Source organism: Sphingomonas sp. PWP1-2 (assembly GCF_049898305.1).
In the GTDB taxonomy this organism is placed as follows: Bacteria; Pseudomonadota; Alphaproteobacteria; order Sphingomonadales; family Sphingomonadaceae; genus Sphingomonas; species Sphingomonas glacialis.
Genome location: NZ_JAFCXM010000003.1, coordinates 55,038 through 170,380 on the forward strand (window position 1 = coordinate 55,038; position 115,343 = coordinate 170,380).

Sequence of the window (115,343 nt, forward strand, 5' to 3'; positions counted from 1 at the left end):
CGAGATCGAGGAAGAGGAAGAGGAGCAGCCCAAGGCCGCCCGCGAGCCACGCGAGCCGCGGGCTCCGCGCGAGCGTAGCGAAGCGGCGGCTGGCGAGGACGAGGCTGGTTCGCGCCGTCGCCGTCGCCGTCGCGGGCGTCGCGGTCGCGCGCGTCCCGAGGGTGAGGGTGCCGCCGAGGGCGAGGCGCTTGGCGAGGGCGAACTGTCCGACGCCGAGGATTCGGTCGAGGCCGAAGCCGAGCTCGAGACGGCCGAGCAGGACGAGGGTGCCGAGGCGGCATTCGCAGCCGACGGTGAAGCCGCGGGCGAAGGTGCTGCTGGCGAAGGCGCCAATGGTGAAGGTGGGCGTCGTCGTCGCGGACGTCGCGGTCGTCGCGGCGGACGTCGCGCAGAGGGCGAGCAGGTCGCGAGCGACACCGGCGCGCCCGACGCCGAGGACGCGGTAGCGAGCGATGCCGTCGAAGCCGAGGCACCCGTTGCCGAAGCGCCGATGGTCGAAGCCGAAGCCGAGGCCGAAGCCCCGAAAAAGGGTCGCCGCCGTCCCAAGGCACGCGATGCCGAGGTCAAGGCCAAGCCCGCCAAGGCCAAGCCTGCGGCTGCCCCCGTGGTCGAGGCTCCGGCCGAGGTCGCGGCTGAAGCGCCGGTTGACGCCGACGCCAAGCCGAAGCGTACGCGTCGCAAGAAGGCGGTCGAGCCGGTAGCTGCCGAAGCGGCGCCTGCGGATGAGACCAGCGCGACGATGGACGTGCCGGTTTCGCAGGAGCCGGCGCCTAAGCCCAAGCGCACGCGCAAGCCCAAGGCAGCGGCGGTCGACACCGTGACGCCCGAAGCGGTAGCGCCCGAAGCCGAAGAACCGGCGGTCGTGCTGGCCGATGGCCTCGACGGCGCCGCACCGGCTGATGACGCCGCGGTCGGTCCCGACGGCGGGATCGATCCCGATCCGGGTGAAGCCGGCAGCCCGCGTCGCGGCTGGTGGCAGCGCACGTTCGGCGCATGATGACCGGGTCGCAGTCCCTTCCAGGTGAAGGGACTGCGACCGCGTCATTCTAGGTTTTCTGATCCATCGTCACCCCGGGACAAGCCCGGGGTGACGTTTGAGCGGCGGGGCCGATACCCGCTCGACCGGAGCGGACGCCCGGGAGGCTATCCGCCCCCGGCTCAAACCACTCGGTTCGCCACCAGATCGTCGACCACCGCCGGATCGGCGAGCGTGCTCGTATCCCCCAGGCTCGACACGTCGCCCTCGGCGATCTTGCGCAGGATGCGGCGCATGATCTTGCCCGAGCGCGTCTTGGGCAGGCCGGCTGCGAAATGCACCTTGTCGGGCGCGGCGATCGGGCCGATTTCCTTGCGCACCCAGCCGACCAGCTCCTTGCGCAGATCGTCCGATGGATCCTGCCCCGAATTGAGCGTCACGTACGCGTAGATGCCCTGGCCCTTGATCTCGTGCGGCATCCCGACGACCGCCGCCTCGGCGACATGCGGATGCAGCACGAGCGCGCTCTCGACTTCGGCCGTCCCCATGCGGTGGCCCGACACGTTGATCACGTCGTCGACGCGCCCGGTGATCCAGTAATAGCCGTCTTCGTCGCGCCGCGCGCCGTCGCCGGTGGTGTATTTGCCAGGATAGGTGGTGAAATAGGTCTGGAAGAAGCGATCGCTATCGCCCCACACGCCGCGCATCTGGCCGGGCCAGCTCCGCGCGATAACGAGATTGCCCGAGGTCGCGCCGTTCAGCACGACACCCTCGGGATCGAGCAGTTGCGGGTCGATTCCCGGCAGCGGCTTGGTCGCCGAACCGGGTTTCAGCGCGGTGGCGCCGGGCAGCGGGGCAATCATCGCGCCGCCGGTCTCGGTCTGCCACCAGGTGTCGATGATCGGGCAGCGCCCTTCGCCGACGACGTCGTGATACCAGCGCCACGCCTCGGGGTTGATTGGTTCGCCGACGGTGCCGAGCAATTTGAGCGAACTGCGATCGGTCGCGGTGACGAAGCGGTCGCCTTCCTTCATCAGCGCGCGGAGCGCAGTCGGCGCGGTGTAAAGCGTGGTGACCTTGTGGCGGTCGACGATCTGCCACATCCGGCTCGCGTCGGGCCAGGTCGGCAGCCCCTCGAACATCAGCGTCGTCGCGCCATTGGCGAGCGGGCCGTAGAGGATATAGGTGTGGCCCGTCACCCAGCCGATATCGGCGGCGCACCACCACACATCGCCGGGACGATAGTCGAAGGCGAGCTCGTGCGTCAGGCTTGCCCACAGCAGATAGCCGCCGCTGGTGTGGAGCACGCCCTTGGGCTGCCCCGTGCTGCCCGAAGTATAGAGGATGAACAGCGGATCCTCGGCACCCATCGGCTCGGGCGGGCAGATGGTGGCGACACCCTCGGCCGCCTCGTGATACCAGACGTCGCGCTCGTCGTGCATCGTCACCGCGCCGCCGGTCGCCTTGACGACGATGACGGTGCTGAGGCTCGGCGCGTTCGCTGCGGCGGCATCGACATTGGCTTTCAGCGGCACGCGCTTGCCGCCGCGGCGGCCCTCGTCGGCGGTGATGACGATGGTCGACCCGCAATCCTCGATCCGCCCCGCAAGCGCCTCGGGCGAGAAGCCGCCGAACACCACCGAATGGATCGCGCCGATCCGCGCGCAAGCGAGCACTGCGAACGCCGCCTCGGGGATCATCGGCATGTAGATCGTGACGCGGTTGCCCTTCACCACGCCCCGCGCTTTCAGCACGTTGGCAAAGCGGCACACTTCGGCGTGCAGCTCGGCATAGGTGAAGCGGCGCGGGTCTTCGCTTGGTTCGTCGGGTTCCCAGATCAACGCGGTCTCGCCGCCGCGCTTGGCGAGATGCCTGTCGAGGCAATTGGCCGACACGTTGAGCTTGCCGTCGGCGAACCAGCGGATGTGGAAGTCGCTCTTGTCGAACGACCAGTCGCCCGCGATCTCGGGGCGCTTGATCCAGTCGAGCCGCTTGGCCTGGTCGAGCCAGAAGCTGCCGGGATCGGCGAGCGAGCGCCCGTACATCTGATCGTAGCCCGCGCCATCGACGCGCGCATGCGCGGCCCATTCGGGGGGGACGGGGTAGAGATCCTGATCGGCCATTGCGCGCTCTCCTGCGCGCGCCATGTGCGACGGGAGCGGGCGGCTTGGCAAGGTCAAGTCGCTTTGCGTGCAACACGTTTCGATCTACAACTGATCGCCAGGCAGAGGTGGAGCGCGCGATGACGAAGACGGTCCTGGTTACCGGTGGCAGCGGTTATATTGCCGGCTTTCTGATCCGCCAGCTCGTCGCGCGCGGGTGGCACGTCAACACCACGGTGCGATCGCTCGCGCGCGAGGCCGAGGTCCGCGCGACGCTTGGCGTGGCGCCCGACGCGCTGACGTTTTTCGCCGCCGATCTGCTGAGCGATGCCGGTTGGGCCGAGGCGGTCGCCGGGTGCAGCCATGTCGCGCATGTCGCCTCGCCCTTTCCGGCGGGCGCGCCGAGGAACGACGACGACCTGATTGTCCCGGCGCGCGACGGTGCGCTGCGCGCGCTGCACTTCGCGCAGGCGGCGGGGGTTTCGCGCTTCGTGCTCACCTCGTCGGTCGCGGCGATCGCCTACGGGCACAGCGGCGATGCGCGGCGCTACACCGAAGCCGACTGGACCGATCCGACCGCGCCCGGCGTCGGCGCCTATATCAAGTCGAAGACGATCGCCGAGCGCGCCGCGCGCGACTGGATGGCGGCGCACGACACGGGGATGGAGTTCTGCTCGGTCAATCCGTCGGCGGTGCTGGGGCCACTCCTCAGCGACGACTTCTCGAGCTCGATCCAGTTCGTCCAGCGGCTGCTCGACGGGTCGGTGCCGGGGACGCCGCGGCTCGGCTTCGCGGTGGTCGACGTGCGCGATCTCGCCGACCTCCATGTGCTTGCGCTCGAGACGCCGGGGCTCGACGGCGAACGCTTCATCGGCGCGGGCCCGTTCCTGTGGATGAACGAGGTCGGCGCGATCCTGCGCGATGGCCTCGGCCCGCAAGCGCGCAAGGTGCCGAAGCACGGCATCCCCGATTTCGTCGTACGTTTGCTCGCGCTGTTCGATCCGACGATCCGCCAGGTCACCGGCGAGCTCGGCCGGACGCGTGCGCTCGATGCCGGCCACGCGCTCGCGCGGCTCGGGTGGCAGACGCGCGATGCGCGCACGACGATTCTCGATACCGCGCACAGCTTGCTCGATCGCGGGATCGTCCGAGTTTGAGCGCGGCGGCGGGCGCGAAATCCTCGCTGTGCGTCGCGGACGCTAAGTTTGCGGCTTTCCGCGCCGCGCTCATCTGATAGCAGGGGCGCATGATGTATCGCTCTGCTCTTCCTGCCCCTGCGCGTACCGCATTGCCGGAGTCGAAACGTGGCCACTGATACCCCGCTCGATCGCTTCAAGGCGGTGCTCGGCGGCACTGCGCGCGCGGTCGCGCACGAGCCCGAGATCGAGCTCGCCTTCACCGCCGACGCGCCCGCGCAAAGCGGCAAGCACATCAAGGTGCCGATGCCCGCGCGCACGCTCCCGCCCGAGCAGGTCGCCGAGGCGCGCGGGTTCGCCGATGGCTTCGCGCTGCGGCTGCGGCATCACGACACCGCGCTCCACGCCAAGGGTGCACCCGGCGACGCGGTCGCGCGCGCGGTGTTCGACTCGGTCGAGACCGCGCGCGTCGAGGCGCTCGGGAGCCGCGGCTATGCCGGGATCACCGCCAATCTCGACCGTGCGCTCGAGACGCGGCTGCGCGCCGATCCGATCACGCGCGCACGAAACCGCGACGAAGTCCCGCTGTCGACCGCGCTCGCGCTGATGGTGCGCGAGCGGCTGACGGGTGCGGCGCCGCCCGAGGGCACGGTCGCGGGGCTCGATCTGGTGCGCGACTGGATCGAGCAGAAGGCAGGACGCGACCTCGATGCGCTTGGCCTTGCGATCGACGATCAGCGCGCCTTTGCGGGTCTCGCCACCAAGCTGCTTGAGGATCTCGAGCTGATCGAAGGCGACATGATCCCCGACGAGGCCGATGAAGGCGGATCGGAGGAAGAGGGCAGCGAAGACCAGCAGGACGATCAGGGCGACGAGGGCGAGGACGAAGGCGAGCAGGGCCAGGGCGAGATCGAGGCGCGCGGCTCGGAGAGCGAGGCCGATAGCGAAGAGGGCGAGGGCACCGAGCAGGGCGACGATTCGTTCGACGACATGGATGGCGAGCCCGGCGACGAAGGCGAGGAGGGGATGCTCCCCGTCCGCCCCAACCGCCCGCTGTCCGACCCGTCGTCGCAGTTCGAGTACAAGGCGTGGACAACCGCCTATGACGAAGTGATTGCGGCGACCGACCTGTGCGACGCCGACGAGCTCGCGCGGTTGCGCTCGTATCTCGACCAGCAGCTCGTCCATCTCCAGGGCGCGGTGACCAAGCTCGCCAACCGGCTGCAGCGCCGGCTGATGGCGCAGCAGAATCGCAGCTGGGACTTCGACCAGGAGGAGGGCATCCTCGACGCGGCGCGGCTCGCGCGGATCATCGTCAACCCGACGCTGTCGCTGAGCTACAAGATCGAGCGCGAGACCGATTTCCGCGACACCGTCGTCACGCTGCTGATCGACAATTCGGGGTCGATGCGCGGCCGGCCGATCTCGATCGCGGCGATCAGCGCCGACATCCTCGCGCGCACGCTCGAGCGCTGCGGCGTCAAGACCGAGATCCTCGGCTTCACCACGCGCGCCTGGAAGGGTGGGCAGAGCCGCGAGACGTGGCTCGCCGCGGGGCGCCCGCCGCAGCCGGGGCGGCTCAACGACGTGCGCCACATCGTCTACAAGAAGGCCGATGAGCCGTGGCGCCGCGCGCGCCCGTCGCTCGGGCTGATGATGCGCGAGGGGCTGCTCAAGGAGAATATCGACGGCGAGGCGCTGCTCTGGGCGCATTCGCGGCTGATCGCGCGGCCCGAGGAGCGCAAGATCCTGATGGTCATCTCGGACGGCGCGCCGGTCGACGATTCGACGCTGTCGGTCAATTCGGGGTCGTACCTCGAGCGGCACCTGCGCCAGGTGATCGGCTGGATCGAGTCGAAATCGCCGGTCGAGCTGGCGGCGATCGGGATCGGGCACGACGTGACGCGCTATTATGCGCGCGCAGTGACGATCATGGATGCCGAGCAGTTGGGCGGGACGATCATCGAGCAGTTGGCGGCACTGTTCGATACGCCTTGATCCCGCCCGATTTGGCACGGACACCCGGGCTACCAGACGTCGATCGCGATCCCGCTCGGATCTCAGGCGTTCGGTCATAGGGAGTTTCGGATGACCCGTGCCGGGCAGCGCTATCGCAACCACAAGCTCGCCCGAGCCGCGGGCGTCATCACGCTTGCCATCCTTTCGGTCGGCGCTGGGGCACCCGACACCAGCCTCGACGCGGCCTTCACCGGGCGATGGCGGATCGACACCGCGTCGATCACCGGCGATGTCAAACCGAGCGTCTTTCGGGTGGGGACAGGGGTGTTCAAGCGCGACGACAACGCCCCTGTGAAAGCCGACGGCCAACCCCATCCCATCCCCAGCGATGGCTATGTGGACGAGCAGTCGATCACGATCGAGAGCGACCATGTCGTCAAGGAGATCGACAAGATTCGCGGAAAGCTGGCGTATACGGTAGCCTATGTCGTCTCGCCCGATGGCAACACGCTGACGTGGCACGTCGCGAGCTACACCAACCCGACCGGCCAGGCCGTTACGGGTGAAACGGTGCAGCGCCGTGTCGGGGCACCGGTGAAGGATGCGCATCTGCTGTCTGGCACATGGGTGCGCGTCAGCGTTACGTCCGATTCAAAGAACGACACGATCCTCAAGCTAGACGGCAAGCGCTTCAGTTCGCGGACCGACACCGGAAGCGGTTTCGACGCCATCATCGGTGGCCCGCCGGTCAAGTTCGACGGCGATAACTCGGGCGTCCGCGCGCAAATCACCAGACCGCGGCCCGACCTGATTGTCGAGACCGATCTGTCGGTCCGCGGCACCATCGACGACGTGTTTTCGATGCAGATGATGCCCGACAAGCGGACGATCCACGCGACCGGCGTATACGGCCCTGAGAATCGCTCGACGAGTTTCTACATGCACAAGCAGGGCGGATGACCGTAACCGCACCCGCCACCGGCTTCATCGGCCCCGTCAAACGCTCGGTGACGATCGCGGGGCATGCCACGTCGATCAGTCTCGAACCCGTCTTCTGGCACGTCCTCGAAGCCGCTGCGGCGCGGCGCGCGCTGCCGCTCAACGCGCTCATCGCGCAGATCGATGCGTTGCGGATCGTCGCCGAGGATCCGCCCAACCTCGCAAGCGCGCTGCGAAGCTGGATCCTTTCCGACCTCCAAGCAATCACTAGTGATACTCATTCGCAACAAGGTTGACAGTGCGAGTGACTCGCAATAGCGGTGTTTCCACAAGGGGAAACCGCTTTGACACCTTCTGCCGTTCGTAAGCCCGTCTATCTCGCTCTCTCGTGCGTCGGCGCGTTCGCCAGCCATCCGGCGTTCGCCGAGGATGCGCCGCCCGCGGCGGCGAACGACATGGATCCCGACGCCAAGCTCGACATCGTCGTCCAGGGCCAGCGCCGCACCGACCCCAAGCAAGTCGCGCCGCTGCTCGACACGCCGAAATCGATCCTCGTGCTCAACAAGGACACGATCGCGCAGACCGGATCGAACAGCCTCGCCGATGCGCTGCGCACCGTCCCCGGCATCACCTTCGGCGCGGCCGAGGGCGGCAACCCGATCGGCGACCGCCCGTTCATCCGCGGGTTCGACAGCCAGGGCAGCCTCTACGTCGACGGCGTGCGCGATCTCGCCTCGCAGAGCCGCGAAGTGTTCGCGGTCGATTCGGTGCAGATCGTGCGCGGCTCGGACTCGACGCTCGGCGGCCGCGGGAGCGCCGGCGGCACGATCAACATCCTCTCGAAGCTCCCACAAGCGAGCAGCTTCGGATCGGCGAGCGTCTCGTACGGCAATGCCGATTACAAGCGCGTCACCGCCGATGTGAACCTGCGCGTCAGCGACACCGCGGCGTTCCGGATCGAGGGCGTGTGGCACGACCAGGACGTCGCCGGGCGCGACGCGGTCTCCGCGCGGCGCTGGGGCATCGCGCCGAGCGTCACCTTCGGGCTCGGCACGCCGACGCGGCTGACGGTCGGCTTCTACCGGCTCGAGAGCCATGAGCTCCCCGACAGCGGTATTCCCTATCTGAACATTTGCACGGCGACCAATTGCGCGCTGCCCGCGGGCACTGTTTTTACGACGCCCGCGATCGGCACCGTCACGACGCGCGGCGGTCAGACGGGGACGATCTCGCGCAACACCTTCTACGGTCTCAAGAACCGCGACTTCCGCGATGCGACGACCAACCAGGCGACGCTGCGGGTCGAGCATGACTTCGGCGGCGGGATCACGCTGCGCAACACCGCGCGCTTCAACCATGACACGCAGGCCTATATCTTCCTGCTGCCCGACGACAGCACGGGCAACGTCTTTGGCACGACAACGACCAACACCGGCGGCAATCTGACGAGTGGCGGCTATGTCTGGCGGCGCGCGAACACGCGCTATGGCTATAGCAAGGCGCTAATCAACCAGACCGATCTCAGCGGCAGCTTCAAGACCGGCAGCATCAAGCACAGCTTCGCGGTCGGCACCGAGCTCGCGTGGGAGAAGACGCGGCGCGGCACCTATGTCGTCGCCTCGGGCTCGACGCTGACGCCGCGCTGCACGACCGCGACGGTCGCCCGCTATTATTGCACGAGCCTGTTCAACCCCAACCCCAACGACCCCTTCGTCAACTACACCAGCGACACGTCGAGCGTGCAGACGCCGATCGTTCGCGGCGCGAGCAACACCGAGACGCAGAACGACGCGCAGACGATCGCGCTCTATGGCTTCGACTCGATCACGCTGCTCCCGCAACTGATCCTCAATGTCGGTGCGCGCTTCGATCGCTTCAAATCGACCGTGACGCTGCCCTTCGCGGTCGGCGCGGTGCCGCTGCGCGTGTCGCGCACCGATGAGCTGTTCAACTGGCAGGCCGGGCTCGTGTTCAAGCCGACCAAGGAAACCAGCCTTTACGCCAGCTACGCCACCGCTGCGACGCCGCCCAACAGCCTGCTCGGCGAGGGTCGCGAGGACAATGCGCTGCCGACGACGGTTGCCACGCTTTCGGTGCTCGACTCGCTCAAGGTGCAGAAGACCAAGTCGTACGAGCTCGGCGCGAAGGCGAGCGTGTTCCACGAAAAGCTCGCGCTCGCAGCAGCCGTATTCCAGACCGACATCCAGAACGCGCGCGTCACCGCCGATGGCGGCAGCGTCGCCTTTATCGGCCGCACGCGGATCCGCGGGCTCGAGCTCACCGCATCGGGCGCGGTGCTGCCGGGGTGGACCGTGTTCGGCGGTTACACCTATCTCGATGCCAAGGTGGTCGATGGCGGTCAGAGCGCGCTTGCCGTGGCGGCGAATGGCGCTGCGCCGGCGACCACGGTCTATGTCGCCTCGGCCAATACCGGTCGGCAAGTGCCGCAGATCGCGAAACACAGCTTCACCGCGACGACCAATTACGAAGTCACCAAGCGCTTCCAGCTCGGCGGCAGCGCGATCTACTCGAGCCGCATCTATGGCGGCTATGCCGACAATCGCAGCGCGACGCAGACCGCGGCGGGCGTGGTGACGGTCGCCCCCGCGACGGTCCAGTTCGCGCGCGGCGTCCCCGCCTATTGGCGCTTCGATGCGCGCGCGAGCTATCAGCTGACGCCGAACCTCCAGCTCTCGGTCAACGCGCAGAACCTGACCGACAAGGTCTATTTCAACCAGACCTATACCAACCATTATGCGTTGATCGCCCCCGGACGCACCGTGTTCGGCACGCTCACGGCGAAGTTCTGATGGAGGATGTCACGGCGCTGTCGCGCGACGAGATCGCCGCGCGGCTTGCCGCACCACCAGCGGAACGCGCGGCGTTCATCCGCGCGTGTGCCAAAGCAGGCGAGGCCGAGGCGCAGGCGGTGTTCGGACAGATGCTGCTCGACGGGATCGATGTCGCCACGGATCCGCGCGCCGCGCTCGGCTGGTTCACGCGCGCGGCAGCGCAGCATCACCTGATGGCGATCAACATGGTCGGGCGGTGCTACGATCTCGGCTGGGGCACGCCGCCCGACAAACGCCGCGCGGCGGACTGTTACCGCATCGCGGCCGAGCGTGGGCTCGACTGGGGGATGTACAATTACGCGACCCTGCTCGCGCTCGGCGACGGCGTGGCCGAGGACCGACCGGCGGCGCTCGCGTGGTTCCGCAAGGCAGCGGCGCTCGGTAGAAATTTGGCAGGGGCCAAGGCGATCAACTTTGTCGGCAGCTTCCATGAAGACGGCTGGGTCGTTGCACGCGACATGCGTGCGGCGGCGTTGTGCTATGCCCGCGCGGCGCAGGGCGGCGATTTTCGCGGGTGCTTCAACCATGCGCGGATGCTCGGCGCGGCGGGGCGGATCGAAGATGCGATCGGCTGGCTCAAGCGCGCCGGCGCGAGCGCGACGCCGGCGTTCGTCGAGAAAGCCGCGGCGTGGCTTGCGGCCTCCGACATCGGTGCCTTCCGCGTGCGCGGGGTCCAGGCGATCCGGGGGGCCGCTTGCTGACGGTCATCCCGGATCTGCTCGACGCAGCGCAGGTCGCCACGCTCCGCGCGATGATCGATGCGAGCGACTGGATCGACGGCAACGCCACGTCGGGGCACCAGTCCGCGCTCGCCAAGCACAATGCGCAACTGCCCGAGGATTCGCAGGCTGCGCGCGCTGGTGGGGCGATCGTGCTCGATGCGCTCGCCGCCTCGCCACTGTTCGTGGCGGCGGCGCTTCCGCTCAAGGTGTTTCCGCCGCTGTTCAACCGCTACGCGACTGGCGACGGCTTCGGCGCGCATGTCGACAGCGCGATCCGCATCCGGCGCGGCAGCGACTTCCGCATCCGCAGCGACCTGTCGGCGACGCTCTTTCTCGCCGATCCCGACAGCTATGACGGCGGCGAGCTCGTCGTGCAGACGCAGTTCGGCGAGCAAAGCGTCAAGCTGCCCGCCGGTCAGATGGTGCTCTACCCGGCGTCGAGCCTGCACCATGTCGCACCGGTGACGCGCGGCGTGCGCGTCGCCTCGTTCTTCTGGATCCAGTCGATGGTGCGCGACACCGAAGCGCGCGCGATGCTGTTCGAGCTCGACACCGCGATCCAGTCGCTCGGCGCGCGTGTCGGGCAGGGGGATGCCGAGATCGTCCGGCTGACCGGCGTCTATCACAATTTGTTGCGCCGCTGGGCGGAGGTTTGAGTGAGCAAGATCGGAATGCGCAACGCCTGGTTCCAGGTGCACAAATGGATCGGTTTGATCCTGGCAGTGGCGATCATCCCGCTGTCGGTGACCGGCGCCGCGCTGGTGTGGGACGACGCGCTCGACCATGCGCTCAACCCGCAGCGCTACGCGACGAGCGGCGACGGGCTGCAGCCGATGCAGCGCTATGTCGCAGCGGCGCGCGGCCTGCTCGCGCCGGGCGACCGAATCGCCTCGCTTGCGCTCCCATCCGCGCCGGGTGAGCCCGTCATCGTGGTGGCGAGCACGGCGCCAACCGCCAAGCGTACCGCAGGACCGCCGCCGCGCAAGACCGTCTGGATCGATCCGGCGACCGCGCATGTGCTCGACAGCGCGGGTAGCGGCGGCGGGCTGATCCGCACCTTCCACATGATCCACGGATCGCTGCTGATTCCCGGCGTCGGGCGGCAAGTGGTCGGCTGGGTCGGGGTGGCGATGCTGCTGTCGTGCGTGTCGGGGTTGTGGCTGTGGTGGCCGACCGTCGGGAGCTGGGTCAGGGGCCTGCGCTGGCGGCGGCATCGCAACACCGATACAAATCTGCATCACCTGTTCGGCTTCTGGATCGCGCTGCCGCTGTTCGTGCTGTCGCTGACGGGGGCTTGGATCTCGTTCCCGCAAGTGTTCGGCGGCGCGCAGGGTGGGGCGGGCGGCAAGCCCGGTGCGCGCGCGGGTGGCCAGCGGCCGATGCCGCTTGCCATGCCCAAGCTCGCGCTCGACGCGGTCATCGCGCGCGGCAACGCCGTGTCGCCGGGTGCCATCACCAAGGTCGATTGGCCGACCGATCAAAAGCCGGCGTGGACGCTCGGCATCGCGCACGATGCCCGCGGCGTGACGGTCGCCGACGCCGATGGTGCCGCCAAGGTCGTGCCCGAGCCACGCGAACCACTCGCGCGGACGATGCGGCGGATCCACGACGGCACCCGGATGGGGCTCGTCTGGCAGATCGTGATCTTCCTCGGCGGGCTGCTTCCCGCGATCCTCGCGGTGACCGGGATCATCATGTGGTGGCGGTCGCGCGGCTGGCGCGCGCAGCTCAAGGCGAAGCAGCGCGCGCGGGGTGAAGCTGTTGTCCTAAGCTGATCTGGCTGGCCTACTTCTGAAACGTCACCCCGGGCTCGTCCCGGGGTCCACGGTGCCGCACGAACTGCCGAGGCAGGTCGCGCATCCCGGTGGACCCCGGAACAGGTCCGGGGTGACGGTTGTGGAGGGCTGCTACCGGCCCAGCAGAACGCGCGCCTGGCCCGCGATCTGCGCGAGCATCGCGGCGTTGGGCGCTGGCGCGAGCCGCGCACGATCGATCACCGCCTTGAACTGCGCGACGCGGCCGGCATTCTCGGCCAGCCACCCCTCGACCAGCGCCTGCGGATCGCTCCCGTTCCCGTTCGCGCCGCGACCGAGGAACTCGAGCCGCAGCTGCTGGAAATCGCGCGCCAGCCCTGCGATCAGCAACCGCTCCCACGGGTCGCTCGAGGCGATCCGCGCGGCATTGGCCTGCGCCCAGTCGAGACCCAGCGCTTGCCCCAGCCGCGTGAAGGCGCGCGTCAGCACCGCCTCGTCGATCCCGAGCCGCGCGCCGAGATCGGCCAGCCCGACCGCACCATCGAGCTCGAACAGCCGCACGACCTTCTGCACCAATTTGCCCGGCGCGCCTGCGGTCTCGAGCGTCGCGGCGATCCGCGCGCTCTGCGCACTCGCTTCCTCGAGCAGCAGCGCCTTGGTCTGCTTGTCGAGTTCGCGAATGCCCTTCGACAGCCGCGCGAGCACGTCACCCGGACGGCTGCCGCCGCGCGTGACGCGCAACAGATCGGCGATCTGCGAGCGCGTCGCCACCGCGACCTCGTCGAACAGCGCGATCCGCGCCGCTTCGGGCATCTCGGCAGTCTCGATCTCGCGCCACAATTCGGGCAGGTCGAACAGCCGTTCGGCGACGACGAAGTTCGCCGCGATGTCGCTCATCGCCGCGCCCTCTTCCTCGGCGAGCTCGAAGGGATAGAGCACGCCCATCCGGTTGACGATCCGGTTGGCGAGCTTGGTCGCGATGATCTCGCCGCGGAGGCGATGCTGGTCGATCGCCGTGCCGAACTTCTTGCGCATTGCGGGCGGGAAGGCGGCGTGGAGATCGGGCAGCAGTTCGGCATCCGCCCCCAGATCCGACCGCTCGATCGCGGCCTGCAGCGCGAGCTTGGCGGTTGCCAGCAGCACGGCGAGCTCGGGCCGCGTCAGCCCGCGCCCTTCGGCCGAGCGGCGCAGCAGATCGTCATTGCCCGCCAGCCCTTCGACCACGCGGTCGAGCGAACCGCTCGCCTCGAAAATCTCGATCAGCCGGACATAGCTCGGCACGTCGCGCGCGCCGTCAGCCTCGGCGATCGACAAAGCGAGCGTCTGCAGGCGATTGTCCTCGAGCACGATGTGCGCGACGTCGTCGGTCATGCTGGCGAGGAAGGTGTTGCGCTTCTCGTAGCCGAGCCGGCCCTCGATCATCTCGCGGTTAAGCGCGATCTTGATGTTGACCTCGTTATCCGAGCAATCGACGCCGGCCGAATTGTCGATGAAGTCGGTGTTGATCCGTCCACCACGCGCCGAAAAGGCGATGCGCGCGGCCTGCGTGACGCCCAGGTTCGCACCCTCGCCGATCGCCGTCGCACGCAGATCCTCGGCATCGACGCGCAAGCGGTCGTTCGCCGGATCGCCCACCGCGATGTTGTTCTCGGCGCGCGCCTTCACATAGGTGCCGATGCCGCCGAACCAGATCAGGTCGACCGGGGACTTGAGGATCAGTGAAATCAGCGCACCGGGCTCGATCTCGCTCGCCTCGATGCCGAGCGCGGCGCGGATCTGCTTCGACAGTTTGACCACCTTGTCGGTGCGCGCGAACACGCCGCCGCCCTTCGAGATGACCGACGCGTCGTAATCCGCCCACGACGAGCGGGGGAGGGCGAACATGCGCGCGCGCTCGGCCCAGCTCTTCGCAGGATCGGGGTCGGGATCGAGGAAGATGTGGCGATGGTCGAACGCCGCGACGATCTTCAATGTCTGGCTGAGCAGCATGCCGTTGCCGAACACGTCGCCCGACATGTCGCCGCAGCCGACGACGCGAATCGGTTGCGTTTGCACGTCGATGCCGCGCTCGGCGAAGTGGCGCTGGACGCTGACCCACGCGCCCTTGGCGGTGATCCCCATCGCCTTATGGTCGTACCCGACCGAGCCGCCGCTCGCGAAGGCGTCTCCGAGCCAGAAATTGTGCTCGAGCGCGATCGCGTTGGCGACGTCGGAGAAGGTCGCGGTGCCCTTGTCGGCGGCGACGACGAAATAGGGATCGTCGCCGTCATGGATCACAACGTCGGCGGGATGCACCACCGCGCCCTCGACGATATTGTCGGTGATCGACAGCAGCGTGCGAATGAACACGCGGTAGCTCTCGGTCCCCTCGGCGAGCCACGCATCGCGGTTCGACGCCGACGGGAGCTGCTTGGGATAGAAGCCGCCCTTCGCGCCGGTCGGCACGATCACGGCGTTCTTGACGCGCTGCGCCTTCATCAGCCCGAGAATCTCGGTGCGGAAATCGTCGCGCCGGTCGGACCAGCGCAGGCCCCCGCGCGCGACCGGGCCGGCGCGCAGGTGGATGCCCTCGACGCGCGGTGAATAGACCCAGATCTCGCGCCACGGCACGGGGGCGGGGAGGCCGGGGATGAGGTGGCTGTCGAGCTTGAACGCGAGCGCAATCTGCCCGGCTGAGGCAAACGCGTTGGTGCGCAGCGTCGCTGCGATCACGCTGCGCAAGCTGCGCAGGATGCGGTCGTCGTCGATCGCCGAGACCGCGTCGAGCCCGGTGTCGATCGCCGCATCGGCGACCTCGACGCCCGAGCGCGCGCGCGCTGGATCGTGCGCAGCGGCGAAACGCTCGATCAGCGCCGCGGCGACCTTCGGCGCACGCCGCAGCGCATCGACCACCGTGACGAGACCATAGGTCAGCCCGGCCTGGCGCAGATAGCGGAACCACGCGCGGAACAGCAGCACCGACGCCGGCGCCATCGCGGCATCGACGATCAGCCGGTTGAACGCGTCATTCTCGGCCTTGCCCTCGAGCACTGCCTGGATCGCATCCTCGAGCACCGTCGTATCGGCCGAAAGCCGCACGCCCGCCGCCTCGACGAGGAATTCATGGACGAAGCCCTGCTCGTCATCGGCAAGCGCGGTCGGCAGTTCCTCGATCACGCGGAAGCCGAAATTCTCGAGCACCGGGACCGCGTCGGACAGTGCCAGCGCGCCGCCCTGGCGGTAGATCTTCAACCGCGCCGCGCCGTGTGCGTCGCGGTACATCCGCACCGAACGATCCTCGGCGTTCTCGAGCCGCGCGAGGCGGATGATGTCCTGCGCGGCTTCCTCGGCGGTGTTGGCGGCGCGATAGCCCGCCGGGAAATTGGTTGCATGGCGCAACGCAAGCCGCGTGGCGCGCGCCGGCTCGACCAGATCGGCAAGCGCAGCCTCGACCGCGGGCACCCAGCCGCGCACCATCCGCGCGATCCGTGCATCGAGCGTCGCCGTATCGGGCATCACCCCGCCGCCGCGCACGTCGATCGTGAAGCGGATCAGCGCGGTGACGTCGTCCATCGCGATCGCCCAGTTTAGCAGCCCGCCATGCGCCGCCTCGACCAGCATGTCCCCGATCGCGATGCGCCGCGCGGTGGTCAGGTCGTCGCGCGGCAGCCAGACGAAGGCGAACAGATGCCGCCCGAGCACGCTGCGCACCAGGACCAATTTCGGCCGCGGGCGGTCCGCCAGCGACATCGCGGTGAGCGCGACCTCTTCGAGCGCTTCGGGGGTGAAGGCGGTGATGAGATCATGCGGCAGCGCGGCGAGCGCGTGCGTCAGCGCCTTGCCGGTATGCCCCTTGGGATCGAAGCCGAACTTCTGCTCGAGCGCGGCCAGATGCTTGCGCAGCACGGGCACATCCTGCGGCGCGGCGTTGAGCGCGCTGCTGGTCCACAGCCCGGCATGGATCGAAACGCCGACGATCTTCTTCTTCTCGCGCACCGGCACGACCGCGAGATCGAGCGGGAGATGGCGATGGACGCTCGAGATGAGATTGGACTTGAGCAGCAGCGGCGCCTCGCCACCCTTTTCGAACCACTGGATCGCGAGGGTGCGCGATGCTTCGGCAAGCATCGGCACCGGCTGCGGATTGCGCGCGAGGCCGAGCGTCGTCTCGGTCGTGCCGCGCCACAGTTCGTGGCCGAGCAAGGTGAAGTTGCGATCGAGCAACCAAGCGAGCATCTCGGCGCCCTCGCCCGCCGGGAGCGTCGCGATGTCGGCTGCCATCGCGTCCTGCAGCGCCTGCCAGTCCTGCACCGCGGCGCGGACATCGGCGAGATTGCGCTCGAGCTCGGCCACCAGATCGCGCCGCTCGCGCGCATCGGCGCGTTCGAGCTCGATGTAGATCATCGATTCGGCAGGCCCCGAATCGTCGACGTCGACCAACTGGCCGTCGGCGTCGCGAATCACACCGAGCACGGGGTGGATGATCCGGTCGATCGAAATGTCGTGTGCTCCGATCGTCGCGGCGATCGAATCGACGAGGAAGGGCATGTCGTCATTGACGATCGCCAGCCGCATCCGGCGGCGCGGGTCGGTACCGGGCAGCGGCTCGAGCGCGATCCTGGCGGTGCCGGGACTGCGCCGCTCGGCAGTCGCGGCGACGAACGCGGCAGCGTCGATTCGCTCGGTCTTGCCGAACCCCTGTATTTCGCCCGGAAGAGCACCCTTGGTCAGTCGGGCAGCAAGCGCGTCCGACAGCGATTTCAGCGTGGTTTTAGCCATGCGGGCCCCTATGCGCCCGACGCTGCGCGACCTCAAGACTTGTGGCGGTGCACAATTTTCGAGGTCGTGCCGCGCGGTGCGCGCGTCAGACCGCGCTGCGCATCGCCCGCTCGGTCAGCGCCGTGTCGTCTCCAAGCGTCGCGACGATGTCGAGCATTCCGCCATCGTTGGCGCGCGCCAGCAGCACGACATAGGCGCCGCGCTCGAGCGGGGTTTCGATCGCCACGCTGGCGAGCGTCGGGCGCGAGGCGAGCAAGCCCGCGCTGCTCGCGCGCGGTTTGGCGACGGGCGTCCGTGCGGCGCGTTCGGCTTTGACGATCCCCTTGATGCCACCCTCGAAGCCTTCGAGGAAATCGCCGAGCTGTCCGGTCGCAACGTCGATCCGGCGCGCGTAGGACAGCACCGCGGCATATTCGGTCAACCGCGTCTTGTCGTAATCGGACCCGAAGACGAGCTTGACCACTGGCGTCATCGGCGCGCGGAGCTGGACGACGATCCCGGCCGATTCGAGCAACGCGCGGTAGCTCTGCGGATCGGCATCGGCGGCGGCGGCGAAATCATGCGCCCGCCCGAGCGCACGATAGAGCGTCGCGCGGCCACGGACGTCTGCAGCGCGCACCGCGGCGGCGGTTTGCTGCGCAAGCATCAACTGATCGGCAAGATTGCCGCTGGTAGCCGCGGCGGCCGCATCGTCGATGTCATCGGCTTCCGCCGAATCGAATCCAGCGCTCGGCCCATCGGCCCAGATCGGTGCTGCCGGCGGCGCCATCGGCGCACTGCTGACCGCCGCTGCGATTTCGGCGTGAAGCTTGGCCTGCGTCTCGGCGTCGACCAGCTCCTTCCAGTTGATCACGCCATAGATGAAGTCGATCGATTCGTCGTCCGACGAGAAGGGCATCAAGATGCCGCGATACAGTGTGTTGTGGCCACGCACGCCGACGAATTCGGCCTCGAAGCCGATCGGCGAGCGATTCGCGATGATCTGCAGATAATGGTCGGTCAGCCGCGACAGCAGCGAGCGGCTCGGCACTTGCGAGATGTGCGTCACCGACGAATCGAGGCTGCACTCCTCGCGCAGCGCGCGGCCGAGATAGGCGATCGCCGGGTTTTCGATCCCGAGCGAGAAATCGAGCAGGACGCTGTGCGGGCCGAAATCGGCGATATTGGCGGGATCGAGATCCTCGATCGAGGGATAGGCGCGACCGCCAAGCAGCGACACCCAATGGTTATAGGCGCGAACGTGCATGCGGCGCTCGTCGGTGCCGACGTCAATCTGTGTTTCGGCAACGCCGTTTCCCGCGCTGTCGACGGGCGTGTCGTCGATCTCGTCGCCCTCGACTTCGCTGTCGAAGCGACCGTCCCCGAATCCGCGAACACTGTCCATTGCACAACCGTCCTATTTGGCCCGCCCCACCGATCGGGCGACTGTCCTAACCGGCGTGTGCACTGCGCGTGGTAAACGCGGAGTAAAGCCTCGCTTTTTTGCGCGCCATTGCGCCTGAGGCGGCGAAGCGGCTTGTCAGCACGAAAACCACCTGTTAAGCGCCCGCCCTCGCACCCGTTCACCCGAACGGCGCGACGCCGCTTTAGCTCAGTTGGTAGAGCATCGCATTCGTAATGCGGGGGTCACAGGTTCGAGTCCTGTAAGCGGCACCATTTTTTATCATTATAAAACAATAACTTGAGTTGGCCCCAATCCGTCTCTGTGCTTGTCGTCGTGGCTGTCTTTTGACACCGACCAGCATTACCATCCGGCTGAGACCCGATCCGAGGTCAGCTGGAGGCCCATGTCGACCGATAAACCCGTGATGTCTGGATCTCGATCGGCCAAACTCAGGTTGAGGGAGGCTAACGGCACATTCAGTAAAAGTCGTATATGGGTGGAGAGAGATAACTTTTACGGAGACACGAAGTTCAGCAAAGGCAATCCTTATATAATTGTCGGCTTTGATACTGAATTCAAGACTCCCGAAAAGCCCGTAACCATCGATGAGATGAAGGCCGGCTCTGCAAAGTACGTTGTCCTGTCGTATCAGGTTCATTGCAGCGTCTATGATCCGGACCAGCCGGATGTCCAAGAGTGGAGTGCAATTTGCTATCCGGAGCCGGGAGACCGGATGACGTTAGCTGACCTTCTGGCATTGGCGTTCTGGAAGGGAATATCGACGGGGGCTGTTAAGACGTTGCCGACCCTAGTGTATGTCGTCGGTCATTTCACTCGGGCAGACGTACCCGCATTTGCGGACTTTAAGAGTCTGACGTCACAGATCGCTGCTGTCAGATCGACTTTTACCTCCGTCGACAAAGGGGTGAAAATCGTCACGCAGTTCGACAACGACCAATCCGTTGAGCACCTTGTTATCCTTCGGGATACGATGCTGCTGACGCCTGCAACGTCCAAAAGCCTTTGGGAGCTTGGTAAGCTCGTCGGCGTCCCCAAGATATCAGTGGATCCCGACCCGGAGCGAGAACTTTTTTACAAGAAAAACATGGACATCCTACTCCGTGACAAACCAGATGTCTTTGAAAAATATGCGATTAATGATGCTTTGATATGCGTCAAATATCTTGAACGCCTTATCGACATGTACGCCGGGATTCTTGGCAAGCGCAAAGCGCCCGCCACTTTGACTGCCATCGGCGTCGATCTACTGATGAAAAAGTGGAAGACCGATCTCAAGATCGATCCGCTTGAGGTCGTTGGGAAGCAGAAGATCGTTAGGAGAACGTACAGCAAGCGTTTGGGTTACTTCAAAATCGAGAAGGTTAACGTCCCGCTCGAACAGGTCGCCTTTTACCTTCCTCTTGCAACCGAGTGTTACCACGGTGGACGAGGCGAGCAGTTTTGGTTTGGTCCTGCATTCATTGACGATTGGACCGATTACGATCTTGCCGGTGCCTACCCGACAGCCATGGCGCTCATAGGTTTCCCTGATTGGTCCAACATCCGGCAGTCCACCAGTCTCGACGACTTCACTCCCGGCACTTTGGGGATGGCCAACGTGCGGTTCGAGTTCCCCAAAACCGTCCGCTTTCCGACGATGCCGGTACGATCTGAGAACGGCCTCGTCTTTCCAAGAACCGGTGTCAGTAACTGTTCGGCGCCGGAGATTGCGTTAGCCCGTTCGCTCGGTGCGAAACTGAAGATCTTGCACGGGGTCATCGTTCCAACCGATCCGGGTAAACCTGTCTTTCGCGATTTCATCCGGGAGTGCGTCGCGAAGCGCCTGTCTTACCCGAAGGGCTCTCTAGATGCCCTGTTTTGGAAAGAGTTGAGCAATTCCAGCTACGGGAAAACCGCTCAAGGCCTTCATTCAAAGCGCGTCTACGATCTGCGTGATCAGGAAATGAAGGATTTGCCGCCGAGCAAGATCACCAATCCGTTCTTTGCAGCGTTCATAACGTCGTTCGTCCGCGCTGCGCTCGGTGAGGTAATGAACGGCCTTCCTGAGAACGTATGTGTTTTTAGCTGCACGACCGATGGTTTTCTGACGAACGCGACCGCTGACCAGATCAGCGATGCATCTGCGGGTCCGATCTGTAAGCTGTATGGTCAGAGCCGGGATATGCTGACGGGTGACGCTACAATTCTAGAGGTGAAGCATCGTGTCCGTCAGCCGCTGGGTTGGCGGACAAGAGGGCAAGCGACGCTTATCGAAGGGCAGACCGACAAGGGGGATGGTGTCAATATCGTACTTGCGAAAGGGGGTATTTACACCGCTCAGGAACTCGACAGCACGCGTTTGCAAAACGCATTCATAACAAACCTTTTTTTGAAGCGGAGTCCTACTGACCGGATTGAGATGGCTACTAAGACCGGCATCCGTGACATGATCAATTTTGACGCCGACCTCGTTGAAAAAGAAACGTCCAAACGCTTAAATATGGAATTCGACTGGAAGCGCAGGCCGGTAGCTGCGTGGGATAATGAGGCGCCTCAGCACCTCGCTTTTACGACTGACGCTTGGGAAACGATCGACCAGTTCGTCGAGATGCGAGGCTATTGGGAAGCGTTTGGAATAGACCCACGACGCTGTCTGAAAAATAAGGGCGATTTCCACGCTTTCGCTGTCTATGTTCTCTCTCAATCCGCCCTTGGCAAAGCCGGAGCAAGGTATCTGAAAAAAACGGATCCTGACTTAAAGCGCATTCGGCAATCATTATGTGCTGCTTGGCGAAATTCTGAAGCTGGCCTCACAAAAAAGGTTGATGGTAAAACTGCTGAGCAATTTGCACAGTTGCTTACGAGCGCCGGTATCATCTGTAATCGTCAAGATGTGGAAAATGCCCGCTCAGGATTTAAGCCCAAAAATTGTCCTAAGACTCCTGCCGTGGTCAATGCTCTGGTCAAGCTCTCCGCAGTTTTCCCGAGTTTGGAAATTGATACACTGGTGTCAAGCAACGAGGGAATCGACTTGATATCTGCGTTAGACGCAATCGCTACGTACATACCGCAGGGTGGAGAACCGTCGACGCTCTAGATCACGTCGATATAGGTACTCGCCGGTATCGGCCAATTGCTTCGCAGGGCGTTCTCAACCCTTGCAACAAAATTGGTATCGGCTGCCGCTCGCACTCCGGTGTAGTCATTTCCCGCGTTCCATGTTGGCAGCCGAAATGCCAAGCCCGCAATGTCGTTGTTGCCGACAACATCAGAGATATAAGCAATCCCAGCACCGGTGACCCGAATTTGCCTGTTTTTGCTGTCATCCTCCGAGGCCAGTAGTGCGACCACATCGTCTGAAGTGAAGCTACTGTTGAGATCAATTTTCAACTGGTCGTCCTTGTCACTGACTTAGGCGCGTCGGCGCAAACCTATTCCGCTTAATGCGCGAGGATCCCTACGTTCCGCGGTTCGGGGTAACTCGTATTAAATAAATTCAGGACGATCATCATCAACCATTTTCGTCAGCGATAAGTATGGGGTCTATCTAACCCCTTTACCGTCGTCGGAGAATGATGAACCACGCCCAAGCCCTCCAATACCGATCGGCATTCCGCGAATTTGCCCAGACTAGCCACTGGAACGCACCGCATGCGGTAACCCTGACGATGAAGCAGGGGCGTGTGGTTCACTCGGGACGATCTCCGATCCACCTGGTTCTGACGCCCTATGAGGCATCGGTAAACATGAGGCATTTTACTAATCGGCTGAATAAAGCAGTCTACGGAAATGCGGCAAGCCGTCACGGGATGCGTGTTCCCATCATAGCGGTTCAGGAGGGTGGGAGCGGCATCAGGCTTCACTATCATGCAATCATTGATTGCCCCCATGTCGATCTCGTGCCGGGGTTTCCGTCGTTGATCAATGAGTTGTGGGGAAAGACCCCGTGGGGGCATCGGGAAATTCAAGTTCGATCCAATCCTGATGAAGGGTGGATCGACTACATAAGCAAGGCGTGCACCAAGTCTGATTACGCAGATGCGTTTGATTGGACGAATTGCCACAATCCTAGACCGCTGAGTTAATACTCCTCTCAAAGATATTGCTTTTATCAAAACCAATTGAGGTTTGAACGATGGTTCGATCCTTGATTCTATAGATATGTCTAAAGCATATTAGATATCTAACAATAAACTAAGCTATCTAACAATATAACCTGCACATTGTAGTTCGCCGAAGGCGAGTCACGAAGTGACCCTTCCGCAACAAGCTTCAAATCATTTTAAACAATAAATAAAGTATCTATAACAGAGGATGCCAACAATGAATAATACGTCTTTATATGCACTCGTTAATTTTCGATATAAAAAGGATATGCTGGAATCTTTCGATCGTGTCTGTCTCTTGAGTGGGAAAACACGAACTCAGGTACTGAGTGAGATGATGAGGAAATTTGTATCGGAGGCAGGCCCAGAGCTGGCTTCGAAGGTTTTGGCCGAGCGATCTTTGAATGAGCGGCTTAAAACGGCCGTAGAACGTCGATCGGTCGTTGAGACGATCGATCCGCCCAGGAAATGGTCCTCGGAGGTGTATCGGCGTTTAAAATCGTTCTCATCGCCAGATTTTGATCCGGTTCGTTGAGATGCTGACGAAGTCGGTATCTCCGAAAACGAAAGCGGAGTTGATGGCGGCGCTGCAGCGGTCGTCGTTTCGATCGGTCGAGGTGTATGAGGGAGACAATCTCGGGTCTTTACCGTCTCTGGATCGGCTGCGACGGGCTGGTGCCTCTGTGATTGTCGTTGCCCGGTAAGTTCGGACGATCCTGGTTGGAGAAGCTGCCGGTCCGGAGTCGACCAGTTGTGGACGTTGTGAGAGGTGATACCCTCCCTAGATGAACCCACTTTTTCTAGCCCTGTCGCTATTGTCCTTCGATGCGACCGCTCCCGTGCCGGTTGCGGCCCTGAGAATTGATGGTGACGCATCTACTTTCGTGGTTCAGGTGACAGGCGGACTTCACGCCGGCTACCAAATCGCGATCGATTGCACGGAAAAATGCGCAAGCCCGGTTCATTATCGCGAGACGACCAGCGACACACCTTTAGGGCTATTTTCTCGCGATCAAAACGACTTGCTGTTTTCCACATGGTCTACAGGTTCAGCCTATCGCGTGATGGTCTGGTCTGTAGCGGGCGACACCGTGCGGAAAGTCGTGGAACTGTCCAGCCGGGGCACCCCCAACTTCGTGTCCGACGCTTATGGCAGGCCGACAATCGAAACCTATGAAGGCGAGAGCGTCGCCGTCCCGCTACGTCGGGTGCGTTGGACCTTCGTCAACGGTCACTTTGCTCGTTCTGTGTCGAAAGGCAGCTAACTACTAGTTCGAGACGTTCCCGGCGATCCGCGCCGCTGCCGCAGCCGGACAGGCCGAAAACGACCACTTGCGGACATTCATAAGTTTTGCGGATTGGATCTCGCTGCCTCGCAGGCGGCTATAGCTTCGCTCACAAGTTCGTCGAACCACTCGTCGTCAGAGCTTCCGGTGAACGCTTTTAACGGCGCAACCAGAGTAGGATCGGCAACGATGGCGGCTGCCTCAAATATGTTGACGGTCGCCGAGGGATTGGCAAGCGCGCTTCTGACGTATGGCAGCGCAAGAGTCCTGTCTCTTTGTGCCAGTCCCCGGATGGCTTCTGCCCTAACACGCTCACTTTGGTCGTTAGCGAATGCTATCAAAGCTGATCTTATTTCCGGCGTATCGAGATCAAGATTGCCTAAAATGAACGCAGCCCAATCGCGGTTAGCCGCATCCTCATCTGCGATAAACCCGATCACTTTGCTGAGGTTGGCATCGGCATACTCGCTTCCCGTCAGTGGAGCTTCCTCATTAAGCACCTGTATTAAAAAGTCGGACGAGGGGTGATAGTCTGCGGTCATGGAGCGTGATTACCACAAATTAGTTCATGTCTGCTTTCCACCAAACGCGGTCGTTCCTGATGCAAAAATCAATAGTTTTGCATCAACTAACTCACGAGCCGACCTGACCTCACGTCGCCGGCCTACTACTGTATTTCGAAGCAGCGGATGTATTAATGCGATAGCCGTCGGGCGTCCTCACAAGATCGCTATGTAGGGGGATGGTTGAGCGATTGACGATCGGTAGTGACAATGTACCTGGCCATCGTGCTTTGATTTCGCGCATCGCCTTTTCTTGAAAACGAAGGGCTGGTTTCTCGTTCTCACCTCGCGCGAACATGATCCAGACCTGACCAAGATGATCAGCCTGATCAATAATGGTGGCCCAAGATTCTTTGTCGTCCGTTCCTCGCCATATGGCAGCGTGGATACTCATTTTAGCTTGCGGCATTGCAGCCCCGGTGTCCCGTAAATCGTCGTCGCTCGCAGCGTCAACGTGCGCTCCTTCCGCCCGCGCCGTATCACGTAGGATAGCTAGAAACTCTGCGCGATCCTTGACCTGGGGGAGCGGGACCTCGAAGGCAGCAACAGTTTCGTTGCTGACCGGCTGGGTTGCGACACCGCACGCTGCGGCAGCAAAGAACATTGTGAGAAGTGCCAACATCCGCATCGTTGCAAGGTATCGCGGTTCAACTGCTCGTCAATGCCCGCTTCGGATCACATTTCCACGCTCGTGATGCGAAAATCACAGGTTTCGCATCGGATGGAAAACCGCACGAAACCGACCATTGTTGTGATGCACAACCTTGATGCGTTTCGAGTGCAGCGGCCCGTTGTGGTGGTTAGCTGCCGTTCCGAGTGCCTACGCCGAACTGCCGCTGACGCAACCGGCGCACCAGATGGTAGGGCAGTAGCGACAGTCCAGCCCACGGCAACAGCGACGCCAGCACGAAAATGCCGACGAACGATAAGCTGGATCCTAGTTGACCAGCCTCTGTAACGCCAAGTGCGCCAACTGCTACGGTCAGCGGGGTCAGCGCCCATATCCAAATCAATATGGAACGGACGCGGGATCTTGGCAGCAGGCCTATAGCCGCGCCACCCACAACTGCGAGCAGTGCAAGGTGCCAAACCTCTTGGGCGATCAGCTCGTCGAACATGGTTGGATGCTACGCCCGGCGCCGAATGTCCGCAATTGATGACGTGGGCGGCTCTTCTTCTGAATCATCCGCAGGCATCCCGCTGAAGGGGTGGGGAGCCGTCCACGTCATCAATTGCAGACACTGCATCATTGTGCGAGCGTATGTGGGTGAAGCTCCTGCTGCCTTTGGCGCTAGTTACGATGGGCGCGGCTCCGGTCGACCATCCTCGCACCTACCTTCTTTCAATCGGGCGGATACCGCTGAAAGATACAGAGAGCATTGAGGCTTTTGCCATAAAGACGTGGGGCGTCGAATTTAAATCAGTGTGCAGCATTCCAGGCGGCTGGCGGATCAAAGCCGGTAGTAGTGCAACGCCGAACGGCGACCTTGAGGGAGAAGGAAGCCAGGGCGCGACGTGGTTCAATACCGCCAGCCCCAAAGAGCTTCGTAACTTCGTTCTCGTTACTCTGTACGCGCCGGTGCAGCGTGTTGGCATTGGTTCACCCGATAATGGTGTCCCGGCGACGTTCAAGGGAACCGCGACTGTTAGCACTGACAACGGTGATGTGCAGCGCGTGCTTAGCTATCGAAACATCACCCTCGTTCCAGCACGTCGTTGTCCTATTCGATAGATCCGGTTTCCACCAAATGCCGAACGTTCCGGAGCCGATCGCGACGAATGACCACAATCGCGCAATTGCGGTCAACCCCCGGTCTGTGACATTTTGCCCGAAGCAGACGACTGGAATCCGAATGTTCCCTGTTTCTTGCGGGTCGCTCCGGTCATTCAGGCTCTGCCATTAAATTGCTTCACTAACTCTGTGTGTTCGAAGCCTGAGTAATCTTTAAGTCGCTCATCCGCATGGTAATGCGGATCGGAGAAGGCGACTTAAGCTTTGGTCCCATTTCAGCAATCAGAGCATCACCTGAACGTCTAAGATGATATGTCCAATTTGAGTTCGGGTCACGACAAGACGGAGCGCCATAATGGATAGTGGCATAGTGGTTTGCTGTGTTGATCGCTAGACGCGCCTTTTCATATCCAACATTGGTTTCAGGAGCCTCGGAACAGGATGCTAGAGCCATAGGAAGTGCGAGCCAATAAGCGTTCACAAGCTAATCCTCCGCGCGCTTCTAACCGTTCAAACTTAAAATACGATGCGACCGATTACCACCACCTATCGCCGTTCCGGCATCGATCCAGCGCGCGCATCGCCTGAAAGCGGACGAGCAGAAATCGACCAGAACTGGACGTTGCCGCAGCTGTCGCCTGGTCGCTAAGCTGTCGGGGAAGGAGTGCTGCGAACGATGGGAGAAGATCGGCTCATTCCGCCGGGTACGCGAGTTCGTCTCGACAGCCTTGTGAACGACGATGATCAACCAACTCCCGAGTTTGGTGTGGTCGTTCATTGCTGGCTCGATGATGAGATCGGTATGTTCGACTGCTACGTTGCGTTTTTCGGCGCTGAGTTTCCCGACGGAAAGCCTTCAGAGAAGCCCTACGTCCTACGTTATGCCGCAACCTCGTTGGCGGCGCTGACACCCCAGTTGCGGACGTTTGGCATTGGCGAGTAACATCATGGGGATGACCGCCGAACAACTTTCAAAATTATGGGCTTTCGCTCGGGGAGATATCGCTGAGACAACCTTTGAAAATTGGTTTCTTGCGCAGGACGAGCTCGAAGCTCCGCTCGGAGAAGACCTGCATTGGAGCCTTGCTTCAGCCGATTATCGCGACAGGGACGTGGTATGGAAACTTCGTAAGTCGCTTGCTCAACATCTTAGGGCGCACGAGAAGTGCGAATGCGCTTCCATTCGGGACCTCGCAGCCATTCCGATGGGTGGTGATGGACTCGATGAGCGGGTGTTTGCAACCATTGAAAATGTCCGGGATCATGGAGGCGGTCTTTGGTGGCTTCATCTCTCGAAATGTAGCGAATGTGGTCAGCATTGGATGATCGCTCAGGAAGAGAGAATTTTCGACGAATACTTCCTACGACGGATTAGCAAAGGAGCGGCAGAAGGTATATTGTCTAACACTTGGCCGGATGAATTTATAACCTACGAGCGCGTTCTAAATATTGGTCACACTTTCGCCACGCCCTGTGTATCCATGGACGCAATGTCGGGATCGTTGATCTGGTCAGCAGAGGATTTGCGAAAAGTGCGTCCAGAAATCACCGTTGACGAGATTGCGCGATTGCTTGGAGTGACGCCTAAGAACGCGAAGCGCCTGCTTCAGGCCAACGGCAGACAACCACCACGTTGAGCCGTTCCTGCGTCGTCGATCGATACGAGCCGCCTAAAAGCTGACCGGCGGCTATCGGGCGGGAAAGCAGTCGGTTTAAATTCGACCAAACCCCGCCATTCAGGATCGATCTAAGTGATCCCGATTGCGGAAGTTCAGCAATGCGAACATATTTGGGCGATGTTGCCATCTACAACTTCGCTGCTTTCGCCGATCCCCGCCGGCTGGCAGGTCCTCCATCATGCCATTCTCTCCGATGGCACGCTCGCGCTTGTTACGACTGATGTTGACTTCGCGAGCGAATGGGAACTCATTTTAGCTAGTGATACGCCGGTCGATCCACCTAGCCGCATCGAGCAACTTTACAAAATAGGGCGCGCCCGCCTCCTGACCCGGGCAGCAGGTGGTTGGCAAGATGGCCCCGTGTTTCCTCTCGAAACGGCCCATCCGCTTATCGACCGTTTTTCCGATGGCCGTTGGCTTGTGGTCGCGTCACGCACCCGCAGCGAGCCGAACGCTCGTGTCTTGGCACCAGACGGTGCGCTGCAAGCGCGGTTTATGCTGGGCGACGCGATTGAGCACGTCGTGATCGATAGTTTAGATCGCATATGGGTTGGCTGGTTCGATGAAGGCATGGGCGGCGGGGAATGGACAGTGCCGGGTATGGAGTGGCCGCCTTCCTGCAATGGGGTTGCCTGCTTCGCACCCGACGGCGCTGTGATTGAGATGCCATCATGGCCCGAAGAAGCTGGTTTGATCGCCGACTGCTACGCGCTCACTGTGGTTGGCTCGGGTGTATGGGCATCGCCATATACCGACTTCCCTATCGTCCGCTTCGTTCCCGGCCAACCGGCGCGGTGGTGGCGAAGCGAGCTTACTGGGCCGAAGGCAATCGCCGTTGACGGCATGCACGCGCTTGTCGCGGGGGGCTACGGTGATGATGCTGCGCGGTTAACGCTAGTTCGATTGCAGGAGCCCGGAGATGGGCAAGATGCAGGAATGGTAATAACTTGGCGCATGCCACTCCGTGCGGCGCTTCCCGTTCAAAATGAGTGGGCTCCGGTGTGGGAGCCGCCAGCGTTGTTGGCCGGTCGCGGGGACACCTTACACCTCATCGACGACGGCAAATGGCATCAATGGCGAGTGGCAGATGCTGTCACCGCCTTCGGCGACGCGATGGAGTAGCAGCTTCGGTCTCCTTCTTTCCCCGAAAGCTGCCGGACCGGTTTCCACCAGGTTGCGGCGTTCAGACGTTAGGGTCGCGACCACCGTCCCCGGAAGCCGACCGCCCGCTTTCAGGGACGGAAACGGATGGTCTGAAAACGCTCAATTGCAGACCTTCTTTGTGGAGCGCATAAGCCTATTTGGTTGGGGAGGTCGATGGCACCATGCGGTGGAAAAGCATCATCTATTTGGGGGCCTGTGTACTCGGAGCGATCCTAACGATTCACAACATGAGGCATCTTAGCGATACCTCCCTAGACTGGCTGCTTCGATATTCCAGCCTTGGATGGGGTCTGCTCACGCTGGTCAATTTTGTAAACCTGATCGGCTCGCTCCGTAATGGTGCTAGGAAGGTTCCCGAAGGTTAAGTGGTCGAATCGTGCCGTCGGTTGATGGCAGCTTCCCACCACTTTCAGACATGATCAGACGGGCGCTTTCAGGTCGGTTCCGCAGCATGGGCAGAAACGAGGCGGAAGCGAACGCACAAATGGTTTTCCAAAGGAAGCAATCCGCCAGTGACATGTCGGACAACGGGTCAGAAATTGCGCGTAGCCAAACGACCCGATTAGGAGCGGAAGGGCGACCCAAAACAGTATCGTAGCCGCCAACTCGTTGAAGCTGGCTATGAGCACGGTGAGTGCCACGAGAGGCCAACACCCAAACGTCGCGAGATAGAAACGAGACAATGGGCTCATACGAACTGGGTAGCGCCAACGAGTCCGTCGCGCAAACGGGCGAAGACGCGAACGGCAGCTAACAACCAGATACCAGGGTTCCGTCGTCGGAGGATTAAATGAATATCGCGGTTGGCGACGGATTGGTGCTTACGGTGCTTAGTGGCATGGCACTCGCGGCCGGGTTCGCAGGAAGCGCCATGCCGAGCGCCTTTCGAAGCGTAGATGATGCAGGCCGAGAGACGGCCCCTACGCGATTCTGGGTTATTGCAGGGCTTTACGTAGCGCTTGCTTGCTTCGGCATCGCACTCGCGGTCGGTAACTGGAATGCTTGATGTTCAAAGTCGTTTCCGTCCTCCCGCAAACCAAAAGCCGCCATTCCGCAATCCACCAAAATACGCCGTGCGCTCGTTTGAGCTTCATGCCTTCATGCCGACGTTGGTCGAGCCATCATACTGCGCTAATCTTATGTGGAGGAGAGCAACGTGGCCGAGCGCGAACCAAACCTGATCACGTCCAGTTTGTCGCGGGAAGTGAGTCGCGATGGCGTGACCGTACGAGTTGAGATTTATAGGCTTGAGGATAGCCCTGGCTGGTCCCTTGAGGTTGTGAACGACAAGGGCACATCAATGGTCTGGGACGAACAGTTCGAAACCGACGATGGAGCCGATGCAGCATTCCTTGAGACCGTGGCGGCGGACGGCATGATTGTTTTCCTGGACAGCGCAACGGTCATACCATCTCGCCGTTAAACACCCGCTCTTTGTCTTCTGGTATGGTTTGGCGCATCAAAATAGCGAACGCCTCGTACCTATTATGCACGGAGTGATTTAGGGAAATTCTTGCTACATGTCATCCCGGAAGGAAAACCAAATTGACTGACGAAACTACGAACACCGTTGAACTTGCTACGGAATTAACGATGGCTTGGCTATCAAACCCGAATACGCGCACGTCGGCGGAGGATGTTCCGGCATTTTTGAAATCGATGCACGACGCAGTGATCGGTCTCTCAAAAGCATCGGTCGAAGCGCCTGCTGAGGAGGCTGCTCCTGAATTTACTGGCGCGGTCACTGCGCGAAAATCGCTGGCAAATCCCGATGTCATTATCTCGATGATCGACGGCAAGCCTTACAAGACGCTGACGCGACATCTCTCGACCAACGGTCTGACGCCTGCGGAATATCGTGCCCGCTACGGATTGAAGCCCGATTACCCCATGACTGCGCCGTCCTACTCGGCAATGCGCCGAGACATGGCGAAGAAGATCGGTCTCGGTCGGAAGCCGGGTGAGAAAGCGCCTGCTAAGGTCGAGGGCTCCGCACCGGGGCGGAAGCGTGGTCGGCCTGCAAAGGTGGTCGATCCTTCTTGAAGCGACAGGCGGCGGGCGTGCTGGGCATGTTCGCCGCCGATCGATCCGTCGCTCGACTTGTATGATCATAATCTATCGTCCGGAAGCGGACAGGTCGCAAACGAGCGCGTTCGAACCTCCCGTCCGTCGGCCTGCCGCGAATCGGCTTGCGCACATGTTTCGCATTTGTTCTAATATTCGTATGGCCCGCTTCGATCATCAACCCGAACCGGTCGTCACGCCCGACGACCTTGCTGCAACCGTTCTGACGCTTCCCGGCTGGGTTCGTGTCGGCCTGTCAGCACCTGATGAGCGAATGCGATTAAGTGCGGCAGAATTCATCGCGCAGTCGATGTTCGACAAGATTTCAGGCGAACGCGCGCAGGCGGATCCTGACCAACTCAACCTTTCGCTGTGAGGTGGGAGCCAATATCAGGTTTCACTCGCTTGGTGATGTCGTCTCTCGAAAGGCCAACATCCATGCCCGATGCCATTTCAGATGCGACAATGAATCCATCATTGCCGGAGAACCGCTCTACCGCTGGTTCATCGTCCACCGCTGGGACTGCAACCTTGGAATGGTCAGAGGCCATCTCAGATGCAGCAGGTGCTTCGCCCGGCCCGAGCGATGCAGCGTCACGTTCCATACACCATACGGACCTTCCAGCCAGCGATGGCCGAAGTCGGAAGAAGCTTGGATTGCGCTTGTAAGACGGCTCCGCGGTTAAGCGAGAAAGGCAGCCATAGGGCGGAAGGCGGTCAGTCCTAGATCGACCAAGAGCCGACGTTCGCAAGGCTTAGAAAGCTCCCCGAAACTGGTAGTTGGTTCACTTACTTTGGGATAGCTGCCATTGGATCATTTGCAGACTTAACCGATGCTCGAACGTAACGCGATCATGAGGACGATATCGGATGTGCCAAGCCGACGCACGATGATGACGAAAGACAGCCTTGAACCTGTTACTGCCGATATTACCCTTCGCCCGATCCGGCTCGGCTTTCTTGTCGACCCCCGCGATATTGGGTCGATCAGGCGCGTGATGCGCATAGCGACGACGATGTGGGGCGGTATTATGTGCCCGATCATCCCGGTCATGAAACGGCTTCCAACTTCGTGGTCGGGCAATCAAATTTCTGGGCAGCCCACGCAGTTTAGCAGGGGTTACATCCGGTTCTTCGAGCCGGATTTGCTGGTTCAGACCAAATCGGGACAGCTCGATGCGATTGGTGTCAGTGAGGAGCCGAGCTGGTCGGCCCGCCAGCGCTTCTACAATTTCGATGATCTCATTCGTGAGGATCATGGGATGGCGGCAGACCTCAATGTCGGAACCAACATATCGCACATCTACAGCCAGCTCTTCATCGACGAGTTCCAGTTTCAGAAGCGGGTTGATCCGCAAATCCTTCACTTCTCGAAGGGCTCGGCAAACGACACCGCGTTTTTTGAAGCGGCGTTCGGTTATTTTCCGGCCGAAAAGCGGCTTTCTTATATCGAGGAAAATTACCGGCAAGTATTCGTCGCGAAATTAAAGCCGCCGTCGCTTGATACGTGGCTGGAGCTTGCCAAGGGGCTCGCGGGCTATCCGTTATTTTACACGATGCGCGGTGCCAAAATTCGTCACTCAGACCGCTCTGATCCATCAATTTTTATCTTTGATCCTGCCAGTGGCACCGATCTAATCGATTTTTGGAATTTCCGTCTGTTCACGCGCGATGTGATCCCGGTGAACGTGCATTGGCTTGAGCAGTCCCGCGATTTCATCCTGGGCGACATCCGGGATAATCATCGCCTGCTGCCGACTAATCCGAACGGAGTAATGATACACACAGCCATTCATATTGCACGGTCCCTAAACATGGAAGCGGTGCTTAAGCGCCTCGATTTAGCCGCGGCGGGGCTACCTGAACATAGCGTTACCGTTCAGGGATGGTATGAGGCTATCTGGCGGGAGCCTGGGGCGGATGAGCGGATATTGCGTCCAGGCGCCAGCACGATGTCAGCTAAATCGCGCCAAGTACAGCTGACACCTAGGGGCAAAGATTCGATCACGTTGCAGTTCCCAGTGCAGGCACCGGATTTCGAGGCGAATGCGAGAGGCGACGGCGCGAGTTTCGTTAACGTTGTTAAGGTTCGGCAATATCATTCGGACAAGCCGATTGCCGACGCTTTGCCAGCTGCCACATTCGATTGCCGGGACAGCTATCCTGTGCGCGGAGGTGGAGATCAGTTCGTTTCTCGAGAAGGCTATGTCACCTTCCATCGGTATGCTCACGATGATTCCTACCTCCATCTTGCCACTCCCAAGCAGGCAATCCAATCTTGGCTGAAGGCACGCGACATCGCCGCGGTCCCGTCTGATGCCGGACGTGTCGCCGAGCAGGTCATCGCTTCGGTCGGCGGACTGAATGGGTCGCTCGTATTTGGCGAAAAGACAATAATTGAGCTGCTCAACAGCATGGCGCGTAGCCGCACGGAGTGGAATGATGGCTCTGCTGATGAGTACTCCGATAAGACCGCCACGTTGCAGGATTGGGCCAAGGTGCTCGGAACCGTCCACAAGAAAATGTACGGACAGTGGAAAACACTCGAGCGTCTTGTAGAAGATGGCCTGCTCCAGCTCGGGCTGGCGCCCCGCTGCCCGCACTGCACACAGGAAAACTGGTACAGCCTGGACGATGTTGGAACGCAGCTTTCATGCTCTCGCTGCATCAAACTCTTTCCCTTTCCACAGGGCAATCCGGATCGGAAACTATTCAAATACCGGGTCGTCGGTCCGTTTGCGACGCCTGGCTACGCTAGGGGCGGGTACGCGGTGGCACTGACCCTGCGGTTCATTGAACACGAGCTGCGAGGCATGAACGCGTTCACCTACGCAACAGGGCTCGAGTTGACCCATGCCGGGGGCAAAAGCGAGACCGACTTTTTCGGCTGGTATGGAAAGGACCGGATTGAAAGGGCAGCCCGCGATCCCATTACCATCGTCGGCGAATGCAAAAGCTTCGCGAGTGAATCGTTCAAACTCAAGGATATGGCACGCCTGCGCGAACTGGCGACCTTGCTACCCGGCTCATATTTGGTAGCGGCGTGCCTTAAGGACGAGCTATCGCCAGCGGAGCTTAAGGGGCTGCGGGCCGTAGCGAAATGGGGATGGATGCAAGTTCAACCCAGTCCACTGATTGTGCTTACCGGGATTGACCTCTTTGGCGACGGACCGTTGTCACATGTTTGGGAAAAGGCGGGTGGCGCACGCGCAGCCTACTTGAAAGCCAATCGCTATATTCTTGATCTCACCACCTTGGCGGATGCTACCCAGCAGGCGGTTTTGGGAATGAGTTCGGAGGAGGTGGCAGCGGTGCGCTACAAGCGATCGCGTGCACTGGCAGTTAAACGCGCACGCGTACAAAGGGAAATCTAGATTATCGTGGTCATTTGGGGGATAGCCGGAACTGGCTGGTAAGACCCGATGTAGGTCGCAAAGCCGCCATATTGCATTTTAATGATCGGCCGCGAATGGCTTTCCGCGTCTGCAAGCAGACGGGCCGCTCTCCGCCAGCTTAGATCATTGTCGACCGGCGAGGCTGCTCTTCGATTATTATCTCGCTTGTTGCCCATTGCAGAGGTTGCGCTGATCGTGGAGTTCCCTTTGGCGGAGCCTGCGAATGAAACTGTCCGATCTTCCGAACGAGAATGATGCATCAGCAATTTTTGCTTTTGCGATGACGTTCAACGGGTACCGGTATTTCGGGTCGTTCGACGCTTCGGCTGATGCGGCGCAATCAGGGGACAGGTCGACACTGGCGTTCGTCCGGAACGAGCTATTTTTCGCTGCTCGGGCGTCAGGGCACCGTGGGGACGATGAGTTTGTCGGCACATACCGCAATCTTCTGCCGCTGCTGCGCCGATTTGCCGCGGTGGGGTAAATTTCCTATCTGGTCGATTGCGATCACTTTCGCGAATGCCGGTCCCACAGTGAGATGAGACCGCCATTTGCACAGTGAGGACGCGATCTGGCTTGGGCCGTCGTTGGGCAGTCGGCGACTTAAGCGAAATCATCGATCCCGATATCTTCATTCATTTCAAAGCGGCAACGCGATCTGGATCTCGTCGGCCCTGTCTGTGGGTGATCAAGCCTGTGCGCAATCGTCGAAGCCAGATCTAACGCGGCGCGCCACCGCATGTATCTCTGCGGCATCGTTATCCCGACACGAGCGAAGCCGCTGGCAGATAGGATCGCTTCGGCGATTACGTTAGGGGCGTGCGTCGTCTCCGCCGCGGAACATTTAAAGAACAATATCGCAAGGAGCGTTTTGCGGCTAGCAGGTCTTTGGCATCCTGATAAACAGGGCGTCTCTCGGAGCGGAGGCTCATCAATATGAAAATGCTTTGTAAATGCGGGCAAGGTTCCACCTGGAGAGTACAGGGGCCGGTAAGCCAGCATCGCTATCGGGTTGAATGCTCGTTTTGCCACAAATTCGCAAAGTGGGGGACCGAAGGGGAGTTGCAGGCGCAAACGGCGGCAGGCTCGCCAGTCGTGGTCGAGCCCTATGTAGAGCCGAAAGCTGGTCCGACACTCGACGCCTTTTTCGTTGACGACTGAAGCGAGGCAGCGCTTTCCCAAAAAAGGTCAATTGATCGAGGTGATACGACTATGATCGTTTCAATTAACTTAAGAAGCTAGCAGGGGCCGGGGGCGTACGCCTTTGCTGTCGGATTTGCGCGCACCATCGAACTCGCCAAAACAAGCATATTCTGCAGCACCTTGAGTGATTGGTAAGCCGACTACGTTGGCGTCATGTACCTTCAGTTATGACGAAGACGTAACATAATAGCGGTCGGTCTTTCAGCTTGCTCCGTCAGCGTCTTCACCAAGTGGTTTCAAATAGGAAGCTTAGATGTATCTTAAGACGCTAACGATCAAAAACTTTAGGGCTTTGACAGACATCTCCCTCGAGTTTTCCAGCGGCATAAACGTTATTGTCGGTCCGAACGCGATTGGAAAAACCACAATCTTAGGGGCGATTCGCCTAGCGAAATCTCTTTTGTCGCAGAGAGTGGCGAGCGAAGCTCAGCAAACGTTGATATCATTGGGAGGCGTCTCACCTCACAATCCTACTCAGTTGATCGTTGAGAATCTTGCCCAAGATAAAGAAAAAATGCTCGAAATCAAATGTGGCTACAAAATAACAGTCGATGAATTTGATATAATCAAAGCTGGCTCCGAGGTCATGGCAACCAACTTGATTCGGTCACGTTTCGGAAATAATAATATTGCTGAGTTTGTCGCATTCTTATCATCTGAGGCTGGTCAAGCTAGCTTAGCTGTTGCGGTAGATGAGGTGGCTTCCGGCATAAAGAGAGTGTAGCAGGCGAATCTAATTTGCCGACTTGACCTGGAGATCAATTTCTCCTCCGGCGGGATATCTTCTCCTGATCCGATCGGAGCAAGTTTTATCGGATTTCTTGACCAATCGCAGCCGTTCGATCGAACCAAGTTTAGCTATTTTCCCGCCGACCGCGCTCTGCCGCGAGGTGAGGTTGGTATGCAAATCGGTCAGCAAGATTCTTCGCAGCAAATTGAATCTCATAACTCACAACCGCACTTAAAATATAGTAGACTTAAGAATACCATATTTTCAACAATCATATCCGGAGATGACGGAAGGCGTCTTATAGAATGGACGTTCGAGGAGATTTTCAGTGGAGTACTGAAGGGCAGAAAGCTGGCGGGAATTGGCATAAATGAATACGGGCTAATGAGTGTTCGTATTCAAGATCAGGTAACAGGTAGAATATTCGATATAGATAACCTTAGTAGTGGGGAAAAAGGTCTCGTATTGACCTTTCTGATGATATCTAGAACATTATCTGATAATTCAATTGTTTTGCTGGATGAGCCTGAGCTTCATCTAAATCCGGCTGTTTGCAAAAACATGTTATCATTTATGGTCGATACCTATGTTAATCCGTCGAATATTCAGATGATTATATGCTCGCATTCTCCAGAGATATTAGCCGGGGCTTTCGAGCGTGATGAATGTACTTTATTCCACCTTATATCCGATTCCATGATTACAAAAGTTCGTAGATCTGACCATGAGGAAATAGCGGAAGCTTTAAGGAAAGTCGGTACCTCAGAAAGCGAGGCGCTGCTTTATAAGGGTACGGTTTTTGTCGAGGGGCCTCACGATGTGGAGCTGTTAGAAGCCGGTTTTCCGGGGCTGCTGAGGCAATATCGGGTCAAGGATTTAGGTGGGCGTAACGAGATAGAAAAGCAAATTAGATTACTATTAGACGCTGAAAAAGAAGGGAACTTAACAACCAACCTATTCTTTATTTTTGACAAAGATTGCAAGCAAACTTCGTGGTCTAGCACTGATCACGTTGGTGTGTTGCAGTGGACGAAATATTGCTTCGAAAATTATTTGATCGATTTAGATGCTTTGACTGACATTTTAAAAGATCCTTCGGTTACATCGAGGCCTGTATCGAACCAGGGCGCGCTTTTATCGATCATAAAACCGCTGGCGATGGCCCATCTAAATGAACAGATAGTGCGGGACGTGTTTGAAGATTTACGCCCCTCGTCCATCCATGCGCCCGACTCGTCCGTCGCTAATCTGCCCTTTGAGGAGGCTGCGTCCAGCAGCTTCGACAAAATTGAGTCTGTCAAAACTGAGCTTTCCGTTACTGATCGTTCTATGTGGACGCGTGATTTTGTAAAGCGTTGCCAAGCCGAAATGTCTGCCCGCTCCGCACTTTGGGATACTGAATGGAAAAATCTGTGTGACGGTAAACGACTTTATCGTGAGATTCAGATAGAATTTGGAATAAAAACATCACCGCTCAATTTAAAGAGGAAGGTTTTAACCTCTATGGCATCAGATAAGTCTGGTGAGCATTGGCAGTTGATTGAAACGCAGCTTAAAACCCTTTTGCGGGTGTGATATCCGAATTCACTGCATTCGATATCAATTTGGCGGCGTCGAGTTGCCCTGGCAGCTAATCTGACCGACCCCGTCCAAAGCAAACCAAGGTTTGCCTTTGACGGAGCCAGCGAATGACACGGTATGTTGCCTATTATCGAGTGTCGACCGCCGCACAGGGACGATCCGGGTTAGGCCTTGCTGCACAAAAGTCGCTGGTCGATGGATTCATCGGTGACAATGATCAGGTTCTAGGGGACTATATAGAGGTACAGTCCGGGAAGTCGGACACACGGGATGTGTTGTGGCAGGCGATTGCTGCCGCCAAACGTCTCGGGGCGAAAGTGCTGATCGCAAAGCTCGATCGGTTTTCCCGCAAGGTCAGCTTCATCGCCGGTATTATGGAGCAGGGTGTCGGGCTGGTTGTTGCCGACATGCCGCACGCCTCGGATTTCCAGCTGCATATTTTCGCCGCTCTGGCGCAGGAAGAGCGCCGGATGATCTCCGAGCGCACTCGCCTTGCTCTTGCCGAAGCCAAGAAACGCGGCGTCCGCCTCGGTGCCAACGCATCGGCCCTCGCGATCAAGCATCGCCAGCAAGCTATCGACCATGCGCATTCGCTTGCGTCCGTTGTCCAGCCGCTGGTGGACGAGGGACATTCATATTCGGCGATTGCTCGCCACCTCAACACGCTCGGTATCCCCACGACCAAGGGAGGCCGATTTTATGCCGAGACGGTCAAGAATGTCGTCCGGCGCTTACCACACGGAGAAACTCACTCATGCTTACAGAAAGGATCGGAAATGTTACGCTGACCCAAACGGTCGGTTCACCCTTTTATTATGCCCGCTATCGTCACGAAGGACGGCAAGTCACTCGTTCGCTCAAAACTGACGACATCGGGAAGGCTCGCATCGATGCACAGGCCATCTCGGACAGGCTAACGCCCGCCGCAAAGGCCGCACGAGGCGACAACTCGTTCCGTCGGTTCGCTCACGAAGTGATCGCTGCCGACGAACGCCGAGTTGCTCGCGGAGAGAAAAACCCTCGGCTAGCGATTGATCAGCTTCGCATCCTCCGGTGCCATTGCGACGAGCCGCTCGGCGCCCTCGATGTTCGTCGAATCAAAACCGTCGTCCTGGATGAATTCGTCGAGGAACTGCGTGACAAGGAGCTGTCGCCTGCGACAATCAAGATGATATTCGTCCTGGTCAGCAAGACGATGCAGGCAGCCGCCCGAGCGGGGGCTATCGATCACGTACCACTGATGCCGAAGGTCAGCCTGAAGCAGAAGGTGAGGGGGTGGTTTTCCCCTAAGGAATATCAAGCGCTGTTGAAGGAATGCAAAAAGCACGAGGATGCCGGCACGAAGGTCTACGGATATCAGATTACCGACGAGCTACGACGGTTCTGCACGTTCTCGGTGAACACATTCCTGCGCCCGTCCGATGCGAAGCAGCTCCGCCATCGACATATCGAAATCGTTCGAACGAAGGAAACTCACTATCTCCGCATTACGACGGATTTCAGCAAGACCGTGAACACGCCGGTTGTCTCGATGCCCAATGCCGTGCCGATTTATGCAACGCTGCTCAAGGCCGGAAAGGCCGCAGGGTTCGGAAATCCTGACGATTTCGTTTTTATGCCAAAATACAAAAATCGAACGTTCGTCATCCGGAACCTCGGTCGTCAGCTCCGCACTGTCCTGCGGTCTGCGGGTCTTTATGAGTCAACGTCGGGGGAAACCCGAACGCTCTATTCCCTGCGTCACTCGGCCATCATGTTCCGTCTGATCAAGGGGAAGGATATGTGCCTGCTGACTCTTGCCCGGAACGCCCGTACCAGCGTCGAGATGATCGACCGTTTTTACGCCAAGCATCTGACCGCCGAGATGAACGTCGATGTCCTGCAGAGTATGCGATAACTGCGTCCAATCTCCGCTGCGCTATCCTTCGAGAAGGGATGATGAGCTGACCTTCAGGGCTTCGGCCAGGCGTCCTAACGCCCTGACTGTCGGGTTTCTGGTGCCTCGCTCTAGGTCGCTGAGATAACTCCGCTTCATTCCCGCCCGAAAAGCTAGCTCTTCCTGAGAGAGTCCCTGCTCGATCCGAAGGCGGCGGACGTTTTCACCAAGGAGCCGTACCAAATCCATACGGCGACATGGCGGCAACGGTCGGTAAACGTCTGTCCACCAACCGTGTCAAATACCAGTTGCATCTTCGCTTTTGCCCCCTGATCGTGTCGGCAGCTTAGGAGGCATAAAAAATGAAAAATGATAAATTTCAGATCGTCCGATCGAGACGATACGGGCGCCTATCTCTCCGGCTCCACGGGGTGCAATCGTGAGAGTTATCGTCGATCTCTATCGCTAACTCCTGCTCGGTGCCTTGGGGTTGCTGATTATCGCACTGGTATTTTTAGGCCTGGAAGCTGACAAATCGGGGATTTCCCAGTCGCCGTATTTCGTTTTGATTGTCGTGGGCGGCGTCGGGGTGGTGGTTGGCGCAATTATTAGCATGGGCTTGGTCGCCACCCTGATCTCAATCCATGATCGTCACGTCGAGCTGGTCGAGGAAATTCGCTTGTGGCGCAAAAGCACAAGTGAATTCGAGGTGAGCCAATGAAGCACTTTTCCAACGTTCAGAAAGCACTTGGCTTCGTGGCAGCGTGTGTCGTCGCCGGTATTGGGTTACACGACCTTGCTGGACGTGCGGAGGACGGAACTGCACCGGCAATATCGAACGCTGGTACCGCCTTAAATTACACGGATGCTGCGTCCGTAGAAGCATCGGCTGATGCTATCGCCGACGATCTCGATAATAAGGCGAATGCGATGGATGCAGCTGACAGATCGGCCCCGGCGGGCTCATCGGCTTCAGACGGTGATGCTCGTTCACGTGGCGAAGATGCCGGGCGCTGGGATAATTCTGTTTTCGGTGACGGAAATAATGGGGCTTTGTCCTGCGCTTTTGACGGTTCGAAGCCGTTTCGTGTCGATTGGGAAGCCAATGACGGTAGTGGTAACGTTTCGATAGATGGTATCAAAACGAACGGAAGAGTCACCGGTGATTGGGAGCCTGCGGCAAACAAAGTCCGCTTCGATATCGAAGTCGCCGAATCAAAAGTCGATATCGGTCACAAATTGTATATTTCGGATAACGGTGAACTGTCAGACGATAATTCGCAAAAGGGATCCTGTAACGTCCTACAGTGACGAAGTGAGATACTGAGCCTATCAGTAAATTGTTTGTTGAAAGCAGGATCGGGAGGGGCAAGCCCCTCCCGATTTTCATTTTGAAAACCGGTTTTTGAACGCTGCAACCGCCGCAAGGATGAGGTTGTCCAACTCACCGGCACGAACAGCATCCCGAACGGTTTCCAGCGTGGCGACAAGCTCATCCTTGCTTTTGATGCGGATGGCCGGCTTGCCCTTCTGCAGTTCGAGCCGCTGGTTTCCGTATTTGACCCACAGCAGGATCGAACCGTCCTTGTCCTGCGCCCACCAAGGCCTGACACGAGTGCGAACCGCCGTTTCCGAAACCTCGTCACTTTCAAGGTCACGGACCCGGCGAAACTTGACCCGCTGGAACGACTGACCGGCCTCAGAAGCCTTCGCCAATGCGATTTGGTCGTCAATTCGATCAAGGAGTTTCTGTCGCATCGACACGATACCACGAACCCGCATTTCAGCTCGGTCCGACGCCACCATCGTCAGTGAAGAAAGTACTGTCACCGTCATATCTCCTGTTATTGAGGAGATAAGCGTCCAGCTGACCAGAGAATGAGACAACGAAGTCGTTTGTCCCCCGGTTGTAATTGACCGCTACCGGAGTGTGATCCGGCAGCGTGATCGGGACAGCACGATTCAAATTGTGAGCACTGTGAGTGTCATAGAGGGTCAAACCCCAATAAAAATCGACGGTATTCGGCGAGGTTAGCGGTTGAACCGAGTCTTCGTAATGCGGGGGTCACAGGTTCGAGTCCTGTAAGCGGCACCAGAGCCTTCCAAGGGCTTGAATACCTTCAGAAATCCCAGAAATGCGTGACTTCGGTGTCCCATCGCGTACATAGCGAGGGTACAAAGTCGCCGATGGGGATCACAGTGCAGCATATCCTCAAACACGGTACCGGGCGCGTAAGCTTCCGCCGTGCCTACCCTGCCGCGCTCCGTCCATACATTGCCGGGGAGCCTATGCAGCTAAAGGTTTCGCTCGGGATGGAAGGGTCACCGGGTTTCCTATCTCGCTATGAGGAGGCCGCGGGTCAGTACCGCGATACGGTGGCGATGGCGCAGCGCAAGGCGTCGGGGGCTTTCGATCCACTCGACTCCGCGACGATTGCCTATCTAGCAGAAACCTTCCGGGTCCAGCTCCTTCAGGCTGATGATGATGCCCGGTGGGATACGGAGGAACGCGAGCTTTACCGTAGTGTCACACAGGACCTTGAGCGCCAGGGCGTGCCTGCTGTGGCGACGTGGAAGGGCCGCGAGGCGCAGCGGTTTACCGATAAGGCCCGCGCTCGCCTTGCGGAGACCTTGCCGCTCTATCGGGGGTTGAAGGGCGCGGGGGACCTCGACGGCATCATGGTGGTGTGGATGGAGGATGCGCTCGACTTGATTGAGGGGCTGGGGCTGGCTGTCGCGCCGGATGCCCTCGCGCCCTTCAAGTTGTTGTGCAGGGCTTTGAACGATGCGGCTATCTCGGCGGGCGATGCCATGCTGAGGCGCTTGGAGGGCCTTGAGGTCCCTACACCCGAGGTCCCCCCGGCGCTGGCAGTTCGTCCCGAGCCGGTCCCCATAGCTGAAGTGGTTCCAACTGTTCCGTTGCTCGCGACCTTTGATAGCTACGCCAAGGCTCAGGGGATGACGCCGGGGGTGCGCGATGAATGGCGGAACTACGTGAGGCTCCTTATCGAGTTTCTCGGGCACGATGACGCGGCGAAGCTAACGGCCACCGATCTGATGGGGTGGCGCGACAAGCTGCTGACCGAGCCGTCTCGCCATGGGGCCGTTCGGAAGCCTATCACCGTTCGGGACAAGTATATCGTCACCGTAAAGGCGATGCTCGCGTGGGCGGTGGAGGAGCGCAAGCTTCCCGAGAATGTAGCTATCGGCGTCAAGGTTCGGGTACCCCGTGAGGCCAAGCTCAGGGAGTCCGCGTTTACCCCAGATGAGGCCCGGGCAATCCTTGCGGCCACATTGGTCCCTGCCGGTTCTCGAATGGCCCCCGGTCATGCTCTGGCGAGGCGGTGGATACCGTGGCTGTGTGCCTACAGCGGCGCTCGGGTGAACGAAATCAGCCAGCTTCGTAAAGAGGATGTTCAGTTTGTTGATGGCGTGTGGGTCCTGCGGATCACACCGGAAGCGGGTACTGTGAAGAGCAAGGCCGCAAGGCTTGTCCCATTGCATTCCCACATCATCGAACAAGGGTTCTTGTCGGTGGTCCAGCGGCGGGCAGCGGGGCCGCTCTTCTTCGATCGGTCGCGAACACGGGTTCAGTCCGAGAGCAATCGTCACTTCAAGAAGGTCGGCGAGCGTCTCGCCGCTTGGGTGCGGGCCGATGTCGGCATTACCGATCCGAGCCTTCAGCCTAACCATGGCTGGCGCCACCTATTCAAGGCGCTGTCGTATGAGGCTGAAATAGAAGAGCGGATGGCTGACGCGATACAGGGGCACGCCCCGACTACAACCGGCAGGTCTTACGGTAGCCCCTCAGTTCTCGCAAAGGCCGAGGCAATCGAAAAGCTTCCACGGTTCGTTGTCGCTGGTAGTTGATCTACATTTGTCAAATTGAGCGATGGCGAAGCTGCGGACATGACCGAAGGGTCGTTCGTCGTTATGCAACGCGACGAGCACGGTAAGCCGCGATCTGTGTTAATCACAGGGGATGGATGCGGTGGACTGGGGGCGGGTGTCTCCGGCGCATAGGCCGTAGAGGTCCTGTGAGCCCCACTGAGAGCCTCTGGCATGCAAGTGGGCATTGGTGTCGGAAAGGCAACAAAGTGGCTAGTCGACTCTGTGGCTTCTCTAAAGGGGCCGTCGACGGCGAGAGGCGAAAAAATGCCCCCGAGGTCCTTTCGGAACTTCGGGTGCGGTGTGCGCTTCGTAGCGGTGGGGGTTTGCGATCAGCCAGCGTTTGCAGGCGGTGCGCGCACCGGCTCCTGCGGCCTCGGGGCAAGGTCGCGAGCAGTTAGCGTTCCCGGTTCCCTCAGGGCTCGTTCGCCGGGTGGGTCCAGCGGCCCCCGAGGCCTGCGGCTCGTTTGTTGTCAGATGGTGGCCCTCTGCCCCGATTGGCGGAGGTACCTATATACATGTGTGACCTAACGTTCTCGGCTGTTCACGTAAACTTCTGCGGCGATAAGCGTGACGAACGAGATAATGAACGCGTTTGTAAGTCCTACGAGCGACCACGCGATGGCAAACACCGCAAGGGCAAGAAATAAGCCGATCGGGGCCTTTTGCTTCTCTCTCAAGTACGCCCTCCCGCTCCAAAACATTGCGATGGCCCGCCGACCCACCATCCCCAACGCGCAGAGCCGGGAATGACCAGATGCGCTCCTTCCGGCTTATGGGCCATCTGCGCTGCGACAATACACGAAAAAGCTTGGCGGGTTAGGCCGGGCTTCAGGCGTGATGATTTGACGCGATGAATCGCGTTATGCTACCAAGTAACGGTCGTCGCCAAGGTATTGACCGACCTAAGCCTTAACGGCTCGGATACGACCGGCAGTGAGTCCTAACGTACTCATTTCTGCCGAATCGAAAACGGGAATAGTCCACAACGGACACCGCTTTCGGCCACTGACATACCTTACGCATCATCGTCATCCTTCTACCTTGGCCCGGGACACTACCCCGGGCCGGGGCGCTCCATTACGCCCCCGCGATAAGCGTGCTGGAGCGTGGTAGGAAAAGGGCGACGACCGCCAAAGCTCTCATCGCAGATCCGTTCACACTGCGCAACCTCCCGTTCTACACACTGTATGATTGACGAGAGAGGGAGATTTCTGTACCGAAAGCGTATGCCCGACTTTTCTGCGACTCCTTTGTTGACCTCCGAGCACATCCTCGGCTGGATATCCGAGCACAGCCAGCTGAAGAAAGAGATTAGTGACCGTCTTTCTCGTGCAAAAGAGATTGAGGGCAAAATAGAGGCACTTCCCCGCATTCTACCTCGGGAGACGGTCTCAGCGCTGATCGGAAATTGGACGCCTGTCGGCGCGATAGAGACGGCCTCGCGGTTCCGCCCAAGTGTGTCCGAATTGCGCCGCGAACCGACCATTATCAACATTGTCGGGGATCTGATGGCGGAACAGACCGGTGGGCGGTCGGTCGCTTGGATTCGGGAACAGATACAAAACAACCCTGACACTGCCCATCGACTCCCCCCGGGATCAGCAAGCCTCACAACGGCATTGGGTAGGATGCGCGATCGCGGGCTTCTGGTTCGTGGAGCGGGTGACTTGCACTACGACCCGTCGCTCTACGATAAAATCTTGAATGGTGCGGAGAAGGATGAGTTGGTCGAAGCCTCCCCTACACGGGGGAGATTAGCGATAGGCTTGCGCGAAATAATGGGTGATCTGGGCTCAGCGGTCGCTGGTGAGATCATAGAGCGAGCGAAACAGCGCCAAGAGCTTGTCGAGCTACAGTCTGACCTCACGGCCGCTGTCTATCGGTGGTTAAGCCGGGAATCTAAAAAAGGCACGATTTATAAAAGAGGGCACCAATACTCTTTGGAGCCCTTCACCAACGCATCCGCCCAAGACGGATCCCCCTCTTTGGAACTCGAACAGAAGGGGGCGCCGATGTGAGGTGAGCCATAACGCAAAACGGGCGACCCGAAGGCCGCCCATCCTGTAATCTACCCTGATAGGCGTTGTGCGCCCTCGGAACAGATCGCGCTCCAAGCACCGTTTCGCATAATTGCCTTGTCAGGGCAACGGAGAACTATGCCATGAAACCGGTACGCGGATATGTCCGCATCAAACGGCGCCGTATCGAACGGGTTAGGCCGTATATGCGCCGCTAATTTAGCGGTTTCGCTGGTCGCTTCGGCGGCTTATCGTCCATTTTAACGGGCGGGGATTGCTTAGGCGGTCCCCGCTTTTCCTTTTCGGCTGCGACATTGTCGGCAAGCTCTTTGGGGCTGTTGCCGATGAAACGACTGTGGGCTTCACCAAACTCCATATCGACAACAAGAAACCTCTCTGTTGGCCAGTTCATGCACTCGGTTCCTTGTAGCGCAACCCGCCATTGGCCTCGCCGAGCAGGGCATTCACACGTGCGCCTTCGCCCTTGTTGCGGAGGCTGAAGCGCCACGCGCTCTCCGACAAGTACGCCGAACAATCTACGCAACCTCATCGGTGACGAGTGCAAAGTTCAGTTTGACTTCGTGCCTACGCCCATTGTCCCCATGGTATCGCTTTGGGATCTGGTGGAAGAGAAGCGGTCGCCTGCGCTGTTGGCAAAACGAGCAATTGTCCGACGCCGAAACCATCGAGGCGATTATTTGGTGCGTTTCCCCGGGAAGCCCGAATGGAGCGGGAGTCCGAGCTGGCCCGAATCTGGCCCATCGAACCCGTCAATTCCGAGGCCCGATTTCCTGGCGCGGCGCGGTACCATAGGGGTAGCGAGAGGGGACCCGCTGTAAAGTCTAGGCATTCATCGCGGCGGGGTGGGGGTGCTTGGCGTTTAGAGGCATGGGTGTTGTCGGGACCGCACACTGCCGGTGGGGGCCAAGGGGCACCGATAGTGCGCGGAGGAGGCATCGGGGCGGGGTGCGGTCCTGTTGGTGTCGAGTGGCAACATTACGCCTCCCGCCCTGGCGCGGTAGATTGACGAGAGTCCGCCACCCTCTAGCCTTACGTAGCCGTAGCTCGACAAGGGGAAGCAGGATGTTTGTCACATGGTCTATTGCCGATGTCTGGGGAGGCATTGCGGGCGCGTGGAACTGGTTCGTCCATGTGCCGGTCTTGGGCTTCTTGTGCGTGGCCGTGGTGGCCGTTCTGGTCGTTGCGGCTGTGTTGGAGATACAGGTCTGGAATGAGCATCGCCCTCGGCGTTGACCTATCCTACAAATCCGCCTAACGAACGTCAGAGGGATTTGTAGGGAACTAATGATGACCGAGCGGGCTGTGGCTTACTATCGCGTTTCAACGGCTCGGCAGGGTGCGTCCGGCCTTGGGCTCGATGCGCAGCGGGCCGCCGTTGAGGGGCTTTGTGCTGCTCGGGGATGGGAGCTAATCGCTCCACCATTCCAAGAGATTGAGAGCGGCAAGCGGGTGGATCGTCCTGAGTTGCTTAAGGCCTTGGACCGCGCGAGGCTCACCGGGGCCCGTCTGGTGATCGCGAAGCTAGACCGGCTGTCCCGTGACGCTGTGTTCCTGCTGACGTTGCAGAACAGCGGGGTCCGGTTCGTCGCGGCTGACATGCCCGACGCCAATGAGTTGACCGTGGGCATAATGGCCCTTGTGGCCCAGTCCGAGCGTAAGGCGATCTCTACGCGGACCCGTGAGGCCCTTTCGGCGGCTAAGGCCCGCGGGCAGCGGCTGGGCAACCCGAACGGCGCTGCGGCCTTCAAGCGGGCCGGGAAGGGCAACACTGCGGCCCTGGAGGCCGTGACGGCCAACGCCACCGCACGGGCTGCTGAGATAAGCCCTACGGTGGAGCGGTTGCGGTCGGCGGGCGTCGTGTCGCTGGGGGGCATCGCCGCGGCCCTGAACGATGACGGCATCCTTACGGCGCGGGGCGGGCGGTGGCACGCTTCGTCGGTGCGGAACCTGTTGGCGCGGATTGACGCTAAGGGTGGGGCGGCAGCGTGATCGTCCAGAAATATGTGGCCGTCGTCCGTCAGCTTTTGCGGACGCTTTCAGTGTGTTGGTATGATAACTCACTTATGGCACAATTCGATATACGAACACTTGCGCATTGCCTGAACGGAGGCCCAGAGGGACATTCAGGCACCTTACGGTTTCTGGGAGGACCCTACCGCCGACTTAGCGGGCGCATTGTGGGAGGCTTGTGATGGATCATGCATGGAAGCCGCAACGCCTTGCCGTGAAGTCCGTTCGGGAGCGTGAGAGCCTCCAGATGCGTGCAGGCCCGTTAGCGCCACTCCACATCAATGCGCTGGCGGGGGCCATGCTAGGGGGCCAGGAAGTCCCGCCGATCAAAGTCGCACGCATCGGTAAGGCCCTCTTTGTTGTCGATGGTTTCCACCGGCTGGCGGCGGCCCGGAGCCTGGGGCGCGAAGGCATTGAGGCCCTTGTAGCCCCGATGGGTCTGGAGGCTGCTGAAGCCTTTGCGCGGGTGGCAAACGTGGGGCACGGGCGGAACTTGACGCGGCACGACAAGCAGAGGTCGTGGGAGAGTTACGTGAAGGCCGGGGCGCACCTGGACAGCTTGGGGGCCGTCAAGAGCAGCAGGGCTATCGCGGCGGAGCTTCGGGGGATGTACGGCCATGCGACCGTCATGCGGAAGCTTAGGGAGGCAGGCTTCGCGCCGAACCGGGCTCTTGATGCGGCGGAGGGGTCTAAGTGGAGCGGTCGGTATGACAACGATGATGGGGGGGAGGATATTGATGATCTGGCTGACGGGGCGACAGGGCCGCTAGATGCTGAGGGAGTCGTAGAGGCCCTGGGGCACTTGCAGGCCGTAGAGACGCTCTACTTCGGGTCTGGCGATTGGGGCCGGTCGGAGACGCTGGGGGAGGTTCGGAAGCTTCTGGGGCGCTTGGAGGCGAACGTGACCCCAGCAGTCCCTGAGGAGCCGGAGATGGATATATGAGAATGAATAGATCGGTGCTTTGAGTGACCAGCTGAGACCATGAGAAACCGACGGACTTCAGGGCTTTAAGGCTTACAGTCTGTCTCAATGAGACAGTAGGGGAGGATGGCCACCAAAGAGGTTGATCCGCCGCGTCGATAGGGTACAAAGGGGAGGTCAGAAACGAGCGAAACGGGACTCGAAAGTAACGCATTTCCGCCATTTCTGAAGGTAGAGGTCGCATCCTGTAAGCGGCACCATTTTAAGCTTATGAAATACTATGGTTTTTAGGCCAGCGTATCCACGCCTGTGATACCCGCAATTTGGTATCGCACCTCATACGCTTGCAACGATTCAAGCCGCGTCAGGACGCGTTCCGAACTGATGAGGCCTGACGAATCGGTTGGGATTGCAGAGGTTTCTAAGGCTTTGTCATCCTCATAAGACCGCCAATGGAATCGACGCCCGTTGCTGATGATCTGGTGTTGAACCGGCGAACTGCGATCAGGCGCTAGAAACCGGCAGATCTGGTGGAAACCGGACCGGCGGCTTTCGGGTCGCGCTCACTGTAACCGGCTCTTCGTGAATGGGGCGAGCAGGTGCCTTGATACCCGGCATGGGTGGTAATCAGCCCTTCGCTAATCCAGGCTGGTAAGGCGCGGGGATGTCCAAAGGTCAGTCGCGTGGACTGACCGGTATGTCGAGGTCGGACGGCTCGGCGAGCAACGCCGCCGCGACGCGGACTGTGCCCAGATGTGCCGGAACTCGGTCGGACGACTGCTGAATCGGATTAGACGCCTGATGAAGCGCTAGGCTATCCACCCTGGGCGCCCGAGGATGAGGCGCTGGATCGCGACCTATCGGTAACGGGCTGTCCGATCGGGCGGCGCAGGATCGAGATTCCTCAATGATCTGCGTGGCCAGCCTTGTCCCCTGTGGAGCACCAACTTTTGCAACCCGCTGAGAACAGGGGTTCGTCAAACGCCCGCTGGACGGCTGTCCGAGAACCGGGCGGAGCCGCGGGCAACCGAGCATGATCAGCCAGCTTTGCGCCGCCGCCGCCGCCCCGATGAACGGGAGCGGTCGGATTCAAGCGCGGGCTTTTGCAGGTTTTCATCGAGGTAAAATACCCGATCAAACCCCGCCGGAGCCTCATCGATCGTCAGATCAGATTCGCCCGTCGCGCATCCTCGGTATTCAAATCGGCGCGTCAGAAGCGGAAGCTGATCGTTGCGGACGTTGCGCGAGGGTTCAGCACGCGCGCCAGGCCGAGGCCGGAGGCGGGGATCGTCCCCTCGTTCAGTGCCGCGATCGCGAGCACGTCGAACAGGTTATTCGCGTTCACCGACACCGTCATGCGGTCGTTCAGAGTGTACCGCATAAAGGCATCCGTGGTGATGTAGCCCGGCTGCCGCAATTGATTGATCGTATCGGTAAAGCTGCTTGTCGTTCCGATGAAGGCGGCGCCCACGCTGAAGGTCTTGGTGGTGATCTGGGGGATCGCCTGGAAGATCCAGTCCGGCTGGCGACCCGGCTTGTTCCCGACGTTCGATGGGGTCAGATTGTCGGCGGAAATCTTGGCGTTGGTATAGGTGGCGCCGGTGTTGATCCGGAACCAGCCGCGCTGGAACTCGCCTTCGAACTCGAAGCCCTTGGCATCATAAGTACGCGTGAACGGCACACCGCGCAGCGCGTTGGTGTCGTCCGCCTTGGCCGAGAAACCCGTGATCTGCAGTGTCAGCCCATTATTGCGATACTTCACGCCGCCTTCGAGCTGTTTGACGATGTCGACGGCCGCGCTGCTTTTCGTCAAGTCACCCGTCGTCAGATCGACAAAGCCGTTGCGGACGAGGCGGTCAGCATTGGCGCGACCGCCCCGGCTGTAGCGCGCGAAGGCGGACAGGCTCTGTGCAAAGCGATAGTTCGCGCTGGCCGAATAGGAGAGATAGCGAGCCGAATAAGCGAGCGGCGAAGCCGTCGTCAGGTTGAATTGCGAAACACGCTTTTCCGCCGCAGAGAGCGTTCCGTCGCCGTTCACGTCGACCGCCGAATACCCGGGCGCGCGGCGATAGCTCCCCTTGGCATCGACGAAATCGTAGCGCAGGCTCCCGCCCAGCGAGAGCTTGCCGACCTTGAAATTGGCAGAGCCATACGGCGCAGAGACATTGTAAGCTGTCTTCAGGCTCAAATGCCCCAGGCCGATCGAACCGAACCCCGGGCCGAACGAATAATAGCCGTTCTGCGTAACCGGTGTCCCGTTGGCGCTGGTGAGGTTGATCAAGGCCGCCTGGCCGCCGCCCTTGACCTCGGACAGGACGGATCCCCAGAGATAATCGACGTCGATCTGCTGGCGCGATTTGTAGAACCCGGCGGTCACCGTGAGTTCGGTCTTGCCCATGGCAAACGTACGGCTGGCGCGCGCGTCGTTGGTGAAATCGTCAAGGCCGCGGAAATCGAGGTTGGCGAAATTGATCGGCACCAGCAATCCGTTGCCGTTGAGCGCGGCGGGGTTGGTGATGAGCTGACCGGCAGTGGGGCCATTGGCATAGCTCAGCGTGGCGCCCGCGCCGCCATATTGCGTGGCGATTGCGGTCGCGGTGTTGGTCACGACTTGCTCGGCGCTGCGAAAGCCGCCGGAAATGCCCGAATAGCGAGCGCGGTCGATGATCGTCCATCCGGCGACCTCGAACTGCGCCTCGAAGCCAGCCGACTTGACGACCGGGTGCTGGCCATCGGTCAGATCATAGCTCGCCACCTGATTGGTGCCATCGAGCGTCAGCAAAGTGGTCGCATATTTCGACATCAACGTGTCGTGCGTCGGATCAAAGCCGACGACGGCACCGTATTTCGGATCGGCATTGCTACCAGTGATGGTGACCGGCGCAGTGCTGTAGGCCGGGGTGCGATCGTTCAGATATTTGCCGTAGAAGCGAACATAGCCGCCAGTGAATTCCTTGGTGATGTTCAGCTTGATCTGGCCGCCGCGTTCACCTTCGAAGCCCACTGCGCGCGGACCTTCGCCCTGGCGATAGAAGCCGCCGATATGCATCCGCACCGTGTCCGACAGCTTGGCGCCGTAATCGAAGTCCAGGCGATAGCGCTCGAAATCGAGCCCGACCGTCGCTGCGATCGTGCCACCCTCTGTGACGCCGGTCTTCGAGATGAAGTTGATCACGCCGCCTGGCGAATTGGAAGCAAAGGTCGAGGCCGAACCGCCGCGGATCGCCTGCACGCCGGCAAGATTGAGGTCGGTCCTCAGGAATACGTCGCTGCTGGCCCAGCCGATATCGCCGAATTCAAGGACGGGCAGGCCATCTTCCTCGAACTGGGCATATTTTGCACCGTTGGCCGACAGCGGTAGACCGCGAATCGTCACATTGCCATATCCTTCGCCGGAGCTCGCTTCAGAGCGAATGCCGGGGATCAAGCGCAGCAGGTCTGGAACGCCGCGTGGCCCAAGATCAACGATTGTCTCGCTGTCCAACATGCTGGTCGATGTCGCGCTGTCGAGCTGATCTCGTGCCTTTGCCACGCCGGTGGAGAAGGATTCCTTGCTGGCTATCACGGTCGCCTGTCGGTCGCTGGCGCGCGCCTCCGACGACGGCGTCGCCGTGGAGGTGGCCTCTGCCGGTGCGGCGGTTTGGGCCATAGCGGCGCTCGCTACGGCGAAGGAGGACACAGATACCAGCAGGGCAAGTCGCTTCATGAGCAATCCTTCGAAACAGGGCGGATGAGGGTCGTTGCCGCGGCGTGCCGACGCCGTCGGCGCGGGCAAGCAGACCGTCCCCGATCCTTCTTTATAGCGGACCGCGGCGACGAGCGGCCGACACGGTGCATTTTGCGGCCATTACGGAGGCTCGAAGTCCGAGAGACGTCGTCCCGGCGCCCTGTTCCGGTGCGCCCTGTTCCAGTGCGCCCGTGTCCGGCTACGCAAAGGCGCTGCGGTCGGCGAGGACCGCCGCGCGTTCGCCGCGCTCGATACCGTCAAGGGCGACATGGCAGGCGCCAGCGCCGATGCCGAACAGGTGCGCGCCGCGATCGCGATGCAGGGCGGAACCCGCATTCGCACGCGCGTGGGCAATCAGGTTGCGTCAGGCGATCGAGCGCTACCGACGGGAACGCCAGGACGCGCTGCTTCTGCGCGCGCGCGCCGTTCGTCGGCTGATGCTGGGTCCTTCCCGGAGCTCACGACCGATTTCGGTGCAGCTGCGCCTACCCTTGCGAAGGTTTCTGGGGCTCTGCCATCCGCATGGGACCGCCGATGGCACCGACGCTCGCTGCGATGAGCTGGTTCGAACCGGCGAACTGCGATCAGTGGCTAGAATTGATGAGCTCGGGTGAAGACCGGAACGACCGGTCTTGGCGCGCACAGGACACTATAGGACACTCGGTCACCGCCACAACGGATTTTGATTCGGTGGGGGTGTGGGAAGCTGTCCCCATTTTTGCGAAGGCGTTGACCAAGCCTTTCGCTGTTCCCATCACTTTTCTGCCGTTGGTCGGGTCTGAGGGCCGGGGCCAAGCGCGGCCTCGGTGTCGAGCTGCGCCTGTCGCACCAAAATTTCGGTCGTGTGCCGCGCCGCGACCGGATCGGCGTTGGCGATCGCCTCGAACAGGATGCGATGCTCTGGCAATCCGTCGCGCGGATGGCGGGACGCCCGATATTTGAAGAAGGTCGTCCAGCGTACGGCCGCCGCGATCGTGGCGGAGAGGCTGACGAGCAGTTCGTTGCGCGTCGCCTCGAGCATGATGGCGTGGAACTGCTGGTCCGCCTTCTGCCCGACCGCGGTGGCGAGGCCGTGTTCCGCCATGAGCTCGAGACAATGGCCCATGCGGGACAATTGCTGCGCGGTGCGCTCGTTCGCCGCGATCTCGGCTGCGGCGGGTTCGACGATCATGCGCAGTTGAAACAGGCTTTGCACGAAATGGCGCGGGGGCACGCCCTCGAACATCCAGCCGAGCAGTTCGGGGTCGAGCAGATTCCATCCGGCGCGGTCGCGGACGCGGGTCCCGGTCTTGGGGCGACTTTCGATGAGACCCTTGGCGCCGAGGACGCGCAGCGCCTCGCGGATCACGCTGCGCGATACGCCGTGCTGCGCGGCGATCTCGATCTCGCCGGGCAAGGTCGAGCCGGGCGCGTGGACCCCGGTGACGATCGCCACGCCCCATGTCCTGGCGATGCAGATATGTGCGGGCAGATACCGCCCTTCTTCGGTCAATGTCATCGCTCCGTCTTTGCCATGACCATAAGAGCGCGGAAAGCGATGACAACGCCCGTGGCGCACGGCGCCGCAGCCGGCGCGCGCGGCAACCGCCACCGGAGCGGAAGGATCGCGGTCAATCCGTGAACGCGATCTGGTATGCCGCGATCTGGCGCGCGTGCGTTGCATTGTGGAGCTGGCGCAGTCGCTCGACCTGCGCGAGCGAGGCAGCCATCACCGCCGCCGGCGCGAGCTGGTCGGCGCGGTGCAGCGCCACCACGGTCGCATCGTCGAGCGCCGCCAGCGCCTCCTCGTCGAGACCGTAAAGCCCGGCAACGACATGCTCGCGCCCGTCGCTCAGCTGGAGCGTGATCGACAGCGGCCGGATCACCCGCAGCCGGGCATAGTCGTCGATCAGCGCCTGCGCCGCGGCGATGTCGGCAACGATCCGCTCCAAACCGGCGCGGATGTCTGCCAGGATCGGCGCAGGAGACCGGTCGGCCGCGAACAGCGCTTCGCCCCGCGCGCCCATCGCCGGATCGGCTTCGTCGACCGCCAGCCCGCCGGCCCCCGCCGCATCGAGCCGGAAGCCCGTCAGCGAGGCGGCGCGCGGCAGATAGGTCGCCCGCATTTCCCCGTCGTGCCAGAACAGGTTGCGCGGCTCGATCAGCCCGAGCAACGCGATCAGCGTGAAGCGGCCGGTCTGCGCATCCTTGACCAGGCACAGCGGCATGTCGGCGACGGCGAGCGCGATTTCCGACAGACCGATCTGGACGAACTGCCGCGCGGCCGCACCCGCCATCGCATCGCTGTGAAGCGCATGATGGCGCATGGGATCGAGCATCACGATGCGGCTCATACCGCCTGCAGCCCGTGTTCGCGGATCGCGCGCAGCAGGTCGCGATTGCGTGGCATCTGCGCCACCGCATCGGCGCGCATCCGCTCGATCCGCCCCGTCCAGCGCCGCGCGATCGCTGCGTCGGGAGTCGTCGCGGCAATGGGCGGATAGTGCGTCTCGAAGCCCATGCCGTGCAGGACGTATTGATAGCTCGGCCAGGAGAACACTTCGCGTGCATGCGCGAAGTCCTGCGGCGCCGGTGGATGCTCCCGCCACAGCGCGAGCCGTTCCTTGAGCGAATCCGGGATCGAGCTCGCCGCGGCATTGTCGCGCCAGAACGCGGTGTCGACGCGCTTGGTGATCGCATAATGCAGCTTCAGGAATTCGATGATCCGCGCCCAATGGTGCGTGAACGATTCGTTGAACTGGCGGGCGGCGGTGTCCATTGCGGCGCGGTTGCGCGGCAGGCGATCGGCGATCGCGTCCATCGACGCTTCGATCAGCATCAGCGCGGATGCTTCGAGCGGTTCGAGGAACCCCGCCGACAGCCCGACCGCGACGCAATTGTTCTGCCAGAAGCGCTCGCGGTGGCCCGCCTCGATCGTGATCCTCCGGGCCGACAACGGCTCGGCGGCGGGGCCGACATAGGCGCGCAAGGCGGCTTCCGCCGCATCGTCGTCGATATGCGCGCTGCTATAGACATAGCCGGTGCCGCGCCGCGCCCACAGGCCGATGTCCCAGATCCAGCCGGCATCCTGCGCGGTCGACACGGTGTGGCTGGTGATCGGCGCGTCCTCCTCGGCATAGGGCACTTGCATCGCGATCGCGCGATCGGCGAACAGGACGTCGCGGCATGACCGGAACGGGACGTCATAGACCTTGCCGATCAGCAGCGCGGCAAATCCCGTGCAGTCGACGAACAGATCCCCCGCCACGCTGCCGCCATTAGCCAATTCGAGGCGCGCAATGTCGCCATTGTCGGCCATCGTCACGCCGGTGACATCGGCGACGATGTGCTCGACCCCGAGCCTGCCGACCGCATGGTCGCGCAGCAGCGTGGCGAACTTGCCCGCGTCGAGATGGTAGGCGTAATTGGCGACACCACCATATTCGGGCGCGGTGATCGTCTTTGGCGCAAGCCCCGCATCGCACAGCGCGGCCTGGAAATCGGCCCAGTCGGCAAATGCCCGATCGGGCGCCGCGCCGGCGAAATGCTGCCAATGCGGCGACAGATTGACCTCGCTCGCCCCCGCCGGCGGATTGAGCGGGTGGTAATAGGCATCGCCCGGCGACCCGTCCTTCCAGCCGACGAACTGCGCCCCCTGTTTGAAGGCCGCGTCGCACGACCGCAGGAAGTCGGTTTCGCCGATGCCGATCTTGGCGAGCGTGTTGCGCATCGTCGGCCAGGTGCCCTCGCCGACGCCGATCGTCGGGACGGTCGAGGATTCGACCAGCTTGACGACGATGTCGTCGGTGCCGCGGGCGTGGCGCGCCGCCAGCCGCGCCGCCGCGATCCACCCTGCCGAACCACCGCCGACCACCACGATCGTCCGGATCGCGCCTGTTCGGGTCTCGCCTTGCTGCGTTTCCATGCCACTCTCCCTGCGCCCACTATAGCTGTGATTACGGTGTCAGAAAGACGCTTGATTAACCGGACAAATGCAATATCATTTCCATGTTAAATTCGTGCAGTGATACGAAAAACACATAAAGGGGAGAGGGTATATGTCTGGTTTTTCAGGCGCGACGTCCATTGAACGGCGTATCGCACGGGTGATGGGCGGATCGGGCATCGCGGTCTTCGCACTGTTTGCCGCCACCACGCCGGCGCTGGCGCAGCAGGCGCCGTCGGCAGCACAGGCCCCCGCCGCTACCGCGCCGACCGCACAACAGGATGTGGCGGAGGCTACCGCCGAGGACATCGTCGTGACGGGTATCCGCGCCAGCCTCGCCTCGTCGGCCGCGCAGAAGCGCAATGCCTCGGGTATCCTCGATGCGATCTCGTCCGAGGATCTCGGCAAGTTTCCCGATGCCAATGTCGCCGAGTCGCTGCAGCGTATTCCCGGCGTCGCGATCGACCGCAGCAATGGCGAAGGCCAGCGCGTCACCGTGCGCGGCCTCGGGCCGGCGTTCAACACGGTGCTGTTCAACGGGCGCAGCTTCGCGTCGGACAGCTACAGCCGCGCCTTCTCGTTCGATCTCATCCCGGCCGAGCTGATCAGCGGTGCGCAGGTCTACAAAAGCACGCAGGCGCCGCTGCAGGGCGGCGGTATCGGCGCGACGATCAACGTCCAGACGCCGCGTCCGCTCGATCTCAAGGGGTTCAAGGGCGTCTTCGTCGCCAAGGGGCTGTACGAAAAGAACAGCAAGAAGGCGACGCCGCAGCTGTTCGGGTTGCTCAGCGATACCTTCGCCGACGGCAAGCTCGGCATCCTCGCGTCGCTCTCCTATCAGCGCCGCATCGCCTCGGTCGATGCGATCACCGATGACGGCTATCTGCCGGGCCAGTCCGTCGGGCCGGTCAACGCGCCGATCTACACCAATGTCTATGCCCCGCGCACCCAGGCGATCGGCAATACGGTCGACCGGCGCACCCGCCTCGGCGCCACGCTCGTCGCGCAATATGCGCCGAGCGACGAACTGACCTTCACCGTCGACGGCCTCTACAACCGGTTCAAGAGCGACCAGCAAGGCCATGCGCTCGGCAGCTGGTTCGAACCCTCGAGCTACACCGCGGCGACGATCGACAGCAATCGGACGATCACGTCGCTCACCACCAACGGCAATGCCGATTTCGTCTCGTCGGGGTCGGTCCGCGATACGACGACCTATGAATTCGGCGGCAATGTCGAATGGCGCCCGAGCGAGTCGGTCAAGGTGGTGCTCGATGCGAGCCAGTCGCGCGCCAAGAATTCGGCCGGCGGCAAGGGCTATTTCGTCGTGATCGGCACGCCGACGCAGTACAGCTTCAAGGCGCCGACGGGGAATGGCATTCCCTCGACCTTCGGCTATTCGGCCGGCGCGCTGACCAACCCGGCGCTCGGGCGGACGCACATCGCCGGCATCGGCGGCGACGACGTGACCGAGAAGGTCACCGAATATCGCCTCAACACCGAGTGGAAGGCGGAATCGGGCGCGCTCAAGACGCTGCGCTTCGGCCTGATGCGCACGGCGCGCGACAAGACCGACGTGCCGATCGCGTCGAACCCCAACATCGGCTGTTTCTATTGCGGCTATCTGACCCCGGCAGACCCTTCGCTGCTGTCGCCGTTCACGGTGCAATCGTTCGGTGGCGGCGCCGTTCCCACCACCTTCCTGCAGTTCGATCCGCAGGCGTACCTCAAGTTCCTCACCAGCCCGGCGGCGACGCTGGCGATCGATGCGGCGCGCGGCCTCCGCCCCGGCACGATTGGGGCGCTTTACGCCGCGAGCAACGGCTATGCCGCGACGCCGCAGCCATCGACGCAAGTCAAGGAAGTCGTCTACGCAGGCTATGCCGACGTCGATTTCGCAGGCGATCTGGGCGGCGTGCCATGGTTCGTTAACATCGGCGCGCGCTACGAACATACCGAGGTCCGCTCGTTCGGCCAGCAGCAGCAATTGCTCGATCTGGTGCAGAACGATCCGACGATCTACACCGGCGTCTACGCCAATAACGGCGCTGCGGTGAGCATCGACAAGTCGTCGTCCTACGACACCTTCCTCCCCAATCTGAACGTGCGGGTGAATCTGGCGCCGAAGTTCCAGGCGCGTTTCGCGGCGTACAAGTCGCTCACCCGTCCCGCGCTCAGCGATCTCGCGCCGAGTCTCACCTATACCACGCTGCGCCCGGCAACGCTGACGGCCGCTGGCGGCAATCCCGACCTGAAGCCGTACCGGGCGACCAACTTCGATCTGTCGTTCGAATTCTATCCAACGCGGACGACGACGCTGTCGGCGGCGGTGTTCTACAAGCATGTCGAGGATTTCATCACGCAGGTGTTCGCACCCGAAGTCTTTACGATCGCCAACGCGCAGAACATCTCGGGTCAGTTCGTCAGCGGGAAATCGGCGACGTTCAGCGTCAAGCGGCCGCGCAACGGCGGTTCGCTCGACATTCGCGGGCTCGAGCTGAACGCGGTGCACTCGCTCGACTGGGCGCCGGGTTTCCTCAGCGGTTTCGGCGTGCAGGCAAACGCGACCTTCGTCAGCAGCAACCGGCCGTTCGACGTCACCAAGACCAACCAGTCGTTCGCCGCCGAGGGGATCGGCAATTCGCAGAATGCGACGGTCTTCTACGAGAAATACGGCGTGTCGGCGCGGATCGCCTATAACCGCCGCGAGAAGTTCCTGCAGACGCTTGCGGGTGGCCCGGGCAACGAGCCGGTGTTCGTGCGGACCTACGGTCAGTTCGACGGCAGTGCCGCCTACAGCGTCACCGAGAATGCCCAGATCTTCATCGAGGGCACCAACCTGTTCAACGCCAAGTATGTCACGACCGGGCGCTTCGACAATCAGGTGCTGAACTATCAGAACACCGGGCCGCGCTACGATATCGGGTTCCGCCTGAACTTCTGAGCAGGGTGGCAAGATTGCGGGGCCGGCGCGATGCGCCGGCCCCGTTTTCGTGTCTGCAGCAACGCGAACAGCGTCCTCGGGCGGTCCGTTATCGGAGGGCCGGGAGGCCGCTGCGACTCTTCTCCCTGAAAGGGAGGGGCAGGGGGGTGGGTAGGCTTCCAGTCGCGCGTCACGCCCGCCTTATGCCGACCCGCCCCCGCCCCCCCTTTTCCAGGGAGGGGAGACCGAAGCGCCTCGATCGAGCCCGAAGACTCGTCCCGGATCCTATGCCGCGGCCCGCGCCCGACGGGCCGAGCCGATCAGCAGCGTCGCCCGTCCACCCAGCACCAGGCGGTTGACCGCCAGCGCGACGCCGACGCTTGCGAACAGCGTCACCGCCATCATGTGGATATAGTGCAGCGGCGACCAGACGAAGGTCGAGAAGCCATAGAGCGCAAGGCCGAACAGCATCCCCGAGATCGCCGCGCGCGGATCGACCCCGCGGAACAGGAGCGCCACCACGAACACCGACAGCACCGGCATCGAGATCAGCCCGTTGAGCTGCTGCACCAGATTGATGATGCTCGGCGCGCCGTCGTAGAACGGCACGATCGCGATCGCGAGGATCACGAAGCCGACGATGCTCCACAGATTGAGCTTGGCGACATTGGGGTTGGGATTCACGAACTTCTCGTGAATGTCGCAGACGTAGAGCGCAGCCGACGAATTGAGCAGGCTGGTGAAATGCGCCAGCACCGCCGATGCGATTGCCGCGGCGAAGATGCCCGACAACCAGTTGGGCAGCACGTGCCACACGATCTTGCCATACGCCGCATCGCCGAGATGGCCGAACAGCTTGTACGACACCACGCCGGGAATGACGACGATCGCCGGCACCACCAGCAGCCGGATCACCGTCGCCGCGACCACGCCCTTCTGCGCCTCGCGCAGGTTCGGCGCGGCCATCGCGCGTTGGGTGATCGTCTGGTTGGTCGACCAGTAGAAGGTCTGGATGAAGATCATCCCCGTCAGCAGCGTCGGCCAGGGGATCGGCGAATCCGGGCCGCCGATCATCGAAATCCGTTCGGGCGGAATGCCCGAAAAGTCCCAGTGGATCGCGGCGAGCGACAGGAACACGACGAGCATCGCCATGAACAGCAGCAGGATGCCGCTATAGGTATCGACCACCGCCGCGGCGCGCAGGCCCCCGAAGATCGCATAGAGCGACCCGGCCACCCCGAAGATCGCCGCCAGCAGCACGGTCGGAATCGGCAGCGCGAACATCGACTTCATCATCAGCGCGCCCGAATAGAGCACGATCGGCTGGAACACCGCGATATTGCCGAACAGGAACATCGCGGCGATCACCGCGCGCACGTTCTTGTCGCCATATTTCTTTTCGAGCAGCTCGGTGACGGTGGTGCAGTCGTTGCGATAATAGATCGGCAGGAACACCCAGGCGAGGATGCTGAGGCCCACCACGCCCGACAGCTCCCACCACGCGAGCAACGCCATCTGGTTGCCGTTCATCCCGAGCAACTGGTCGGTCGACAAATTGGTGATGGTGATCGAGCCGGCGATGTAGAGCCAGGACAGCCCGCCGCCGGCGAGGAAGAATTCCTTGTTGCTGTTGCCCGCGTGGCGCGCCTCGCCGCGGCATTTGAGATAGGTGATGAAGGCGATCGCGGCGGTCAGGGCGGCGGCGATCCAGGCCTGGGTCAGCTGCAGGTTCATTTCGCTGCCGCCGGCAGATCGTGATGCAATTCGAGCCCGAGCGCCCAGCGGCGCTGGAAGCCCGGCCAATAGCCCTTCGACCCCGCATCGTCGGGCGCGGCGAACTGGGCGCCGACGCTTGCTCCTTGTGCGAGCGGCCAGACGCCGTCGTCGGCCTTGAGCGTCGGCACCGCGAGGAAAGCGGCGTGCGCTGCGTCGCCCTTGAGCGTCGCGTCGAGGAAGGCGGTGACGAAATGCCGGTTGATCGCGAGGATGCGGTCGCGGCGCCACACTGGCTCCTCGAGCTGCTCGACCTTGGCGAAATCGACTGCGGGCAGGCCGGTGGTGCCGTCGCCGGCAATATTGTGGTGCGCATTCTGGTACACCAGCATCCGCCGGTCCGCGCCCGTCATCTGGCCGTAGAGCCAGGCCACCCCGTCGGTGTAGCCGCTGACATCGTCATGATCGCCGACGACGAGCAGCGTCGGCGTCTTGATCTGGCCGAGCGCGGCGCCGGTCCAGGCGCGCAGCGGCGTGCCGCCGCCCCATGGCGCGAAGGCGACGATCGCCTTGACCCCGGCGGGCGCTCCCTGTGCGACCAACGGGGCACCCGCGGCATAGGGCGCGAGCAGCCCGCCGGGCGCGATCTTGTACAAGGTGCTGGCCGGGTCGAACCCCGCGCCGACGGTGGCGAGCGCGCCGAAGCCGCCCATCGAATAGCCCATCAGCGCGATCCTGGTGGCGTCGTAGGTGCCCGCCAGAGGCCCGCTGCCAGCGCGGCGGGTGAGCTCGGCGATGACGAAGCGCTGGTCGGCGCTGCGGCTGATGACGGTCATGCCGAATGCGGCGAGCTGCGACAGCTTGGTATCGCGCGGGGCGTCGGCATGGTCGATCGAGGCGACGACATAGCCGCGCGACGCGAGATGCTCGGCGAGATCGGCAAAGCCCGTCGCCCAATTGTGGAAGCCGTGCGAGAACACCACCAGCGGGAAATGCCCGCGGATCGGCGTGGCGGCGAGGGAAGCGGTGCCGGTGCGCCCGCCGGTGGCCTGCGGTCCGGGCTGGTAGGGCACATAATGCGCCGCCACGCCGCGCGCCGGGCGCGTCGCGGGGTACCAGATCGTCAGCGGAAGCACGCGGTCGTGCCGCGCGATCCCGTTGGCAGCGGGCGTCAGGAGATCGGGCTGGTCGGGATTGGTGACGTCGATCCGCTGTACGCCGACCGTATAGGACCCCGGCACTGCGAGTTGCGGCACATCGGGCAAGGCCTGCGGGAGGGCAGGGGTTGCCGCCACCGCCGCCGCCAGCGTCAATCCGGCGCCGATCCGTTTCATCCAGCCGCTCATGCCCGTTCCCTCCAGATTGCCACGTCGCGCGCGCCGATCTCTCGGCCGCCGATCAAGAATGTTGTGCCCGCGGGTGCCGGGGCGGTGGCCGGCACCGCGCCGTAATTGAGCGCGAAGACGAGGTCGCCGCGCCGCCTGAGCCGCAGATCGTCGGGCAGCCGCAAAGTCGCCACGCCCGCCTCGGCGCAGAGCGCTTCGAGCAGGTCGGTGGTGAAGGCCGCATCGCTCAGCGTCGCCAGATACAGCACGCGGCCGCGGCGCAGCAGCGCGGCCCCGCCATCGTCATAGCGTGCCAGCGTCTCGACCCCGTCGCCGGGCTCGACCGTCTCGCGCCAGATGCCCGATGGGTAGGACCGACCGTTCCACGCGAATGCGTCCTCGCACCCCGGACGCAGCGTCTCGACCGACAGCACGCGCATCGGCAGCAGCGCGCGCAACGGCCCCGGCGGCAACCCCTCGGGATAGGTCAGTTCGGGCGTCTTCGCGCCCGAGCGCGGCCCGAACAGCACGATCGCCCCGCCGCTCGCGAGCCGTTCGGCCATGCCCGGGCGCGGCATCGCCAGCGCGGGCACGACGATCAGCGCGTAATCCGCCGGGTCGCTATCGGGCGCGATGAAGTCGACATCGACGCCGATGCCGCGCAGCGCCGAATAATGCTGCAGCAGGATGCTCGTGTAACCATAGCTCTGGCCCTGCTGCTCGATCTCGCCGAGCCACTGCGCCTCGACATCGACCACCAGCGCGACGCGCGCACGCGTCGCCGGCGTGGCATCGAGGTCGAGCAAGGCGAGATCGCGCACCACCGCCTCGATTTCGGGCCAGGCGGCGGCTTCGCTGCTGTCGGGGCGGAGCAGCCCGGCGTGCATCTGCTCCTGCGCGAACGGCGCCTGCCGCCAGCGGAAATAGCTCACTACGCCGGCACCGTGCGCGAACGCCTCGAGCGTCCACAGCCGCACCATGCCCGGCGCGGGCGCAGGATTATGCGTCGCCCAGTTCACCGGCCCGGGCTGCTGCTCCATGATCCAGAACGCACCCGGCGCGAGCCCGCGCGTCTGGTCGAAGTAGAACGCGCCGTAATCGGGATGGCCGGTGCGCATGAAGCGCTTGAAGTCGCCCGGCGCAGCATCGACCATGCGCAGGTCGGTCCGCCCGAGCGGGTAATTGTCATACGAGGCGAAATCGAGATCGCGCGCGAGCCGGTGATTGTCGATCCCGGTCTCGTCCATCGGGATGAAATTGTGCGTGACGAACCGGCCGGGCGACAGGCGCCGCAGCACCTCGACCTGCGCATCGTGGAAGCGCACGACTTCGTCCGACGAGAAGCGATACCAGGCGAGGCGATGCGCCGGGCTGGTCTCGGTCACCGCGCCGACCGGCAGCTCGATCTCGTCGAAGCTGCGATATTCCATCGACCAGAAGACGTTGCCCCAAGCGGCGTTCAGCGCAGCGACATCGCCGTAGCGGTCGCGGCACCACAGCCTGAACGCGTCGCGTGCGACGGGCGAGGCGCTGAGCGTGGTGTGGTGGCAGCACAGTTCGTTGTCGGTCTGCCACCCAGCGACGCCGGGATGCGCGCCATAGCGTTCGGCGAGCGCGGTGACGATCTTGACCGCGGCATCGCGATAGACGTCGCTCGAAAAGTCATAGTGCCGGCGTGAGCCGAAGCCCCGCGTGCGGCCGGTCGCAGGATCGACGGGCAGGATTTCGGGATGCGCGTCGATCAGCCATTTCGGCGGAGTCGCGGTCGGCGTGCCGATCACGACCTTCAGCCCGGCAGCGGCGAGCGTCGCGAGCGCTGCATCGAACCATTCGAAATCATATCGACCGGGATCGGGCTCGAGCCGCGACCACGCGAATTCGCCGATGCGAACGTAGCGCAAGCCGAGCGCCGCCATGCGCCGCGCATCGTCTGCCCACTGGTCGCGCGGCCAGTGTTCCGGATAATAGCAAACCCCGAGCACGTCGCTCTCCTCCCGCCGCTTTCAACGAAGCGGTGTTTGTGCACCCATCTCGCGCCGTTCTCGTGACGAGAAGCAGCCGGCGGGGTATACGAGCATATTTATCGGATAAATTGACCGGGTCAATCGCTCCGGATAGCGTTGTCAGAAAAATTGACCCTTGCTTTAGAGAGACATCGCCAATGCCAGCTGCCGCACCGCTGCCCGCCTTCGTTCGGCTCGATGGAGCACGGACCAGCCTGGTGATCGATTGTCGGGGCGGCGCGCCGGTGGTGCTGCACTGGGGCGCTCGGCTCGCCGAAAGCGCCGATCCGGCGACGCTCGCTTTGCTCGGCGCGCGCGAGGAAGCGCCATGCTCGCCCGCACAGACGCCGCCATTGTCGCTCACGCCCTTGATCGGCACGGGGTTTCCGGGACGGCCGGGGCTGTCGTGCCACCGGGACGGGCAGGGCTGGGCAAGCTGGACGGAGATCGTTGCCGTCCAATGCGGTGAGGACAGCGTCGAGATCGTCTCGCGCGACGCGGCCAATGGCATGACGCTGCGCCATACCCTCCGGCTTGCGGCGGCGGGCGACGTGCTGCGCGCGCGAACCACGGTGACCAACGATGGCGCGACCCCCTTGGCGATCGAGGCGTGCGACGCTCCCGCGCTGCCGGTGCCGGCGGCGGTGTCCGACTGGGTGCTGTTCGACGGCCGCTGGTCGGGCGAGTTCCAGATGCAGCGCGTCGCACGCACGGTAGGCGCGGTGTCGCGCGAGAACCGCCGCGGACGGACGAGCCACGATGCCTTCCCGGCGCTTCTCGCGCAGGTTGCCCCGTGCGGCGAGCAACTCGGCGAAGTGTTCGGCTTCCACCTCGCGTGGAGCGGCAACCACCGGCTCTGGGCCGAGACGCTCTCCGACGGTCGCGCCTATGTCCAGCTCGGCGAACTGCTGCTGCCCGGCGAGATTAGCCTCGCGTCCGGCGCTGCGTATGCGAGCCCCGAACTCGTCTGCGCCTGGTCGGACCGAGGGCGCAGCGGGCTCTCGCAGGCGTTCCACGCCCATGTCCGCGCGCGCCCGCAACACGCGCGGCTGCGCGCGAAGCCACGCCCGGTGCATTACAACACTTGGGAGGCGGTCTATTTCGACCATGATCCGGCCAAGCTCATCGCGCTCGCCGAGCGCGCCGCGGCAATCGGGGTCGAGCGCTTCGTGCTCGACGACGGCTGGTTCCCCGCGCGGCGCAACGATCGCGCCGGGCTTGGTGACTGGACCGTCGATCGCAGCGTCTATCCCGAGGGGCTCGGGCCGCTGATCGACCGCGTCCGCGCGCTCGGGATGGAGTTCGGGCTGTGGGTCGAGCCCGAGATGGTCAATCCCGACAGCGACCTGTTCCGCGCGCATCCCGAATGGGTGCTGGCGACCCCGCCGGCACCGCAGCTCGGCTTTCGCCACCAGCTTGTGCTCGATTTCGGCCGCGCCGAGGTGCGCGACCATCTATTCGCCGCGATCGACGCGCTGCTGCGCGACCATCCCATCGCGTATCTCAAATGGGACATGAACCGCGATCTCAGCCACCCCGGCGACGCCGATGGCCGACCGGGAGCACATGCCCATGTCCTTGGGCTGTACGACCTGCTGGCGCGTCTCCGCGCGGCGCATCCTGCAGTCGAGATCGAAAGCTGTTCGAGTGGGGGCGGGCGCGCCGATCTGGGCATTCTCGACCTGACCGACCGGGTGTGGACGTCGGACACCAACGATGCGCTCGATCGCCTGGCGATCCAGCGGGGGCTGTCGACCTTCCTGCCGGCCGAGGTGATGGGCGCGCATGTCGGCCCGACCGATTGCCACATCACCGGGCGGCGCGTCTCGATGGCGACGCGCGTGGCGACGGCGCTGTTCGGGCATTTCGGTGTCGAGGCCGATCTCGGCGCGTTGACCGACAGCGAGGGCGCCGAACTCGCGGCCGGGATCGCGCTCCACAAGCGGCACCGCGCGCTGATCCATTCGGGCGATCTCGTCCGGCTCGATCGCGGGGAGGGCGAAATCGCTTTCGGGATCGTCGCCGCCGACCGTGGCGAGGCGGTGTTCAGTTACACCCAGCTGCGCGAACAGCGCGGCTATTTCGCCGATCCGCTCCGGCTGGCGGGGCTCGATCGCGAGGCGGACTATCGCGTGCGCTGGGTTTGGCCGGTTGAGCCCGTCGTCGGGTCGCCACTGTTCGCGGCCTTGCGCGACGGTTTGATCGTGTCGGGCCAGTCGCTGATCGCGGTTGGCCTGCAACCGCCGCGCTTGAAGCCACAAGCGGGGTTCCTGCTCCACGTCGAACGGGTCTGACGTCGGGCGCTGGAATTCGTCGAGGGTTTCCGCCCGGCTTTATCCCTGCACTGGATTGGGGACGTCGATCTCCCAGCGCTGGGCAATCGCGCCCATCAGGCCGAGCGGATTGGCGAGGCCGCGCAGGGCGTATCGCGCTAGCGCACCTTACTGCGCCATCTGGCGGGGATGCTTGCGTGCCCAATCGCGGTTCAGCGCAAGCGCTGCAAGCGTGCAGAGCGCCCCGGACAACAAATAGGCGCCAACCGACATCAATCCGAACGTGCTCGCCAGCCATAGCGCCGCAAGCGGTGCGAAGGCGGCGCCGATGAACCAGGATGCGGTCGCGGTCGTGCCCGCGCCCGTGTAGCGGTGCCGGGGCGAGAAGCTGCCGTTGACCGCCCCCGAAGACTGGCCGAACGACAGGCCGAGCAGGACGAAGCCCAGCATCATGTACGTCCATTCGCCCGCCGCCCCGCGGCCGAGCAGTTGCGGGGCAAAGCCGCTGTAAGCGGCGATCAGCGCGGCGGAGACGCCGAGCAAGGTGCGGCGGCCGACCCGGTCGGCGATGACGCCGGACAGCGTTACCGCGACGAGGCAGACGAGCGCACCGACCAGCTCGATCACCAGGAAGCGAACCGGCGGCTCCCCCGAGGTGAGCACGAACCACGACAAGGGGAATACGGTGACGAGGTGGAACAGCGCGAAGCTCGCCAGCGGCGCGAACGCCCCGAGCACGACCGTACCCCCTTCTTCGCGAACCAGCGCGGAAAGCGACGATGGCTGCAGCTCGCGGCTTTCGAACAGCTGCTTGAACCCTGGTGTCGAGATCAGCCGCAGTCGTGCGAATAACGCCACCACGTTGATCACAAAGGCGACGAAGAAGGGAAAGCGCCAGCCCCAATCGAGGAAATCAGCGGTGCTGAGCGCGCTGAGCAGATACGCGAAGACCGCGGCGGCCACGAACAAGCCGACGGGGGCACCTAGCTGCGGGATCATCGCAAACCAGCCGCGGCGCCCGGCGGGGGCGTTGAGCGACAGCAGTGCCGGAAGGCCGTCCCAGGTGCCGCCGAGCGCGAAACCCTGCCCGATGCGGAACAGCGCCAGCAGGATGACCGCCCAGGCGCCGGCCTGCGCGTGGCTGGGGACGAAGGCGATCGCCGCGGTCGATCCGCCGAGCAGGAACATCGCGGCGGTCAGTTTGACGCCGCGGCCGTGCTTGCGGTCGATCCAGATGAAGGCCAGTGCGCCGATCGGCCGTGCGATGAAGGCAAGCGCGAAGAGTGCGAACGAATAGAGCGTGCCCGTCAAGGCATCGACGTACGGGAAGATGACCGACGGAAAGACCAGCACCGACGCGATCGCAAAGACAAAGAAGTCGAAGAATTCCGACGACCGCCCGATGATCACCCCGACGGCGATGTCGCCCGGTCGGACCTGATGGTCGCGCGCGTTGATCAGCTGCGCATCGCGCTCCAAGGGGGTCGAGTTCCCCGCGTCGAGTGCCGTCCCTACCATCGCGTTCCGTCCTATCTGCTCAGTCGTGTTTGGCAGCGACTGCGGCGGCCGCCGTGATCGATCAGCGATGCCGACAGTCCCGCCATAGCGATTCACAAACCGCAAAACTTTGATCGCGGACAAAGTTCGGCAGTCGATCAGCGGCTACGCGTCGGGCATGGGCAGCACATCATCAGATCGCATCCGCACGGCGTTGCGCCTTCCCCTCCTAGGGATTCCGGCATTGCTGAGCGGTTGCAACATGGTGGTGTTGAACCCGACCGGTGATATTGCCCTGCAACAGCGCAACCTCATCCTGTTCGCGACCGGGATCATGTTGATGATCATCGTGCCGGTGATGGTGCTGACGGTGCTGTTTGCCTGGCGGTACCGGCGCGGCAATCCCAACAAGGTCTACGATCCCAATTTCGACCATTCGACCACGCTCGAGCTCGTGATCTGGGCGTGCCCGTTGCTGATCATCATCGCGCTCAGTGTCGTGACGTGGACGAGCACGCATCTGCTCGATCCGTTCCGCCCGCTCGAGCGGCTGTCGGCGGGCCGGCCGATCGCGCCCAACACCAAGCCGCTCGAGGTGCAGGTCGTCGCGCTCGACTGGAAATGGCTGTTCATTTATCCCGAACAGGGCATCGCCACCGTCAACGAACTGGCGCTGCCGGTGGACGTGCCGGTACACTTTTCGATCACCGCGACGAGCCAGTTCAGCACCTTCTACGCGCCGACGATGGCCGGAATGATCTACGCCATGCCGGGCATGCAGTCCGTGCTCAACGCGGTGCTCAACCAGCCCGGCGACAGCTGGGGCTATTCGGGCAATTATACCGGTCGCGGTCACACTGAGATGCGCTTCAAGCTGCGCGGCATGGCACCGGCGGATTTCGCGCGCTGGGTCGCCCGGGTGAAGGCCAGCAAGGGCACGCTCGCCGCGGCCAATTATGGCGCGCTGGAGAAACCCAGCATCAAGGTGCCAGCGCTGTATTTCGGGTCGGTCATGCCGGGCTTGTTCGACCGGGTGGTCAATCGCTGCGTCGCCCCGGGTGCGCCGTGCACGATCGACGTGATGCGCCGCGACATGGCGCGCAGTCGGGGCGATGTTGCGGGCCGCAGCGCCGCGCCGCTGCATGGCACCACGCCGACTCCGGCGCTCTTCAAGGCCCCCGAGGACAAGGGCACGGGGCCTAACGTCACCAAGCCGGCCAAACCCGGCGCACCCGGCGAGCGCAACCAAGGCGATCCGCGCAATCGCGATCTGTCGGCCACGCAGCCTTTCCTCGCCCCCGGTGCGCTTCGCACCGCGCGGTCTGATCCCCAAGCATCGGGACTTTCATGAGCGATCATCTTCTCAAATCGATCTTCGGGCGGCTGACCTGGGAATCGTTTCCGCTGCACGAACCGATCCTGCTGGGAACGTTCATCGTCGTCGCGGCGCTCGGCCTCGCGCTTGTCGGCGCGCTGACGTACTTCCGGCTGTGGGGCTATCTGTGGACCGAATGGTTCACGAGTGTCGATCACAAGCGGATCGGCATCATGTACGTCATCCTCGGCATCATCATGCTGCTGCGCGGATTTTCGGATGCGCTGATGATGCGCGCACAGCAGGCGATTGCATTCGGCGACAACCAGGGTTTCCTCGAGGCGCATCATTACGATCAGATCTTTACCGCGCACGGTACGATCATGATCTTCTTCGTGGCGATCCCGCTGGTGGTCGGCCTGGTCAACTTCGTCATGCCGCTGCAGCTCGGTGCGCGCGACGTGGCCTTTCCGTTCCTCAATAATCTCAGTTTCTGGCTGACCGCGGCGGGTGCGGTCCTCGTGATGATTTCGCTGTTCGTCGGCGAGTTCGCCAGCACCGGCTGGCTCTCCTACGCACCGCTCGCCGGGCTGGCGTACAGCCCCGAAACGGGGGTCGATTACTATCTGTGGTCGCTGCAGATCGCCGGTGTCGGCACGACGCTGTCGGCGATCAACATGGTCGCCACCGTCATCAAGATGCGCGCGCCCGGCATGACGATGATGAAGATGCCGGTGTTCTGCTGGACGGCGTTGTGTTCGAACGTGCTCGCCATCGCCATCTTCCCCGCACTGACCGCCGCATTCTTCCTGCTCATGCTCGATCGCTATATCGGCACGCATTTCTTCACCAACGAGCTCGGCGGTTCGCCGATGATGTATTGGAACATGGTGTGGATCTGGGGGCACCCGGAAGTCTATGTCCTCGTCCTCCCCGCATTCGGCATCTATTCGGAAATCACCTCGACCTTCACCGGCAAGCGGCTCTTCGGCTATACGTCGATGGTCTATGCGACCGTGGTGATCACGATCCTGTCGTATCTCGTCTGGCTGCACCATTTCTTCACCATGGGTGCGGGACCGAGCGTCAACAGCTTCTTCGGCATCGCCACGATGGTCATCGCCATCCCGACCGGCGCCAAGATCTTCAACTGGCTGTTCACGATGTACCGCGGCGACATCCGCTTCGAACTGCCGATGATGTGGGTGGTGGCGTTCATGCTGACCTTCGTGGTCGGCGGGATGACCGGCGTGCTGCTGGCGATCCCGCCCGCCGATTTCGTGCTGCACAATTCGCTGTTCCTGGTGGCGCATTTCCACAACGTGATCATCGGCGGCGTGGTGTTCGGGCTGTTCGCCGGGATGGTCTATTGGTTCCCCAAGGCGTTCGGTTTCAAGCTCGACGAGTTCTGGGGCAAGGTCGCCTTCTGGGGCTGGGTGATCGGCTATTGGGTCGCCTGGACGCCGATCTACGTCGTCGGACTGATGGGTACCACGCGCCGCGTGAACCATTTCGACGATCCCACGCTGCAACCCTATTTCATCGTCGCCGCGATCGGCGCGCTCATCATCCTGGTCGGCATCCTAGGCTTCGTGATGAGCATCGTGATGGGCTTCGTGAAGCGCGATCAGCTGCGCGATCTGACCGGCGACCCGTGGGACGGCCGTACGCTCGAATGGTCGACCACCTCGCCGCCGCCGGCGTACAACTTCGCCTTCACCCCGGTGATCCACGATCTCGATGCGTGGTACGACATGAAGAGCCGCGGTTACGAGCGGCCCGCCGGGGGCTATCGCCCGATCCACATGCCGCGCAACACCGGCGCCGGAATCATCTTGGCCGGGCTCGCGCTCAGCCTCGGCTTCGGCATGGTGTGGTACATGTGGTGGCTCGCCGCACTGAGCTTCGCCGGGCTGATCGTCGTCGCGGTGGCGCATACCTTCAACTTCGCGCGCGACTATTTCATTCCGGCGGACGAGGTCGCGCTGACCGAGAGCAAGCGCCACCAGCCGGCCGTGGGAGCCTGACATGACCGACCACACGCGCTTCCCGAGCGACGCCGCGCCGAGCTGGCACCTGGCCGAAGACGACGATCACGATTCCGTCGGCAACGGTGCCACCGTGCTCGGCTTCTGGATCTACTTGATGAGCGACGCGCTGATCTTCGCGTCGCTGTTCGCGATGTTCGGCGTGGTCAGGACGAGTTATGCCGGCGGGCCGATGCCGCATGAGATCTTCGAGCTGCCGCTCGTCGCGCTCAACACCGCGTTGCTGCTGGCGTCATCAATCACCTTCGGCCAGGCGATGCCGCATATCGAAGCCGGGCGGGTCGGCGCGACCCGCTTTTGGCTCGCGGTGACCGGCCTGCTCGGCGCTGGCTTTATCGGCATCGAACTGTACGAATTCTCGACGCTGATCGCCGAAGGCGCAGGGCCGCAGCGCAGCGCCTTCCTCTCGGCCTTCTTCACGCTCGTCGGCACGCACGGCGCGCACGTCACGGTCGGGCTGCTGTGGATCGGCGTCATGCTCGTTCAGCTCGGGCAGCACGGCCTCAGCCAGCCGATGAAGCGCCGGCTGATCTGCCTGTCGATGTTCTGGCACTTCCTCGACATCATCTGGATCGGTGTCTTCACCTTCGTCTATCTGTTTGGAGTCCTCCGGTGAGCCAGCCCTCGATCGCGCCAGAAACCGCACATGGCGCCACGTCCGGCCACAGCCAGCGGGGCTACCGCATCGGCACGATCCTCGCGATCATCCTGACTGCGGTGCCGTTCTGGCTGGTGATGTCCGGAGTGCTGCACGATGCGCAGACGACAGCGGCGCTGATCTTCGCCATGGGCTTTGCCCAGATCATCGTTCACGTGCTTTGCTTCCTGCATCTCGACACGCGGTCCGAAGGCGGCTGGACGTTGCTCGCTTTCCTGTTCACCACGGTGATCGTCGTGTTGACGATCGCCGGGTCGATCTGGGTGATGTATCACCTCAATGCCAACATGATGCCAATGCCGATGCCTGGCGGCCTGGTGATCCCGGCGCACTGACCGCGGACGCCACCCGCGCGCGGGTGCCTCGTTCGCGGCGCGGCCTACCTGCCTGACGCCTTCGGCATATACCTAGCTGTGCCGAATTGATGCAGGTTTATCATCTCGTGGGCGTATGAAACTTCCTATGCTCAGCATGGATATCTGCGCCGATGATACGGCACCCGACTCGAGGGTGTGCGCGAGCGTGATGCGCAGCGAACGCGCGGCATTGGATACGATCGGACGGTATAAAAGCGTTTCTCGTGGCGAAACGGTGATCTGGGCCGGTGACGAAAGCACCATCTGCGGCAATTTGCTGTCCGGCGTGCTCAAGCTCGTCGCCTGCACCACGCAGGGTCGTGAGCAGATCGTCGGGCTGCTGTACCCAGCCGATTTCGTCGGGCAGCCCTACCCAGGGCGCGCTGAATTCACGATCACGGCGATGACGGATGCCGAGTTATGTGTGTATCCGCGCAGAGCATTCGAGCGGCTGCTGACCGATCAGGCCGGGATGGAGCGCTTGTTGCTTCAGCGCACATTGGCAGCCCTGAACGTTGCCCGTCGGCAGATGTGGACGCTGGCCCGGACATCGGCGGCTGAAAAGGTCGCAGGGTTTTTGATCGACATGACCTCACGCACAGCGTCGAGCGGATGCAGGGCGACCTACGACGCCCCGGTGACCTTCGACTTGCCTTTGTCGCGCGGACAGATCGCCGACGTCCTGGGGCTCACCATTCAAACGGTGAGCCGGCAGATGACCCATTTGAAGGCGGCCGGGATTATTCGGCTTCCCGGCGGACGCGCGATCACGATCACGGACTCGATCGGACTGGAAGCGCGGGCGGTCGCTGCTTAGCGGCCTGGCGTACCGGCGTCATCGTACCGCGCGCGATCTCAGGTCGCTGCCGAGCAGGGTGCCCGGGGGTATGGTCGCTCGCGCTCCTCGATCCGGGGGGCATGGACGCAATGTATCCGATCTTCACTCGGTTACGCGCATGGATGACCGATGCGTTTGGCGAGGTCTCCGCGAAGCCGACGGCGTTGCGGTGCCGGCAACCCGAAGATGCCTGGACCGCGCCCGCAATCATCGAACGCTCGCTCGGTCGGACCGAGATGTGCATCCGAATGTATGATTGTGCCGCTTAGAGGTTGTCGGCAAGTTCCGTCAGCTATGCTTAACAGATCGTTCAAAGACGTCGATGGAGGTATTCAGACGCGCCTGGTCCAGGGGCCGATCCAGCTGACCTTCGCATCGATTGTGCGTCAGCGTTGAACGCGCTTGTTTTTGACGACGATCTGATCGCCGAGCTCGATCGATCCGTCGGCGCTGCAGGTCGCAATGCCTTGTTGTCCGAACTCGCAGACTGGACCGAAAAGATCGGAGACCGGCTCCATCTGTTGATCGGCGCGGGTGACTTGAAGGGCGCCCGTCAAGAGGCGCATTTGCTACGAAACGCGACCGCCCGTGTCGGTGCCTTTCGCTTGATCGACTGTCTGGTCGAGGTGGAGCTTTATGCTGGTGTGCAGCTGACCGAAGCCGTCTTTGCCTCGAAGCTCGCTGGTGCTGTCGAGGAATTCGTCCAACACGCACGGCTCTTTGCCGGTCAATCGTTCGCCATCAATTCCCATGCGACCGTGGCGGTGATATCGCCGCCGCCGTAAATCGGCGTAAAATCGTATGTACGCGGGGGGCGTACACAGGGGCGGCCTTGGCTCACCAACCCGGTGCATCCGGCAAGACATGCAGTTGCATGATTTGTTAACCATTTATCGGCACGTCGTTAGGTAATTATCCGTAGGGGCGAGTATGCGGCACCTTCCTGACAAGGCGATGAATAGGCGCAGTCCCGGCGGCGCCGCGACGCCATATCCGACCACAGACTCATGGCGCCCGATGCTTCAAACGTCGCTATGCCAAACCCGATGATACCGACGGCCGAAGATTTACGGATCGCCTCGCTTCGAGAACACGCCATTCTGGGAACAGAGCGCGAAGACCGTTTCGACCGGATCGCGAAGCTTGCAGCGGGGTATTTCAAGGCGCCGATCGCGCTGGTTTCGTTGATCGACGAACAGCGCCAGTGGTTCAAGGCGTGCATTGGCCTCGACGTCGGAGAGACGCCGCGCGATTGGGCCTTTTGCGATCATGCGATCAATCTGGCTCCCGGCTCGGTCATGGTGGTCGAGAACGCGCTTGCCGACGCCAGGTTCGACACCAACCCGCTGGTCTTGGGCGCGCCCGCTATCCGCTTTTATGCCGGGGCTGTCCTGACGACGTCGGACGGGCACAATCTCGGCACCTTGTGCGTCATCGATACGGAGCCCAGGCCGCGCCCCAGCGAGGCGGATATCGACTATCTTCGGTCGCTTGCGCAACTGGTCGTCGACCAGCTCGAACTGTCGAAGGCACGGTCGATCCTCGACGAGCAGAACCGCCTGTTACGGACCGCCGAGGCGATGTCCGGCGTCGGCCACTGGCGCTTCGATCTCGTTGCACAAGAAGTCATCTGGTCTGACGAAGTCTTCCGAATCCACGGTCTTCCGGTTTCCCAAGCGGTCCCGGACTATGAGGCAATCCAGAAGTTATACCATGAGGACGACCGCGAAACGCTGACGCGGTTCGTCGCGAACGCGGTCGAAACCGGCGAAGGGTATGATTTCGGATTGCGGATCCGCCGGCCCGACTGAGAAATCCGTCACGTGATCGCGCGCGCCGAGTGCTCCGCCGATGCCAGCGGCAAAACGACGTCGCTCTTCGGCGTATTCCAGGACGTTACCGCGCAACATCTGGCCGCCGCCTGCGTCGCCGAGAGCGAGCGCCATTACCGGCTGCTCGCAGACAATGTCAGCGACGTGATCGCGCTCTATGGGGCAGACGGCATCTTTCGCTACGTTTCCCCGTCGGTCACCGATTTGCTCGGCTACGCACCCGACGACCTGATCGGCAAAACCCCGTTTGCGTTCATGCATCCGGATGATCACGCGCGCGTCGCCGAAGCGTTCAGGGCGGCATCGGCCGCGGGGGACGGACGGACGATCGAATATCGCGCGCTCACCAAGGCGGGCGAGGCGCGGTGGCTCGAAGCGCGTCCGAAATTCCATTGGGATCGCGCGGGCAAGCTGCTCGAAATCTCGGACTCGGTGCGAGACGTGACGGCGCGCGTAACCGCGAAGAGGGCGCTGGAGGACAGCGAGACGCGCTTCAGGCGCCTGGCAGAATCGGCCCCGATCGGCATTTTCAGGGCCGACGCCGACGGCAACGTCACCTACGTCAATCGCGAGTGGGTCGCCAAGGTCGGTCTCAGTTTCGAGGAATCGCTGGGCAATGGGTGGATGCGGGCCTTGGCCGATCCGACGCCCTTTATCGAGCGGCCGGCATGGATCGGCTTCGTTCCGGGCGAAGTCCGCGTCCGCCAATCGAAGTTCAAGCGCGCCCATGGCGGAGAGATGTGGGTCGAAACGGTCAACAGCGCCGAATTCGACGACCAAGGTAGCCTGACGGGGTTCATCGGCGCGGTCATCGACATTACCGAACAGCGTCAGTCGCAGATCGACCTTGCCGAGAGCAAACGCCTTTTCGAGACGCTAGCCAGCCTGTCGCCGGCGGGCATCTTCCGAACCGATTCATCGGGCAACTGCACCTATGTCAACGACGCATGGCTGAAATTGTCGGGGTTGGTCGAAGCCGAGGCGTTCGGGAGCGGTTGGGCGTCGGCAATCCACCCCGATGATCGGGATCGGCTCTTCGGGGATTGGATCGGCGCAGTCGAACAGCGTATCGGTCTGCGGAGCGAATTTCGCTTTCAGCACCGCGATGGTCGCACATGCTGGGTCGAAGTGATCAGCGAACCCGAGATTGACGAGCATGGCAGCCTGGTGGGCTATATCGGCGTCAACATTGACATCACCCAGCGCAAGCTGGCGGAGAAGGCGCTCGGCGAGCGCGAGGAGCAGCTCAGCCTGTTGGCCGCGAACGCCACCGATGCCGTATTTCGGCTAAGCCTCGACGGAACGTGCATCTACGCGTCGCCTTCGGTCGCCAGGTTGCTTGGCGTCGATCCCGCAGGCCTCATCGGCCGGAACATGTTGACCAGATTCCATCCCGAGGATGCAGCACGGGTCAATGCGCAGTATAAGCGGCTTGCAACGGGGGATCAGGATCAACTGATCGTCGCGTATCGGGCCGAGCCGATTGACCGGCCCGGAATCTGGGTGTGGCTCGAGGCGAACAGCGGCTTGGTGCGAGATCCTGCGACGGGATTGCCTTCGGAAATCATCGTTTCGGTGCGCGACATATCCGAACGCAAGCGCCTCGAACTCGATCTCGAGCGCGCGCTCGCCGCCGCGGAGGGCGCTGCCGAGGCGAAGACGAGCTTTCTCGCCAATATGAGCCACGAAATCAGGACGCCGATGAACGGTGTGCTCGGGTTTACCGAGTTGCTGCTCGCGGATCCGCTCACCCCCGACCAGCGGCGCAAGGTCGAACTCATCGCCGACTCCGGCACCGCCATGATGCGCTTGCTCAACGACATTCTCGATCTGACGAAGATCGAGGCGGGGCAGTTGGTCATCTTTCACGATGTGGTCGACCTGCCACATCTCGTCGGCGCGTGCATCAAACTGATGGCGCCGCTCGCGCTCGGGAAATCGCTGCCGATCACCTTCTCGATGGCCGACGGCGTTCCCTCGAACATCATCGGCGATGGGCTGCGCTTGCGGCAGATCATCCTCAATCTGCTCGGCAATGCGATCAAGTTCACGACGATCGGATCGATCACGATCCGGGCCGAGGTGCAGGGCGCGATGCTTTCGCTCAGTGTCGAAGACACGGGTATCGGCATCGACGAGGACCGGCAGGCTGCCGTTATGGGGAAATTCGTGCAGGCCGAGGACGGCACGGCGCGGCGGTTCGGCGGGAGCGGGCTTGGCCTCAGCATCAGCGCGGAGTTGGCGCAGCTGATGGGCGGAACGCTGACCCTCAACAGCACGAAAGCCGTCGGCACGACGCTGACCCTCGCGCTTCCGCTCCGCGTGGCCGAAGACCAGGCACGAATTGCACGCACTGCCGATCAGGCGAAGCAGAGCGATGCCATCTCGTCTGACTTGGGCTTGCATATCTTGGTTGCCGAAGATCATGAGATCAATCAGCATTTGGTCAAGGCGATGTTGGCTCGGCTCGGGTGCAAGACCACCATCGCGCCAAACGGTGCCGTCGCCGTGGCCGCCGTCGATGAGATGATCAGGTCGGGCGAGGCGTTCGATCTGGTCCTCATGGATATGCAGATGCCGACGCTCAACGGCGTCGACGCCACGCAGCGCATCCGGGCCGCGGGGATCGATGCCGCGATGCTTCCGATCGTTGCGTTGACGGCCAACGCCTATGAGTCGGACATCGAGATGTGTCGTAAAGCCGGGATGCAGGATCATCTCAGCAAGCCGATTACGATCGACGCCCTTCGCGCCGTGATCCAGAAATACCGGCGTGCGCCAGATCCGGCACCCGGGGATGCCGCTCCATTTCGAGTCAGCAGCGCGCTCGCAAAGAAATTCGCGGATCGGACCGACCGCCTGATCGCCAGGATCGAGACCGTCGTCGCGGTCGGAGACTTGGATCCGCAGACCGCGGACGAATTGCAGGACGAGCTCCACAAGCTCGCCGGCAGTGCGGGGTTCTTCGATGACGACGGCATGGGCGAAATCACTGCCGAATTCGCCGAGACGCTGGCGCGGCTTCCCGTCCCGGAAAAGCTGGCGTTTCTAAGCGCTGGAATGACACGGCTGCGAAGACCGGATCCAGCGGTCGGGTGAGCCGAGCTTGCACCACATTTCAAGGAAGATGGATGGCGACGATCGTAATTGTCGAGGATGACGAACTGGTACAAGAAATCGTTGCGCGGGCGCTGGAAAGCGCGGCGCACACCGTCATTCCCGTCGCGGATGGTTTGGACGCGATCGATTGTCTCTGGGAAAACGATCCGGATCTCATCATTCTCGATTGCGCGCTACCCGGAAAAGGTGGGCTGCCGATCTTGCAGGAATTGCGCGCTTCGCCGCGGTTTCAAGCGATCCCGGTGCTCATGCTCACCGCGCGCCGCAGCGATTGGCACGCCCGGCTCGCGATGGATGCAGGCGCAAGCGCGTATCTTCGCAAACCCTTCAAAGTGGAAGATTTGCTGCGCATCGTCGGCGAGCTTCTCCAGAAAGCGGATGCGGTGCAGCCCATCGTCGATCGGAGCGGCGCCGAGGCCGAACCGCTGATCGATATCGATTATCTGAGCACACTGCGATCGTCGCTGGGGCTGCACGATACGCACGTCTTGCTTGGCATGATGGCTGACACCTTGGATCAGTCGATCCAAACCCTCGTCCAAGCGCTTGAAGCGGGCGATCGCGCGCGAGTCGCGCAAGAAGCCCATGCGCTGGCAGGCGCGGCAACGACCGTTGGTGCGGCGCGATTGGCCGAAATGTGCCGCACGATCGAACGCGCTCCCGACGATCGCAGCGATAGGAGCAACCAGCTGGCGGCGACGGGCAGAGCGACGCGCGAAGCGATCGAAAGCGTCCTGTCCGAAGATGCCGCAGTGTCGCTCTCGGATCCTCTCTCCTAGGGCGTTTCGTCGCCGCGCGCTTCGAGCGCCTGGAAGGCAAGAACGGCTTGCGTCCGGTTGCCGACGGCAAGCTTGCGGAAGATCGCCGCGAGGTGCGATTTGATCGTCGGCTCGGCCAGCCCGAGCTCGTAGGCGATTTGCTTGTTCTGCTGCCCGCCCGCAATCGCCCGCAGCACGCGGAGTTGCGCGGTCGACAGCTCCCCGAGGCGTCGCGCCAGATCTTCGTGCTCGGTTCCCGCCCCGTCCGCCATTGCGGCATCGGGGAACCACTGGCCACCCGCCAGAATCACCCTGATCGCCGCAATCATCTCGTCGATTTCGGCAGATTTCGAAATGAAGCCCTTCGCGCCCAGGCCGCGGCCTTGCCGGATCGTCGTCATGTCGTCGCGACCTGAAACGATGGCGACAGGGGTTGCCGACGAAAGCGAGCGCACCATGGCGAGCCCGGAAAGTCCGTTCACGTCCGGCAGCATCAGATCGAGCAAGACGAGGTCGAAACGCCTTTCCCGCAGCGCGGTCTCGACTTCCGTCATGGTGCTTACCGTCGTCACGACCGCCTCGCCATCGACCGCGCGTGAAGCCATGGATAGCGCCGCTGCGCAAATCGGATGGTCGTCGACGACAAGGATCGAGGGTGGCGTTGTCATAGGTCTCTGGGCCCCGGGGTAACGACTCGTTTATCGATCCAACTGCGGCGGTTCCGGCAAGAATCCGCAGCCGTACCGCTAATGTGTCTATCGCTGATCTGAAAGGATTAGTCATCGGTTTGGCGATCTCGTCTTTTCGGATGAAGCCGCCGGATGGCAAGATAGGCTTAACGGGTTCGGCCGTGAATGGCCTGGCTATGACAAAAAACACCTCCTTCTTGCCCGCTTCGACGCCCCGCTGCGCTGGCATTCCCGCGGTCGCGATGACCGCGCTGACGCTGGTCTTCGCGTCTCCCGTCCACGCCGAAGGCGTCAAGGCCGGAACAATCATCAACAACAGCGCGACCGCGACCTATCCCGAGGGCGGGACGCAAGCGACGATCACGTCCAACACCGTCTCGATCCGCGTCGATGAGATGCTCGACGTGGCGGTGGCGGCGCGGGAAACGGCCGACGTGGCGACGACGGCGGGGAGCGCGGCGCAGGTCTTGGCCTTCACGGTCACCAACAAGGGCAACGGTGAGGAAAGCTTCGCACTGGCGGCTGTCGGGACCGTCACCGGCAACGCGTTCGATCCCACCATCACCCAGCTCGCGATCGATACGAACGGCAACGGCCAGTACGAGCCGGGGGTCGATGCGGTGGTCGCAGCGGGTGGCGCAACGCCGGTGCTGGCGCCGGAAAGCGGCGTCACCGTCTTCGTCGTCTCCTCGATCCCGGCCGACGCTCTTGATGCAAAGCATGGCCTCGTCCGGTTGAGCGCTACGGCAACGACCGGCAGCGGGGCGCCGGGAACCCTGTTTGCCGCGCAGGGCACGGGCGGCGGCGACGCCGTCGTAGGCGCGACCCACGCGCTGCGGGAGGGTACGAGCGGATTTGTCGTCAGCCGCGGGACCGTCAACCTGGTGAAGTCGGCAACGGTGACCGATCCGTTCGGGGGCACACGCGCCGTGCCGGGATCGATCATCACCTGGCGTCTGGTTTCGACCGTGACGGGCTCGGGCAGCGTTGCGGGCCTGCATGTGATCGACGCGATACCCGCGGGCACCGGCTACCAGGCGAGCTCGCTCACGCTCGACGGCGCCACTCTGTCGGATGCCGCCGACGCCGACGTCGGGACTGCGTCGAGCGCCGGCATCGATGTCGCGCTGGGCGCGCAGACTGCCGGAACGACCCACACCGTCGAATTCAAAACCCGCATCAATTGAGGATGATCGCTATGAAACTCTTTGCTTTTCTCGCCGCTGTCGCTTTGCCCGTGGTCGCCATCGCGGCGACCAACGCAGTGTCGCTCAGCAGCACCGTGACGACCGAGAAAACGGTCCTGACCAACGGGCGTCCGGAAACCGTGGTGTCGGACGCGAAACACGTGGTCCCCGGTGATCGGCTGATCCTGGCGACGAATTATCGCAACGTGACCACGCAGCCAGTCGTGCACTTCGTCGTGACCAACCCTGTGCCGAACGGCGTCATCTTCACCGGCGACAGTACACCCGGAGCACAGGTGTCGGTCGACGGGGGGCGCACCTTCGGGGCGCTTGCCGCGCTCCGGATCGCGGTTGCGGGTGTCGCACCACGACAGGCTCAAGCAACCGACGTTACCCATTTGCGCTGGACGCTGCCCAGCATCGCGCCGGGCGCGAGTGGGTCTCTGAAGTACCGCGGCATCGTCCGCTAACCAACCGCTGCGCGCGCCGGCGGGGCAAGGCGCGCACACCCTAATCGGAGACTATCATGACACGTGCCAGCACCCTGCTGGGCGCGGGGAGCCTTGTCGCGCTCGCCGTACTTGGCTCTACTCCCGCATTCGCGGCCGGGACTCAGGCCGGATCGACCATCACCAACACGGTTCAGGTCAACTACCAAGTGGGCGGCGTCGCCCAGAACCAGATTGCCGCGTCGGACAGCTTCACCGTCGACCGCAAGGTCAATCTCGTGGTTGCGGCGGTCGGAACGTCGACCACCCAGGTTTCACCGGGGCAACTCGCCGCGGTCACGGCGTTCTCGGTAACCAATACATCCAACGCCACGCTCGACTTCGCGCTGGCCGTTTCGCAGCAGACGGGGGGCGCCGGAGCGCATTCGAACACCGACACGTTCGACGCGACCAATCTGCGCATCTACGTCGATACGAACGCCAACGGCGTCTACGATGCCGGCGACAGCCAGGTCACCTATCTCGACGAGCTGGCAGCCGACACGTCCAAGACGGTGTTCGTCGTTGCCGACATCCCGCTCGGCCGCGCCACCAATGATGTCGCTGCAGTGACGTTGACCGCGACCGGGCGCGAAGGCGGTACGGCAGGGACCCAGGGTAACGCCCTGGTGCAGACCACCGGCAGCAATACCGCTGGCATGGATACCGTGTTCGCCGACAGTGCCGGCGCGACAGACGCCGCGCGAGACGCAGCGTATTCGGCAAAGAACGATTACACCGTCTTTGCCGCCGCGTTGAGCGTGACCAAGGTCAGCCGGATCGTCAGCGATCCGTTCAACGGCACGACCAACCCCAAGATGATCCCGGGCGCGACGATCGAATATTGCATTTCGGTCGCCAATGCGGCCGGCGGTGCAAATGCCACCAACGTGGCGCTGGCGGACGTCTTGCCGACCACGATCACCTACCTCTCGTCGTTCGGCATCTTTCTCAACGGAACCGTGACGGGGTCGACCTGCAATGCGGATGGCGCGAGCGGCGGGAGCTTTGCCTCCGGCACCATCACGGGAACGCTGTCGAGCGTCGCTGCGGGCGACGCCCGCACCCTGCTGTTCCGCGCGACCATAAACTGACGAAATTCGCCGGTGGTTCAAATCCTTGCTTCGACCCGGAGCCACCGGCGGACCCGCTCCTGTCTTGAAATCGAGATGCGCAAACTCTTTCTGATCCTCTGTGCATGGATGGTGGCGATCGTGGCGTGCTGCGCCGCGCTGGCAAGCGCATGCCAGGCGCAGACGCGGATCGAGAATGTCGCGCGGGCTGACTGGTCCAACGGCAGCATCGCCTCCAACCCGGTCACCGTTACTGTCGAGGCTATAGCGGTCACGCTGACCACCTACCGTCCAGACGTCGGTTCGCCGCTCGTCTTTTCGGTGCGGACGCCGCTGTGTCAGGCCGTCGCCCCGCAAGCGGCCGCGCCGATCGGTCCGGCAAGCGCAGCCGGGATCGGCGGCGTTACGCCCTCGACGGAGGTTCGGGCCGGCGAACCGTTGATCTTCAAGCTGGCGGCGCCGAGTGCGAACCGCGATCCCCAAGCGATCGATACCGTCACGGTCACCCTGGTGACGACGAGTGGCGATCGCGAAACGCTCGTCGTGTCCGAAAACGCCGTGAACAGTGGCGAATTCGTCGGAATCATCGCCACGCGTGCCGCGCCGCCCGCGCTCGCCACCGGCGATTGCGCGCTGAGCCTGAGCGCGGACGACAAGATTTCGATCGAATGCCGTCGCGACGGCACGCAGAAGCCGATCGCAACGGCCATCATCGACACTCTGGTGGATCCCGCCGGAGTGGCGTTCGACAGCGAAGACGGCACTCCGGTCTCCGGCGCGCGCGTCACGATGCTTGATGCCGTGACGGGCCTGCCCGCGGTGGTGTACGCCGCCGATGGAAAGACGCGATATCCGTCGAGCATCGTCACCGGGCAAACCGTGACCGATGGCGCCGGACAGACGTACGCGCTGCCGCCGGGCGAGTATCGCTTCCCACAGGCCAACGCCGGACGCTATCGCCTCAAGGTCGAGGCCCCGGCGCCCTATGTGGCACCATCGAGTTTGACGCCGATCCAGTTCGCCACCTTGCTCCGACCCGGTGGTCAGCCCTTTGTCGTCAACGGTGCGTCTTATGGCGAGGTGTTCACGCTGAGCGGACCGGCGGAAGTTCGGATCGACATTCCGCTCGACCGGCCGCCTGTGGCTATCAACCTCACCAAGACGGCGTCGCGCGGCGTGGCATCGCCGGGCGATCGGGTCGTCTACACGATCACGGCGCGCAATCCCGACACGACGCATGCCAAGCGCGGCGTCATCCTGACCGACATCCTGCCGACGGTCATGCGTTTGCGACCCGACACGATCCGCGTCGATGGAGCGAGCGATCCCGCCGCGGTGACGATTGCCGCGGACGGACGCACGATTACCGTCGATCTCGGGACGATCGCGGCGGGCGCACAGCGCACGCTTACCTATGTCCTGCAGGTTCGGCCGGATGCCCCGGCAGGGCAAGCGCTCAACCGCGCCCGGACGATCGACGTGCGTGGCGCAGAGAGCAATGCCAGCGTCGCCGTCAGGATCGATCGCGACACGATCGCGGCACGCATGACGATCGTCGGCCGGATCATGGCGGGTGGCTGCGCCGCGATACCGCGGGTTGCGGCAGGCATCGCAGACGTGCGCGTCTTTCTCGAGGATGGCAGCTACGCGATCACCGACCGCGATGGCCGCTATCATTTCGAGGGCGTTTTGCCGGGGCGGCATGTGGTGCAGGTCGATCCGACCAGCCTTTCCCCAGCGAGCAGCTTCGTCGACTGCGTGCGCAGCACGCGGTCGGCCGGCAGTGCCATTTCGCGCTTTGTCGAAGGGCAGGGCGGGGCGCTCGTCACGGCCGATTTCCACGCCGTGATTTCGGCACAGCCCGGGGTGGCGCGCACCGATGTACCAGAACCCGTCTCGGACCGCGTCGCCGCCGCTGGCGAGCGCGACTGGTTCGCCGATGGCAAAGCCGATATCTCCTGGCTCTTCCCGGAACCCGACCACAACCCACGGGCGCCAGCGGTGCGCGTCGCAATTCGCCATCTGCCAGGCCAGAAACTCACCTTGTTCGCGAACGGCACGCCGGTCGATCCCGTCGCGTTCGACGGGAGCCGCACTGAAGCGGCGCAGCGCTTCGCCGTCAGCATGTGGCGCGGGGTGCCGCTCGGCGACGGTACGACGCATCTGACCGCCGAAGTCCGTGGCAGCGACGGCGCGCTGGTCACGACGCTGTCGCGCGACGTCCATTTCGTGCGAACGGCGGCGCGCGCGCAGTATCTGCCCGAAAAATCCGTGCTCGTCGCCGATGGCGTCCGCCGCCCGGTCCTCGCGGTCCGCCTCATCGATCGCGACGGCCGCCCGGTTCACGCCGGGACCGTCGGCGATATCGCCGTGTCTGCGCCCTATGCGACGGCGATGGAGATCGACGCCGAACAGGCACGGGCGCTGACCGGGCTCGGCCGGGCCAAACCCGTGTGGCACGTGACGGGCGACGACGGCATCGCCTATATCGCGCTCGCCCCGACCACGGTGAGCGGCGCCGTCACGATCACGTTCAGCTTCCGCGATCGCGATACCGTCCGCTCGCAGCAAGTCGAGACATGGCTCGAACCAGGCGCCCGCGCCTGGACCATCGTTGGCTTGGCCGAGGCCGGTGTCGACCGCGCGGGGCTGGCAGGCCATATCGAAGCGATCGAGCGTGCGGACAAGATCCGCGCCGACGGCCGGATCGCCTTCTACGCAAAGGGCCGAATTCTGGGAAAATGGCTGCTGACGCTCGCCTATGACAGCGCAAAGCGGCGCGAGGACCAGCGCCTTTCGGGCGCGATTGACCCCAACACCTATTACACGATCTATGCCGATCGCTCCGAGCGAAGGTTCGACGCGGCATCGACGCGCAAGCTCTACGTCAAGCTCGAGCGGCGCCAGTTCTATGCGCTGTTCGGCGATTTCGAGACGGGCTTCGGCGAAACCGCCCTCGGCGCTACACCCGGACGGCGACGGGGTTCAAGGCGGAAGCGCGGAGCCGTCGCCTTGCCGCCCGCGGCTTTGCCGCCCGCATCGCGACTCGCCATCGTCGCGACGAGATCCAGGGCAATGGCCTGTCGGGCCCCTATGCGCTGGCATCGCGCGACGTGCTCGCCAATAGCGAGCAGATCGTCATCGAAGTCCGCGACCGGCTGCGCTCCGAGCGGATCATGGACCGCCGCGCGCTGACTCGTTTCGTCGATTACGATATCGATTATGCTGCCGGAACGATCCGCTTCTCGGCGCCCGTCCTGAGCCGGTCGAGTGACCTGAACCCGCAGTTCATCGTCGCCGACTATGAGGTCGATCGGGACGATTCCGGCGCGCTCAATGGCGGCGCGCGCGTGCGGTATGATGGCAGGGGCGGCGCGCTGCGCGTCGGGGCCACCGTGCTGCACGACGATGGCGATCAGGGGCGGACCGATCTGATCGCGACCGATCTCCGCCTGCGGTTTGCGCGCGACACCGAGATCCGCGCCGAACTCGCCGCCAGCCGGGGCAATCGGTCGCTGTCGGGCGCCGCGAACACCCAGCCCGGCCAGAGCAGCGGAATGGCCTGGCAGGTCGAGGTCGAGCATCATGATCGACGCTTCGATCTGCTCGGCTATGCGCGGCAACAGGATCTTGGCTTCGGGCTTGGCCAGCAAAACGGCGCCGAACGTGGCCGCCGCAAGATCGGCGCCGATCTTCGCGCCAAAGTCACGGAACAGCTCTCCGCAACGGCGAGCGTGTGGAACGACGCTAGCCTGGTCGATGCGACCACCCGCCGCGCGGCGCAGCTGCGGCTCGACTATCGCGGCGCGCGGACCGATTTTCGCATCGCGCTGGCGCATGCGGAGGATCGCCTCGCCAATGGCGGCGCGGCGGTCTCGACGCTGATCGAGGGTGGCGCGACGCAGCGGCTGTTCGACAATCGACTGGAGCTCGATGCGAGCAGCAGTCTCGCCTTGGGCAATGCCGGCAGCATCGACTTCCCGCAACGCCACCGCGCCGGGGCGCGCTTCGCGCTGAGCGATTCCGTCACGCTGGTCGGCACGTACGAGCTGGCGCATGGCGACAAAATCGACGCACGGACCGCGCGCCTGGGCTTCGACCTCAAGCCCTGGGCCGGCGGCCGCATCACGAGCAGCGTGTCGGATCAGATGCTGAGCGAATATGGCCGGCGCAGCTACGCAGCCTATGGTCTTGCGCAATCGTTCGAGCTCGGCAAGCATTGGACGATCGATGCGACGATCGATGGCAACCGTGCGCTCGGCGGGATCGATCCGGCGACGGTCGTCACCGTCGCACAGCCCGTCGCCAGCGGTGGTTTCGTCGGCAACGGTGCGACGCTGACCGAGGATTTCACCGCGCTGACGTTGGGGCTGGGCTATCGCGGTGGCCGGTGGAGCAGCACGGCGCGTGCGGAGTATCGTCTCGGCTCGCTCGGTGACCGGGCCGCGCTGACGCTCGGCTTGCTGCGTCAGCTCGGCGAGGGGCAGGCACTCGGCGGCCTCGCGACCTGGTCGCGTGTCCAGGTCGGGGGCACCACCACCAGCGTCGCCAACGTCGCTGTGTCGGCGGCATCGCGACCGGCATCCCGTCAGGTCGCGTTCTTGGCCAAGCTCGAATACCGCGCCGACAGTGTGAGCGGTGCGGTCAGGGGTGCGACGGCGCCCGGCGGCGGCGTGTTGCTCGTCACAGGCGATGCGCGTTCCGGCCGGTTGCTCGGCAGCCTGTCGTTCGATTGGGCGCCGTATGGCCGCGACGAAACCGGCCTGTATCAGCGCAGCGAGATCGGCATCTTCCTCGCCGCGCGCTATACCAGCGACCGGATCGCGAGCTATGACCTTCGCGGCGTGACCGCCGTGGCGGGGCTCGACGGACATCTCGGCCTGGCGGACTGGCTCGAAGTCGGGGTGCGCGCAACCGCGCGCGGCGATCTCGACGGGGGCACCCTGGCCTATGCCGTCGGCCCGGTGATCGGACTTCGCCCGGCCGCCAATATGCTGGTCACCGCCGGCTGGAATTTTTCCGGCTTTGCCGACCGGGACTTTGCGGCGGAGCGGTCGACGCATCATGGCGCATTCCTCACCGCGCGTCTGAAGTTCGATCAGACGCGCTTCGCTTTCCTGGGACTATCGGGTCGATGAAAAGGGTTTTTGCCGCGCTCATGGCGCTTGTGGCGCCCGCTGTGGCGCACGCCTCGTGCGATGCCGCGAGCCAGTACACTTTCGCCTTCGCCAACCAGCCGGCGGCGACGCTCAATTACGGTTCCACCTATTCCTACACCGCCGTCAGCAGCGCTGGCGCTTCGCTGCCCTTTTCCGTGGCGATTGCGCAGAACGGCCTGAGCTCGACGGCCATTGCGAACACGCAGATGCCGGCGATCGGGACGTTGATCACAGGCCCCGATGCGACCAAACGCGACCTCGTCTTCGGCGGAATTTTTGCGGGCCGGACCACCGACCTGACCAGCGGAACGCGGGTCATCACGGTGACCTTCACATTCCCCACGCCAATTCGCGACTTCTCGGTCGTCACGCACGATATCGATTTCACGCTCAACCAGTATCGGGATTGGATCATGATAACGGGGGCGAGCGGCGCGACCACCTATACGCCCGTGCTCACCACCCCGTGGGGGAACGGCAACGGCGCAACGGCGCCACGGACGGCAACCGGATCCGCGCTCACGTCAGGCGCCACGACTGCGCCGGTAACGCTCGCTGCGACGCAGGCGGCCGGCACCGGCGCTTCGAACAACAACTCCGATGACGGCACGATCACTGCGACGTTTGCGCAACCCGTCACGACGGTCGTGCTGCGGTACGGAAACTATCCGTTCCAGTCGGGCGAAACCACGACGGGTCAACAAGGCGCTGGCATTGCGTCGATCAGTGCATGTCCGATGCCGTCGCTGTCGGTGACCAAAGCATCGGCGCCACGTTCCGGAAATTTCGGGGCGTACAACTTGCCCGGCACCGACGTGGTTTACGTGTTTTCGGTGTCGAATACTGGAAACAGTCCGGTCGATCCGGGCACGATCATTCTTACCGACATCTTTCCCGCCGGGATAACCTACCTCAACACAAATTTCGATGGCACCACCGCGTTGCCCGTCAAGCTCGTTTCCGGGACGAGCGGGGTTACACTCGCCGCTGCCAACATAAGCTACTCGAACGACAAGGGGGTGACCTGGTCCTATGCCCCGTCGAATGGCTACGACCCATTGGTGAACGCCATTCGCATCACGCCCTCGGGCAATATGGCCGCGAATTCCAATTTCACCTTGTCGTTCGCAGCCTCGATCAAATAGCAATACGAGGCCCTGATCGATCACCGGTCCTTCGACGAACAGACATCGGAAGTTGGCTTGAGCGCCCGCGAATGGGTCGATTGCCGGTGCGCTGCGCTCGCCGCAGGATCGCGGCGCTTCATCGAGTCTCCCCCCCCCTATCGGCGGTCGGTCGGCACGCGAAAATCGACGGGGGCGGTAAGGGGGTAGCGGTCCCACTCGCCGCGCGTGCGAGGGTCGCCGACGTCCTTGTCCAACGCCGAGCCGGAATAATAGACGAACGGCTTGCCTGGCTCGACCTTGCGCGCGATCGCCATGCGCGCCATCCTGGGCGCTCCAGAAAGAGCGGATGCCGTGCGCGCGGTCGACCGTCAGCGCGCCTTCGCTCGCGCCGATCGGACGGTGGCCGATGCCGATGCCGACGATCAGCGGACCCGGCTTGTCCGACGACAGCGTCGAGACCATCCGCGTGAACCGCGTGCCGAGCGGCAGCGTGAAGCGGCGCGTCTCCGATACACGGCGATCGACCTGGACTGGCCAGGGCGCATAATCGACCTCGAAGTCAGCGGCATCGGGGCCGTTCGTGAGGATGCGGTAGCGGGTGTAATTGCGCGAGGTCCACAGCTTGTTGTCGTGCCAGATCCTAAGCCCGAGGGTGGCTCGGCCGCCTCGGAGTGGCGGCCTGCTACGCGACGGCGGCACCGGCCAAGAGGAGCAGCGTGCCGGCGAGCAGGCGCGAGGGCGCGCGCGGTCACTGGATCACCTCCGCCACGCCCGTCGCCGACGCGGGCCGGGCGAGCGTCGGGGTGGTGCCCGCGCCGTTGAACGGGGTCAGCCGGAAGCTGAAGCTGCGCGGCGCGAGCGCGATCCGGTAGCGCGGGAGCGCTCGCCCGGTCTGGTCCCATTGCGTATCGCCGCCGATCCCGGACTGGACTGCATCGATCATCAACGAAACCGCATCATGCGGAACGATGTCCGAGCTGCGGCGCGTGCCCGGCGCGCGGTGCGACAGATCGTCGTACGGGAACGCGAGCGCGTTCATCGACAGCGGCGCGTCGCCCTGGACGCGCAGACCGCCCGCGGCGTGATCCGACAGTTCCATCCAGCGCACATCGACCTTGTTGCCGGTTTCCTGCGGCCGCATGTAATCGTGGTTCTGCTCGGCGATTGCTCCGCGCCACAGGCCGAGCGGCGCGCTGGTCTTGCGATCCGCATAGCTTTCGTGCGGGCCGCGGCCATACCATTCGAGCGTGTCGAAGCTGGCGGGCATGGCATAGGCCAGGCCGATCCGCAGCGGATCGGGCAAATCGGTGCGCAGCGGCGTGAAGCTGCCCTCGACCGCCACGCTGCCGTCGCCCGCCATCGCGTAACGCGTGACGAAACGCGCGACGTCCTGGCCGATGCGGTAGCGGATCGTGACGTCGGCGCTGCCCCGCGTCGCATGCTGCTCGACTGCCTCGACGGTGCGATCGCTCGAGGCTGCCTTCCAGGCGGCATGGGTGCGCTCGACGCCGACGCCGACGTCGTTGTCGGTCAGGGCGCGGTAGAAATCGGGCGTTCCGCCGCGCAGCAGCGTGCGACCGTTGGCGGCATAGCGGACGAGCAGCCCGGTCTTGCGATCGAGCACGAGTTCGGCCCCGGCTGCGCGCAGCGTGATCGTGGTGCCCGCCTGCGAGACGTCGACCTTGCCCGTGGGGGCGGGCTTGGCGGCTGCCACTGCGTTGCCGAGGGGGAACTGTTCCCAGCCGATCACCTGGCCCGCGGCGATCCCCGGGGTGCCACCGTCTTTGGCCCGGGCGATTAGGTTGAGCAAATATTCGGCGCCCGGCTTGCGCGCGATCGCGGGCAGCGCGAGCGTCGTCGTCTCGTGGCCGTGCGCCGCAGTCGCGAGCGCGGGCATCGTCCCGCGCGCGACGACGACGCCGTCCTCGAGCATTTGCCAACCGAGATCGAGCCCGGCGAGGCTCGCGAAATCATAATGGTTGGCGACGCGCACCGCACCGCTGGCCGGGTCGAAGCCCTCGAACTGGATCGGCGCATAGACCTTGGTCAGCTCGAACAGCTGCGGGTTGGGCGTGCGGTCGGACTGGATCAAACCGTCGCCGAATTCCAATTCGCCGCCGGGGTTGGGGCCATATTCGCCGCCCATCCCCCAATAGCGCCGCCCGTCCTTGGTCTTGCGATACATCGACTGGTCAACCCAATCCCAGATGAAGCCGCCCTGGAGCTTGTCGGGATGCGCATAGATCGCGTCCCAATATTCCTTCAGGTCGCCGCCCGAATTGCCCATCATATGCGCATATTCGCACAGGATCAGCGGCTGGCGGAAAGACCAGTTGGTCGCGTAATCCACGAGCTTGGCGGCGGTGTCGTACATCGGCGCATAGATGTCCGCAAAGTCGTTGGGGTGGTGCTCGAACCGCCCGTCCCACGTGCCCCAGCCGAGATAGCTGACGAGCCGCGCCGGATCGCGCTGCTTAGCGGCCGCTGCCGCGGCAGCGAAGTTCGGGCCGATCCCGGCCTCGTTGCCGAGCGACCAGAAGATGATCGAGGGGTGGTTCTTGTCGCGCTCGATCATGTTGGTGACGCGCGTGACGTGTGCGGCCTTCCACGCCGGATCGAAGCCGAGCTGATACGTCCCACGCTGCTCGGGATGCTTGTTGGCGAAGTCCATATAGGCGTGGCTCTCGATATCGGCCTCGTCCATGACATACAGGCCATAGCGGTCGGCGAGCTCGTAGAGCCGTGGGTCGTTGGGGTAATGCGAGGTGCGGATCGCGTTGATGTTGGCGCGCTTCATCAGCTGGATGTCGCGCTCCATCGATTCGAGCGAGATGACGTGGAAGGTCTCGGGATCATGCTCGTGGCGGTTGACGCCGCGGATCGTGATCGGCTGGCCGTTGACGGTGACGAGGCCGTTCTGGATCGCTACGCTGCGGAAGCCGATCCGGCTGTAGGTCGACTGCACGATCCCGCCTTTCGCGTCGTAGAGCTCGACCAGCAGCATGTAGAGGTTGGGCGTCTCGGCGGTCCAAGGCTTCACTTGCGGGATCGTCGTCGCGATCGAGACGGTGCGTTCGGCGGGGGCGGCGGCAATCGCGGTCGACTTTTCCGTGACCACACGCTCGCCATCGAGCAGCACGATCCGCGCGCTGGTCGCCGCCTTGGCCGGGGTCACCGCGAGATCGACCGCGAGCTTGCCGTCGCGATAGCGCTCGTCGAGCCCGGCATGGACGAAGAAATCGCGGATCCGGGTCTTGGGCGCCGCCATCAGAAACACTTCGCGCTCGATGCCCGAAACGCGCCAGAAATCCTGGTCCTCGAGATAGCTTCCGTCGGACCAGCGATAGACCTGGATCGCGATCGTGTTGTGGCCGGGCTTGAGATAGCGGCTGACATCGAATTCGGACGGCAGCTTGCTGTCCTCGGAATAGCCGACCTTGGCGCCGTTGACCCAGACGTAATAGGCCGAGCCCGCGGCACCGATATGCAGGATCACGTCGCTGCCCGACCAGCCCGCCGGCACCTCGACATCGCGACGGTACGATCCGACCGGGTTGGTCGCGTGCGGGATCAGCGGGCGGTTGGCGGGGAAGGGGTAGGTGATGTTGTTGTAGCGCGCCTGGTCGAAGCCTTCGGCCTGCCAGTCGGCGGGGACCTTGATCGTCTTCCACTGCGAGACGTCGTAGTCGGGCTTCTCGAACCCCGCCGGCAGCTGGTCGGCATTGGGCGACAGCGCGAACGCCCATTGTCCGCTCAGCAGCAGGAAGCGATCGGACTTGGTGCGGTGCCCGGCGATCGCCTTGGCGCGGCTCTCGAACGGGAAGCCCGTCGCGCGCGGCGGTTCCTTTCCGATGGCGAAGACGGCAGGATTTTCCCAATCCGGGCGATCGGGCGAAACTTGCGGCTGGATCGGCGCGACCGGCGCGCCTTGCGCTGCCGCCGCCATGGGCGTGAGACACGCGACACCGCTGAGGAATAGGGGGAATGCCGACCGCACGATGCGCCTCTCCGTTGACCGTAGCGCTCAGCGCTCTTCGATGTTAGCAGTTATGCTACAACTGCAAAATTAGTCTGACAAGAAGCCAGCGCTCCGGTGTATTGGGGGCGGTGGGAGGGAAATGGCGATGGCCCGAAATTCCGCATCGTTGACCGATGGGCTGTTCGCCAAGCTTTAAGAACGGATCCGTACGGGCGCACTGCCGCCGGGCTCGCGTTTCCCGACACAGCTTGAAATCTCAGCGGCGGAGAATGTCAGCCGGACGGTGGTACGCGAGGCGGTCGCGCGGCTGTCGGCGCAGGGGCTGACGACCTCGCGCCAGGGATCGGGCGTGTTCGTCGCCACAACCGCGCAATACCGCGCGTTCCAAGTGACGCGCGACCGTGCTTACGCCGCCAAGGTCCAGGGTGAGCATGAGGCGATCCTCGATGCGATCGTACGGATGGACTCGACGCGCGCGCGAGGCGGCGCGACATCACATGCAGGAAAGCCTCAGCCGCCACTCGCAGCTGAGCGAGACGACCAGCCTGCGCCCGAAAGGGGAGGATAGCGGCTCGAGCGATTGACGAGCGCATTCGGGTTGTCCTACAAATAGTGCGATCCCGACGTCAAAATCCGGAGCGGCCGGGTCGGTGAACGGCCGGAATGCCTAGGTGATGCCGATCGGGCCTTCGACCATCCCGCGCCGCGAAGCGCTTCCAGCTCCGACCGCCACCGCAGCCACGATTACCGATGCCGCGCGCCGCGCCGCGCCACGCCGGATCGTATCGCTGAATGCTCTGCGGGCTACTGTTTGCCGCCACCGCGATCAACTCTGTCGACCGCCAGATGATCAGCGTGCCCACGCCGTTGCTGCAGGCCGATCTCGGCCCCGACGACCGCTTGTTTCATTACATGGGGCAGGAGGGTGCTTGGCATATCGTGCTGGCGAACGAGGAGGCGGTGATCTTGCCGCCGCTGAGGTTGAACGCACGGTTGAAACGCGCGCCTCCCTCAAGTTCGACGCCGCGCGTGCGCAGTTTGCCGAGCTTGGCGAGGCGGAATGTGGATTTCTCCGTCGGCAAGCGTCTCGATGCACGGCACTTGGAATTTGTCGACGTCGTCCTGGGGTATCAAGCCGTCAGGCGAGACGCCAACCTGTAGCACAGCGTTCGATGCTCGCGTCACCCGTGGGCGCGCGACTGGACGTGCAGGCGGCATAACGCAGCTTGGGCGCGTGTCCTAAAGCGCGCGCGGCTCACCATCGGCCAGCACATGCGTGCACAGCTGCGCCTCGGGTGTGTCGCCGGCCTCGAGCGCGGCGACGGTGACCCAGCCTGCCGCGCGCATCGCTGCCGCCACTGCCGGGTCGGTCCCCAACGGCACGAACAGCCGGCGCCGGTCGACCTCGGCGAGCCCCGCCGCGACGATCGCGTCGGCATAGAGCGAGAAGCCGACCGCCGTCTCTTCCGCGCCATTTTCGTGGACGATGGTATAGGTACCGCCGCGGCCGATCTCGCCGAGCACGCCACCAGCGAAGATCGAGAAGCCCAGCCAGCTCTGATATTCGAAGCCGTGGCGCTCGGTCGGGTCGAGCGTCAGCGCGACGCGGCCCTTCAGCCCCTCGGCGATCTGCCACAGCCCGTCGAGCCGCGAGGTCAGCGCGCCACCCGCATCGAACGCGCACAGCCGGTCGTGCGCGGACTCGAACGGGCCAGCGGCCTCGATCAGCGGGAGATAGGCGGGCGCCAGCGCGGCGACAGCACCAGCGTCCTTGGCGTCGAGCCGGTCGCGCAGGGTATCGATCTGGCCGGGTTCGACCGGGAAGGGGCCGCGCGCCAGCACGTCGATCAGGTCGGGCAGCGTGAAGTCGATCGAGACGTTGGACACGCCCGCGGCGGCGAGTGCGGCAACCGCGACCTCGACGATCTCGCGCGCGGCGGCGATCGTGTCGAGGCCGATCAACTCGCAGCCGATCTGGCGCATCTCGCGCTCGGGGGAGAGTTGCGAGGCGCGCAGCTTGAGCACGGGGCCGGCATAGGACAGGCGGACGGGACGGGGATGGTGGCCCATCCGCGTCGCGGCGATGCGGCCGATCTGCGCGGTCATGTCGGGGCGGATCGCGAGCGTCGCCTGCGAAACGGGGTCGACGAAGCGCACCGCGTCCTGCGCGCGCGCGGCCTTGAGGCGACCGGCGAGCCCGGCCTCGAACTCGGCGAGCGCAGGGTCGGCGCGTTCGTAGCCATAAGCATGTGCCGCGCCGAGCAGCGCTTGCTCGAGCCGCGCGGCGGCGTCGGCGAAGGGCGGGAGCCGGTCGTGGAAGCCGGTCGGGAGGAGGGAAGATGTCATGCGCGCGCCTTGCCCGAAGCGCGATTGCAGCGAAAGCCGCAATCGCGCTTCGGAGAGGATCAGAACGCCAGGCCCATCGCGGTCTTCACGCCCGCCAGCGCGCGGACTTGCGCGAGCAGATCGGGCGTCAGCGCTTCGTCGATCGACAGGAGCAACACCGCCTCGCCACCGGCCGAACGGCGACCCAAGTGGAAAGTGCCGATGTTGACGCAGCCCGTGCCGAGCAACGTGCCCAAACGCCCGATAAAGCCGGGTGCGTCCTCGTTGACGACGTAGAGCATGTGCCCGGCGAGATCGGCCTCGACCTTGATGCCGAACAGTTCGACCAGGCGCGGCGCGGCGTCCCCGAACAGCGTGCCCGCAACCGACCGCTCGCCCGCATCGGTCTTGACCGAGACGCGCAGCAGCGTGTGGTAATCGCCTTCGCGCTCGGTGCGGACTTCGCGCACTTCCATGCCGCGCTCCTTGGCGAGGAGCGGTGCGTTGACCATGTTGACCGTGTCGGTCTGCGTCCGCAGGAAGCCGGCGAGGACTGCCGACACCATCGGCTTCTGGTTGAGCTCGGCGGCAGCGCCTTCGCTGTGGATCGAGATCCGCCCGATCGAGCCCGTCGTGAGCTGGCCGACCAGCGAACCGAGCTTCTCGGCGAGCGCCATGTACGGCTTCAGGCGCGGTGCTTCCTCGGCGGAAAGCGACGGCACGTTGAGCGCGTTGGTGATGCCGCCCGACATCAGATAATCCGACATCTGCTCGGCGACCTGGATCGCGACATTGACCTGCGCTTCATCGGTCGAGGCACCGAGATGCGGCGTCGAGACGAAGTTGGGCGTGCCGAACAGCGGGTTGCTCTTGGCCGGCTCTTCGACGAACACGTCGAGCGCCGCGCCGCCGATATGCCCCGAATCGAGCCCGGCCTTGAGCGCCGCCTCGTCGATCAAGCCGCCGCGCGCGCAGTTGATGATGCGCACGCCCTGCTTCGTCTTGGCGAGATTCTCCGCCGACAGGATGTTGCGCGTCTGGTCGGTGAGCGGGGTGTGGAGCGTGATGAAATCGGCGCGCGCGAGCAGTTCGTCGAGTTCGACCTTCTCGACGCCAAGTTCGACGGCACGTTCGGGCGAGAGGAACGGATCGTAGGCGACGACCTTCATCCGCAGGCCGAGCGCACGGTCGGCGACGATGCCGCCGATGTTGCCCGCGCCGATCAGGCCGAGCGTCTTGGCGGTGAGCTCGACCCCCATGAAGCGGTTCTTCTCCCACTTGCCGGCCTGGGTCGACGCGTCGGCCTCGGGCAGCTGGCGCGCGAGCGCGAACATGAGGGCGATGGCGTGCTCGGCGGTGGTGATCGAATTGCCGAACGGGGTGTTCATCACGACGACGCCCTGCGCCGATGCGGCGGGGATATCGACATTGTCGACGCCGATGCCGGCGCGGCCGATGACCTTCAAATTGGTCGCGGCGGCGAGGATCGCCTTGGTCACCTTGGTCGAGCTGCGGATGGCGAGGCCGTCATATTGGCCGATGATCGCGATGACTTCTTCGGGGGTCTTGCCGGTGATCTCGTCGACCTCGACGCCGCGTTCGCGGAAGATCTGGGCGGCTTTGGGGTCCATTTTGTCGGAAATGAGGACTTTTGGCATGGAATATACTCCGTCGCCCCGGCGTAGGCCGGGGCCGCTATGGGGGATGTGCTGCGGTCAGTTCCGCAGCGGCCCCGGCCTCCGGGCCCCATCAAAGTATCACTTTGATGGGAGCCCTCCGCCGAGGCGACGTCAATCAGGCGGCCTTGGCAGTCGCGTAGGCCCAATCGAGCCACGGGCCGAGCGCGACAACGTCGGCGGTGTCGACCGTAGCACCGCACCAGATGCGCAGGCCCGGCGGCGCGTCGCGATAGCCGGCGACGTCATACGCTGCGCCCTGCTTTTCGAGCAGGCCGGCGAAGGTCTTGATAAACGCCTCGTCGGCGCCCTCGACCGTCAGGCACACGCTGGTCTTCGAGCGCGTTGCCTCGTCGGCCGCCAGGTGACCGAGCCACGAACGCTCCGCCACGATCTGGTCGAGTGCTGCGGCATTGGCGTCCGAGCGGGCGATCAGCCCGTCCGCGCCGCCAATCGACTTCGCCCATTCGAGTGCTGCGATGCAATCCTCGACCGCGAGCATCGATGGCGTATTGATCGTCTCGCCCTTGAACACGCCTTCGGTGAGCTTGCCCTTCGAGACGAGGCGGAACACCTTCGGCAGCGGCCAGGCGGGGGTGTAGCTCTCGAGCCGCTCGACTGCGCGCGGGCCGAGGATCAGCACGCCGTGCGCGCCCTCGCCGCCGAGCACCTTCTGCCACGAGAAGGTCGCGACATCGATCTTTGCCCAGTCGATGTCGTAGGCGAACACCGCGCTGGTCGCGTCGGCGAAGGACAGGCCCTCGCGGGTCTCGGGGATCCAGTCGGCGTTGGGTACGCGCACGCCCGAAGTGGTGCCGTTCCAGGTGAACAAAACGTCGTTCGACCAATCGACCGCGTCCAGATCCGGCAGCTGGCCATAATCGGCGCGCACGACGGTGGGATCGATCTTGAGCTGCTTGACCGCATCGGTGACCCAGCCTTCGCCGAAGCTTTCCCAGGCGAGCGCGGTGACGGCACGCGCGCCCAGCATCGTCCACATCGCCAGTTCATAGGCACCCGTGTCGGAGCCGGGGACGATGCCGATGCGGTGCGTGTCGGGGAGCTTGAGCAGTTCGCGCATCAAATCGATGCAGAGCTGGAGGCGCGTCTTGCCGATCTTCGAACGGTGCGAGCGGCCGAGCGATTCGGTAGCGAGGTTTTCGGGGGACCAGCCGGGCGGTTTCGCACACGGGCCGGATGAGAAGTAAGGACGCGCCGGTTTGATCGCCGGGACGGCAGGTACGTCAGTCATGTAGTCTCTCCTTACAGAGAGCACGCGCGGCGTTGGGACCGCGTGGCCCGTCGACGGTCCTAGAGCCCGCGCAGCGCGCGTCAAGCGATGAGTCGTTCGTCGCAAGGTTGTGGCGGCGTTAACTACCACGTTGGTATCGAGTCGCCATGTCGCGCCGCTCTCTCACCGTCCTCGTGTCGCTGCTGCTCGCCGCCTGTTCGAGCGGACACGACCAGCGCCCGCCGACTCGCCCGCGCGGGAGCCGGCCGATCACGCTCAGCCTGCCGACGAGTCGCGAGACGCAAGCGTGCTTCGCCGATCTGTCGCGCGAGGATGTGCGCTATTCGCCCTTGCCCGATCGCGATTATGGCGGTGGCTGCCAGATCGTCGGGGCGGTGCAGTTGATCGACATCGGTGTTCCCGTCACCAATCTGAAGGCGATGCGCTGCGGCCTCGCGCGCAGCTTTACCGGCTGGATCGAACATGCCGTCGCGCCTGCCGCGCGGCAAATGCTCGGCAGCGACGTGGTCCGCGTCGAAAGCATGGGGACATATGCGTGTCGCGCCGTGATCGGATCGGCGGCGGGGGCGGGGCGGTTGTCGGGCCACGCGCTTGCCAATGCGGTCGATGTGTCCGCGGTCGTGCTGAGGAACGGGCGGCGAATCACGGTCCAGCAGGACTGGAACGGCGGCGATCCCAATGCGCGGGCGTTCCTGCGCGCGATCCACGATTCGGCGTGCCGCCGCTTCGGCACGGTGCTCAGCCCGGACTACAATGCGGCGCACGCCAACCACTTCCATTTCGAGGACGATCACAAGGCGTTCTGCCGCTAGGCTTCAAATTCGCGCGCGCGGCGCTTAGATGCGGTGGATGACAGAGACACCGAAATCGGGAACGCCCGACGCCACGCACCCTGACAGCCACAGCCCCGACACGCATACGCATGTCCCAGCCCGCGTCTTTGCGCGTGCACGCCAGGACGCCGAGAATGCCAAGGCCGCCGTCAGCACCCCGCAGACCGAGAACCCGGCCTATCGCCTCGCCTTCCAGGACATGGACTTCCTGCTGCGCGAGGATCTGCGCCCGGTCCGCTTCCAGCTCGAGTTGCTCAAGCCGCAGCTGATCCTCGACGAGGCCAAGATCGGCTCGACCTTCGTGATGTACGGATCGGCGCGGATTCCCGAGCCGTCCAAGGCGCAGGCGCTGCTCGATCTCGCGCGCAACGCGGTCGATCGCAACGAAGCGTCGATCCGCATTGCCGAGAGCTTGGTCGAGAAGTCGAAATATTACGACGTTGCTTATGAACTCGCGCAGCTCGTCAGCGCCTTCCCGGTCGACGAGGAGGGCAAGCGCCAGTTCGTCGTCTGCTCGGGCGGCGGGCCGTCGATCATGGAAGCGGCTAACCGCGGTGCGGCCGAGGCGGGGTACGAATCGGTCGGGCTCAACATCGTGCTGCCGCACGAGCAAGCGCCGAACCCCTATGTGACGCCCGCGCTGTCGATGCAGTTCCACTATTTCGCGCTGCGCAAGATGCACTTCCTGCTCCACGCGCGTGCGCTTGCGGCCTTCCCGGGCGGGTTCGGGACGTTCGACGAGTTGTTCGAGCTGCTGACGCTGATCCAGACGGGCAAGATCGCGCCGATCCCGGTGCTGCTCTACGGTCGCAAATTCTGGGAGCGCGTCGTCAATTTCGATGCGCTGGTCGAGGAAGGCGTCGTCTCGGCGAAGGATCTGAGCATCTTCACCTTCGTCGAAACCGCCGAGGAAGGCTGGGCGGTGGTGAAGGACTTCTACCGCGACAAGGACTGAGCCCTTCTTCGCCCCTCCCCTGAAGGGGAGGGGCTTTTCCTTCTGAGGTTATTTGGCGACCGGCGCCGCGGTCTCGCGGCCGAGCGGCGAGGAGGAGACCTTGCCGGCTGCGGCGGGCGCGGTCTCGTTGCCGAGACCGGCTGCGCTTGGCGAGGCCTTGCCGCCCGGATCGGCCGCGCCAGCCGCTGGCGGCGCCTTGGCGTCGGTTGCGGTCGGCGCACCGGCCGCGGGGGCGGGCAGCGGCAGGTTCGACCCCTGCGTGTTGAGATAGAGGATCACGTCGGCACGATCCTTGGCGTCGGTCAGACCGGCAAAGGTCATCTTGGTGCCTGCGGCATAGGCGCGCGGGCTGGTCAGCCACTTGTTAAGCTGATCGAAATCCCACTTCTTGCCAGCGCCCGCGGTCTTGAGCGCGTCGGAGAAGGCGTAGCCCGCCTTGCCTTGCGCGATCGCCTCGCCGACGGTGCCCCACAGGTTCGGGCCGATGCCGTTGGCGCCGCCCTGGGCGACGGTGTGGCAGGCGCCGCACTTCTTGAAGACATCGGCGCCGTGCGTCGCGTCGGCGGTGGCGAGCAGATCGGCGATCGGCTTGTCGGGCGCGGCGGGGCCGCCGCCACCAGCGTCGTCGGCCGGTGCCTCGATTGGATAGCCTTCTTTCTCAGACGTGATCGGCGCGACAATCATGTGGCCGGCAATACCGAGCGCGAGCGCAGCCGCCATGCTGCCCAAAATCCAGCCCGCAATCGTGTTGGTCCGGTTATCCATGCTCGTTTTTCCGCCTCTGCCGCAGGAGGGTCCCCCTGAAGGACCACGTAGTTGGTTTGACCCATAGATTCGCGCGGGGCGCACCGCAAGCCAAGCTTGCCGCACGGATGCAAGGCGGTTACCGCCCGGCTCCCATGGAAAATTTCGCCGAACCCGCCCGCGCGCTCGTCGCCCAGATGACCCAGGCCGCCGCCGCCGCGCCCGACCGCGCGGTCGCCTTTCAGGGCGCGCCCGGCGCCAATTCGCATATCGCCGCAGTGGAGGCGTTCCCCGACGGGCTGCCGCTGCCGTGCTTCGACTTCGCCGACGCGATCGACGCGGTGCGCGACGGGCGGGCGGATTGTGCGATCATCCCGATCGAGAATTCGCTCCACGGCCGCGTCGCCGACATCCATTTCCTGCTCCCCGAATCGGGGCTGGTGATCACCGGCGAGCATTTCCTCGGCATTCGCTATGCGCTGATGGGGCAGGGGCCGCTCTCGGGCGTGCGCGAGGCGATGAGCCATCCGCAAGCGCTCGGCCAATGCCGCCACTGGCTGCGCGAGCGCGGCATCGCGCCGGTCGCCTATCCCGACACCGCGGGTGCTGCGGCGGTGGTGGCCGAGCGTGGCGACCCGACGCTCGCGGCGCTCGCCCCGCCGGGTGCGGCGGCGCTGTACGGGCTCGAGACGCTCGCCAGCGACATTGCCGACGCCGATCACAACACGACGCGCTTCGTCGTGCTGGCGCGCGCTGGGCATCCGCCGATCGGCGAGGGGGCGTGGATGACGACGCTGATCTTCGAGGTGAAGAACGTCCCCGCCGCGCTCTACAAGGCGATGGGCGGGTTTGCGACCAACGGCGTCAACATGACCAAGCTCGAAAGCTATCAGCGCGGCGGGAGCTTTGCCGCGACCGAATTCTACGCCGATGTCGAGGGGCGACCGGGCGAGCCTGGGCTCGATCGGGCGCTTGAGGAACTGGGGTTCCATTCGAAATGGGTGCGCGTGCTGGGGACGTATCGGCGCGCGCGGGCGCGGGGGTGAGGTGCGGCGTCGCAGCGGACGCGATTGCTGCGGACGTCGGTTGCAGCCCCTCGGCAAAAGCCGCATTCTCGCCGTGCTGGACAGCATCGGGAGGGCGGCATGATCGCATTAAGGGGATTTCTGGTTGCGGCTTGGATCGTGCTAATAACCTACACGGGGGTCGTTGTCGCGAGGCACGGTCTCGGTTTCCTGCCGATTTTTTTCGATGACATCGCCTCAGGCCAATGGCCGGGGCAGTTTAACCTCGACTTCTCGTGCTTGCTCTTGCTCGCGGCGCTGTGGACGGCGTGGCGGAACAGCTTTTCGGGCGTCGGCATGGTACTCGCGATCATCGCGTTTGTCGGGGGCGCTGGATTTTTGCTGCCCTATCTGGCGGTGCTGACGATCACGACACGCGGTAACATGGCAAGCGTTTTGCTCGGGCCGGCGCGGGCGAGCCAAGTCTAGGTTCTGGGGCGGCGACCGCTCACCCGCAAGATCCAGTCCTGAATCGGTCCATTCACCGGACGGCGGAACCGTAGCACCGATCCCGGTGCCGGCGGTGCTTGACTCGATTGACCCCAAGACCTGGTCTTTACTGTGGCGATCGTTTCGATTCTTGCACGAATGCAGTCAAGCAGGTCAGACGATTTCAAAGAGCAGCGTAGTACATATCATGAACGCGGCGTGTAGGACAGCGCAATGTCCGCTCTCGACCAGACCGAGACATTCCCGGTCACAATTACGCCCCCGATTGCGGACATTCGTCCGGAGCGTTAGCCAACTCCCATGAACGACGGTCGATCACTTGATAGTTACCGTGTCGCTCAATCCGCCGTGTCGATCGGCAGCTTTTTCGTATGTGCAGCTTGGCTCGTCGTGGCGCTGCTCGCCCTGCTGGTCTGGTTTATGGGCGACTGCATCGGCGATACTCAGTGCCAGCCGGGTCGAAGCTACGCCCTGCTCACCATATGTCTTATTGGACTCGGCGGGTTCGCTTGTGCCGTTGCAGCAAGGCGGTTCGTTCTGCGCAAGATGGCTCTACGGATTGCACGAGCAGACTGGTAGAATCGGCGCGAAACGTCCGCTAATTGCTTTTAAGCCCCTAAACCGGCCTGTCCGAAGTCCATCAATTGCAGACAACGGCTATGCTACAAACCAAGAATGGACGATGTCCTGTTCATCGCTTGGGCTGAAGCCATCGTCGAATTTGTCGATGAACGCTATGGTCGAGCAGCTGCTTGGATGGCCGCCCTAGCGATGCTGGGCGTGTTTGTGGCGGTGATCGCTGGACTGATATGGTGGATCGCTTGCTGAAGCTGGATGTCCGCTAACGGCAATTATCCCTCGGCCCAAGCCTTCAACAACGTATACGCGATCGCGTAAGGCGGCGGCGGCAGGAAGGGTCCTTCGCCGCCCGCCAGCACCGCGCGCACGTCATCGCGCGACACCCAGATCGCGTCCTCGAGCTCGTTGGTGTCGAGCGTGATCGCGTCGTCTTCGGCGGTGCCGACGCAAGCAATCATCAGCGAGGAGGGGAAGGGCCAGGGCTGGCTCGCGATGTAGCGCACGCCCGAAACGCGCACGCCCGCTTCCTCCATGATCTCGCGCGCGACCGCTTCCTCGATCGATTCGCCGGGCTCGAGGAACCCCGCCAGCGCCGAATAGCGGCCGGGCGGGAACGCCGGCTGGCGGCCGAGCAGCGCGCGGCCATCATGTTCCGCGATCATGATTACCACGGGGTCGACGCGTGGGAAGTGTTCCGCCTTGCAATTGGGGCAGGCGCGGCCCCAGCCGGCGCGGAACAGCGCGGTCTGGTGCCCGCAATTCGCGCAGAACTGGTGGCGGCTGTGCCAGTCGAGCACCGAGCGCGCGGCGGCATAGGTCGCCGCTTCGCCGGGGGCGAACTGGTCGAGCAGTGCGAACAGCCGCGGCGAGCGCCCGGCGGGCGCGCGCATCCCCGGCAGGTACGCGGCGAAATGCGGGCGGCGCGACTCGTCGAAGCCGAGCAGGATGAGCTCTGCGTCCTCGGGCGGCCCGGCGAGCGAGGACCAGCCGAGCCGACCCTCGCCATCGAGTTCGGGCTCGAAGCGGTCGAGCCGCAGCACGCGCGCGCGCCAGTCGCTGCGTGCCGCGGCTAACCCCTCGGGATCGTGGCGCAGCGCATCGGCGCGGTCGAGCAGACCGCCGGTAAAGCCTGGGGACATCACGCTATGCCGATCACTTGCGCTGGAGCGAGGGGGCAAGGTCGGCATAAACCGCCTTGGTCGATTCGACGCGCAGCGGCCATTTGTCGCCCGGCAGATAATTGACCATGATCGTCGCGCGGACCTGGTTGACCGGATCGACCCAGGCGATCGTGCCCGCAGCCCCGCCCCAGCCATAGGTGCCCTTGGCCGGACCGCCGGGGACGTCGCCCAACGTCACCGAGCCGCCCGCGCCAAAGCCTTGCGCGTTGGTCGTGCCGCCCGTCGCCGAGACCGCGCCGGGATAGATCACGCCGGCGGGCAGCAAGTTCGACATGGCGAGTTTGGCGGTGGCGGGCTTGAGGATGCGCACGCCGTCGAGGCTGCCGCCGTTCTGGAGCATGTGGAGGAAGCGATCGTAATCGCCCGCCGAGGTGACGAGGCCTGCGCCGCCATAGGGGAAGCTCGGCTTCTGGAGAAAGACCGAGGTTGCGCCGGGATCGAGCGGGACGCGCGTGTTGCCGGCGATGAAATACCCCGTCGCGAGGCGGCGCGCTTCGGACGCGGGGACCTGGAAATAGCTCGAATTCATCTTGAGCGGAGTGAAGATCCGCTGCTGGAGGAAGGCGTCGAACGACTGGCCCGAGGCGACTTCGATCACGCGGCCGATCACGTCGAGGCCGATCGAATAGCTCCATTTGGTGCCGGGCTCGGCGATCAGCGGGAGCGTGGCGACCTTGTTGGCAAAGGCTTCCAGCGTCGCGGGGCGCTTGAGGCGGAGCTGCGCCTCGGTCTTGGCATCGGAGGTGAAGGGGGTGATGCCTGCGTCTTCATACGCTTTCAGCAGCGGGCCCTTGGTGATGATCGTGTAGCCGAGCCCGGCGGTGTGGGTGAGCAGGTTGCGGATCGTGATCGGCTTGGTCGCAGGGCGCGTCTCGAGCGAATCGGGGCTGATCTGGACGCGCATGGTTTTGAACGCGGGGATGAAGTCGCTGACCGGCTGATCGAGGCGCATCTTGCCCTCTTCGATCAGGATCATCGCGGCCATCGCGGTGATCGGCTTGGTCATCGAATAGACGCGCCACAGGCTGTCCTTGTCGACGCGCGGAGCGCCGGGCTCGTCGCCGAGCTTGCCGGAGGCGACGATCGCGGTTGGCGTCTGACCTTGGCCGAACGCGCCGACCACGCCGGGGATTTTGTTGCTGTTGATGTAATCGGTGAACAGCCCGAAGGTCTTCGGGAAGCGCGCCAGATCTTTGCTGCCAAGCCGTTCGGTCACGACGAAATCGTCGTTCGCAGCTGTCGCTGGAGCGGGTTGCTGGGGGACGGGCTGCGGTGACGCCTGCCCGGCGAGCGCCGCGGATCCGGCGATCGTCGCCAGCAACGTGATCGGAATCATCGCTCGAATCATGCTCTTGCCCTCCTGATGGCGTCCGCCGCCTTGGCGAATACCGTCGGCAGGCCCGCCGAGTCGATCTCGGTCACATCCCACCATTCGCCGTCGTCCGAATGCCCATCCACGCGCGCGACCGCAAGCGACAGTTCGAGCCGGAAGTGCGTGAAAACATGCGCGACGCTTTCGGGCAGCATCTCCCAGTCGGCGGCGAGTGGCGGATCGGCGAGGCCGGGCGGGGTGTCGGCCCACGGCCCGGTCGGCAGCGCGCGCATTCCGCCGAGCAGCCCGCGTGGTGGGCGGCGGACGAGCAGGACCTTGCCGTCGTGCTGCGCCCAGAAGATCGTGCCGTGGCGCTGCGGCTTGGCGAGCTTCGTCGCCTTGATCGGGAAGCCCTCGGGATTGCCGAGCCGGTAGGCCTCGCAGACGCTCGAGAGCGGGCAGGCGAGGCAGCGCGGGCTGCGCGAGGTGCAGACCGAGGAGCCGAGGTCCATCATCGCCTGTGCGAAATCGCCCGATCGCAGGTCGGGGGTGATCTCGTCAGTCGCCGCGCGCACTTCGGGCATACCCCCGGGGAGCTGGCGTTCGATCGCGAACAGCCGTGCGACGACGCGCGCGACATTGGCGTCGACCACCACCGCGCGTTCCCCAAACGCGATCGCGGCGATCGCGGCGGCGGTGTACGCGCCGACGCCGGGCAGCGCGCGCAGGCCGTCTTCGGTCGTCGGGAAATCGCCCAAGGCGACGACGGCGCGGGCGCAGGCGTGGAGGTTGCGGGCGCGGGCATAGTAACCAAGCCCTGCCCATGCCGCCATCAGATCGGCCTCGGGCGCGGCGGCGAGTGCCTCGACGCTGGGCCAGCGCGCGATGAACGCCTCGAACTTGGGGCGCACCGCGGCGACCGTCGTCTGCTGGAGCATGATCTCCGAGAGCCACACCCGGTACGGATCGGGCGCGTTGCTGCCGGGCGCGGCGCGCCACGGCAGATCGCGCGCATGGCTATCGTACCAATCGAGCAGGAGTTTTGCTGGCGGGGCGGAAGGACGCTTGGCGGACACGGCCCCGCTATGGCATGGACGACGCAATGAGCAAGCGCGCCACTCCAGCTCCAGCCGTCGAACGCCCGCGCGGCGGCCGTGCGCGATCGGTCGCCGAGCTACTGCCAGATGCCGGCCGCGCCGCGTTTCGCCGCTTCGGTTTCGTGCAAAGCGCGGTGGTCAGCCGCTGGAGCGAGATCGTCGGGCCGCGCTATGCCGGGGTGTCGTCGCCCGAATCAATCAAATTCCCGCATGGCGAGCGCATCGGCGGCACGCTCAATCTCGTCGTGCGCGGCGCGCATGCGACGATGATGCAGCATATCGCGCCCGAGATCATCGAGCGGGTCAATCGCTTCTTCGGCTATGCCGCGGTCGCCAAGGTGCAGTTCCGCCAGGGCGACGTCCCCGTGCCGCGCCCGCGCGCCGCGCCGCCGTCGTTGAAGCCGGTGCCGGTCGATCTCGGCGCGAGCCTCAGGACGATCGCCGATCCCGAATTGAAGGCGGTGCTCGAAGCCTTGGCGGCGGGCGTCGCGGCGACGCGCGGGGCGCCGAGCGTGGGTGGAGACGAATGATGCGATTTGGTCTGGCGGCGCTGGTGTTGGGCGCTGCTCTGGTTTCTTCGGCTGAGGCCGCGCCGCCGAAAAAGGCGCCGGCGCACGCCGCGTGGCTGCAGACGATCGTCGCAACGCCCGAGGGCGGGGTGCGGATGGGCAACCCGGCGGCGAAGGTCAAGCTGATCGAGTTCGGCTCGCGGACCTGCCCGTTGTGTGCGCGCTTCGATGTCGAAGGCCTTCCGGCGCTCAAGGCGGGCTATATCGCAAGCGGCAAGGTCAGCTACGAGTTCCGCGATTATCCGGTGCATGGCGCGCTCGATCTCGGGCCGATCCTGCTCGGCCAATGCGTCCCGACGCGCGCGTTCTTCCCGGTCCTCGACGCGATGATGGCCGAGCAAAAGACGCTGGTCGGGCGCAGCGACGCGATCCCCGATGCCAAGCAGAAGGAATTGCAGACCGCGACGCCCAACGTCGTCGCGAGCTACCTCGCCGGATTCTATGGCTATACCGATTTCGTGGTGAAGCGCGGCCTGCCGATCGCCAAGGCCAATGCCTGCCTCGCCGATCGCAAGAAGATCGATGTGCTCGTTGCGCGCGCTGACGCCGCCAACAAGGCCTATGCGGTTTCCGGAACACCGACGTTCGTGCTCAACGGCGCGGCGCAAGCCAATGTGTACGACTGGGCGGCGCTCGAGCCGCTCGTGCGCGCCGCCGTCGCCAAATGATCTTACTGACTAGGAGCCTATCGATGACCCCTCGTATCCTGTTCGCCGCGGTTGCCGCGCTGTCGCTCGCGTCGTGCGGTGGAACCGATGCCGTTTCGAGCGGCAACAGCGCCGGCGGCACGACGTCGGGCGGCACCGTTGCGGGCACCAGCACCGCGGCAGTGACGCCTTCGGCCGCCGGGCAGAAGTGGATCGATACCGTCGTGAAGACGCCCGAGGGCGGCTACCGGATGGGCAATCCCGATGCGGCGATCAAGGTCGTCGAATATGGCTCGCGCACGTGCCCGACCTGCGGCGCGTTCGGCCAGACCGGGCAGAAGCCGCTGACCGACAATTACGTTTCGACCGGCAAGGTGAGTTACGAGTTCCGCGACTATCTGGTCCACGGCCAGCCCGATTTCGCGCCGAGCCTGCTCGGCCGCTGCGTCGGCACCGCGACCTTCTTCCCGCTGCTCGAAGCGATGTACGTGGCGCAGCCGCAATTCGAGGCGAAGCTCGCCGACCAGGCGGCGACCACCGCGCTGCAGACGCAGCTCCAGGGCAAGACGCCGAACGAGGCCGCTGCCGCGTGGGGCGATTATCTCGGCTACGTCGAGTTCGTGAAGCAGCGCGGCATCCCCGAGGCCAAGGCGCGCGCGTGCATCGCCGACAAGGCGGCGCTCGACGAAATCATCGGCATGATGAGCAAGGGTGACGGCGCGGCGGTGACGGGTACGCCGACCTTCATCATCAACGGCGCGAAGGTCGACGGCGTGACCTGGGCCGACGTTGAGGCGGCGCTGAAGCGCGCCGGGGCGTAACGCACCTAGCCCGTCATGCCGGGCTTGTCCCGGCATCCACGGTGCCGCATGGTCCGCGATCATGGGGTGCCGACGACGGTGGACCCCGGGACAGGCCCGGGGGGACGGCCTAGTGTTGGAAGGACGCCCCGCTGTTTCCACTCCGGCCGGGGGGCTCTGAATGCAGATCAAGCGGCTCCGCCTGTCGGGCTTCAAAAGCTTCGTCGACGCGGCCGATCTGCGGATCGAGCCGGGGCTGACCGGCATCGTCGGGCCGAATGGCTGCGGCAAGTCGAACCTGCTCGAGGCGTTGCGCTGGACGATGGGCGAGACCTCGGCGCGGTCGCTGCGCGGTGCGGGGATGGACGACGTCATCTTCGCCGGCACCAACACGCGGCCCGCGCGCGATTTCGCCGAAGTGTCGATGCTGATCGAGGCAGCGGGCGAGGAAAGCGAAGTCGTCCGCCGGATCGAGCGCGGGGCGGGCTCCGCCTACCGGATCGACGGACGCGACGTGCGCGCCAAGGATGTCGCGTTGCTGTTCGCCGATTCCGCGACGGGCGCGCATTCGCCCGCGCTCGTCAGCCAGGGGCGGATCGGCGCGATCATTGCCGCCAAGCCGCAGGAACGCCGCGCGATGCTCGAGGAGGCGGCAGGCATCGCCGGGCTCCACGTCCGCCGCAAGGACGCCGAGCAGAAGCTGCGCGCGACCGAAGCCAATCTGACCCGGCTCGACGAACTGATCGCCGAGCAGGACGGCCGCGCCAACGCGCTCAGGCGGCAGGCGCGGCAGGCCGAACGCTACCGCGCGCTCTCCGACCAGATCCGCATCGCCGAGGCGCGGATGATCTTCGCGCGCTGGCGCGATGCGCAAGCGGCGGCGGATGCGGCGAAGGCCGAGGCGGTGGCGTGCGAGGCGAGCGTCGTTGCCGCCGCCGAGGCGCAGCGCGCCGCCGCCGCCCATGCGCTGGCAGCGACCGAGGCACTGGCGCAGGCGCGCGGCGCGGCACAGGCGCTGCGCGAGGCGGCGAGCGAAGCGGGACACCGGCTCGGCGGATTGCGCGGTGAACAGGCCGCGGCGGTGCGCCGGACGCAGGAGCTTGCGGCGGCGCGGTTGCGGCTCGCCGATGATCGCGCGCGCGAAGGGTCGCTCGCGAGCGACGCCGCCGAGGCGATCGCGCGCCTGACCGACGAGACCAAGCGGCTCGATGCGGCGCTTGCCGCGGCGATCGCGCGCATGCCCGAGCTCGAGACGCGGCTGAGCGATACCGAACGCGCCGGACGCGACGCCGAGGTCGCGCTTGCGCAAGCGCTCGCCGCGCAAGCGACCGAGGCAGCCGACGCGCGTGTGGCGGATGCGGCGCTTTCGGCAGCGCGCGCGCGCGCCGAGCGCAGCGCGCGCGATCTCGCGCGCGTGACCGCCGAGGCTGCGGCGCTTGGCGATGCCGCGCCGCTGGTCGCGCAGCGCTCCGCGGCTGTCGCCGCACGGACCCAGGCGCTCAACGACGGCGAGGATGCGCGCGCGTCGCTCACCCGCGCCGATGCCGACGAGCGCGCCAGCATCGGACAACGCGACGGCGCACAAGCGGCGCGCGCGACGGCGCATGCCGATCTCGCCGCGCTCGACAGCGAAGCGACCGCGCTGACCAAGGCGACGCGCCGCGACGGTCGCGACCGGCTGCTCGATCAGGTCCAGCCCGAGCCGGGCTATGAGCGCGCGCTGGCGGCGGCGCTCGGGGACGATCTCGAAGCCGGGCTCGATTCGGCGGGCGAGCGGCACTGGTCGGGCGCAGTGGTCGTGCCGGGCGACCCACCGCCGCCGCCGGGAACGGTGCCGCTCGGGCAGCACGTCGAGGCGCCGGCGGCGCTCGCGCGGCGGCTGGCGCAGATCGTGGTGGTCGACAGCGATGACGGCGTTGCGCTTGCCGTCGGGCAGCGGCTGGTGACGCTCGGCGGCGTGCTGCGGCGCTGGGACGGCTATGTCGCCAAGTCGGGTGGTGCGGCGGCGGCCGAGCGGCTCGAGCGGATCAATCGCTTGCGCGCGATCACTGCACTGCGTCCCGCGGCGGCGCTGGCGGTCGAGACGGCGGATGCCGAGCTCGCGCGGATTGCGACGACGATCACTGACGCGCGTGCGGCGGCAGTGGCGGCGCGGCGTGCGCTGGAAAGCGCGGAAACGCGCGCCAGGGAGGCTGCGCGCGCGGAAGACCGCGCGACCGCGGCGATCGAACGGATCGAGGCGCAGCGTGCCGACCTGGCCGCGCGGCGCGCGCGGATCGATGCCGAGCATGACGAGGCGGGGGCCGAGGTCGCGCGCGCGACCGCGCTGCACGCCGCGCTCCCCGACGGCAGCGCGACGCGCGAGCGCGTCCGCACGCTGTCGGCCGAGGCGGAGGCACGGCGCAGCGCGATCGCGACCGCGCGCGCCGATCGTGCCGGGGTCGACCGCGATGTCGCGAGCGCGCGCGAGCGGCTCGCGGCGATGGCGGCCGAGGCGAAAGGCTGGCGCACGCGCGCGGGCGAAGCGGCGCGGCGGATCGCCGAGATGGACAAGCGCGATGTCGAGCTTGCCGTGGAAGCCGAAGCGCTGGTTGGCCGACCCGAGGCGCTCGCGAACGAGGTGGCAGCGCTCGAACTGTCGCACGCCGCTGCGCGCGCCGAGGCCGAGGACGCCGCGAGGACCGAGCGCGCCGCCGAAACCACGCTGCGCGACACCGAAGCGCGCGCGGCAGCGGCGGCGGAGGCGCTGGCGCAAGCCCGCGAAGCGCGCGCCGGCGCGACGGCACGTGCGGAAAACCAGGAATTGCGCCGCGTCGAGATGAACCGGCTGGCGGGCGAGCGCTTTCAATGCCCGTCGGTGCTGCTCCCCGAGCGTGTCGGGTTCGACGGTGGCGCGGTGCGCAGCCCGGCCGAGGAGTCCGCAGCCCACGAAAAGCTGATGCTCGATCGCGATCGCATTGGCCCGGTCAATCTCGTTGCCGAGACCGAGCTCGCCGAACTCGAGGCGGCAAGTTCGGGCAATGCCGCCGAGCGCGAGGAGCTTGGGCTCGCGGTCAACCGGCTGCGCGGCTCGATTGGCACGCTCAATCGCGAGGGACGGCAGCGGCTGCTTGCCGCGTTCGAAGCGGTCGACGGGCATTTCCGGCGGCTGTTCACGACGCTGTTCAACGGCGGCAGCGCGCATCTCGAACTGATCGATTCGGACGATCCGCTCGAGGCCGGGCTCGAGATCATGGCGCAACCGCCGGGCAAGAAGCTCCAGTCGCTGACGCTGCTATCGGGTGGGGAGCAGGCGCTGACCGCCGTCGCGCTGATCTTCGGGCTGTTTCTCACCAACCCGGCGCCGATCTGCGTGCTCGACGAGGTCGACGCGCCGCTCGACGATGCCAATATCGAACGCTTCTGCGGGCTGCTCGACGCGATGACGCGCGAAACGCAGACACGCTATCTGATCGTGACGCACAATGCGGTGACGATGAGCCGGATGCACCGGCTGTTCGGGGTAACGATGGTCGAGCAAGGCGTCAGCCGCCTCGTCTCGGTAGATCTCGGCGGCGCGGAAAGCCTCCTCGCCGCCGAGTAGGTCAATCAGCAGCCGTTGCGACGGTTCTGCGCAGCGTCGTGACGCTTGTCGAGATGCTTGCCGAGGAGCGCACCGCCGACGCCGCCAGCAACCGTGCCGAGCACGCCGCCGCCGAGCGCGTTACCAGCGAGCGCACCACCGGCACCGCCGACGAGCAGGCCGGTCGTGCCCGACGAACGGCGGCACGAATAATGGCGGTTCGACTTGCCGTAATAGCGATGCTTGCGCGCTTCGGCCTTGTCGGTGGGGAGGGCCATCGTTGCCGGAATGACGAGCGAAGCGGCGGCGAGCGAGAGGAAGAGGTGACGCATGATGGTATAATCCCTTTTTGACCCTATTCGGGTGCGTAACGTTCCGTCGCGGCGAGGGTTGCATCGCCGAGCGAACAATCTCGTATTGGCGATCATTTGATTAACCTTTGTTGAGCAATATGGCGGGTGAAATGAACGGTGAAATGGGCAAGGCAAGGCAACGTGCATGAACGATGCCATACTCAACGGGCCGCAGAGCGACATCATTCCATACGCGGCCATGCCGACGATGGTGAAAACCGGCCTGTGGGCGTGCGACCTCGCAACGGAAACGCTGACGTGGAGCGAAGGCGTCTACGATCTGTTCGGGTTCCCGCGCGGCAGCGTGCTCGATCGCGCCACGGCGGCGGCATGCTACACACCTGAATCGCGCATCGCGCTCGAATGTCTGCGCATGGCTGCGATCCGCGACAAGACCGGCTTCATGCTCGACGCCGAGATCGAGATCGACGGCAAGCGACGTTGGGTGCGGATCGTCGCGCAAGTCGAATGCGTCGACGGCAAGGCCGGGCGGCTGGTCGGCTCGAAGAGCGACGTGACGCACGAGAAGCGGGTGGGGCTTCATTCGGGCTTCTGATTTCTAACTTGGGTTGCGTCTGGGCGGCGCGGAACATATATCGAACGTATGGCCCAGCTCGACGTCCAGCAGAAACTCGCGATCCTTGCCGACGCCGCCAAATACGATGCGTCGTGCGCCTCTTCGGGATCGGTGAAGCGTACGTCGCGCGACGGCAAGGGGATCGGCTCGACCGATCAGGGGATGGGCATCTGCCACGCCTATGCGCCCGATGGCCGCTGCATCTCGCTGCTCAAGATCCTGCTGACCAACAGCTGCATCTTCGACTGCCATTATTGCATAAACCGCAAGAGCTCGAACGTGCGGCGCGCGCGCTTCACCGCGGAGGAGGTCGTGCGGCTTACGCTGTCCTTCTATCGACGCAATTATATCGAGGGGCTGTTTCTCTCGTCGGGGATCATCGGATCGTCGAACTATACGATGGAGCAGATGGTCGAGGTCGCGCGGAGCTTGCGCGAGGATCATGATTTCCGCGGCTACATTCATTTGAAGACGATCCCCGATGCCGATCCCGAACTCGTCCATCAGGCGGGGCTGCATGCCGATCGCCTCTCGATCAATGTCGAGCTGCCGACCGTCGCGGGACTGACTCGGCTCGCACCCGAAAAGTCGGCGGCGCGGATCGAGGGCGCGATGGGCGATACCAAGACCGCGATCCTCGACACGAGCGACGCTAAGAAGCGCTTCAAATCGGCGCCGCGCTTCGCGCCCGCCGGGCAATCGACGCAGATGATCGTCGGGGCGGATGCGGCGACCGACGGCGACATCGTCACCAAGGCGTCGACGCTGTACGATCGCTTCGGCCTGCGTCGCGTCTATTATTCGGCGTTCAGCCCGATCCCCGATGCGAGTGCTGTGCTCCCGCTCCAGCGCCCGCCGCTGATGCGCGAACACCGGCTGTACCAGTCGGACTGGCTGATGCGCTTTTACGACTACACGCCCGCCGATGTCGTCGCCGCGGCCGATGCGACGACGGGGATGCTGCCGCTCGACATCGATCCCAAGCTCGCCTGGGCGCTCAAGTTCCGTGGGTCGTTCCCGGTCGACGTCAACCGCGCGCCGCGCGAGGCGTTGCTGCGCGTTCCCGGGCTCGGGGTGAAGGCGGTCACCGCGATCCTGGCCGCGCGGCGCTGGCGGCGGCTGCATCTCGCCGATGTCGCACGGCTGACGGTGTCGGTCGCGAAGGTGCGGCCGTTCCTGATCGCCGAGGACTGGCGCCCGGTCGCGCTCAGCGATCGCGCCGAATTGCGACCGGTGGTTGCACCCAAGACCGAGCAATTGGAGTTGTTTGCGGCATAAGGGGAGCTTGATGCGCGCGATTACTCTTGCCGAACCCGATGATTTCGACGGCTGGCGCGATGCCGCGCGCAGTCTCGCCGCTGCGGGCGTGCCGCCCGAGGACGTCGTCTGGCAGGGCGCGGGCAACCCGACCGACCTGTTCGCGGCGACCGCCGACACGACGGTGCCGACCGGCCCGGCCTTTGCGGTGCCGCGCGCGTTTATCGATCTGGCGAAGAAGGCCGTCCTCCACCGCGATCCGGAGCGTTTCGCGTTGCTCTACACGTTGCTCACGCGGATTCGCGTGCAACCTGGCGCGATCGAGGATCATGCCGATCCGCTGCTCCGGCGGCTCGAGCATCTGGCGCAGGAAGTGCGCAAGGACATCCACAAGATGCGCGCCTTCCTGCGCTTCCGCGAGGTCGACGAGGATGGCGTCGCGCGTTTCGTCGCCTGGTTCGAGCCCGAGCATCATATCGTGCGCGCCAATGCCGGCTTCTTCCTCGATCGCTTCTCGAGCATGCGCTGGTCGATCCTCACGCCCGAGCTGTCGCTGCATTGGGACGGCGAGACGCTCGCCGAAGGCCCCGGTGCCGCCAAGAGCGACGCGCCCGACGGCGACCCGATCGAGGAAGTGTGGAAGACCTATTACGCCTCGATCTTCAACCCGGCGCGGCTCAAGATCGGCATGATGCTGAAGGAAATGCCGCGCAAATATTGGAAGAACATGCCCGAGACCGCGTTGGTGCCAGGCCTCATCGCGGGCGCGCAGGCGCGCGAGAGCGGGATGATGGCGACGGCGCAGACGAAGCGCGACATCGGCGACAATATCGACGCGGCGTGGGCGGCTTTGCGGGGTGAAGCGACGGGGTGCACGCGCTGTTCGCTCTACGGGCCGGCAACGCAGATGGTGTTCGGCGAAGGGCCGGTCGATGCGAGCTTGATGTTCGTCGGCGAGCAGCCCGGCGACCAGGAGGATCTGGCGGGCAAGCCGTTCGTCGGGCCGGCGGGGCAGGTGTTCGACCGTGCGCTCGCCGCCGCGGGGATCGAGCGCGCGGGCGTCTACGTCACCAACGCGGTCAAGCATTTCAAGTTCGAACCGCGCGGCAAGCGCCGCATCCACGCCAAGCCCGACGCCGGCGAGATCGACGCGTGCCGCTGGTGGGTCGAGCAGGAGCAATTGCTCGTCCGGCCGAAGGTGACGGTCGCGCTCGGCGCGACCGCGGCGCGCAGCCTGTTCGGGCGCGTCGTGACGATCGGCAAGGAGCGCGGGC

Annotated in this window: 93 protein-coding genes, 1 tRNA gene and 1 pseudogene (2 of these 95 cut by a window edge); 63 read left to right on the forward strand and 32 right to left on the reverse strand. The window is 63.7% G+C overall.

All coding sequences use genetic code 11. From position 1 onward, the window contains the following. On the forward strand, positions 1 to 997 hold the end of the coding sequence (locus ACP7C5_RS08750) for an Rne/Rng family ribonuclease (protein WP_426263945.1). The gene continues 1,859 nt to the left of window position 1, outside the view; 997 of the gene's 2,856 nt are visible here — the last part of the coding sequence; its start codon lies off the left edge, out of view; it ends in the stop codon at positions 995 to 997. 161 nt (positions 998 to 1,158) lie between these two features. On the opposite strand, the gene acs is transcribed toward ACP7C5_RS08750, so the two are convergent. Further along, a complete protein-coding gene (gene acs, locus ACP7C5_RS08755; RefSeq protein WP_426263946.1) occupies positions 1,159 to 3,099 on the reverse strand; it encodes an acetate--CoA ligase in 1,941 nt (646 codons plus the stop codon). A gap of 119 nt (positions 3,100 to 3,218) precedes the next feature. Here acs and ACP7C5_RS08760 point away from each other — a divergent pair, with 119 nt between their 5' ends. The 8 genes from ACP7C5_RS08760 (at position 3,219) to ACP7C5_RS08795 (ending at position 12,461) form a co-directional block, all read left to right on the forward strand. Continuing rightward, positions 3,219 to 4,235, forward strand: coding sequence for an SDR family oxidoreductase (locus ACP7C5_RS08760; RefSeq protein WP_426263947.1), 1,017 nt, complete (start codon positions 3,219 to 3,221; stop codon positions 4,233 to 4,235). Positions 4,236 to 4,382: 147 nt separating this feature from the next. Beyond that, positions 4,383 to 6,212: a cobaltochelatase subunit CobT gene (cobT, locus tag ACP7C5_RS08765; protein WP_426263948.1), complete on the forward strand. Its 1,830-nt coding sequence runs from the start codon at positions 4,383 to 4,385 to the stop codon at positions 6,210 to 6,212. A gap of 90 nt (positions 6,213 to 6,302) precedes the next feature. After that, the gene (locus tag ACP7C5_RS08770) at positions 6,303 to 7,133 is read left to right on the forward strand and encodes a hypothetical protein (protein ID WP_426263949.1); all 831 of its coding nucleotides are present in this window, start codon (positions 6,303 to 6,305) and stop codon (positions 7,131 to 7,133) included. After that, entirely contained in the window at positions 7,130 to 7,408 is a 279-nt protein-coding gene (locus ACP7C5_RS08775; RefSeq protein WP_240698991.1) for a ribbon-helix-helix domain-containing protein, read from the forward strand. The genes ACP7C5_RS08770 and ACP7C5_RS08775 overlap by 4 nt, the downstream gene beginning before the upstream one ends. Positions 7,409 to 7,456: 48 nt before the next feature. Continuing rightward, positions 7,457 to 9,922, forward strand: a complete 2,466-nt coding sequence (locus ACP7C5_RS08780) for a TonB-dependent receptor (protein WP_426263950.1) — start codon at positions 7,457 to 7,459, stop codon at positions 9,920 to 9,922. After that, complete coding sequence (locus ACP7C5_RS08785) at positions 9,922 to 10,665, forward strand: tetratricopeptide repeat protein (RefSeq protein WP_426263951.1); 744 nt, start codon at positions 9,922 to 9,924, stop codon at positions 10,663 to 10,665. The genes ACP7C5_RS08780 and ACP7C5_RS08785 overlap by 1 nt, the downstream gene beginning before the upstream one ends. After that, complete coding sequence (locus ACP7C5_RS08790; protein WP_426263952.1) at positions 10,659 to 11,342, forward strand: Fe2+-dependent dioxygenase; 684 nt, start codon at positions 10,659 to 10,661, stop codon at positions 11,340 to 11,342. The genes ACP7C5_RS08785 and ACP7C5_RS08790 overlap by 7 nt, the downstream gene beginning before the upstream one ends. After that, a complete protein-coding gene (locus ACP7C5_RS08795; protein WP_426263953.1) occupies positions 11,343 to 12,461 on the forward strand; it encodes a PepSY-associated TM helix domain-containing protein in 1,119 nt (372 codons plus the stop codon). A gap of 132 nt (positions 12,462 to 12,593) precedes the next feature. Here the strand turns inward: ACP7C5_RS08795 and ACP7C5_RS08800 are convergent, their stop codons facing one another. Both ACP7C5_RS08800 and ACP7C5_RS08805 read right to left on the reverse strand, forming a co-directional pair. Continuing rightward, positions 12,594 to 17,198: an NAD-glutamate dehydrogenase gene (locus ACP7C5_RS08800; protein WP_426263954.1), complete on the reverse strand. Its 4,605-nt coding sequence runs from the start codon at positions 17,196 to 17,198 to the stop codon at positions 12,594 to 12,596. An 85-nt stretch (positions 17,199 to 17,283) separates the two neighbouring features. Next, a complete protein-coding gene (locus ACP7C5_RS08805; protein ID WP_354289117.1) occupies positions 17,284 to 18,582 on the reverse strand; it encodes a PAS domain-containing protein in 1,299 nt (432 codons plus the stop codon). Between the two features lie 196 nt (positions 18,583 to 18,778). On the opposite strand from ACP7C5_RS08805, the gene ACP7C5_RS08810 reads away from it, so the two are divergent. Next, positions 18,779 to 18,854: transfer RNA gene (locus tag ACP7C5_RS08810), tRNA-Thr, on the forward strand. Between the two features lie 131 nt (positions 18,855 to 18,985). After that, positions 18,986 to 21,679: a DNA polymerase gene (locus tag ACP7C5_RS08815; RefSeq protein WP_426263955.1), complete on the forward strand. Its 2,694-nt coding sequence runs from the start codon at positions 18,986 to 18,988 to the stop codon at positions 21,677 to 21,679. Here the strand turns inward: ACP7C5_RS08815 and ACP7C5_RS08820 are convergent. After that, a complete protein-coding gene (locus ACP7C5_RS08820) occupies positions 21,676 to 21,972 on the reverse strand; it encodes a hypothetical protein (protein ID WP_426263956.1) in 297 nt (98 codons plus the stop codon). The two genes, ACP7C5_RS08815 and ACP7C5_RS08820, sit on opposite strands and share 4 nt — an antisense overlap. Positions 21,973 to 22,250: 278 nt before the next feature. Here ACP7C5_RS08820 and ACP7C5_RS08825 point away from each other — a divergent pair, with 278 nt between their 5' ends. Together ACP7C5_RS08825 and ACP7C5_RS08830 are read left to right on the forward strand one after the other, a co-directional pair. Further along, positions 22,251 to 22,667 (forward strand): rolling circle replication-associated protein, encoded by a 417-nt coding sequence (locus tag ACP7C5_RS08825; protein ID WP_426264268.1) that lies wholly within the window; start codon positions 22,251 to 22,253, stop codon positions 22,665 to 22,667. 806 nt (positions 22,668 to 23,473) lie between these two features. After that, positions 23,474 to 23,953: a hypothetical protein gene (locus ACP7C5_RS08830; protein ID WP_426263957.1), complete on the forward strand. Its 480-nt coding sequence runs from the start codon at positions 23,474 to 23,476 to the stop codon at positions 23,951 to 23,953. 77 nt (positions 23,954 to 24,030) lie between these two features. Here the strand turns inward: ACP7C5_RS08830 and ACP7C5_RS08835 are convergent, their stop codons facing one another. From ACP7C5_RS08835 to ACP7C5_RS08845, 3 genes are all read right to left on the reverse strand, one after another. After that, the gene (locus tag ACP7C5_RS08835) at positions 24,031 to 24,516 is read right to left on the reverse strand and encodes a HEAT repeat domain-containing protein (RefSeq protein WP_426263958.1); all 486 of its coding nucleotides are present in this window, start codon (positions 24,514 to 24,516) and stop codon (positions 24,031 to 24,033) included. Between the two features lie 109 nt (positions 24,517 to 24,625). Beyond that, positions 24,626 to 25,156, reverse strand: a complete 531-nt coding sequence (locus tag ACP7C5_RS08840; RefSeq protein ID WP_426263959.1) for a hypothetical protein — start codon at positions 25,154 to 25,156, stop codon at positions 24,626 to 24,628. 181 nt (positions 25,157 to 25,337) lie between these two features. After that, the gene (locus tag ACP7C5_RS08845; RefSeq protein ID WP_426263960.1) at positions 25,338 to 25,655 is read right to left on the reverse strand and encodes a hypothetical protein; all 318 of its coding nucleotides are present in this window, start codon (positions 25,653 to 25,655) and stop codon (positions 25,338 to 25,340) included. Between the two features lie 149 nt (positions 25,656 to 25,804). Between ACP7C5_RS08845 and ACP7C5_RS08850 the strand changes: the two genes are divergently transcribed. From ACP7C5_RS08850 to ACP7C5_RS08880, 7 genes are all read left to right on the forward strand, one after another. Next, positions 25,805 to 26,269 (forward strand): hypothetical protein, encoded by a 465-nt coding sequence (locus ACP7C5_RS08850; RefSeq protein ID WP_426263961.1) that lies wholly within the window; start codon positions 25,805 to 25,807, stop codon positions 26,267 to 26,269. A gap of 676 nt (positions 26,270 to 26,945) precedes the next feature. Further along, positions 26,946 to 27,212: a hypothetical protein gene (locus ACP7C5_RS08855; RefSeq protein ID WP_189677916.1), complete on the forward strand. Its 267-nt coding sequence runs from the start codon at positions 26,946 to 26,948 to the stop codon at positions 27,210 to 27,212. A gap of 10 nt (positions 27,213 to 27,222) precedes the next feature. Then, positions 27,223 to 27,906 carry a hypothetical protein gene (locus ACP7C5_RS08860; RefSeq protein ID WP_426263962.1) on the forward strand — a complete coding sequence of 228 codons (684 nt, stop codon included), beginning with the start codon at positions 27,223 to 27,225 and terminating at the stop codon, positions 27,904 to 27,906. A 114-nt stretch (positions 27,907 to 28,020) separates the two neighbouring features. Continuing rightward, positions 28,021 to 29,070: a hypothetical protein gene (locus ACP7C5_RS08865; RefSeq protein WP_426263963.1), complete on the forward strand. Its 1,050-nt coding sequence runs from the start codon at positions 28,021 to 28,023 to the stop codon at positions 29,068 to 29,070. Positions 29,071 to 30,268: 1,198 nt separating this feature from the next. After that, entirely contained in the window at positions 30,269 to 30,535 is a 267-nt protein-coding gene (locus ACP7C5_RS08870) for a hypothetical protein (protein WP_426263964.1), read from the forward strand. Positions 30,536 to 30,657: 122 nt separating this feature from the next. Continuing rightward, complete coding sequence (locus ACP7C5_RS08875; protein WP_426263965.1) at positions 30,658 to 31,155, forward strand: MucR family transcriptional regulator; 498 nt, start codon at positions 30,658 to 30,660, stop codon at positions 31,153 to 31,155. A 154-nt stretch (positions 31,156 to 31,309) separates the two neighbouring features. After that, positions 31,310 to 31,552, forward strand: coding sequence for a DUF6771 family protein (locus tag ACP7C5_RS08880; RefSeq protein ID WP_426263966.1), 243 nt, complete (start codon positions 31,310 to 31,312; stop codon positions 31,550 to 31,552). Here the strand turns inward: ACP7C5_RS08880 and ACP7C5_RS08885 are convergent. Then, a complete protein-coding gene (locus ACP7C5_RS08885) occupies positions 31,536 to 31,781 on the reverse strand; it encodes a hypothetical protein (RefSeq protein WP_426263967.1) in 246 nt (81 codons plus the stop codon). The two genes, ACP7C5_RS08880 and ACP7C5_RS08885, sit on opposite strands and share 17 nt — an antisense overlap. A 285-nt stretch (positions 31,782 to 32,066) precedes the next feature. Between ACP7C5_RS08885 and ACP7C5_RS08890 the strand changes: the two genes are divergently transcribed. Together ACP7C5_RS08890 and ACP7C5_RS08895 are read left to right on the forward strand one after the other, a co-directional pair. After that, positions 32,067 to 34,550, forward strand: coding sequence for a hypothetical protein (locus ACP7C5_RS08890; RefSeq protein WP_426263968.1), 2,484 nt, complete (start codon positions 32,067 to 32,069; stop codon positions 34,548 to 34,550). Positions 34,551 to 34,794: 244 nt separating this feature from the next. Continuing rightward, positions 34,795 to 35,055, forward strand: coding sequence for a hypothetical protein (locus tag ACP7C5_RS08895; protein ID WP_426263969.1), 261 nt, complete (start codon positions 34,795 to 34,797; stop codon positions 35,053 to 35,055). Positions 35,056 to 35,174: 119 nt separating this feature from the next. Here the strand turns inward: ACP7C5_RS08895 and ACP7C5_RS08900 are convergent, their stop codons facing one another. After that, positions 35,175 to 35,573 (reverse strand): DUF6771 family protein, encoded by a 399-nt coding sequence (locus tag ACP7C5_RS08900; protein WP_426264269.1) that lies wholly within the window; start codon positions 35,571 to 35,573, stop codon positions 35,175 to 35,177. A gap of 454 nt (positions 35,574 to 36,027) precedes the next feature. Here ACP7C5_RS08900 and ACP7C5_RS08905 point away from each other — a divergent pair, with 454 nt between their 5' ends. The 4 genes from ACP7C5_RS08905 to ACP7C5_RS08920 all read left to right on the forward strand — a co-directional run bounded on the left by ACP7C5_RS08905 (position 36,028) and on the right by ACP7C5_RS08920 (position 39,982). Then, the gene (locus ACP7C5_RS08905) at positions 36,028 to 36,498 is read left to right on the forward strand and encodes an AAA family ATPase (RefSeq protein WP_426263970.1); all 471 of its coding nucleotides are present in this window, start codon (positions 36,028 to 36,030) and stop codon (positions 36,496 to 36,498) included. A gap of 177 nt (positions 36,499 to 36,675) precedes the next feature. Beyond that, the gene (locus ACP7C5_RS08910; RefSeq protein WP_426263971.1) at positions 36,676 to 38,079 is read left to right on the forward strand and encodes an ATP-dependent nuclease; all 1,404 of its coding nucleotides are present in this window, start codon (positions 36,676 to 36,678) and stop codon (positions 38,077 to 38,079) included. 113 nt (positions 38,080 to 38,192) lie between these two features. Next, the gene (locus ACP7C5_RS08915) at positions 38,193 to 38,873 is read left to right on the forward strand and encodes a recombinase family protein (RefSeq protein ID WP_426263972.1); all 681 of its coding nucleotides are present in this window, start codon (positions 38,193 to 38,195) and stop codon (positions 38,871 to 38,873) included. Next, complete coding sequence (locus ACP7C5_RS08920) at positions 38,840 to 39,982, forward strand: hypothetical protein (protein WP_426263973.1); 1,143 nt, start codon at positions 38,840 to 38,842, stop codon at positions 39,980 to 39,982. The genes ACP7C5_RS08915 and ACP7C5_RS08920 overlap by 34 nt, the downstream gene beginning before the upstream one ends. Positions 39,983 to 40,003: 21 nt before the next feature. Here ACP7C5_RS08920 and ACP7C5_RS08925 read toward each other — a convergent pair whose 3' ends face one another. Further along, positions 40,004 to 40,210 (reverse strand): helix-turn-helix domain-containing protein, encoded by a 207-nt coding sequence (locus tag ACP7C5_RS08925; RefSeq protein WP_426263974.1) that lies wholly within the window; start codon positions 40,208 to 40,210, stop codon positions 40,004 to 40,006. 241 nt (positions 40,211 to 40,451) lie between these two features. Between ACP7C5_RS08925 and ACP7C5_RS08930 the strand changes: the two genes are divergently transcribed. Next, positions 40,452 to 40,682, forward strand: coding sequence for a hypothetical protein (locus tag ACP7C5_RS08930; protein WP_426263975.1), 231 nt, complete (start codon positions 40,452 to 40,454; stop codon positions 40,680 to 40,682). Continuing rightward, positions 40,679 to 41,272 (forward strand): hypothetical protein, encoded by a 594-nt coding sequence (locus ACP7C5_RS08935; RefSeq protein WP_426263976.1) that lies wholly within the window; start codon positions 40,679 to 40,681, stop codon positions 41,270 to 41,272. Before ACP7C5_RS08930 ends, ACP7C5_RS08935 begins: the two co-directional genes overlap by 4 nt. Before the next feature lie 75 nt (positions 41,273 to 41,347). On the opposite strand, the gene ACP7C5_RS08940 is transcribed toward ACP7C5_RS08935, so the two are convergent. Further along, entirely contained in the window at positions 41,348 to 41,791 is a 444-nt protein-coding gene (locus ACP7C5_RS08940; protein WP_426263977.1) for a DUF6641 family protein, read from the reverse strand. Between the two features lie 369 nt (positions 41,792 to 42,160). Between ACP7C5_RS08940 and ACP7C5_RS08945 the strand changes: the two genes are divergently transcribed. Together ACP7C5_RS08945 and ACP7C5_RS08950 are read left to right on the forward strand one after the other, a co-directional pair. Further along, a complete protein-coding gene (locus ACP7C5_RS08945; RefSeq protein ID WP_426263978.1) occupies positions 42,161 to 43,831 on the forward strand; it encodes a site-specific integrase in 1,671 nt (556 codons plus the stop codon). Between the two features lie 1,247 nt (positions 43,832 to 45,078). Further along, entirely contained in the window at positions 45,079 to 45,870 is a 792-nt protein-coding gene (locus ACP7C5_RS08950; RefSeq protein WP_426263979.1) for a hypothetical protein, read from the forward strand. A gap of 214 nt (positions 45,871 to 46,084) precedes the next feature. Here ACP7C5_RS08950 and ACP7C5_RS08955 read toward each other — a convergent pair whose 3' ends face one another. Next, a complete protein-coding gene (locus ACP7C5_RS08955; RefSeq protein ID WP_426263980.1) occupies positions 46,085 to 46,282 on the reverse strand; it encodes a hypothetical protein in 198 nt (65 codons plus the stop codon). Between the two features lie 896 nt (positions 46,283 to 47,178). Between ACP7C5_RS08955 and ACP7C5_RS08960 the strand changes: the two genes are divergently transcribed. Together ACP7C5_RS08960 and ACP7C5_RS08965 are read left to right on the forward strand one after the other, a co-directional pair. Then, positions 47,179 to 47,880, forward strand: coding sequence for a recombinase family protein (locus ACP7C5_RS08960; RefSeq protein ID WP_426263981.1), 702 nt, complete (start codon positions 47,179 to 47,181; stop codon positions 47,878 to 47,880). 202 nt (positions 47,881 to 48,082) lie between these two features. Continuing rightward, positions 48,083 to 48,844, forward strand: coding sequence for a ParB/RepB/Spo0J family partition protein (locus tag ACP7C5_RS08965; protein WP_426263982.1), 762 nt, complete (start codon positions 48,083 to 48,085; stop codon positions 48,842 to 48,844). 1,189 nt (positions 48,845 to 50,033) lie between these two features. Here ACP7C5_RS08965 and ACP7C5_RS08970 read toward each other — a convergent pair. The 4 genes from ACP7C5_RS08970 to ACP7C5_RS08985 form a co-directional block, all read right to left on the reverse strand. Further along, positions 50,034 to 52,529: a TonB-dependent siderophore receptor gene (locus ACP7C5_RS08970; RefSeq protein ID WP_426263983.1), complete on the reverse strand. Its 2,496-nt coding sequence runs from the start codon at positions 52,527 to 52,529 to the stop codon at positions 50,034 to 50,036. A 775-nt stretch (positions 52,530 to 53,304) separates the two neighbouring features. Further along, a complete protein-coding gene (locus tag ACP7C5_RS08975) occupies positions 53,305 to 54,048 on the reverse strand; it encodes a FadR/GntR family transcriptional regulator (RefSeq protein ID WP_133186239.1) in 744 nt (247 codons plus the stop codon). Positions 54,049 to 54,160: 112 nt separating this feature from the next. Next, complete coding sequence (locus ACP7C5_RS08980; RefSeq protein ID WP_426264270.1) at positions 54,161 to 54,868, reverse strand: SapC family protein; 708 nt, start codon at positions 54,866 to 54,868, stop codon at positions 54,161 to 54,163. 11 nt (positions 54,869 to 54,879) lie between these two features. After that, complete coding sequence (locus ACP7C5_RS08985) at positions 54,880 to 56,454, reverse strand: tryptophan halogenase family protein (RefSeq protein ID WP_426263984.1); 1,575 nt, start codon at positions 56,452 to 56,454, stop codon at positions 54,880 to 54,882. Positions 56,455 to 56,587: 133 nt separating this feature from the next. Between ACP7C5_RS08985 and ACP7C5_RS08990 the strand changes: the two genes are divergently transcribed. Beyond that, a complete protein-coding gene (locus ACP7C5_RS08990; RefSeq protein ID WP_426263985.1) occupies positions 56,588 to 59,419 on the forward strand; it encodes a TonB-dependent receptor in 2,832 nt (943 codons plus the stop codon). Between the two features lie 264 nt (positions 59,420 to 59,683). Here ACP7C5_RS08990 and ACP7C5_RS08995 read toward each other — a convergent pair whose 3' ends face one another. The 3 genes from ACP7C5_RS08995 to ACP7C5_RS09005 are packed head-to-tail and all read right to left on the reverse strand — an operon-like array spanning position 59,684 to position 64,418. Beyond that, complete coding sequence (locus tag ACP7C5_RS08995) at positions 59,684 to 61,132, reverse strand: SLC5 family protein (protein WP_133186245.1); 1,449 nt, start codon at positions 61,130 to 61,132, stop codon at positions 59,684 to 59,686. Further along, positions 61,129 to 62,457, reverse strand: a complete 1,329-nt coding sequence (locus ACP7C5_RS09000) for an alpha/beta hydrolase family protein (RefSeq protein WP_426263986.1) — start codon at positions 62,455 to 62,457, stop codon at positions 61,129 to 61,131. The genes ACP7C5_RS08995 and ACP7C5_RS09000 overlap by 4 nt, the downstream gene beginning before the upstream one ends. Continuing rightward, positions 62,454 to 64,418, reverse strand: coding sequence for a beta-galactosidase (locus tag ACP7C5_RS09005; protein WP_426263987.1), 1,965 nt, complete (start codon positions 64,416 to 64,418; stop codon positions 62,454 to 62,456). Before ACP7C5_RS09005 ends, ACP7C5_RS09000 begins: the two co-directional genes overlap by 4 nt. Before the next feature lie 179 nt (positions 64,419 to 64,597). On the opposite strand from ACP7C5_RS09005, the gene ACP7C5_RS09010 reads away from it, so the two are divergent. Beyond that, entirely contained in the window at positions 64,598 to 66,733 is a 2,136-nt protein-coding gene (locus ACP7C5_RS09010; protein WP_426263988.1) for an alpha-galactosidase, read from the forward strand. A 147-nt stretch (positions 66,734 to 66,880) separates the two neighbouring features. On the opposite strand, the gene ACP7C5_RS09015 is transcribed toward ACP7C5_RS09010, so the two are convergent. Continuing rightward, a complete protein-coding gene (locus ACP7C5_RS09015; protein WP_426263989.1) occupies positions 66,881 to 68,230 on the reverse strand; it encodes an MFS transporter in 1,350 nt (449 codons plus the stop codon). Between the two features lie 223 nt (positions 68,231 to 68,453). Between ACP7C5_RS09015 and cyoA the strand changes: the two genes are divergently transcribed. From cyoA to ACP7C5_RS09060, 9 genes are all read left to right on the forward strand, one after another. Beyond that, positions 68,454 to 69,560 (forward strand): ubiquinol oxidase subunit II, encoded by a 1,107-nt coding sequence (cyoA, locus tag ACP7C5_RS09020; protein ID WP_426263990.1) that lies wholly within the window; start codon positions 68,454 to 68,456, stop codon positions 69,558 to 69,560. Beyond that, positions 69,557 to 71,551 (forward strand): cytochrome o ubiquinol oxidase subunit I, encoded by a 1,995-nt coding sequence (gene cyoB / locus ACP7C5_RS09025; protein ID WP_133186253.1) that lies wholly within the window; start codon positions 69,557 to 69,559, stop codon positions 71,549 to 71,551. The genes cyoA and cyoB overlap by 4 nt, the downstream gene beginning before the upstream one ends. Before the next feature lies 1 nt (position 71,552). After that, entirely contained in the window at positions 71,553 to 72,188 is a 636-nt protein-coding gene (gene cyoC / locus ACP7C5_RS09030) for a cytochrome o ubiquinol oxidase subunit III (RefSeq protein ID WP_426263991.1), read from the forward strand. Then, positions 72,185 to 72,565, forward strand: coding sequence for a cytochrome o ubiquinol oxidase subunit IV (gene cyoD, locus ACP7C5_RS09035; RefSeq protein ID WP_189675907.1), 381 nt, complete (start codon positions 72,185 to 72,187; stop codon positions 72,563 to 72,565). The genes cyoC and cyoD overlap by 4 nt, the downstream gene beginning before the upstream one ends. Before the next feature lie 127 nt (positions 72,566 to 72,692). Next, positions 72,693 to 73,403 carry a Crp/Fnr family transcriptional regulator gene (locus ACP7C5_RS09040; RefSeq protein ID WP_426263992.1) on the forward strand — a complete coding sequence of 237 codons (711 nt, stop codon included), beginning with the start codon at positions 72,693 to 72,695 and terminating at the stop codon, positions 73,401 to 73,403. A gap of 413 nt (positions 73,404 to 73,816) precedes the next feature. Next, positions 73,817 to 74,209, forward strand: a complete 393-nt coding sequence (locus ACP7C5_RS09045) for a hypothetical protein (protein WP_322162414.1) — start codon at positions 73,817 to 73,819, stop codon at positions 74,207 to 74,209. A gap of 222 nt (positions 74,210 to 74,431) precedes the next feature. Then, positions 74,432 to 75,235, forward strand: a complete 804-nt coding sequence (locus ACP7C5_RS09050; protein ID WP_426263993.1) for a GAF domain-containing protein — start codon at positions 74,432 to 74,434, stop codon at positions 75,233 to 75,235. Between the two features lie 12 nt (positions 75,236 to 75,247). After that, entirely contained in the window at positions 75,248 to 78,355 is a 3,108-nt protein-coding gene (locus ACP7C5_RS09055) for a PAS domain S-box protein (protein ID WP_426263994.1), read from the forward strand. A gap of 32 nt (positions 78,356 to 78,387) precedes the next feature. Next, entirely contained in the window at positions 78,388 to 79,155 is a 768-nt protein-coding gene (locus ACP7C5_RS09060; protein WP_426263995.1) for a response regulator, read from the forward strand. On the opposite strand, the gene ACP7C5_RS09065 is transcribed toward ACP7C5_RS09060, so the two are convergent. Beyond that, positions 79,152 to 79,802, reverse strand: coding sequence for a response regulator transcription factor (locus ACP7C5_RS09065; protein ID WP_133186267.1), 651 nt, complete (start codon positions 79,800 to 79,802; stop codon positions 79,152 to 79,154). The two genes, ACP7C5_RS09060 and ACP7C5_RS09065, sit on opposite strands and share 4 nt — an antisense overlap. 119 nt (positions 79,803 to 79,921) lie before the next feature. Here ACP7C5_RS09065 and ACP7C5_RS09070 point away from each other — a divergent pair, with 119 nt between their 5' ends. The 6 genes from ACP7C5_RS09070 (at position 79,922) to ACP7C5_RS09095 (ending at position 88,875) form a co-directional block, all read left to right on the forward strand. Continuing rightward, positions 79,922 to 81,010 (forward strand): hypothetical protein, encoded by a 1,089-nt coding sequence (locus tag ACP7C5_RS09070; protein WP_426263996.1) that lies wholly within the window; start codon positions 79,922 to 79,924, stop codon positions 81,008 to 81,010. An 11-nt stretch (positions 81,011 to 81,021) separates the two neighbouring features. After that, the gene (locus ACP7C5_RS09075) at positions 81,022 to 81,480 is read left to right on the forward strand and encodes a hypothetical protein (protein ID WP_426263997.1); all 459 of its coding nucleotides are present in this window, start codon (positions 81,022 to 81,024) and stop codon (positions 81,478 to 81,480) included. A 56-nt stretch (positions 81,481 to 81,536) separates the two neighbouring features. Continuing rightward, a complete protein-coding gene (locus ACP7C5_RS09080; protein WP_322162425.1) occupies positions 81,537 to 82,592 on the forward strand; it encodes a hypothetical protein in 1,056 nt (351 codons plus the stop codon). Between the two features lie 75 nt (positions 82,593 to 82,667). Beyond that, positions 82,668 to 85,766, forward strand: coding sequence for a hypothetical protein (locus ACP7C5_RS09085; RefSeq protein WP_426263998.1), 3,099 nt, complete (start codon positions 82,668 to 82,670; stop codon positions 85,764 to 85,766). Then, the gene (locus ACP7C5_RS09090) at positions 85,685 to 87,709 is read left to right on the forward strand and encodes a hypothetical protein (RefSeq protein WP_426263999.1); all 2,025 of its coding nucleotides are present in this window, start codon (positions 85,685 to 85,687) and stop codon (positions 87,707 to 87,709) included. The genes ACP7C5_RS09085 and ACP7C5_RS09090 overlap by 82 nt, the downstream gene beginning before the upstream one ends. Before the next feature lie 176 nt (positions 87,710 to 87,885). After that, positions 87,886 to 88,875: a hypothetical protein gene (locus tag ACP7C5_RS09095; RefSeq protein ID WP_426264283.1), complete on the forward strand. Its 990-nt coding sequence runs from the start codon at positions 87,886 to 87,888 to the stop codon at positions 88,873 to 88,875. 137 nt (positions 88,876 to 89,012) lie between these two features. Here ACP7C5_RS09095 and ACP7C5_RS09100 read toward each other — a convergent pair whose 3' ends face one another. The 3 genes and pseudogenes from ACP7C5_RS09100 to ACP7C5_RS09110 all read right to left on the reverse strand — a co-directional run bounded on the left by ACP7C5_RS09100 (position 89,013) and on the right by ACP7C5_RS09110 (position 92,803). Further along, complete coding sequence (locus ACP7C5_RS09100; protein WP_426264284.1) at positions 89,013 to 89,171, reverse strand: hypothetical protein; 159 nt, start codon at positions 89,169 to 89,171, stop codon at positions 89,013 to 89,015. Positions 89,172 to 89,238: 67 nt separating this feature from the next. Beyond that, a pseudogene (locus ACP7C5_RS09105) lies at positions 89,239 to 89,556 on the reverse strand (DUF4861 family protein); the annotation flags it as partial. A gap of 49 nt (positions 89,557 to 89,605) precedes the next feature. Continuing rightward, positions 89,606 to 92,803 carry a glycoside hydrolase family 2 TIM barrel-domain containing protein gene (locus ACP7C5_RS09110; RefSeq protein WP_426264271.1) on the reverse strand — a complete coding sequence of 1,066 codons (3,198 nt, stop codon included), beginning with the start codon at positions 92,801 to 92,803 and terminating at the stop codon, positions 89,606 to 89,608. A gap of 286 nt (positions 92,804 to 93,089) precedes the next feature. Here ACP7C5_RS09110 and ACP7C5_RS09115 point away from each other — a divergent pair, with 286 nt between their 5' ends. Together ACP7C5_RS09115 and ACP7C5_RS09120 are read left to right on the forward strand one after the other, a co-directional pair. Continuing rightward, the gene (locus tag ACP7C5_RS09115) at positions 93,090 to 93,404 is read left to right on the forward strand and encodes a GntR family transcriptional regulator (protein WP_426264272.1); all 315 of its coding nucleotides are present in this window, start codon (positions 93,090 to 93,092) and stop codon (positions 93,402 to 93,404) included. Between the two features lie 224 nt (positions 93,405 to 93,628). Then, positions 93,629 to 93,997 (forward strand): hypothetical protein, encoded by a 369-nt coding sequence (locus ACP7C5_RS09120; protein ID WP_426264000.1) that lies wholly within the window; start codon positions 93,629 to 93,631, stop codon positions 93,995 to 93,997. Positions 93,998 to 94,075: 78 nt separating this feature from the next. On the opposite strand, the gene ACP7C5_RS09125 is transcribed toward ACP7C5_RS09120, so the two are convergent. From ACP7C5_RS09125 to ACP7C5_RS09135, 3 genes are all read right to left on the reverse strand, one after another. Further along, on the reverse strand, positions 94,076 to 95,182 hold the full coding sequence (locus tag ACP7C5_RS09125) for an ATP phosphoribosyltransferase regulatory subunit (RefSeq protein WP_426264001.1): 1,107 nt from the start codon (positions 95,180 to 95,182) through the stop codon (positions 94,076 to 94,078). Positions 95,183 to 95,241: 59 nt separating this feature from the next. Next, on the reverse strand, positions 95,242 to 96,819 hold the full coding sequence (serA, locus tag ACP7C5_RS09130) for a phosphoglycerate dehydrogenase (RefSeq protein WP_426264002.1): 1,578 nt from the start codon (positions 96,817 to 96,819) through the stop codon (positions 95,242 to 95,244). A gap of 136 nt (positions 96,820 to 96,955) precedes the next feature. Further along, positions 96,956 to 98,089: a phosphoserine transaminase gene (locus ACP7C5_RS09135; protein WP_426264003.1), complete on the reverse strand. Its 1,134-nt coding sequence runs from the start codon at positions 98,087 to 98,089 to the stop codon at positions 96,956 to 96,958. Between the two features lie 146 nt (positions 98,090 to 98,235). Here ACP7C5_RS09135 and ACP7C5_RS09140 point away from each other — a divergent pair, with 146 nt between their 5' ends. Next, on the forward strand, positions 98,236 to 98,901 hold the full coding sequence (locus ACP7C5_RS09140; protein WP_133186283.1) for an extensin family protein: 666 nt from the start codon (positions 98,236 to 98,238) through the stop codon (positions 98,899 to 98,901). Between the two features lie 37 nt (positions 98,902 to 98,938). Further along, positions 98,939 to 99,877: an LOG family protein gene (locus ACP7C5_RS09145; RefSeq protein WP_426264004.1), complete on the forward strand. Its 939-nt coding sequence runs from the start codon at positions 98,939 to 98,941 to the stop codon at positions 99,875 to 99,877. A gap of 48 nt (positions 99,878 to 99,925) precedes the next feature. On the opposite strand, the gene ACP7C5_RS09150 is transcribed toward ACP7C5_RS09145, so the two are convergent. Beyond that, the gene (locus tag ACP7C5_RS09150) at positions 99,926 to 100,642 is read right to left on the reverse strand and encodes a c-type cytochrome (protein WP_189675892.1); all 717 of its coding nucleotides are present in this window, start codon (positions 100,640 to 100,642) and stop codon (positions 99,926 to 99,928) included. 134 nt (positions 100,643 to 100,776) lie between these two features. Here ACP7C5_RS09150 and ACP7C5_RS09155 point away from each other — a divergent pair, with 134 nt between their 5' ends. The 3 genes from ACP7C5_RS09155 to ACP7C5_RS09165 all read left to right on the forward strand — a co-directional run bounded on the left by ACP7C5_RS09155 (position 100,777) and on the right by ACP7C5_RS09165 (position 102,963). Further along, positions 100,777 to 101,667, forward strand: coding sequence for a prephenate dehydratase (locus ACP7C5_RS09155; protein ID WP_426264005.1), 891 nt, complete (start codon positions 100,777 to 100,779; stop codon positions 101,665 to 101,667). A gap of 99 nt (positions 101,668 to 101,766) precedes the next feature. Continuing rightward, the gene (locus tag ACP7C5_RS09160) at positions 101,767 to 102,114 is read left to right on the forward strand and encodes a hypothetical protein (protein ID WP_426264006.1); all 348 of its coding nucleotides are present in this window, start codon (positions 101,767 to 101,769) and stop codon (positions 102,112 to 102,114) included. Positions 102,115 to 102,810: 696 nt separating this feature from the next. Then, positions 102,811 to 102,963 carry a hypothetical protein gene (locus ACP7C5_RS09165; RefSeq protein ID WP_426264007.1) on the forward strand — a complete coding sequence of 51 codons (153 nt, stop codon included), beginning with the start codon at positions 102,811 to 102,813 and terminating at the stop codon, positions 102,961 to 102,963. A gap of 23 nt (positions 102,964 to 102,986) precedes the next feature. On the opposite strand, the gene nudC is transcribed toward ACP7C5_RS09165, so the two are convergent. From nudC to ACP7C5_RS09180, 3 genes are read right to left on the reverse strand one after another with little or no spacing between them, the layout of a single operon-like run. Further along, positions 102,987 to 103,853, reverse strand: a complete 867-nt coding sequence (gene nudC, locus ACP7C5_RS09170) for an NAD(+) diphosphatase (RefSeq protein ID WP_426264008.1) — start codon at positions 103,851 to 103,853, stop codon at positions 102,987 to 102,989. Between the two features lie 13 nt (positions 103,854 to 103,866). Further along, a complete protein-coding gene (locus ACP7C5_RS09175) occupies positions 103,867 to 105,243 on the reverse strand; it encodes a serine hydrolase domain-containing protein (RefSeq protein ID WP_426264009.1) in 1,377 nt (458 codons plus the stop codon). Further along, positions 105,240 to 106,283 carry an A/G-specific adenine glycosylase gene (locus tag ACP7C5_RS09180; protein ID WP_426264010.1) on the reverse strand — a complete coding sequence of 348 codons (1,044 nt, stop codon included), beginning with the start codon at positions 106,281 to 106,283 and terminating at the stop codon, positions 105,240 to 105,242. Before ACP7C5_RS09180 ends, ACP7C5_RS09175 begins: the two co-directional genes overlap by 4 nt. 14 nt (positions 106,284 to 106,297) lie before the next feature. On the opposite strand from ACP7C5_RS09180, the gene ACP7C5_RS09185 reads away from it, so the two are divergent. The 4 genes from ACP7C5_RS09185 (at position 106,298) to ACP7C5_RS09200 (ending at position 111,903) form a co-directional block, all read left to right on the forward strand. Continuing rightward, on the forward strand, positions 106,298 to 106,834 hold the full coding sequence (locus ACP7C5_RS09185) for a DUF721 domain-containing protein (RefSeq protein ID WP_426264011.1): 537 nt from the start codon (positions 106,298 to 106,300) through the stop codon (positions 106,832 to 106,834). After that, positions 106,834 to 107,541 carry a thioredoxin domain-containing protein gene (locus ACP7C5_RS09190; RefSeq protein WP_426264012.1) on the forward strand — a complete coding sequence of 236 codons (708 nt, stop codon included), beginning with the start codon at positions 106,834 to 106,836 and terminating at the stop codon, positions 107,539 to 107,541. The genes ACP7C5_RS09185 and ACP7C5_RS09190 overlap by 1 nt, the downstream gene beginning before the upstream one ends. 23 nt (positions 107,542 to 107,564) lie before the next feature. After that, complete coding sequence (locus tag ACP7C5_RS09195; protein WP_426264013.1) at positions 107,565 to 108,341, forward strand: thioredoxin domain-containing protein; 777 nt, start codon at positions 107,565 to 107,567, stop codon at positions 108,339 to 108,341. Between the two features lie 160 nt (positions 108,342 to 108,501). Beyond that, a complete protein-coding gene (locus ACP7C5_RS09200; protein WP_426264014.1) occupies positions 108,502 to 111,903 on the forward strand; it encodes a chromosome segregation SMC family protein in 3,402 nt (1,133 codons plus the stop codon). A 5-nt stretch (positions 111,904 to 111,908) separates the two neighbouring features. On the opposite strand, the gene ACP7C5_RS09205 is transcribed toward ACP7C5_RS09200, so the two are convergent. Continuing rightward, a complete protein-coding gene (locus ACP7C5_RS09205; protein ID WP_133186307.1) occupies positions 111,909 to 112,214 on the reverse strand; it encodes a hypothetical protein in 306 nt (101 codons plus the stop codon). 166 nt (positions 112,215 to 112,380) lie between these two features. Here ACP7C5_RS09205 and ACP7C5_RS09210 point away from each other — a divergent pair, with 166 nt between their 5' ends. The 3 genes in view from ACP7C5_RS09210 to ACP7C5_RS09220 are tightly spaced (at most 48 nt apart) and all read left to right on the forward strand, a layout consistent with a single transcriptional unit that may run on beyond the window. Continuing rightward, complete coding sequence (locus ACP7C5_RS09210) at positions 112,381 to 112,791, forward strand: hypothetical protein (protein WP_426264015.1); 411 nt, start codon at positions 112,381 to 112,383, stop codon at positions 112,789 to 112,791. 48 nt (positions 112,792 to 112,839) lie between these two features. Then, positions 112,840 to 114,090, forward strand: a complete 1,251-nt coding sequence (locus ACP7C5_RS09215; RefSeq protein ID WP_133186309.1) for a putative DNA modification/repair radical SAM protein — start codon at positions 112,840 to 112,842, stop codon at positions 114,088 to 114,090. A gap of 10 nt (positions 114,091 to 114,100) precedes the next feature. Next, a protein-coding gene (locus tag ACP7C5_RS09220; RefSeq protein WP_426264016.1) for a UdgX family uracil-DNA binding protein crosses the window boundary here: on the forward strand, positions 114,101 to 115,343 show its 5' portion. Its footprint extends 146 nt past the window's final position; the window shows 1,243 of its 1,389 coding nt (coding positions 1–1,243); it begins with the start codon at positions 114,101 to 114,103; its stop codon lies beyond the right edge, outside the window.

Coding starts and splice junctions, on each gene's coding strand:
- acs (WP_426263946.1), bottom strand. CDS start 3,099: ATGGCCGATCAGGATCTCTACCCCGTCCCCCCCGAATGGGCCGCGCAT.
- ACP7C5_RS08760 (WP_426263947.1), top strand. CDS start 3,219: ATGACGAAGACGGTCCTGGTTACCGGTGGCAGCGGTTATATTGCCGGC.
- ACP7C5_RS08770 (WP_426263949.1), top strand. CDS start 6,303: ATGACCCGTGCCGGGCAGCGCTATCGCAACCACAAGCTCGCCCGAGCC.
- ACP7C5_RS08775 (WP_240698991.1), top strand. CDS start 7,130: ATGACCGTAACCGCACCCGCCACCGGCTTCATCGGCCCCGTCAAACGC.
- ACP7C5_RS08785 (WP_426263951.1), top strand. CDS start 9,922: ATGGAGGATGTCACGGCGCTGTCGCGCGACGAGATCGCCGCGCGGCTT.
- ACP7C5_RS08800 (WP_426263954.1), bottom strand. CDS start 17,198: ATGGCTAAAACCACGCTGAAATCGCTGTCGGACGCGCTTGCTGCCCGA.
- ACP7C5_RS08805 (WP_354289117.1), bottom strand. CDS start 18,582: ATGGACAGTGTTCGCGGATTCGGGGACGGTCGCTTCGACAGCGAAGTC.
- ACP7C5_RS08815 (WP_426263955.1), top strand. CDS start 18,986: ATGTCGACCGATAAACCCGTGATGTCTGGATCTCGATCGGCCAAACTC.
- ACP7C5_RS08825 (WP_426264268.1), top strand. CDS start 22,251: ATGAAGCAGGGGCGTGTGGTTCACTCGGGACGATCTCCGATCCACCTG.
- ACP7C5_RS08830 (WP_426263957.1), top strand. CDS start 23,474: ATGAACCCACTTTTTCTAGCCCTGTCGCTATTGTCCTTCGATGCGACC.
- ACP7C5_RS08835 (WP_426263958.1), bottom strand. CDS start 24,516: ATGACCGCAGACTATCACCCCTCGTCCGACTTTTTAATACAGGTGCTT.
- ACP7C5_RS08845 (WP_426263960.1), bottom strand. CDS start 25,655: ATGTTCGACGAGCTGATCGCCCAAGAGGTTTGGCACCTTGCACTGCTC.
- ACP7C5_RS08855 (WP_189677916.1), top strand. CDS start 26,946: ATGGGAGAAGATCGGCTCATTCCGCCGGGTACGCGAGTTCGTCTCGAC.
- ACP7C5_RS08860 (WP_426263962.1), top strand. CDS start 27,223: ATGACCGCCGAACAACTTTCAAAATTATGGGCTTTCGCTCGGGGAGAT.
- ACP7C5_RS08880 (WP_426263966.1), top strand. CDS start 31,310: ATGTTTCGCATTTGTTCTAATATTCGTATGGCCCGCTTCGATCATCAA.
- ACP7C5_RS08885 (WP_426263967.1), bottom strand. CDS start 31,781: ATGGAACGTGACGCTGCATCGCTCGGGCCGGGCGAAGCACCTGCTGCA.
- ACP7C5_RS08890 (WP_426263968.1), top strand. CDS start 32,067: ATGATGACGAAAGACAGCCTTGAACCTGTTACTGCCGATATTACCCTT.
- ACP7C5_RS08895 (WP_426263969.1), top strand. CDS start 34,795: ATGAAACTGTCCGATCTTCCGAACGAGAATGATGCATCAGCAATTTTT.
- ACP7C5_RS08900 (WP_426264269.1), bottom strand. CDS start 35,573: ATGCTGGCTTACCGGCCCCTGTACTCTCCAGGTGGAACCTTGCCCGCA.
- ACP7C5_RS08905 (WP_426263970.1), top strand. CDS start 36,028: ATGTATCTTAAGACGCTAACGATCAAAAACTTTAGGGCTTTGACAGAC.
- ACP7C5_RS08910 (WP_426263971.1), top strand. CDS start 36,676: ATGCAAATCGGTCAGCAAGATTCTTCGCAGCAAATTGAATCTCATAAC.
- ACP7C5_RS08915 (WP_426263972.1), top strand. CDS start 38,193: ATGACACGGTATGTTGCCTATTATCGAGTGTCGACCGCCGCACAGGGA.
- ACP7C5_RS08920 (WP_426263973.1), top strand. CDS start 38,840: ATGCTTACAGAAAGGATCGGAAATGTTACGCTGACCCAAACGGTCGGT.
- ACP7C5_RS08925 (WP_426263974.1), bottom strand. CDS start 40,210: ATGGATTTGGTACGGCTCCTTGGTGAAAACGTCCGCCGCCTTCGGATC.
- ACP7C5_RS08935 (WP_426263976.1), top strand. CDS start 40,679: ATGAAGCACTTTTCCAACGTTCAGAAAGCACTTGGCTTCGTGGCAGCG.
- ACP7C5_RS08950 (WP_426263979.1), top strand. CDS start 45,079: ATGCCCGACTTTTCTGCGACTCCTTTGTTGACCTCCGAGCACATCCTC.
- ACP7C5_RS08955 (WP_426263980.1), bottom strand. CDS start 46,282: ATGAACTGGCCAACAGAGAGGTTTCTTGTTGTCGATATGGAGTTTGGT.
- ACP7C5_RS08960 (WP_426263981.1), top strand. CDS start 47,179: ATGACCGAGCGGGCTGTGGCTTACTATCGCGTTTCAACGGCTCGGCAG.
- ACP7C5_RS08965 (WP_426263982.1), top strand. CDS start 48,083: ATGGATCATGCATGGAAGCCGCAACGCCTTGCCGTGAAGTCCGTTCGG.
- ACP7C5_RS08970 (WP_426263983.1), bottom strand. CDS start 52,529: ATGAAGCGACTTGCCCTGCTGGTATCTGTGTCCTCCTTCGCCGTAGCG.
- ACP7C5_RS08975 (WP_133186239.1), bottom strand. CDS start 54,048: ATGACATTGACCGAAGAAGGGCGGTATCTGCCCGCACATATCTGCATC.
- ACP7C5_RS08980 (WP_426264270.1), bottom strand. CDS start 54,868: ATGCTCGATCCCATGCGCCATCATGCGCTTCACAGCGATGCGATGGCG.
- ACP7C5_RS08985 (WP_426263984.1), bottom strand. CDS start 56,454: ATGGAAACGCAGCAAGGCGAGACCCGAACAGGCGCGATCCGGACGATC.
- ACP7C5_RS08990 (WP_426263985.1), top strand. CDS start 56,588: ATGTCTGGTTTTTCAGGCGCGACGTCCATTGAACGGCGTATCGCACGG.
- ACP7C5_RS08995 (WP_133186245.1), bottom strand. CDS start 61,132: ATGAACCTGCAGCTGACCCAGGCCTGGATCGCCGCCGCCCTGACCGCC.
- ACP7C5_RS09000 (WP_426263986.1), bottom strand. CDS start 62,457: ATGAGCGGCTGGATGAAACGGATCGGCGCCGGATTGACGCTGGCGGCG.
- ACP7C5_RS09010 (WP_426263988.1), top strand. CDS start 64,598: ATGCCAGCTGCCGCACCGCTGCCCGCCTTCGTTCGGCTCGATGGAGCA.
- ACP7C5_RS09015 (WP_426263989.1), bottom strand. CDS start 68,230: ATGGTAGGGACGGCACTCGACGCGGGGAACTCGACCCCCTTGGAGCGC.
- cyoB (WP_133186253.1), top strand. CDS start 69,557: ATGAGCGATCATCTTCTCAAATCGATCTTCGGGCGGCTGACCTGGGAA.
- cyoC (WP_426263991.1), top strand. CDS start 71,553: ATGACCGACCACACGCGCTTCCCGAGCGACGCCGCGCCGAGCTGGCAC.
- ACP7C5_RS09040 (WP_426263992.1), top strand. CDS start 72,693: ATGCTCAGCATGGATATCTGCGCCGATGATACGGCACCCGACTCGAGG.
- ACP7C5_RS09050 (WP_426263993.1), top strand. CDS start 74,432: ATGGCGCCCGATGCTTCAAACGTCGCTATGCCAAACCCGATGATACCG.
- ACP7C5_RS09060 (WP_426263995.1), top strand. CDS start 78,388: ATGGCGACGATCGTAATTGTCGAGGATGACGAACTGGTACAAGAAATC.
- ACP7C5_RS09065 (WP_133186267.1), bottom strand. CDS start 79,802: ATGACAACGCCACCCTCGATCCTTGTCGTCGACGACCATCCGATTTGC.
- ACP7C5_RS09075 (WP_426263997.1), top strand. CDS start 81,022: ATGAAACTCTTTGCTTTTCTCGCCGCTGTCGCTTTGCCCGTGGTCGCC.
- ACP7C5_RS09080 (WP_322162425.1), top strand. CDS start 81,537: ATGACACGTGCCAGCACCCTGCTGGGCGCGGGGAGCCTTGTCGCGCTC.
- ACP7C5_RS09085 (WP_426263998.1), top strand. CDS start 82,668: ATGCGCAAACTCTTTCTGATCCTCTGTGCATGGATGGTGGCGATCGTG.
- ACP7C5_RS09100 (WP_426264284.1), bottom strand. CDS start 89,171: ATGGCGATCGCGCGCAAGGTCGAGCCAGGCAAGCCGTTCGTCTATTAT.
- ACP7C5_RS09110 (WP_426264271.1), bottom strand. CDS start 92,803: ATGGCGGCGGCAGCGCAAGGCGCGCCGGTCGCGCCGATCCAGCCGCAA.
- ACP7C5_RS09120 (WP_426264000.1), top strand. CDS start 93,629: ATGCTCTGCGGGCTACTGTTTGCCGCCACCGCGATCAACTCTGTCGAC.
- ACP7C5_RS09125 (WP_426264001.1), bottom strand. CDS start 95,182: ATGACATCTTCCCTCCTCCCGACCGGCTTCCACGACCGGCTCCCGCCC.
- serA (WP_426264002.1), bottom strand. CDS start 96,819: ATGCCAAAAGTCCTCATTTCCGACAAAATGGACCCCAAAGCCGCCCAG.
- ACP7C5_RS09135 (WP_426264003.1), bottom strand. CDS start 98,089: ATGACTGACGTACCTGCCGTCCCGGCGATCAAACCGGCGCGTCCTTAC.
- ACP7C5_RS09140 (WP_133186283.1), top strand. CDS start 98,236: ATGTCGCGCCGCTCTCTCACCGTCCTCGTGTCGCTGCTGCTCGCCGCC.
- ACP7C5_RS09145 (WP_426264004.1), top strand. CDS start 98,939: ATGACAGAGACACCGAAATCGGGAACGCCCGACGCCACGCACCCTGAC.
- ACP7C5_RS09150 (WP_189675892.1), bottom strand. CDS start 100,642: ATGGATAACCGGACCAACACGATTGCGGGCTGGATTTTGGGCAGCATG.
- ACP7C5_RS09155 (WP_426264005.1), top strand. CDS start 100,777: ATGGAAAATTTCGCCGAACCCGCCCGCGCGCTCGTCGCCCAGATGACC.
- ACP7C5_RS09160 (WP_426264006.1), top strand. CDS start 101,767: ATGATCGCATTAAGGGGATTTCTGGTTGCGGCTTGGATCGTGCTAATA.
- ACP7C5_RS09165 (WP_426264007.1), top strand. CDS start 102,811: ATGGACGATGTCCTGTTCATCGCTTGGGCTGAAGCCATCGTCGAATTT.
- nudC (WP_426264008.1), bottom strand. CDS start 103,853: ATGTCCCCAGGCTTTACCGGCGGTCTGCTCGACCGCGCCGATGCGCTG.
- ACP7C5_RS09175 (WP_426264009.1), bottom strand. CDS start 105,243: ATGATTCGAGCGATGATTCCGATCACGTTGCTGGCGACGATCGCCGGA.
- ACP7C5_RS09185 (WP_426264011.1), top strand. CDS start 106,298: ATGGACGACGCAATGAGCAAGCGCGCCACTCCAGCTCCAGCCGTCGAA.
- ACP7C5_RS09190 (WP_426264012.1), top strand. CDS start 106,834: ATGCGATTTGGTCTGGCGGCGCTGGTGTTGGGCGCTGCTCTGGTTTCT.
- ACP7C5_RS09195 (WP_426264013.1), top strand. CDS start 107,565: ATGACCCCTCGTATCCTGTTCGCCGCGGTTGCCGCGCTGTCGCTCGCG.
- ACP7C5_RS09200 (WP_426264014.1), top strand. CDS start 108,502: ATGCAGATCAAGCGGCTCCGCCTGTCGGGCTTCAAAAGCTTCGTCGAC.
- ACP7C5_RS09205 (WP_133186307.1), bottom strand. CDS start 112,214: ATGCGTCACCTCTTCCTCTCGCTCGCCGCCGCTTCGCTCGTCATTCCG.
- ACP7C5_RS09210 (WP_426264015.1), top strand. CDS start 112,381: ATGAACGATGCCATACTCAACGGGCCGCAGAGCGACATCATTCCATAC.
- ACP7C5_RS09215 (WP_133186309.1), top strand. CDS start 112,840: ATGGCCCAGCTCGACGTCCAGCAGAAACTCGCGATCCTTGCCGACGCC.